Origin of the sequence: Myroides sp. NP-2 (genome assembly GCF_014145665.1) — a bacterium.
Classification (GTDB): Bacteria; Bacteroidota; Bacteroidia; order Flavobacteriales; family Flavobacteriaceae; genus Flavobacterium.
The window spans coordinates 57,672-173,014 of record NZ_JACHTD010000002.1; the positions used below are offsets into that span (position 1 = coordinate 57,672).

Here is a 115,343-nt window from a genome sequence, read left to right on the forward strand (position 1 = left end):
CTGTTGGTAGCGGAGTACCTCCAGTTTCTTCGGCATAGACTTCATAGGTAGAACATCCATCTTCTACGTTTATCGTCAAGACTCCTCCTTGACACATATCTAGATATTTTTCTTCTATGTCAATACCTACATCTACTTTAGGCGCTACCGTTACTTCGTATATTCTAGTAAAGTCACCAAGTACACCAACAACACTTCCATACGAAATCTTAACGCGATCAAAGGGTTGATTAATTTTGTCAATAATCATTTTGTACTTGTTGCGATAGCCAAGACCAAGTAGTTTCAAATCTAGAATTTGAGCCCCATTTGTTCCATCAATTTCTTCTCCTACTTTTTGGTCTCCTAAATAGCGTTGGATTGTATATCCTTTGATTAATTCTAAGCTCAAAATTGGATTTCCTGGAACCTCTGTTACGATATGCAATTTATCTCCAGGCATGGCTTGTTGTTTGAAGATTACGGTTAAACTTGCCGCATTCAATACAGCAACACCTCTAGATATGGTAGCATGCGTTTCGAGATTTCCATCTACTGCATTCCATGGATTCACCACCGAAGCGGTTGCACTAGCTACACCTAATCCTAAATCTTGAACGCCATGTAGTACATCTAATACAGCTGGATGCACATGATCTGAAACGGGCTCACAGTATTTAGGTGAAAATGCACTTACATTTTCCGTATAATAGGCATGGTAAACTTTGGCAATTTGAGCTACACTCAACAAAGATCCTTGAGAAACGCGAACTCCTTTGTATTTTTTAGGACCACTGCTATTAGATGGAACGAAAGTAAATTCCACTACATTATCCGCGGCTAATAAATCTAGTAAACCACCTTGAACGGATTTTAATGTTCCGATTGTATTACCGTTGGCGTCTAATCCTACAACTGAGATACCTCCAGCGAGCATCAATCCACTGTATTGTTTTCCAAGCTTAATGGTTACAGGAGTACCTGCAGCCACTTCTTCTTCAAAGTAGATATTTTGCCATACTGTACCAATACCTAGAAGACCTATACCCGTAGTCAAAGTAGAATGGGTTGTTGGATCTCCATCAATGGTATTGCTGGTCCCACTTACACCTCCTGTAATAATAGATCCCCAGCTTGATGAATCTGTAGCGTACACTCTTTCAATAGTTGGTGGACATAAACTACTATCATACACCGTTACGATAACATTTTCAAATGTTTCACATTGATTTAGAGCCGTAGCCACTACTGTTAAAACGTAAACGCCAGGCGTATCAAATGTGATAGATGTGCCATCAAATATTGCTGCATGATTATTATACCACGTTATCGTTTCAGTTCCATTTGCTCCTGGAACAGAAGCTGTTGGCAAGGTTACCGTTACTGTACTTTGACCCTGTGGAATAGTCACATTTATACGTTGACTATCAGAAAATTGAATAACAGCCGAAGGAAGTTGAGTTACCACAAAAGGGTCTGATGATTCCGCGACCTCCGCTCCTTTTGTATACACAACCGTATAACTTCCTGCATGATTGGTCTCTAACGTTTTTTCTTTTCCATAATTTGGATTTGTACTACCTGCAATAGTAGCATCAATAGCTTCTCCATTAAAGTACCATTGGTACGTATCTGCCTCTGTATTCGAAATATTAGAATCTAAAACAAAGGTTTCTTCCGCACACAAATCTTGTGCTTTGTTTGATGTAATAATTGCTTTAGGTAAACTAGCCACGTGAGATACGTGAATAATCGTTCCTGGGCTTTTAGTCATATCTGCTTCTGTAGGATTCGTATTATCTACAGGAGGATAAGAAGGGTAGCTCAAATCAGAACCGCTTTCTTTGGTAAAAGCAATGTTTTTAATCTCTAAGATCCCCGCTAAATCCGACTGAACCATTACATGAAATACAAATTGTCTTTCACTTCCTGGGTTCATTGTGCCAGAAAAATCAAAAAGCACTTCCTTTCCATCATCTGAAAGCCTTCCTCCTATAGCCGAAGAAAACGTTGTTCCTGCTGGCAATTTATCTGCAATATTAAATTGACTTATCGGAGTATCACCTACGTTTTTCACATGGATGGTATATTCCACTTGTTCACCACCTGAAACCGAAGTAACAGTAGCATCGTCATTTACTTTGTACGATTTCCAAGAAACAAGTTTTTGATCCGATCCAAGTGGTTTGCACAATCGTTCTACTTTATAAATATCGAGTGAAGAAAGTACATCTACACTAACTAAAGATTTGAGTCCAATCGAAATGCGGTCATACTGTCCATTGGGTTTAAATGGAAGGTCAATGATACTAGAAGAGTTGAGTAATTCCAGCACTTCTGTACCTTGTAATAATCCATTATCCCAATCCAAGCGATCCACGAAGGTATCTCCTTTATAAGCGGCAATTTCCAATTTTTCTAAAATAGGAAGCGTCACCAATCCAGCTGTTCCTGCTTTCAGACGAATATTTGTCACATCGCCGATTTCTGAAAGGGAATTAAAATAGAACCATTGTTTTACTTGACCAGCAACGTTCAACGTACCTAAACTTAGTTCTGACGCATGGGTAGTGTTATCGTCAATCGCACGTTCAGGATTGGTTACTCCAGCACCACCTAATGCATTTACAGACAGATTCACTCCCTCATATTCGTAAGAAGTAGCAAAAGCAGCTACACAAGGATCCATTGCTGTTTCGTAACACATCCCATATACGTTCATGCTATTGGGTTGTGAAAGTAGTCCTAAAGCACTATTGGTTTTATCAATAATTCGAACAGACTGATAAGCACTAGTTGGCGTAATAGCCAAATAAGTACGACCTTCTTTATCTACCACAACTTTAATAGTTCCTTCACTTGAAGAAGCATTAGTCGTGTATGTATTTCTATTTAGAATTACATTTCCTTGTTTATCTTTTACCTGAACTTCAAAATCGTGCTTTCCAAACACCAATCCATCCAAAACTACCGTTACTAGGTTACCTAAACTTCCACCTACTAACTTTTCTAAAGCTGTTTCTTCAAAATCGATGCGCACATAAGAAGTAGTATAGGCAGGTATTGAATCAGTATAACCCAACTCTACAAAACCTTCAAATTTGTTGCCTAAGCCCAATAATAACCCTGCTCCTGATTGCAAAGTTGTAAAAGAGTCGAAATCATCGTCAAACAAATTAGAAAGGTCATTCGCATTACTTGCGTCAACTAAGGTAGTTGCACAAACGGGTGCAACAAAAGGAGAAGGAGTACTACTTTCTGGACAACTAGCGCTTACGCGTTTGACATCGTATAGTCGAATCGTTGCAGCGGTATCTACATTTAGTAGAGATCCCACTTGCAGTTCCACACGATCAAAGCGCTGGGTTGTATCAAAGACAAGGGTTTGAATTCCTCCTGATTTAAATAAGTTCAATACATTTAAATTCGTGATAAGTCCTTGTTCTAAGGTAAACGACTCTTTAACTTCATCGCCTAAATACGTTACCACTTTACATCTGCCCAATACATCTAAAGACAAGGCACTAGGGTTACTCAATTGCACACGCATTTTTACTTGATCTCCGAGTTGAGATGGTTTACCAAAGTAAATAGCTTGGCTTAAATGCCCTCCTACTGCAACCAATCCATTGTTAATCTCTGCATATTGGGAAGAATTACCACTAATTGCATAGTAAGGATTCTTTACTCCAGGTTTTCCTAAGTCTCCTAGCCCTAGTGACAGTCCGTCTTGATCAAATGAGGTAAACTGCGGCAGAAAACAAGCATCTGTTCCCATTTCACGACACATATTGTATACCTTCAACGTGCGTATTTCACCATTGGGAATACTCAATACTTTATTTGTAATTTTAATACTTTGATACGGTTGATTAGGCGTAACCGCAATATAGTATCGACCTAAGGAATCTTGTACCAACGTCATTTTCCCTCCTCTATTTGTTGAGATTCTATTTTTACTCGTCGCATGTAGGACCGAATTCGTCCCTTCATACGCTTCCACTTCGAAATAGTGGTTGCCAAGTAAAGTTCCCACAACATCACTTAATAAGCTTCCAAGAGTTCCACCTAATAAATTATCCAATAGTTCTCTTTCAGCATCAATTCGGATGTATGAAGTTGTATATGCTGGTACCACTTCATTGTATGCCATGTGAATCATGCCTTCTGTAGATAAAGAGGATAAAAGCGATCCTGTACTAGCATGTAATGTAGCATAGGTTTCATTGTTGTTATCTACCGCATTTAATGCAAAATTGCTGTTTTCTGTATCTAAAATTGATACAGCACAACTCGCTGTTTCAAATGGAACCTCAGTTGATAAAGGCGTCTCAATCTTTTGATTAATACAAGTAGTACCATCATAAGATTCTACATCATAAATATTTAAAGAAGAACCTAAAAGGGTTAAACCTATAGGTGAATTTAACCTTATTTCTAACTTGTCGAAAACTTTAGTTGGTGCAATCGTAACTGTAACTGGTTCACCTCGACCTAATAATCCTAAGACATTAATTTCTCTTATAATCCCTCCACTTAAAGGCATCCTATATACTACATTATTTTCATTCCAAGCAATCACCTCTACTGACCCTAACAAATCTAAATTAGCAACATTAGTACCTTTGGTAGTCGATAATTTAATATTAACTGTAGTTTCAGGAGTTGTCTTATTTGAAAAATAAAAGTACTGCGACAAATATCCACCAATATTTACATCTAATAAGCTTGCTGATTTAAGCGTAGAATAGCTTTCTAAGCTATCGTCGATTGCCTGTGATAATTTTCCATCTCCAATAGGCAAGACAGATAGATTAATTCCTTTACCATCGAAAGAAGTTCCTAAAGGCTTTCCACAAATAGAAGCATTTTCTGTATAGGTAAATGCTTCATAGACTTTTAACTCATATTCAGCAAACAAACCAACTAATGATAATGCCTTATTGCTTATTTTTATTTTACTATAAGCTACATCGGGTTTTATTGCTAAAAGATAATTGCCTTGTTGATCTTGTATTAATCGAACATTATCTATATTAAAACCTTGATTATTTGTTCTAGTTAAAACTACATCATTATCACTGTTTAATGCTTCGATTTTAATCTCTTGTTTTCCCAGTAAAATTGCTCCTAGAACCCTTCCCAATCCCTCTCCTAATGAGCCTCCTAACAAGGCACTAAATAAATTAGAATCACCTTCTAATTGGATATAAGACCATGTACCAGCTTCTAAGGTAACAGGAAATTGCAGTTGTAAATAGCTTTTATACCCTCCCAATTCTACTGCTACTCCAGGAGAGGCATATAATGTAGCGTATTCGTTATCTCGTTGATTAACAGCCTCAGGTTGATCTACAACTGGATCACCCAAAAGCCCCCCTTTTAATCCAGTAGCATGTGATTCATAAGCTGCAAAAACCTTCGTTTGCCCATATCCGTGGACCAATGGTACAAGAAGTACCAAAAAAAGTAACACCCTCATCCAGAGGGAAAAAGTAGTTTTCTCTTTCATGTGTTGTGTGTTAAACATATTATTTTCAAAAAAATTCGTCGTAAGGTGTATATGCATAGCACGACAACGATGTGCGTAATTGGCACATGTGTCATAACAAAAGATCTACTAAAAATAGAGGAGGATATCCTATCACCACAACCGTGTGATGATATGGAATAAAATGCGCAGTTTGTCACCAAGGCGTAGTTTGCCCTAGGTTCCCTTTTTCTGCGAAAATACGTTTATGCCAACTTAGCCCTAAGTCGACATAAACCTATTCTTTTCTACGATACACTTCAGTCTTCTTAGCCCAAGTCAACTTCAGTCTATCCTTTTTTAAACTATAGGTTGCTTTCTTAGCCCAAGTCCACTTCCTATACTTTATTCTGTTTTTTTCGATCAATCCTGCGTAGTTTTCAAGCATCCCACTTAAAATATCTACAGAAATACACTTTTTCTTTTCTTATATCTCGTTGTATTGTTTTATTTTTTTTCTTCGCGTTTTTCGCTTTTTCCACTCAGCCCAAGTAGATTATTAGAAAAGCACGAAAATGTCCTTTATTCCTATAAATACGTATTTTTTTACTGCTTTTTTTAGCTTTTTAGTAGTTTTAGAAGTAAAAGGTATAAATATATCTTCATGATTTTATGTGTTATTCTATAAAATCAATACAAAAATAAACAATAACTTACAAATAATAAAGCTTTTATAGAATTTCAATCAAAAATCGTCATCTTAAAGAAATACAGTAATCTTATTTATTTCTTAAATTTATAAACATAAGTACCGTATTAAAAGTTAATATCAAAATAAAACAAAAACCATATCGTTAATTAAAAAGAATAAATTTATTTAAATATGGTTAAAGAGAATGAATCCAAATAATCGCCTTTTTTGAAGTAGTTCTAAAAAGACATCGTATTGAAAAAAAGACGTCTTTTACCTGACAAAGGAAGTGCTAATTTTGCCTGTATTCTCGTGACAATATACTGTACTTATTGCAGTAAAAACAGTTCGAATCACTTATTTTATATGGGTTTACTTCTTTTGCTTGCTTCTTTGTTTTCTTTACATCCACTCCTCCTTTTTCACTAAACAGCTAAACCAAACTAAAAGACGTTACAGGCCGAAAAAAAGAGAATTACACAGCATCACACACACAAAAAAAAAATTTCGCATTATGTGAATATTATAGTAAAATTAAAGTTAATATGTTTTTGTCCTTCTTATGATTCGATACCCTTAAACATTTTTTGCCTTAGGAAGATTTAGTACCTTTGACAAAACACTACTAGTATGGAACAAAACGCCTATATTAAAACGGATATAGCAGATAAAATTGCAACAATTACCTTTTATAGTGCAGCAAGCAATTCATTTCCAAGTTTTTTATTGGAAGAATTAACGACTGCCATTGACAACTTGAATACCTCAACTACGGTTACTACCGTTATTCTTCAAAGCGAAGGCACAGGAGCTTTTTGTGCTGGGGCTTCTTTTGACGAATTACTCTCTATTCAAGATACAGCAACGGGTAAAAAATTCTTTTCCGGTTTTGCTCATGTCATTAATGCCATTCGCAAAAGCCCTAAAATTTTCATCGGTCGTATACACGGTAAAACCGTAGGCGGTGGTGTAGGACTAGCGGCTTCTTGTGATTATTGTTTTGCAACAGATAAAGCAGCGATCAAATTATCAGAATTAGCCATTGGCATTGGTCCTTTTGTGATTGAACCAGCCGTATCGCGCAAAATAGGAAAAACCGCTTTTACATCGATGTCTTTGGCTGCTCATGAATGGAAAACAGCTACTTGGGCACAACAACACGGTCTATACGATGAGGTATATGATACAATTGAGCGTTTAGACCTAGAGCTTCATACCTTCGCAACACGCGTGAGTACTTACAATCCCGAAGCTTTAGCTGAAATGAAACAAATCTTTTGGGAAGGAACAGCCCATTGGGATACGCTATTGACGGAAAGAGCAGAAATTTCAGGCCGATTAGTGCTATCAGACTTTACAGTACAAGCGCTACAAGCGTTTAAACAAAAATAAAAAAGACCGTAAATAGCTAAATACAAACACGATTTCCCGTATAGTCGTGTTTGTATAAAAGCTATCTTTAAATCAAAAATGAAAGTCAAAATTCTGCTGTTCTTCTTCTTTGCTTACCCTTCTTTTATCCATGCTCAACAGCCTAATCAAGAACACAACACAACGCCCTTCGATCACCTAGCACTTACAGCTGGACTCACTACTTTAGGGTTTACAGTTGAAGCTGTAACACCCCTAGTCAACCATTTTTACATCAAAGGAGGACTCAATACTTTCAGTTATACCACCCGTCAGCATCGTATTGCATTAGATGACCCCTATGGTCTGCTAAACGAAGCCTTTGGGCAAAACGTGTATTATGAAATGCGAGGAGACGCAAGAAACATTCACGGTCATCTCGTAGTCGATTACTATCCATTCAAAAAAGGAATCCTCTACCTCAGTAGTGGACTTTATTTTGGAAGTACCAAACTAACCGCCCGCGGGATCATCACCAACAAAGACGGTAGCCCAGCTCAATTACAACCGCCTTATGAATGGCCAGATCTCGAATTTAATGGGCAAAAAATTGACATTACCAATGGTCGATTAAACGCTGAACTTACGCTAGGCAATACCCTAAAACCCTATATTGGAATCGGTTTAGGAAGAGCAATTCCCCGTCGCCGTTTGGGCGTAAAACTCGAAGTGGGTCTCTTATTTGCAGGTAAGTATACCCTCAAACAAAATGGCGTAAACGTAGAAACAATGACAACCAAAGACCACAACTTTGAAGATACCGATGCTCTTATGAAAATCTTTGAATATTATCCCATGGTAAAAGTCCAACTGAACTATCGTCTGTTTTAAAAAAAACCTAAAGAACCTAATCCACGCCCAATATCAGACTACCCAACTAGATTTTTCACTACCTTTGTCAAAATTTTTGGTTATGTCTAAAATTAGAATTACAAAACAATTTACTTTCGAAACAGGTCATGCATTATATGGATATGACGGTAAATGTCGCAATGTACATGGACACAGCTATAAACTAGCTGTTACTGTAATAGGCACACCAATTACTGATTCATCTCATGTCAAGTTTGGGATGGTAATTGATTTCAGTGATCTAAAAAAAATAGTGAAAGAGGAAATCGTCGATATTTTTGATCACGCTACTGTTTTTAATCAAAACACCCCTCATATTGAGTTGGCACAAGAGTTAAAAGATCGCGGACATCATGTTATTTTGGTGGATTACCAACCAACGAGTGAGAATATGGTGATTGACTTTGCTCAAAAAATCAAGAATCGCTTACCAGAAAACCTTGCCTTGTATTCTTTGCGTTTACAAGAAACGGATTCTTCTTATGCCGAGTGGTTTCAATCTGATAATTTATAAGCAACTGTGGATTTTACAATTGATACAACTAAAGGCGTCTACTTTGCCTCTGATCAACATTTCGGAGCGCCTACGCGTGAAAAAAGCTTACCAAGAGAACAGCTTTTTGTGGAATGGCTAAACGAAAAGGAACAAGACATGGGTGCTTTATTCATCTTGGGAGATCTCTTTGACTTCTGGTTTGAATACAAAACAGTTGTACCAAAGGGGTTTGTTCGTGTTCTTGGTAAATTAGCACAGCTTAAAGACCAAGGCATTCCCATCTATTTTTTTGTGGGTAATCACGATTTGTGGATGAATAACTACTTCCAAACGGAATTGGGAATTCCCGTTTTTCACGAGCCGCAAGTATTCACCATCAATGGCAAGCAATTTTTTATTGGTCACGGCGATGGATTAGGCCCGGGAGATTTAGGATACAAACGCATGAAAAAAGTGTTCACCAACAAATTTTCCAAGTGGTTATTTAACTGGTTACACCCTGATATTGGCGTGCGCTTAGCCCAATACCTTTCAGTGAAAAACAAGTTGATTTCCGGTGATGAAGACATTCGATTTTTAGGAGAAGATAAGGAATGGCTTGTGCTATACGCCAAGCGAAAATTAGAAAGTAAACACTATGATTACTTCGTATTCGGCCATCGTCATCTACCCATGGTCATTGACCTCAATGAACAATCGAAATATATCAACCTCGGAGATTGGATTAATTATTTTACTTATGGTCACTTTGACGGTGAGTTTCACCTAGAAAAATACAAAAAGCCTTCGTTATAGAAGGCTTTTTTTGTTATTTGACTTTCGTTGTTTGACTTTCGTTGTTTGACTTTTGGTTTTTGACTTTTGGCTTTCGTTGTTTGGCTTTTGGTGACGTTCACCATCCACTCACCACTTTCCATTCACCATTCACTCACTCTCCACTTAGCACTCACCACTCTCCACTTTCCATTCTCCACTCTCCACTCTCCACTCACCCCTAAAAAGGTTTAGGCAAGATCCACCTACTATGACCGAAATAATTCCAAGACTCATTCGCTAAATCGACTGTAGGGTCGATATATTGACTATAGGATCTACCGTTAATTGACACCCAGCTATCCGCATAAACAGCGACGTCTATCCCGAGGTCTGCATATTCTTTTTTGATGTATTGCGCCATTTGCCAGATCATATCTGAGGTATTCAATCGGGTATCTTGTTTATCGCTCAAGACATTTTCCGAATTATAAAAGCTGCGTTCACCTGTTTTTTTATTTTCAACGATAAAGGTGGTATAGCCCCCTCTAGAACGCAACATCATGCGCCAACTTAAACGATGTGCTTCATCGGTCCACAAGATATCCCCTTCGATAAAATGTTGGCGTAAAGGCAAAGCAAATTGAATAAACATAAATACTGCTAAAAAGCCCAAGACAGGTTTACTTAACTGAGGGGTTGCAAAAGGTTCTGTTTGTTCAACTGCAGGTTTCTTTTTCAAGAAAATACGTCTAATTTGATCCGACGGATAGAAAAACAAGGCAAATGTCAGGGCAAAATAAGGAAATATTCCAATGTGCAAAGTCGCCGAATTAAACAAATGGAAGATAAAAGAGGCCACCAACGCCAAAGTACGCGTGCGTTTCCACAGTAAAGCAGGCACGATCAATCCATCGAAAATAATACCCAAATAGGCAATAATCAGGTAAAACTCTTTTTGAGTAAATACATTTTTAAAACCATCGGGAATATTCGCTGATTGGTACATAATTTCAGTAAACGTACCATCAAGCCAATCAGGATAAAACTTAGCAATTGTGCCATAAATGTAGAGCACACTCACTTGGAAAATAAAAATCCAATTAAAATACAGGGGCATGGACAGTTCTTCTTTGACGCGATTCGCTTTTACATCTAGTGATTTATACGAAGCCGCAGGCAAGAAGCACATGTATACACAAATGATCAACAACAGATAGTAATGGTTGTTATACGATGTTTTTTGTAAGTAATAGGCACCCGCCCAAAGGAGCGTCAATAGCGGCATCGTCCACTTATAGCGATAGCCCAACATAACAGCGAGTGAAACTAATCCCATCACAAAGAAATACACATACATTTGCGGCCCAACCAGCAGCTGTAAGAAATCCATGTAAATATGAGAAAACGTAAGTTTAACGTCTACAAGATTGATTCTCACCCAGCCTGTGGCAATTGCGCCAAAGGATTCACAAGCAAATAGAAAACCAAAAAAGATTCTGAAAATAATTAAAGGGGCATTATCAACGGGTTGAAGGGCTTTTTTCCACATAGCGGTTAAAATATGCTCGCGTCGCTTGTTCATCCATTTTCAGTTGTTCGACAAGCGCCTCTAGCGAATTAAATTTTTGTTCATCTCTAATGCGATCCAAGATACGAACTTTAAGCGTTTTATCATATAAATCACCAGACCAATCTAGGTAATTTACTTCTACTGTATGGGGATGGTCAACAAAGGTAGGATTGATACCAATACTCATCATTCCTTTGACATTTACTCCATCTATTTCCGATTCAACCACGTAAATCCCATTTTGTGGAATCATTTTATACGATTCTGATATTTCGAAATTAGCCGTTGGAAAACCAAGGGTACGGCCAAGTTTCTTCCCGTGAATTACGCGACCAGAGAAATAGTATTCATGTCCTAAAAACTCATTAGCTAGGGCGATATTCCCCGCTTCTAAAGCGGTTCGAATCTTTGTAGAACTAATAGACACATGATCAATTTCCTGAGCCGAAATTTCTTCTACTTCAAATCCATAACGCGCACCAAAACGCTTTAAGTCGTGAATATCTGCCGTTCGATTCTTTCCAAAACGGTGGTCATAACCGATGATGATTTTAGAGATATTAAACGTATCGACTAATACTTGTTTGACAAAGTCTTCCGCACTTAAATTGGCAAAATCTAAATCAAATTTTTGCACGACTAAGTTGTGCAATCCCAAATCAGCTAAAAGTTCCTGCTTCTCCTCCAGTGTATTTAATAAGCGAATACCGTGATCCTGCTTGAGTACCATACGCGGATGAGGAAAGAAGGTCAATACTAAACTTTCAGCATGCAATACAGTAGCAGCATCTACTAATTTTTTTATAATCATTTGATGTCCAACATGAACCCCGTCAAAGGTTCCTAAGGTTGCGACAACTTTTTTATCGGTTTTAAATTCGCCAATGGAAGAAAATACTTTCACAATGATAACTTTAGTCTTTTAAAGGGATTTTACTTAATTTCGCCCCGTTTTTCTAAACAAAATTTCGAACCGTAAAAATACTTCATTTTTTACAAATCACCTTAAATATTACACAATAATACGCCCAATCTAAAGTAATTAACATGCCTAATTGTATCAAAACCACCCTGGTTTTTTTATTTGTATTTGCCCCTTTACTGTTGTTCGCTCAAGTTAAAATTATGACTTGGAACTTAAAAAACTTAGGAAGTAGTAAAACCGAAGAACACATCAGCTATATTGCCAAAATAATGAAGCAAGCGGATATTGTGGCTATTCAAGAGATTGTCACCAATCCCAGTGGAGCACAAACGCTTGCTGCCTTACACGAGGAACTCAATCGCAAAAGTGGAGCCAAATGGGAGTATGCGTTAAGCGATCCTACCATAAGTTCACCTTATCGTTCTGAGCGCTATGCGTATTTGTGGAAAACTAAACAGGTAAAACTGCAAAAGAAAGCTTTTTTGGATCCTACCTATCAGGAAGAAATTGAACGAGAGCCCTATATGGCAACTTTTCAGTACAAGGATATTGAATTTACCCTTGTCAATTTACACGCTTTACCCAAGAAACACCAACCAGAAAAAGAAATCAAATATCTGAAGTTTCTACCTGAAGTGTACAAGGATAAAAATCTTATTTTTCTAGGCGATTTTAATACGCCAGAATCGCATTCGGTATTCAATCCTCTTAAAAAGCAAGGATATACGCCAGCCTTTACGCAACAAAAGACCTCGCTGCGTCAGAAGTGTATTCAGGGTGATTGTTTGGCCAATGCGTATGACAACATCTTCCTTCAACAAACGCACTTTACTGTTAAATCAACTAAAGCACTCTTGTTTTTTGAGGATTTTGAAACGATAAAAGAAGCAAACAAGATCTCAGATCACATTCCGCTACTCATCGAAATACAATAAAAAAAGGATTTCGTTAGAAATCCTTTTTAAAACAATTAAAATATAATAAAAAACAGTTATTTACCTTCTATTCATGTAAATCATGACGTAGTATAATAAAGTACCTAAAGAAGATATTGCAGCGACTACATAGGTCCTAGCCGCCCATTTCAACGCATCTTTAGATCCTACTAATTCTTGTGGTGTCACGATATTTTTAGCTTCTAACCACTTCAATGCACGGTTACTCGCGTCGTATTCTACTGGTAGCGTAATAAACGAAAACAGCGTTGTTAGAGCGAATAATACGATACCCAATAAAAGCAATTGTGGAAAGGTTTTAATCAATAAAACACCACCAATTAACACGAAGGGCATAAACTTAGAGGACACTTCTAAAACAGGCACCATTTTAGAACGCATGGTCAACCAGGAGTACGCTTGTGCATGTTGTACGGCGTGTCCTACCTCGTGTGCTGCTACAGCAGCCGCTGCGGCATTACGCTGATTGTAAACGGCCTCACTTAAATTTACTGTCTTATCCATCGGATTGTAATGATCCGTCAATCTTCCCGGCGTGGAAATCACGCGGACGTCTCTGATTCCATGATCGAAAAGCATTTTTTGGGCAATTTCTGCACCACTCATACCATTCTGTAAATGTACCTCAGAATACTTCTTAAACTTTGTCTGTAAACGATTACCCACCCACCAGCTGACAAGCATCATGGCAATCATAAAACCCCATATCATCATAGATATCACAATTAATGTTCATTATGTAAAATAGCAAATGCCGCGCCAAATAAAAAAAGCTGTCATCTTGTCATAAAAAAAGAGAGATTCTTGCGAATCTCTCTTTGCTATAGGGTAGTAAAAATCGGCTTATTTAAGCTTTTTCTTCACTTCTACTTCTTGGAATGCTTCGATCGTATCGTACTCCTTGATATCGTTGTAGTTCTTGATTTGGATACCACAATCATATCCTTTCGATACTTCTTTCACGTCATCTTTGAAACGTCTAAGTGCCGTAAGTTCACCTGTATAGATTACAACTCCCTCGCGGATTAAGCGGATTCTAGAATTACGGAAGATTTTTCCATCAATAACCATACATCCTGCAATTGTACCCACTTTAGAAATCTTAAATAGCTCTCTAATTTCAGCTGTACCTGTAACTTCTTCTTTCAACTCTGGAGATAACATACCTTCCATTGCGTCTTTCAAGTCGTCAATTGCGTCATAAATGATTGAGTAGTTGCGGATATCGATTTCTTCTTTATCAGCTAACACCTTAGCCGAAGCCATTGGACGTACGTTGAATCCGATAATAATCGCATCTGATGCAGAAGCTAACAATACGTCAGATTCTGTAATTGCACCCACTCCTTTGTGAATAATATTGATTTGAATTTCTTCTGTTGACAGTTTAGAGAAGGAATCAGAAAGTGCTTCAACAGATCCATCCACGTCTCCTTTTAGGATAATGTTCAACTCTTTGAAATCTCCTAATGCGATACGACGTCCGATCTCTGCTAAGGTAATGTGTCTTTGTGCACGAACGGACTGCTCACGTAACAATTGCGTACGTTTAGCGGCAATTTGTTTTGCTTCTTTCTCTTCTTCAAATACGTTGAATTTGTCTCCTGCTCCTGGCGCACCATCTAATCCCAATACAGAAATTGGTCTTGAAGGTCCTGCCTCTTGTACAGCATTTCCACGCTCATCGTGCATGGCACGTACTTTACCGTGGTTACATCCTGCTAATAGGTAATCTCCTACTCTTAATGTACCTGCTTGTACTAATACCGTAGACACATATCCACGTCCTTTATCTAAATAAGCCTCAACAACTGTTCCGGATGCCAATTTATCTGGATTTGCTTTTAACTCTAACATCTCTGCTTCAAGTAAAACTTTCTCCAACAATTCTTTCATTCCGATCCCTTGTTTAGCTGAGATATCTTGTGATTGGTACGTACCTCCCCATTCTTCAACCAATAAATTCATCGAAGCTAATTTCTCTTTAATCTTCTCTGGATTTGCTGTTGGCTTATCCACTTTATTGATCGCAAAAATGATAGGTACTCCTGCAGCTTGTGCGTGACTGATTGCCTCTTTAGTTTGTGGCATGATGTCATCATCCGCTGCAATAACGATAATTACGATATCGGTTACTTGCGCTCCACGTGCACGCATAGCGGTAAACGCCTCGTGTCCTGGAGTATCTAAGAAGGTAATTTGTTGACCATTCTCTAACGTTACTCCATACGCACCGATATGTTGTGTAATTCCTCCAGACTCTCCTGCAATTACGTTGGCTTTACGCACGTAATCCAATAAAGAGGTCTTACCGTGATCCACGTGTCCCATCACGGTAACGATAGGTGCACGAGGTTTTAGATCTTCTGGTCTATCTGGAGTCTCTTCAATTGCTTCCTCTAAGTCAGCAGTAGTAAAGTCTACTTCGAAACCAAATTCATCTGCTACAATAGTCAACGTTTCTGCATCCAGACGTTGATTCATTGTAACCATGATACCCAACGACATACAAGTTCCAATTACTTTAGTAATCGGCACATCCATCATGGTAGCAATTTCACCTACTGTAACGAATTCCGTTACTTTAAGCACTTTGTTACCTGCTTCCAATGCTCTTTGTTCCTCGTCTGATTTTTTACGGTGAACATCGCGTTTATCTCTACGATATTTAGCTGCTTTGGAACGATTTCCTTTTCCTTGTAAACGCTCAAGCGTTTCTTTAATTTGGTTTTTAACTTCTTCATCCGTTGGCTCAGCTTTTACAACTGGAGCATTTCTACGGTTGTTGTTGTTATTCTTATTGAATTTACCATTGTTTCCACCTGGGCGATTTGCGTTGTTTCCACCTGGGCGGTTTGCGTTATTTCCACCTGGGCGGTTTGCATTGTTCCCCCCTGGTTTATTTGTGTTTCCACCTGCATTGTTCTGGTTTGTTCCAGCCCCTTCTGTAGCAGGTTTAGCAATACGTTTTCTTTTATTTCTACCAGCAACATTGCCCTTTTTGTCATCCTTCTTCTCTTCCTTCTTCTTCTTAGGCTTGTCAAACTGAGATAAATCGATCGTTTGCCCTGTAAATGTAGTTCCCGAAAGTTTTTGATAGTTCGTTTTGATGATTTCATCACCTAATTTCGCATCAACCTTATCGTCTTCCACTACTCTAGTTTCTTCGTTTGCTACTTTAGCAGACTCCTTCTGTTGCTTTTCTTCCACAGGTTTGTCTTTTACTTTTGATTCTTTATTCGCTACTTTTTTAGCTTCAACTTTCTTTGTCGTATTTTTTGCTGAATCAGTTTTAGAATCGACATTAACCTTAGCAGCAGGAGTAGCTTCTACTTTCTCCTCTACTTTTTCTTGTGCAACGCTTTCTTTCGCAACTGGTTCTTCTCTCTTTACAGGCTCAGCTTTAATCTCTTCTTTCTCCACAACTTTGTCAGATACAGCTGAAGAAGTTTCTAAAGTTTTTTTAGGTTCAAGATCAATTTGACCCACAGTTTTAATCGCAACTTGCTCTTCTGCTTTGGCTCTAATGATCTCTTGTTCTTTCTTGATACGAGCTTGTTCTTCTTGTTTTCTCTTCTCTTCTAATTCGCGTTCACGCTCAATTTTAAGCGCTTCCTTTTCTTTTCTCTTCTCTTCACTTACTTCAATAGAAGCTTCCTTTTTCCCTCTATCAGCAGAAAACTGTTTATTAAGAACGTTGAATTCTTCTTGTGAAATCTTAGCATTTGGTGTTGCTTCAATTTCATACCCTTTGCCTTTCAAAAAGTCCACGGCTCTATCTAGAGAAATGTTTAATTCCCTTAAAACTTTATTTATTCTTATTGCTCTTTCTTCAGACATATTATCTTTTTAGTGTATTATTTGTGTTGTGTTGTTAATAGAAGTGTTGATTTAATCTTCAAACTCTTCCTTAAGAATACGGAGCACCTCTTGAATGGTCTCTTCTTCTAAGTCCGTGCGTTTGATTAACTCTTCAACACTCAAGTTCAACACGCTTTTTGCTGTATCCAATCCAATCTTCGCAAACTCTTCAATTACCCATACATCGATTTCATCGCTGAATTCTCTTAATTCAACATCGTCATCTTCTGGGTTTAATTCACGCATCACATCGATATCAAATCCCGTTAACATTCCAGCTAACTTAATGTTTTGCCCTCCTTTACCAATTGCTCTAGAAACCTCTTCTGTATCTAAATATACATTTGCTTTTTTGGTCTCTTCATCAAATACGACTTTATTTACTTTCGCTGGTGCTAATGCACGTTTGATAAACAAATCTGTATTTGCAGTGTAATGAATCACATCGATATTTTCGTTTCCAAGTTCTCTAACGATTCCATGGATACGCGATCCTTTCATTCCCACACAAGCTCCAACAGGATCAATGCGATCATCTGATCCTTCTACAGCAATTTTTGCTTTTTCACCTGGGATACGAACGACTCTCTTTACGAAAATCTTGTCTTCTCCGATCTCCGGGATCTCTTGTTCTAACAATCTTTCTAAGAATCTGTTAGACGTTCTAGACATGATAATTTGAGGTTTTGCTCCTTTCAATTCAACAGCCTCAATAATTCCTTTTACAGTATCTCCTTTTCTGAAAAAGTCAGAAGGAATTTGTTTTTCTTTTGGCAAAACGATTTCATTTCCTTCATCATCCATCAAAATTACAACTTTTGGGCGAATATGATGCACTTCTGCTACGTAAATCTCTCCGATTACCTCTTTAAACTGCTTATATAGTGTAGCATTGTCATGCTCTGTCACTTTTGAATTCAAATATTGACGTAAAGCTAAAACAGCTCTTCTTCCAATATCTTCTAATTTTACTTCTTCTGAAACTTCTTCCCCTACTTCGAAATCAGATTCAATTTTTCTTGCTTCACTTAATGAAATTTCGTATTTCTCATCTTCAACTTCCCCGTCATTTACAACGATTCTGCTTCTAAACACCTGGAAATCTCCTTTATCAGGGTTAATAATGATATCGAAATTATCGTCATCGCCATATTTCTTTTTCAATGCATTGCGGAATACATCTTCTAAGATGGCCATTAACGTAACTCGGTCAATGTATTTTAACTCTTGAAATTCTGAGAACGATTCTACTAAACCACTATTCTCCATCTGATATTTTTTTAAAATGAAATTATTATACTAGCTTCTTTTATATTTTCGAATGGTATAACAGCTTCTTTTTCAACTGTAACCTTTCCTTTTCCAACAGCTTTAGCCTCACGGGCCTTCCACTGTAATACGATCGATGCATCTCTGACTTCAGCTATTGTCGCCTCGTATTTCTCTTGATCCAACGTAACTAATTTTACTTTTCGACCAATGTTTTTGTTATACTGACGCAATAACTTCAACGGTGATGTAGCTCCCGCAGAGGCAACTTCTAAACCAAAATCATATTCATCTCGGTCTAAATTGTGCTCAATAGCTCTACTTACATCGATACAGTCTTGCAATTTAACCCCGTGATCCCCGTCTAAGATTACCATAATCTTATTATCTGGAGATATTGTCATTTCAATCAAAAACAACTCTTGCTTCTCAGCTAAAGCCGCATCCAACAACTCTTGTACTTTGTTTTTAAATGTCATATGCTATAAAAAGAGGGGACTATTACGTCCCCTCATTATTTAACTTCTTTAATAAATAACGGTGCAAATATACTATTTTTTTTGTACTAATAAAAACTTTTGTGTATTGATAATTATATGCTTAAATTTAGAACACTAAAAAAACATGTTAATCACTTAATCCACTTTTATACGTAATTATGAAAAAAATACTAATACCTACAGATTTTTCACAACAAGCACAAAACGCGATTAAAGCAGGAGTGAATTTTGCAAAAAAACACAACGCTGAAATCATTCTACTACACATCCTCGATTTGCCTCAAGAAGCAAGTGATGGTATTAGTAAAGGTACACCTGCTCCCGAAGTGATGTTTTTCAAAAATGCAGCAGAACAAAAATTACAACAAATTGCATTAGATCCATTATTCGACGGATTAACTGTTTCGACTAGCTTGATTCTAGATCGCACCTCTCAAGGAGTAACCAAATCAGCAGTACACAACGAAGTTGATCTTATCGTGATAGGATCACACGGAGCTAGCGGAATGAAAGAGTACTTTGTAGGATCCAACACACAAAAAGTAGTTCGCACCTCTCCGGTACCTGTATTTGTAGTAAAAGGAGAATTTGACGACAACTGCATCAAAGACATCGTTTTCGCTTCTGACTTCACTAGTGAAATGAAAGATTCTTTCAAAAGCACATTAGCGCTAAACAGAATTGTTGGTGCTGATTTACACCTATTAATGGTCAACACACCGAATAGCTTTAAACCTACCCATGTAGCAGAAGAAACCTTAGATACGTTCTTAGAAGATATCACAGACAAAGAATTTGATTTGAGTATCTACAACGACATCAATGTTGAAAAGGGAATCTTAAACTACTGTAAAAAAATAGACGCAGACTTAATCGCCATTGCAACGCATGGCCGTACTGGTTTGGCGCACTTCTTTAACGGAAGTATTAGTGAAGACTTAGTAAACCACTCCCCTATTTCTGTTTTGACATTCAAAATTGACTAGTTGGAGAAGGGAGATGAGAGAAGGGAAATGAGAGAAGGGAAATGAGAGAAGGGAGATGAGAGAAGGAAATGAGAGAAGGGAAATGAGAGAAGGAGATGAGTAAAAATAGGCAATAGAAAAAGGGCAATCTTAAATGCAAGATTGCCCTTTTTTATGTCTTATTGTAACTGAACTGAACAACGATTTAACTCTAGACCTAGTTCAAGACTTCTCCAACCTTTCTTCGACAATGCTAGGAGAATACTTGGGAAAAACAGCTTTTTGTCGAAGGAAGCTCGAAGGAGTCACGAAGAAAGATCCAAGCACTCCTAATTGAAATTCCTATCGTTCACGCATTACGATTTACGCATCTCCATTCTCCCTTTTCCCTTTTCCCTTTTCCCTTCTCCCTTTTCCCTTCTCCCATCTCCAAAAAAGGCTTTTTTTATTTTAATATTTCAATATGACTTTCCGAAACAGTCTTAATTGGAATATAATTTTTCTTTCCTTCCACCAATAGACACAGGTAGATATTATCAATCGAGATAACATAGCCTTTCAATCCATCGATAGCGATGTATTGTCCTACTTCTAGATTCTTTCTAGCATAAAACGAATACAATAATTTTGTCACTACATCTTTCGCGCCTAATCCTAAAGACAAAGCAACCGTAAGTAAGATAGCTCCTATTATAATAGAGATGTTACTGGTAATAATAGAGGTATCAATTCCCATTTGATTCAAAGTCGTAATCACCACAAAAATCAAAATCAGATAGAACAGAATATTGCCAATCATACGAGCACCGACAAAATCAACGGCTTTAAGTACTTCAACAATGACTTTCTTGATCCAAGACGCAAAGTAAAGCCCTCCAATAAAAATCAACAAAGCGACGAACAATTTAGGCACAAACATCATCAAATTACCGATTTCGCGGGAAACGATAGCTAAACCAAACAGCTCGGCCCCAATAAGCACCATGAGGAATACCAAGAATACTTTTACAAAAAAGAGCAAAATCGCATCGACTTTTACCCGAATCTTAATTTTACCTAAGAACTCATTATCATCTAATCCCTCTTGAATTTTATCTAAGCGAATCAGCTTAAATAGCTTTCGAAGGATGTAGGAAAACAGCTTCAACAACAACCAACACAGGAGGACGTATCCTGCAATTAGCAGAAAACCAAAAATGCCTTTGACAAGTGAATTCATCACGTCGTTAATCATTTCGCTAGGATATTCAAAACTATATAATTTCTCCATCATGATCTTCTTTTTTAATTTTTTCTATTATTTTCTTTTCTTTTTCTTTATCAATATCTCCCATAAATGACTCCACTACTTTGGGTACCTGAACGGTATATAGCTCTGATACATCTAGGGATAACTTAATAAAATTCAAATTGTCAATCACCCGATCTTTCAGATAGTCCGGCAATTTCTCGTCTTGCAGTATTTTCTTAAAAGGATTCTCCATTATGACAACGAATTATATAATTCCACAATTTTCTTTTTAGCCCTGTGTAATCGCATCTTAACCGCACTTTCACCTAATTCTAGCAGCTGTGCGATATCTTTAATTGACTTATCATCTTGATATTTCATCAACAAAACGATCTTATCTTCCGGGTCGATTAATCCTAGTGCTTCTTGAAGCTTTTCAACAGTGAGTGAAAAGATTTCTTCATCAGTTACTTCCTCATCCGCAGTAGAAACATATAGCGTTTCTTCCTGCAATTCCACGTTATCTCTTTGCCGCCTCAAAATAGACTTTGAATAGTTAACGCAATGATTATACGTAAATGAATAAAGCCAGGTTGAAAACTTTGCTTCTCCTCTAAACGACTTTAAATTGAGGTATAATTTCACGAAAACATCCTGCGTCAAGTCTTCTGCAGCATCCCGGGATTCAGCAAATCCCAAACATTTCTGATATACTTTTTGACCATACCGATCATAGAGAATACCAAACAAACTTGTATTTCCATTGTGAATGATGAATTGAACCAATTCTTCATCTGTCATCGAAACAAAGTTTTGACTTTGCACATTCATTCTCATATTATTGTTTTACTATTCAAATGTAATGTAAGTTAACAAACACATTTCAACTTTAACACTGAATTGTTAAACATTCCTAACTTGTAACAGTTTTTCAACATATTTTCCAATCACGTCAAATTCGAGATTTACGCAATCGCCTAGGCGATAATGTTTAAAAATGGTGTGCTCTTTGGTATAGGGTATAATCGCTACACTAAAGGTGTGAATTCCCGAATCTACTACGGTTAAACTCGTACCATCAATGGTAATAGATCCTTTGGAAATCGTAATATGTGTAGCGTTTGGGTCATATTCAAATCCATAATAGGTACTTCCATCGGCATCTTCAATAGACACACAACGTCCAACCAAGTCTACGTGTCCTTGCACAATATGTCCATCCAAACGCGCATTAGCTAACATGCCACGCTCTAAATTAATTTCTTGTCCAACAGTCCACTGTCCCAATGTTGTCACATCGATGGTCTCCTTAATAGCAGTCACAGTAAAGGTTTCCTCAGTCAAAGCCACAATCGTTAAACAAATACCGTTATGCAAAACGCTCTGATCTACTTTCAATTCATTGACGAATGAACAGCCAACTGTGAGGTGTATATTCTCCTTTTCTTTGACAATATTTTTAATGATTGCAATTTCTTCAACAATTCCTGTAAACATTACTCCATTTATTTTATTAAATTTGTTTTCAAAATTACTAATAATTTATACGAAACTATGAGCCATAAAGAAGAAAATGTTAGGGTAGGAATATCAATAGGCGATTTAAATGGTATTGGCCCCGAAGTTATCCTTAAATGTTTCGAAGACAATAGAATGCTAGAGCTTTGTACTCCCGTTATCTTTGGTAGTTCAAAACCCTTATCATATATCAAAAAGAACATCAATAGCAATGTGAATTTTCAGGGCATTGACAGTTTAGACCAAACCGTTCCAGGTAAGCTGAACGTATTAAATTTGTGGAAGGAAAACGTAAACATCAATTTTGGTGTGAACGATCCTGTGGTCGGTGATTATGCAATTAAATCTTTTGTTGCCGCTACAGAAGCGTTAAAAAACGGAACGATTGACTTGCTTGTTACGGCTCCCATCAACAAATACAACAGCCAATCGGAGGAGTTTAAACATCCAGGACACACCAATTACCTCAATGAGCAATTGGAGGGTCATGCTTTAATGCTTTTAGTGAGCGACAATCTAAAAGTTGGATTGTTAACCGATCACCTTCCTTTACAAGACGTTGCACAAGCGATTACAGCGGAACGCATCATCGAAAAAGTAAAAACGGTACGAGAAGCTTTAATAACCGATTTCAACATTTTCAATCCGCGCATTGCAGTTTTGGGGCTTAATCCACATGCAGGAGACGAAGGTGTCATTGGTGTAGAAGAACAAGAAATCATGAAACCAACCTTAACAAAACTAGCAGAGGAAGGCATCCTAGTATCAGGACCCTTTCCAGCGGACGGATTTTTTGGTTCGCAACTATACAACAGCTTTGACGCTGTCATTGCCTGTTATCACGACCAAGGATTGGCTCCTTTCAAAGCGTTGTCATTTAGCAAAGGGGTGAATTACACCGCAGGTTTAAACAAGATTAGAACCTCTCCAGACCACGGAACGGCTTATGACATCGCAGGAAAAAACCTAGCTGATCCTACTTCTTTTCGCGAGGCGTTGTATCTAGCCCTCGATGTTTTCAGAAACCGAAACCGAAATATCGAAGCTAAGAGCAATCCTTTAATGCCCCAAGAAAAAGAAAATAATACAAAAAAATTTGATAATTAGCTTGTAATAATAATAATTTTTTATCTTTGCACGCTCAAATCATGTATTTGATGAATACCGAAAAAACATATTCGATATCCTTTATTGGATTGAAAAATGGAGAACATACTTTTGAATATCAAGTAGATAGTAATTTTTTTAAACATTACAATTACGATGATTTCAACAGTATACAAGCAAATATTAGCGTTCTTTTAAATAAAAAAGCTACCCTTTTAGAGATTAATTTGAAAGCAAAAGGGATTGCAAATGTACCTTGTGATGTTACAAATGAAGACTTTGATCTTCCAATTGAGAATGAATTTAACCTCATTGTCAAGTTTGGAGAGGAATTCAACAACGATCACGATGAAGTACTAATTGTACCATTTAATGAGTATGAGGTTAATCTTACTCAGTATATATACGAATTAGTAGCCCTTGCAATTCCAGTAAAGCGAGTTAGTCCTGAAGCAGCAGAAGACGAATTTGACGAAGATGAATTCGATTTTTTATTTGACAGTGACGAGGAAGACGAAGACATTGACCTAGAAGATTCACAAGCGGAGTCCGCCGATGAAGATTCAGAAAATGAAGATATAGACCCTAGATGGGAAAAATTAAAAAAACTATTAACGGATAAATAATATAGTAAAATGGCACATCCTAAGAGAAAGACCTCGAAAACAAGAAGAGATAAAAGAAGAACACACTACAAAGCTGTAGCTCCAACTATCGCTACTTGTCCTGTTACTGGTGAAGCTCACTTATTCCACAGAGCTTACTGGCACGAAGGAAAACTTTACTACAGAGGACAAGTTGTAATTGATAAAACAACAGCAGTAGAAGCATAAGCTTTTCAAAAAACACAATAAACTCTCACAGTGTGTGAGAGTTTTTTTTTGTTGAAATTTACTGAGACAACGAGTTTTAAGACTTAAAAAAGCTCCAATTCGTTTTTTTTTTGTAATTTTCGCTTCTTTTTGGAATGTTTTTATAAAGTAAAGCAACACCATATGACAAAAATACATGCAGCCATTACTGCAGTTGGTTGTTATTTGCCTGAGACAAAGTTGACCAACGCGGATTTAGAAAAAATGGTTGAAACCAACGACGAGTGGATTACCTCTCGAACAGGAATTAAAGAACGACGAATTCTTAAAGAACCTGGTAAAGGAACTTCCCACATGGCTATTAAAGCTGCGGAAGACTTAATTAAAAAATCGGGAATAGATCCAAAAGAGATAGACCTAGTTCTATTGTCAACAGCAACCCCTGATATGCCTGTAGCAATTACAGGTGTATACGTAGCTACTCAAATTGGCGCAACCAATGCATTTGCCTTTGATCTACAAGCTGCTTGTTCAAGCTTCTTATATGGGATGTCTGTTGCCTCTGCTTATATTGAATCTGGTAAATACAAGAAAGTATTGTTAATTGGATCGGACAAAATGTCTTCGATCATTGACTACACCGATCGCGCAACGTGTATCATCTTTGGAGATGCTGCCGGAGCCGTACTATTTGAACCCAATACCGAAGGTTACGGAATTATGGATGAATACCTAAGAAGTGACGGAATCGGAAGAGAATATTTAAAAATTGATGCTGGTGGTTCTATTTTACCAGCAAGCGCCGAAACAGTTGCCAACAGACAACACTATGTGTTCCAAGATGGAAAAACTGTTTTCAAATACGCCGTATCAAACATGGCTGATGTGAGTGAGAAAATCATGCAACGCAACAATCTGACGCATAGCGATATCAATTGGTTAGCGGCACATCAAGCAAACAAACGCATTATCGATGCTACTGCACATCGCATGGGCTTAGACGACTCTAAAGTCTTACTCAACATTGAGCGATACGGGAATACAACCTCTGCTACTTTACCCCTATTACTGTGTGATTACGAAAGCCAATTGAAAAAAGGTGATAATATCATTTTAGCTACATTTGGTGGAGGATTCACTTGGGGATCAATATACCTAAAGTGGGCTTACAATAGTTAATTAATTTAGAAAAAACAACTAACCAATACATTAGTATGGACATTAAAGAAATTCAAAACCTAATCAAATTCGTAGCGAAATCAGGAGCTACAGAAGTAAAATTAGAAATGGATGATTTTAAAATCACCATCAAAACAACAGAAACAGGAAGCACTGAAACAACGTATATCCAACAAGTTCCAGTAGCGCAATCAATGCCACAAGCGCCTGCAGCAGCAGCTCCAGTTGCGACTGAAGCTCCAGCAGCGGCAGCTCCAGCAGGAGATGATGCAAAATACATTACTGTAAAATCGCCAATTATTGGAACATTCTACAGAAAACCTGCACCAGACAAAGCTCCTTTCGCAGAAGTAGGAACAGTAATCAAACCTGGAGATGTAGTTTGTGTTATTGAGGCAATGAAGTTATTCAACGAAATCGAATCTGAAGTTTCAGGTAAAATCGTAAAAATCTTAGTTGACGATTCGTCACCTGTTGAGTTTGATCAACCTTTATTCTTAGTTGACCCATCTTAAGAAATTAGACAACCCTTCTCTGCTTGCAAAGAAGAAAAGTACAATTACAATTTAAAATTTCAGAAGATGTTTAAAAAAATATTAGTAGCTAATAGAGGTGAAATTGCTTTACGCATCATTAGAACGTGTAAAGAAATGGGGATTAAAACTGTAGCTGTTTACTCAACTGCAGATGCGGACAGCCTTCACGTACGCTTCGCTGACGAAGCGGTATGTATTGGTCCTGCACCCTCAAACCTATCGTATTTAAAAATTTCCAACATTATCGCTGCAGCTGAAATCACAAATGCTGATGCGATTCACCCTGGATATGGTTTCTTAGCTGAAAATGCCAAATTTTCTAAAATCTGTCAAGAGCACGGAGTAAAATTCATCGGTGCATCTCCAGAGATGATTGAAAAAATGGGAGATAAAGCAACAGCTAAAGAAACAATGAAGTTAGCTGGAGTACCAACGGTTCCAGGTTCTGATGGTTTGTTAGAATCATTAGATCACGCAAAAAAAACAGCCAAAGCTATTGGCTACCCTGTCATGATGAAAGCAACAGCTGGAGGTGGCGGTAAAGGAATGCGTGAAATCTTCAAAGAAGAAGAAATCGAAAGAGCGTGGGAAAGTGCACGTCAAGAAGCTGCTGCTGCCTTTGGAAACGACGGTATGTACATGGAAAAACTAATTGTTGATCCACGTCACATCGAAATCCAAGTAGTTGGAGATTCGTATGGAAAAGCATGTCACTTATCTGAAAGAGATTGTTCTATTCAAAGACGTCACCAAAAGCTTACCGAAGAAACACCTTCTCCATTCATGACTGATGAATTGAGAGATAAAATGGGATTAGCAGCAGTAAAAGCAGCAGAATTCATCAAATACGAAGGAGCAGGAACGATTGAGTTCTTAGTGGACAAAGATCGCAACTTCTACTTCATGGAAATGAATACTCGTATCCAAGTAGAACACCCTATCACTGAACAAGTAATTGATTACGATTTAATTCGCGAACAAATCTTAGTAGCGGCTGGTGTGCCTATCTCTGGTAAAAACTATACACCAAAACTACACTCTATCGAATGTCGTATCAACGCTGAAGACCCATTCAATGACTTCAGACCTTCTCCAGGAAAAATCACAACGTTGCATGCACCAGGAGGACATGGTGTGCGTTTAGATACGCACGTTTACTCTGGATACTCTATCCCGCCTAACTACGATTCAATGATTGCTAAGTTGATCACAACCGCTCAAACAAGAGAAGAAGCAATCAACAAAATGAAACGCGCATTAGACGAGTTTGTTATCGAAGGAATTAAAACAACAATTCCATTCCACAGACAATTGATGGATGATCCAAACTACAGAGCAGGAAACTATACCACTGCTTTCATGGAATCATTCCAGATGAAACCATTAGAAGAAGAATAATATTTTTTATTTATCTATAGCAAAGGCCACCTGATATCAGGTGGCCTTTTTGTATTACACCATTCAAATTAACACTTGTTATTGCTTCAATCATTCACACATATTTAACCTTGTTTTTGCATTTATATCACCAATACATTACATTGTAGGATATATCAACCTTAATCCCCTTTATTATGCAAAAACTATTTTTAATTCTACTTTTCCTATTAATGGGAATTTTTAGTTCTGCTTGGGCACAAACACAGAGCTACAATATGACAGGAAATCCTACAACCGCAACAACGAGAATGAACGATGCTAATGGAAAAGAAATAATTATAACAACTATCCTGTGCGATCGATCAACAACCACAAACTGCTTTGATCTAGTTTGCGAATCTGAATTCCTTCCATCATCTAGTGAGAAATCTTTTGATTTAAATCTAGACAGCAAGGGAACCTTAACCTACTATCAAGGAGAAACAAAGATTGTAACCTCAGGATTAATCAAACGATTCAAAGGAGATTTTTTCCAGAAATCCTCTTCCTTTGCAATTGAAATGATAAAGTAAAAGTCTGCTAAACAGTTAAAATGAACGGCTTATGAAACAAAAGCCATACATGACTATCCATTCTAAACTTTTACTATCATGAAAAACCTATTCCTTTATAGCCTACTCTTTCTTTTCCCTTATTATTTATGTGCTCAGGACTATGCAGCGATTGATCAATACCTTCAGGCCCATCTTGATTTAAAAGGTCAAGCAGCGGAAGGAGAAGACGAAAGTCTCACTTTATTACTCACTGTCAACGATTGCAACAATTGCATCCCCCTCCTCTACAGCTATCTCAAAGACATACCAACAAACAAACCTTATGCGGTTAACATCGTTACGGACAATATCGCGTATGCAAAAAAAGCATTGGGTGATTTAGCAACATTAAATTACCACATATATTACGACGCTAGTGTTTTTACTAAATTCTTAGCCGGTCGTTCAGGCATATACTTCAAAGACCTGAATGCTGCCATTTTCGGAGACAGGCAAGACATACAAATAAAACTCAAAAACGCAGAAGATCGACAAGCTTTTTTTAGGGATCAGAACAAAAAAGCACAAGTCCTCCTACACGATTCATTAATGAGCAACATTCCGTTTATTGCATCAACCGCTTTGCCCAACAATCAACTTTTGGTCTTTGACAACAAAATGGACCTTGGCCTGTTCTTAGACATAAAGGAGCACACAGATTCACTCTCCGTTGCACATAGTAAGTATTATGTCCCGACTTTTACAGACCCCAAAAAGCTCTTTCACTTGCCAGGCGCAACCAAAGGGGATGTATCTTTTGAAGAGATGCAGAAAATTGTCCATGCTATCCATACCCCAATGATAAAACTATACAGCATTACCTACTGGGATGGACAATACTATGCCACCTTTAGCGTTACCAGAGCCTATAAGAAAGACGATCAAACCAAGCTCTACTCCACCTATTATGTAGGGACTAAAAAGGCCAAACAACTTGACCCCCAAACCACCCTTGACCCTTCTATTTATGATCATTATTACAGCCTACAAGACTTATCTTATGAAGGGAATACATATAGTATGACCGTCTACGCTGGAACGAAACCGCAAATTGTCGAGGACAACAAATTAAATTGGAGGTTGCGCATGTCCAACAACCAAGGGGTGAATCAACGCTACTCAGGTGTGGGCACCATCGAACTTCGTGGTGAAACAGCACAACTCATAGCCATTGATCCTACTTTCGAAGAATTCATCGACCTGAATGTACTGCTAAAATGGAAGAACAAAACCTACTGCCTCAGTAGGCAAATTACAGATGCAGCAACCAACCAAGGCTATTTATTCCTCAGAGAATTCAATAGTTCCTATATCAACAATTATTTACAAAAAGTAAAAACATTATAAAAACACCCTACAATTAAGTAGGGTTGTCCCCATAAAAAATAAAAAAAAACCAAGTGAGAATAATTTTTAGTAAAAAATTCAAATTCAATCCCTTTAGCCACTAAAAAAACTATATATTTGGAGTTCTAATATTTTTATTTTTTTAAAATGCACACAGGCGTAATTAAATTCTTCAACGAAGACAAAGGATTTGGTTTCATTACAAATGAAGCTACTAAACAAGACATCTTTGTTCACATCACTGGTTTAAAAACAAAGAACGTAGAACAAGGTAACCGCGTTTCTTACGAAGAGGAACAAGGTAAAAAAGGGCTTATTGCCACTAATGTACAAGTGATAGAAGATTAAGAAAATATATATAATTTTCCGTTACAGTAAAGCTACCTAACTCGCGTTAGGTAGCTTTTTTTATGCGCTAACATACTATTTATAATTAATCTAAATACATATTGGGTTATATTAAACATTTAGCCCAACACCAAGAGTTCTAAAGCTTTGTTAAGACGATCTAGGGCTCTATATTTGTATGTTGTATTCTAACATAAAACTTGTACTTATGCAATCAAGTCAACTCGATTTTATACCAATTTTAATGCAAATCGCACTGGCTGCGGGATTTGTAGCAGTGACGATATGGGTTTCAGGTAAACTAGGCCCTAGAAAAAAATCAAAAATCAAGGATAGTACTTGGGAATGTGGACTAGAATCATTGGGAAGCGCACGTATTCCTTTTAACGTAAAATATTTCTTAGTCGCTATTCTCTTTGTTTTATTTGATGTTGAAGTGGTATTCCTTTATCCTTGGGCGATGAACTTTCAAGAATTGGGATGGGATGGATTTGCTAAAATGGGAATTTTCTTGTTCCTGTTATTAGTTGGACTATTATATGAATTTAAAAAGAAAGGTCTCGAATGGGATTAAAAAACTAGGAAGATGAGCGATAAAAAATATAAAACAGTAGAAGCTCCTGAAGGATATGTGGGAGAAGGTTTTTTTGCTACGAAATTAAGTGAAGTAGTTGGTTTGGCACGTTCTAACTCGATGTGGCCTTTACCTTTTGCAACTTCATGTTGTGGTATTGAATTTATGGCGACGATGGCTGCAACCTACGACATTGCGCGTTTTGGATCAGAGCGTATGAGTTTCTCTCCTAGACAAGCGGATATGTTGATGGTTATGGGGACAATTTCTAAAAAAATGGCTCCAATCTTACGTCAAGTATACGAACAAATGGCAGAGCCTAAATGGGTAATTGCCGTTGGTGCTTGTGCCTCTTCGGGAGGAATTTTTGACACGTACTCTGTGCTACAAGGCATCGACAAAGTGATTCCCGTAGATGTGTACGTACCAGGATGCCCGCCTAGACCGGAGCAAATATTAGATGGTGTGATGCGTTTACACGAAATTGTAAAAGCAGAATCGATCTACAGACGAGGTACAAAAGAATACGATGAGTTATTAAAATCTTATAACATAGAAAGTAAATAGATATGGCATTAGATAATCAAATCATTCAAAAGGCTTTAATCGACCAATTTGGTTTATCGGTTAAAGAATTTCACGAGCAGCATGAGATGCTTATTTTTGAAGTCGCGCCTGAAACGCTTCACGCCGTTGTTGAGTTTTTGAAAGAAAATGACCAAATGAATTTCAACTTTCTAACCGATGTTTGTGGGGTTCACTACCCAGATTCAGAAGAAGATCGTCAATTTGCCGTGGTGTATCACATGCACAACTGGATGGACAATATTCGAATTCGCTTCAAAACTTTTTTGAGCAGCAAAAATCCAACTGTTGATTCAGTGACTGATTTATTTAAATCAGCAAACTGGCAAGAAAGGGAAACCTATGATTTTTACGGCATCAAATTCAAGAACCATCCCCAGTTAAAACGCATTTTAAACATGGATGAAATGGAATCTTTCCCACTGCGCAAAGAATTTCCAATGGAAGATGAAGGAAGAACAGACAAAGACGATCGATTCTTTGGTAGAACGATTCACAATTGTTAATAACAACTGATAAAGATTTAGTATTATGTCAGATTTATTATTACCGCCAGAACAAAGATACGCGAAGCTCATAGAGGAAAAACTAAAAGAAGATGGTACAGAGTTACAGATCTTGAATTTAGGTCCTACGCACCCTGCAACGCATGGTATCTTTCAAAATATTATTTTGTTAGATGGGGAAAAGGTATTAGATGGAGAAGGAACAGTGGGTTATATTCACCGTGCTTTTGAAAAGATTGCCGAAAACCGCCCATTCTATCAAATAAACGTCTTAACGGACCGTTTGAACTACTGTTCATCGCCAATCAACAATACGGCTTGGTGGTTAACAGTTGAAAAAGCATTAGGCATAGAGATTCCAAAACGCGTACAGTATATGCGCGTGATCATCATGGAATTAGCGCGTATTGCAGACCACATCATTTGTAGTTCAGTAATGGGGGTAGACACAGGAGCTTTAACTGGTTTCTTATACGTATTCCAATACAGAGAAAAGATTTACGAAATATACGAGGAAATTTCAGGTGCACGATTGACAACCAATATGGGTAGAATCGGCGGTTTCGAGAGAGATTGGAGCCCTGCAGTTTTTCAAAAAATAGAGGAGTTTTTAGCTGAATTCCCTGCCATTTGGAGCGAATTCGAAGGCTTATTGACACGCAACAGAATCTTCATGGATCGTACTGTTGGCGTGGGTGGAATCTCAGCAGAAGAGGCAATTAACTTCGGATTTACAGGTCCAAACTTACGTGCTGCTGGTGTAGATTATGACGTGCGTGTAGCAACGCCATATTGTTCATATGAAGACTTTGAATTTGATATTCCTGTGGGAACTTCGGGTGACTGTTACGATCGTTTTTGCGTCCGCAATGCCGAGGTATGGGAAAGTTTGAAAATTATTCGTCAAGCCATGGATAAAATGCCGGAAGGTCCTTTCCACGCTGACGTACCAGAATACTATCTTCCTCCTAAAGAAGATGTATATACCAACATGGAAGCCCTAATCTATCACTTCAAAATTGTAATGGGAGAAGTTCCCGTTCCCGTAACTGAATTGTACCAATGTGTAGAAGGAGGAAATGGAGAACTAGGTTTCTACTTAATTACAGACGGCAGTAGAACCCCGTATCGATTGCATTTCAGAAGACCTTGTTTCATCATTTACCAGGCGTACAATGACATCGTAAAAGGAGGTATGTTATCAGATGCGATCATTACTTTATCAAGTTTAAACATCATTGCAGGAGAATTAGACGCTTAAATCATGGAAACGAAGAAATACAAACAAAACATAACTATCACACCCGAACTTCAACAACGCATTGACGAATTGTTGAGCCACTACCCTGCTGACAAAAAGAAATCAGCCCTTTTACCTGTGTTACACGCAGTACAAGATGCGCATGACAACTGGATCAGTGTGGAATTGATGGACAAAGTAGCGGAGATATTAGAAATTTCATCGATCGAGGTATATGAAGTAGTTACATTCTACACGATGTACAACCAAAAACCAATGGGTAAGTACACCTTTGAGTTCTGTTTAACTTCTTGCTGTGGCATTAGAGGTGCAGACGATATGATGGAATACGCTTGTGAAAAATTAGGTATTAAACCAGGAGAAACAACACCTGATGGGTTATTTTCAGTGGTTGGTGTTCAATGTTTAGGCGCTTGTGGCTATGCTCCTATGATGCAGCTTGGCGACTTTTATAAAGAACACTTAACAGCAGAAAAGATAGACCAAATCATTGATGATTGTAAAGCAGGAAAAGTAATTCTTCACGACAAATAGTAATATGGCGACAAAAATATTATTAGACAAAATAAATATCCCAGGGATAAAATCATACGAGGTATATCGTCAAAATGGCGGGTATGCTTCGGTGGAGAAAGCACTTAAAACAATGGCTCCTGATGACATTACAGAACAAGTAAAAGCATCGGGATTAAGAGGTCGTGGAGGTGCTGGATTCCCTGTTGGTTTAAAATGGAGTTTCATCGACAAAAAATCAGGCAAACCAAGACACTTGGTGTGCAACGCCGATGAATCCGAACCAGGTACCTTCAAAGATAGATACCTGATGGAGTACATTCCTCACTTATTAATTGAGGGAATGATTACCGCGAGTTATGCTTTAGGTGCAAACTTGTCTTACATCTATATTCGCGGGGAGTATATGTGGGTATTTAAAACCTTAGAACGCGCAATCAAGGAAGCATATGCTGCAGGTTGGTTGGGGAAAAATATTCTTGGCACTGACTACTCTTTAGATCTACACGTACACTGTGGTGCAGGAGCGTATATCTGCGGAGAAGAAACAGCCTTAATCGAATCATTAGAAGGAAAAAGAGGAAATCCACGCATCAAACCTCCTTTCCCTGCAGTTAGTGGTTTATGGGGAAATCCTACAGTCGTAAACAACGTAGAATCAATTGCTAATATTCCATGGATTGTCAACCATTCAGGAGACGATTATGCGAAGATTGGCTTAGGTCGTTCAACGGGAACTAAATTGATTTCGGCTTCAGGTCATATCAGAAAACCCGGAGTATACGAAATTGAAATGGGAATTACGGTAGAGGAATTTATCAATTCGGACGAATACTGTGGAGGTATGATGGACGATAGACCAATCAAGGCTTTGATTCCTGGCGGGTCTTCTGTGCCGATTTTACCTGCTCACTTAATATATAAAACTGCAACAGGTGAAGATCGTTTAATGACGTATGAATCTTTGTCTGAGGGCGGTTTTGAATCGGGATCTATGTTGGGTTCTGGAGGTTTCATCGTGTACAATGATACCGCTTGTATCGTAAGAAACACCTGGAACTTTGCTCGTTTCTACGCACACGAAAGTTGTGGACAATGTTCGCCTTGTCGCGAGGGAACGGGTTGGATGGAAAAGGTATTGCACAGAATAGAAACAGGGCAAGGAACAATGGAAGACATTGACTTGTTGTGGAACATCCAAAGCAATATTGAAGGAAACACCATTTGTCCATTAGGAGATGCTGCGGCTTGGCCAGTAGCTGCTGCTATTAGACATTTTAGAGAGGAGTTTGAATATCACGTTTTATTCCCAGAAAAGGTAAAAGACAGAAACCACTTTGTACAAGAACCTTTCGCGAGCGTAAAACACTTGATTAATAAATAATTCACGCTAATTTTTTAGCTAAAAAGCACAATTTATGAAAGTTACTATAGACGGACATGAAATAGAAGTAGAACCAGGAACATCCATTCTACAAGCAGCAAGAATGATTGGTGGGGAATCTGTTCCACCAGCAATGTGCTATTACTCAAAACTAGAGGGAACAGGAGGAAAATGTAGAGCTTGTTTGGTAGAAGTTTCCAAAGGTAGCGAAGCAGATCCCCGTCCGATGCCTAAACTAATGGCCTCTTGTAAAACAGGGGTTATGGATGGTATGGAAGTAAAAAGCATCTCTTCGCCAAGAGTTTTAGAAGCGAGAAAAGCAGTAACTGAATTTCTTTTGATTAATCACCCTTTAGATTGCCCTGTGTGTGATCAAGCGGGAGAATGTGATTTACAAAACTTGGCATTCCAACACGGAAAGGAACAAAAAAGATATCAAGAAGAAAAGAGAACGTTTGAACCGGAGAATATTGGAGACAAGATCCAATTACACATGAATCGCTGTATCCTTTGTTACCGCTGTGTAAAAACGGCAGAACAATTAACTGACGAACGCGTTCACGGTGTATGTGGTAGAGGGGAACACGCGCAAATTTCGACGTATATTTCAGCAGCTATCGACAACGAATTCTCTGGAAATATGATTGACGTATGTCCTGTTGGTGCTTTAACAGACAAAACCTTCCGTTTCAAATCGCGTGTGTGGTTCAACAAACCGTACAATGCGCACCGAAACTGTCCGACATGTTCAGGAAAAGTAACCTTGTGGATGTTTGGAGAAGAAATTCAACGTGTAACAGCTCGCAAAGACGAATTCCACGAAGTAGAAGAATTTATCTGTAACTCGTGTCGATTTGACCACAAAGAAACAAGTGACTGGGTAATTGAAGGCCCGCGCAAATTCGAAAAATTCTCTGTTATCAATCAAAATAACTACACCAAGAAATTAGATCATGTAGTGATTAAAACAGAAAAACACATTTTAGAAGGACGCGAGCAAGATCGCAAGAAGATCAGTATGAAAGCTATCCCTTTGACGAACGAAGAATCTAAAGAATAAAACGGTAAAAAATGGATAAAGCTATTATTATAGATAAAGCAGTTATTATTGTAGTTGTATTCGCAATTACAATGCTTATGGCGATGTATGCTACGCTAGCTGAGCGAAAAATCGCAGCGTGGATACAAGATCGTTTAGGTCCAAACCGTGCAGGTAAAGGAGGGGTTTTACAACCTTTAGCCGATGGTTTAAAACTATTCGCTAAAGAAGAATACGAGCCAACAACACCTAACCGATTCTTATTCAAATTTGGTCCTTTCTTGGCGATGACACTGGCTTTAATGACTAGTGCTGTTCTGCCGTGGGGCGATAAATTTGTACTATTTGGCAGAGAAATTATTCTGCAAGCCGCAGATCTCAACGTAGGTATCTTATATGTACTTGCTGTTCTTTCTGTAGGAGTTTATGGAATTATGATTGGAGCCTGGGCATCCAACAATAAATACTCGTTGATGAGTGGTATTCGTGCCGCTTCTCAAATGATTTCATACGAAATTGCTATGGGACTTTCCCTTATCTCTTTGTTGTTACTCACGCAAAGTATGAGCATGAGAGAAATTGCCCTGCAACAAAGTGGAATGAACTGGAACGTATTTTATCAACCGATCGGGTTTTTAATTTTCTTAATCTGTTCTTTTGCAGAAACCAATAGAGCACCTTTTGACTTAGCTGAATGTGAACAAGAGCTAATCGGTGGATTCCACACAGAGTATTCCTCTATGAAAATGGGATTCTATTTATTTGCTGAATATGCAAACTTGTTTATTTCATCAGCTATTATCTCTGTGCTATTCTTTGGAGCCTATAACTATCCAGGAATGGCTTGGGCAGTTGAAAACTGGGGCGTAAATATAGCCAACGTATTGGGTATTATCGCTCTGTTTACGAAAATCTGTTTCTTCATTTTTGTCTATATGTGGGTGCGTTGGACTTTACCGCGTTTCCGTTATGACCAATTGATGAACTTAGGATGGAAAACCTTAATCCCATTGGCATTATTGAACTTAATCGTTACAGCTGTTGTAATCTTACTATTAAACTAATTAAACATGTCATCAACTAATACATATTCTTTATCAGGAAGAAAGAAGATGGTTTCTAACAAGAAACTGACTTGGAGTGAGCGCATCTACTTGGTTGCGATTTTCAAAGGAATGATGGTTACCTTAAAACACATGTTTAAGAAAAAGGTGACAATTTCTTATCCTGAACAAACGCGTCCATTTAGCCCAGTTTACCGTGGTAGACATACCTTAATGCGCGACGATGAAGGAAGGGAGCGCTGTACCGCTTGTGGTTTATGTGCTTTATCTTGTCCTGCAGAGGCCATCACCATGAAGGCCGCAGAACGCAAACCAGAAGAAAAACACTTATACCGCGAAGAAAAGTATGCAGAGATCTACGAGATCAATATGCTGCGCTGTATCTTCTGTGGGCTATGTGAAGAGTCTTGTCCGAAACAAGCGATTTACTTAACTAAATCTGGCGCGATCACCAAAGCAGATGTTACACGCGAAAACTTTATCTACGGAAAAGATAAATTGGTTATGCCTTTAGAGGCTGCTATTGCTAATACGAACAAACAGAATCAAGCGTAATTATGGTAGAGATTTTATTTTATATCCTTTCGACAATTACCCTCGGAAGTGCAGCGTTAACGTTGTTGAGTAAAAACCCTATTCACAGTGCCTTGTGGTTAGTTGTTAGTTTCTTCTCAATAGCGGGTCATTACATCCTCCTTAACTCTCAGTTTTTAGGTATGATCCACATTATGGTTTACTCTGGCGCAATTATGATTTTAATGTTATTTACCATCATGTTAATGAACTTAAATATCAGCCACGAAGTTTCAAAACCACTCATCTCTAAAGTAACCGCAACAATTGCCTTCTGTTTAGTAGGATTACTGTTGCTATCGATCACTTTAAGAGGAAATCAAGCGTACGAATTACAATATGCTAACCACGGACAAGATTTTCAATCGGTTCACGTGTTAGGAAAAGTATTATTGAATGAATATGTAGTTCCTTTCGAGATGATTGCAGTATTACTTTTACTGGCAATGATTGGAGCCGTATTGATTTCTAAAAAAGACAAATCTGAAAAAGCAGTATAATTATGGAAAATGTAATTGAAATCATCGGTATTGATAAATACATCTACTTATCTATTATATTATTCTGTCTTGGAGTGTTTGGAATATTATATAGAAGAAACGCAATTGTGATGTTTATGTGCATTGAAATCATGTTGAACTCAGCGAATATGTTGTTAGTCGCGTTTTCAACCTATCACCAAGACGCACAAGGACAAGTTTTTGTTTTCTTTACAATGGCGGTTGCCGCAGCAGAAGTTGCTGTGGGATTAGCTATCCTTGTATCGATCTACAGAAATATTGGCGCAATTGACATTGATAAATTAAAGAACTTAAAAGGATAATTCCTTATGGATACAAACGTAATTTTACTTTTATTATTAGTCCCTTTACTCGGGACTTTGGTTAATGTTTTCTTTGGAAAGAAATTAGGTAATGGTTCAGGAGTTATCGCAACTGTAGCAGTTTTAATTTCTTTTATCATTTCGTTATTGGCTTTTATCCAAGTAAACAATAGCAAACAGCCCATTGAAATAGAATTGTTCGAATGGATGGCCTTGGCTAACTTCAACGTTACTTTTGGCTTTTTACTCGATCAACTATCGCTTTTGTGGTTGCTATTTGTAACGGGGATCGGTACCTTAATTCACTGGTATTCGACCAACTACATGAAAAATGACGAAAACTATGCGAAGTTTTTCGCTTATTTGAATCTATTCATCTTCTTTATGATCGTATTAGTTACCGGAAGTAACTTATTGATCACATTCATCGGATGGGAAGGTGTTGGATTGTGTTCCTATTTACTAATCGGCTTTTGGCATAAAAACCAGTCGTATAACGACGCTGCTAAAAAAGCATTTATCATGAACCGCATAGGGGATTTGGGCTTTTTAGTAGGTGTATTTATTTTGGCTTTCTTATTCCAATCGTTAGATTATATGACCATTAAAGAGGCGTTAATGCAGGGAACGAACCACCAAATCAACATGTGGATTGGTTGGGCTGCTTTAGCTTTATTTATTGGAGCTGTAGGAAAAAGTGCGCAAATTCCATTGTACACTTGGTTACCTGATGCGATGGCAGGACCAACACCTGTTTCTGCGTTAATACACGCGGCAACCATGGTGACAGCAGGTATCTTCTTAATCACCCGCTTAAACTTTGTGTTTGACCTTGCGCCACACATACAAAATATTATCGCTATCGTTGGAGCTGTAACATCATTGTTCGCTGCTTCTATTGGTTTAGTGCAAACAGACATCAAAAAAGTATTGGCTTATTCAACAGTATCTCAATTGGGATTAATGTTTATGGCCGTTGGATTTGGTGCATATGAAATCGCAGTGTTCCACGTTGTAACACACGCATTCTTTAAAGCTTGTTTATTCTTAGGCTCTGGATCTGTTATCCACGCTATGGGCGGTGAACAAGACATGAGAAATATGGGAGGCTTAAAGAAATTTATGCCCGCTACTTATGCAACCTTCCTATTGGCAACTATTGCCATATCAGGGTTCCCTCCTTTCTCTGGCTTCTTCTCTAAGGATGAAATCTTACTAACCGCTTTTAGCCACAATCCGGTCTTATATGTTATCGGATCACTTGCTTCAATTATGACGGCTTTCTATATGTTTAGATTGTTGTACTTGACTTTCTTCAAAAACTTTAGAGGAACACAAGAACAAAAAAATCACTTACACGAAAGTCCTGCAGCCATCACAGTTCCACTTTGGATCTTGGCTATATTGTCAGTGGTAGGTGGAGTTATTAGCTTACCTGGAAATAGCTGGTTGACAAGCTATTTAGAACCGATTATTGTAAATAGTGCCAATGCTCATCCACATGTGTTGGGTACAACCGAATACATCTTAATGGCTATTGCCGTTATCGGTGCTTGTATTGGTCTATTCATTGCATACAGCAAATACATCAAAAAAGGTGATCTTCCTCCTGCAGATGAACAAATGACAGGATTCCACAAAGTTTTATACAACAAATACTACATAGACGAAATCTATATGAAAGTAATTGTAAAACCAATTTACACCCTTTCTGTTTTCTTTAGAGACGTTGTTGAAGTCGTGTTGTCAGAAGCCATTTACGGATTAGGAAAAATAGCAGACGGGTTGTCTCTACAAGGGAAAAAGGCACAAAACGGAAATATCGGATTGTACTTATTCGCCTTTGTATTCGGAATCTGTTTGATGTTGTATTATTTATTCATTGCAAGATAATTTAGAGAGATGAACGTAACTATATTATTAATAACGTTATTAGTTGGAGCATTTGCTACGTTTGTAGCAAATAAAACACTTGCCCCTAAAATTGCTTTGCTATTCGGGTTAGTCGCATTTGTGGAAACAATTGCATTAATTTGCCAACACAATTCAGGAGTAAATACAGGTTTCACTACGCAATGGATTGCGAATCCTTCTATTCACTTTGCTTTAAAAGCAGATGGGCTGTCTTTAGCACTTGTTTTATTAACAACCATGCTGACCCCTTTAATCCTGTTGTCTTCATTTGGCAATCACATTGAAAAATCGAATCTATTCTACGGTTTAGTGCTGTTTATGTCATTTGCAATGACGGGAACATTTTTAGCTGCAGATGGATTTTTATACTATATATTCTGGGAGTTATCATTAATTCCAATCTACTTTATCGCTTTACTATGGGGGAACGACACCTTCGAAGCACGTAAAAAAGCAATTTTTAAATTCTTTATTTACACCTTTGCCGGGTCACTTTTCATGTTGGTTGGGTTTATCTACCTATACCAAAAAGCGGGTAGTTTCTTACTTGCAGACTTATACAACGTAAGCTTAACAAGCAACGAACAGTACTGGATTTTCCTTGCCTTCTTTTTAGCCTATGCAATTAAAATTCCCGTATTCCCTTTCCATACTTGGCAGGCGTCAACCTATGAAAAAGCACCAACTGTTGGAACCATGCTTTTATCGGGTATTATGTTGAAAATGGGACTATACTCTATCATTCGTTGGCAATTGCCTATCGCACCATCAGCTGCGAAAGACTTAATGCCTACGATATTAGTATTGTGTCTAATAGGTGTTGTATACGGATCTATTGTTGCGTTAAAACAGGCGAATATCAAGCGTTTCTTCGCATATTCTTCCCTTGCACACGTTGGACTAATCGCTGCAGGGGCTTATACCCTAACCTTAGACGGATTATTAGGAGCAGTTTATCAAATGTTAGCACACGGTTTTGTCATCGTAGGTTTATTCTATGTAGCAGAAATTATGTACAATAGATTCGAAACAAGAGCCATCAATGAAATGGGAGGAATTCGCCAACAAGCGCCACAATTCGCTTCTTTGTTTATGATTTTGTTATTCGCTTCCATTGGTTTGCCAGGAACATTTAGTTTCATTGGTGAATTCAGCTTGTTATACGGACTATCGCAAATCAATATTTGGTACGCGATCATCGGAGGAACAAGTATTATTTTCGGCGCATTCTATATGTTGCGCATGTTCCAACGATCTATGCTAGGTGAAACGAATGCCAAAGTTTTTAAAGAGGTAACCCTAAACGAGAAGATTGTCTTGGGAATTTTGGTAATCACCGTAATTTTCCTCGGTGTTTACCCTAAGCCAATTACCGATTTAATTACACCAAGTTTGGTTGAAATCGTTTCCTATATTAAATAACAAAATTGAGATTCAGCTTATTCTGAAGCCATAATTCCAAAATATAAAAGATGAATACATTAATAGCAGTTGGCGTATTAGCGGTTATCGTTCTACTAGCAGAGATCATTAATTTGAGAAAATTAATCATCCCTGTAACCCTTGTAGGACTACTGGGAATTTTGGGTTACACACTTTGTAATATTGATGTGGTGGAGGCCCATTACAACAATATGATCGTGACCACTAAATTTTCTAGTGCCTTTTCTTCTTTATTTATTGCCCTAACTATTTTGTTAGTAGCCCTGAGTAAAGACTTCTATCAAACGCAATTTTCTAAAATATCAGACTATATTTCTTTAAAATTATTCTTGCTCATGGGTGCAATTTCCATGGTGAGCTTCGGAAATATGGCGATGTTTTTCGTGGGATTAGAAATCCTTTCTATCACCCTATACATCCTTTGTGGATCTGACCGTACCAACATAAAGAGTAACGAATCAGCCATGAAGTACTTCTTGTTGGGCTCATTTGCATCGGGTGTCGTTCTGTTTGGAATCGCCTTAATCTACGGAGCAACAGGCTCTTTTGACTTGGCTCAAATTGCCAAATTAACTACATCGAATCCAATGCCTGTATGGTATGCACTTGGGGTAACCATGGTGGTGATCGGAATGTTATTCAAAATAGCGGCAGTTCCGTTTCACTTCTGGGCACCAGACGTGTACCAAGGAGCGCCAAATATTACTACAGCTATGATGAGTACTTTGGTGAAAGTAACAGCTGTTGCTACCCTTTACAAAGTATCAATCAACCTATTACACCAAATGCCATCCCATTATACTACAGCAATCGTCATTATCGCGATCTTAACGATGACCGTGGGTAATATCATGGCCTTGCGCCAAGATAATATGAAACGATTATTGGCCTATTCAGGTATTTCACATGCTGGTTTTATGATGATGGCCCTAACAGCCTTAGGCAGTGCAACGCCTAATCTATTCTACTATGCAACGTCTTACGCTTTTGCAGGTATCGCTGCTTTTACAGTATTGACTATTGTAACCAAAGGAAAAGATAACGAACACATCAATAACTTCAAAGGATTAGGCAAATCTAACCCCCTTTTAGCGGTTATCTTAGCTGTTGCGTTATTATCTATGGGAGGGATTCCAATCTTCGCTGGTTTCTTCGGAAAATTCTTCTTGTTCACAGAAGCAGTGAAAAACGGATTCATTACCCTAGTGATCTTCGGGGTAATTAACTCATTCATCAGTATCTATTACTACTTGAAAATTATCATCTTGATGTTTGGGAAAAATCAAGAGGAAGAACAAGCAGAACCTACAGCTATTCTAGTGCCTTTATCATACAAGATTGTAGGCCTAATCGCAGTAGCTGCCGTTGTAGTCTTTGGTTTATTCCCTTCCTTATTGTTGGGACTATTCAACTAAGAACAAATAAATAACAATTCAATAAATTACCGAAAGGCCAAGTATTCTTCCAGAAACTTGGTCTTTTTTTATGGTGTAAAGTAAAGGTTGAGAAAGAACAGTAAGACAAACCCAATAATCAAAGAATCAAACAAAGACCACCAATCTCATTAACAAAACAAATAACACTCATATTTTCAGTTAATTAAACACAATAATTTCACTAAAATAACTTATTTTTCTACACCAAAAAACAATTTTAAAAATTACTAATACACTAGCTCCACGGCGTTTGCTTGAGAGGAAAAAGAACTTGCTCAATATCTCAATCGTTTCGGCATTCCCTTTGGAACTGGTCCATGACCTAAATCGAAAATTATGAGTACAAAAACGTTACACCTTCTAATTTCAGAAAATGATTCACACAACCTTTCCCTTATCTAGCAATTGTATAACCACAACCCCAACTTTGAATCGTATGCCAAAAGTATAACAGCACTTTTCTACTACTATTTACACCACTGTACAGAACAAGATGATGAATTCTCCCTTAATACGGATGATGTAAAAGACGTACTCGAACTAGTTCACACCCTTACTAATTTGAAACAACCAACAAATTAGCTAGTAGAAGGATTGGAAATCTTCTGCAAAAAAAACAGCAATAAACCCAAGTCTATTGCTGTTTTTTTTTATATCATCGAAGGTAATCCCCTCAACGTTAAAAGATCCTTACGAACACCCACAGTTTCCACTCCCGCAAGAGCCTCCACCCTTTTTATTGCTCTTTTTACCCCAGGCTTTCTTGATGACTTTTTACTCCTTTTAAGTACCTAATTCTAATTGATTTTTGACCAAATTATAATATGATTTTTTATTAGCAATCAATTCATTATGATTACCACTTTCTACAACCTCCCCCCTTTCTAATACAACAATTTGATCTGACATTTTAACTGTTGATAATCTATGTGCAATAATAATAACAGTTTTATGTTCAAAAAAAGTTTTTAAATTATTATGAATTATTTTCTCATTCTCTGAATCTAAAGCAGAAGTAGCCTCATCAAAAATAACAAAACTTGGATTCTTATATACCGCTCTGGCTATTAAAATTCTTTGCTTTTCTCCTCCTGATATTCCTTCTCCATCAGCACCAATTTTTGTCTTTAAGCCAAGAGGTGACTGTGATATAAAAGAAGTCAAATTAGCAACTTCAACTGATTTATTGAGTTTAACCAAATCTATTTTTTCTTCCCCCGTAGCAATGTTTCTTTCAATTGTATCTGTAAATATAAAACCATCTTGCATGACTACGCCAAAATTTTCTCTAATACTCTTAGGAGATATCTGGCACAAGTCTACACCATTAAACAAAATCATATTCTTTTCTACATCATAGAATTTCAAAAGCAATTTTATCAAAGTTGTTTTTCCACTACCACTTACTCCTACTATAGAAGTGATTTTTCTCAATGGAATATTCAAGGACAGATTATTCAGTACATAAAAGGAAGATGTAACATCATACTTATAAAAAAGGTTTTTAATGCAAATACCTTCTCCTTCTAACTTATCATTATATACTTGTAAGGGAACTTGGATTAAGGTATTAGTTTCTTCATCAGCAAAATCCTCTACCTCTAGTAATCTGGCCATACTCAAACTTGCTTCTTGAAATGATTTAATAAAATTTATCAATTGATATAATGGATTATCCATTTGCCCAAGTATATAAGAGATACTTAGTAAAACACCAAGTGTCATTTTATTATCAACAACTAAAAAAGACGATAACAATAGAATACTACTGTTTCGTATTTTATTTATCAGTTCAAAAACAACAGTTTGCATTTGATCAATCCTTAAAATTTTACTATTTATTTCGAACAACTCTTGCTGAATAGTCTCCCACTTTTTTCTTTTATATACTTCAAACTGATTAATTTTTAATTCAGTAACTCCCCGTATTATTTCATATATTGATTGTTGATTATCACTCCCATTCTGAAATTTTCGATAGTCCAATGCTTTTCGTCTTCTTAAGCATAATAACGACCAAACAACAGAAGAAATTGTTAAAAGAACATAGATAATCAAAATAATCATACTATAATATCCTAAAAAGGCCATAAAGGATAGAAATGTCAAAAAGGAAAAAAAAGAAAGGATACTTTGAGAGGTAAGAAAACTTTCAATTCGAGTATGATCAGAAATTCTCTGATTAAAATCCCCCATAAGCCTATTTTCAAAATATTTTATAGGTAGACGCAATGTTTTATTTATAAAATCTGAAATGATTTTTATATTCATTTTGGTTCCTATATGCAATGTCACCCAATTTCTAACCACTTCAATCACAATATTTCCAATATGAAAAGCAAATTGAGAACAAAGTATTACAACTATTATATCAATATTACCCTTCTTAATTCCATTATCAATTAATTGTTGAGTTAAAATAGGAAAAACTATGGACAGGATTGTGCCAATCAGCAACAAGAATAACAATAAATAAACTTGCTGAGAGTAAGTATTTAAATACTTTAGAAACACAAATACATCAACTTTTCGTTCATCTTCAAAAGTTGTCGTATAAAACACACTCGTAGGCTTTAAAAACAGAACGAAACCCTCATTTTCAGCATTATCGTTTATCCAACACTTTTTAAAATCTATTAATTTATAAGAAAGATTTCCATAACTAGGATCTGCAATTTTGAATTTAAAAACACCCTTTCTACTTTTGATTTTATATAGAACTACATAATGTTTTTGTTCCCAAAATAGAATGCAAGGTAATAATTCTGAAGTTAAGTTATCAATTGTAGTTTTAGTAGGCTTTGCTAGAAAACCAATATCTTCAGATGCGCGAGCTAAATTATACAATGAAACCCCGTCTTTAGAAGCATGTGTAATCTCTCTTAAATAGTTTAAACTAATTCTTTTTCCAAAAAAACAAGATACTGTTGCTAAACATGCAGGCCCACAATCCATTTGATTTAACTGAAAAACAACCTTCATAATTATCGGACTTTATAATACCCATCATCTAATTTCACTAAATCATCTGTATAAACAGTACAGTATCTTAATATATCATATTTGTAGTCTAATACTTTGTCAGGGCTGGCATTCCAAAGATCTTTAATATCACTAGATTCTAGAATATTTAGAATAGAGTTCTCTTTTACATTTCCAAAACAAGTTACAAAAGACAAGTCATTTTTCACATTTCCAATTTCATCTATACATATTTTACGATTTAAATAAGCATGGAAATGCAAAGATTCTGTAAAATATTTTATATTCACCACATATTGATCATTTTGAAATTGAAATTGATTTCCAATTATGTTTTCTTCAATAAATAAAATTCTTTCGGAAGAAATATGTTTAACTTCAGAATCACAATTAAATACCAAAACATACTCTATTTTTTTATTTTCTTCAAAAAAACTAATAAGATTATCTACAATATCTTCAGCATATTCTATATAAAAATTTATAGACTTTATCGTATTATAGAAAGTATATTCACTTACTCTACACAAAAATTCAAGATTAGTATTTTTAATTATGAATTCAATATGGAAACAATTCAATTCTTCCAATTGATTTAAAATTGAGTCAATCAAGAAATCGCTACTTAGACAATCAAATTCAATTACACAAGATATTAGTGAATTCGGAACCCTCCAATCAAGTTTTAAATCAGGAAATTCATCTCTGTTGGTTGTATAAAAACCTAAACTATTTTGGTCTAAAAATTCCATATATTGATCAAAAAGATAGAGTGAGTCAGTTGTTAAATTCTGTTTAACAGTTAAGATAGGGTTTGATTTTAAACTTTCAATAAAATCAATCATTACATCAGGGACAAAAATCAATTTAGATTTTTGAAGATTATAAATTACACTCTTTCCATTTCCTTTAATAGGAATATTAAAAGAGAACAAAACGTAGTATATATTATTATCCATAATTTTTAAAAAAGGTTGACATAGAAATATTAGAAATTATTTTATAGCAACTATAACTTATATACTCCTCGGATCTATGTTTTTTACAACTGCTAAATCGTATTTTGTCATAAAATGAGGAAGTCAAGTTACTCGGATCCGCTTGCATGTATTGATAATTAGGTGAAACATGCTTTAAAAAATTAACATCAATTACTTTTGACTTCATATTTAAAATTTTATGTGTAAGAATTCTTATCGAGTTAATTAAGTTAGTAAAGGAGATGTTATCTATTGAAGTAAAAAAATATAATATTATAAATCAGGTTAAATAGGTGCATTTAATCTATCTTTAAGATATTCACTTATTTCATATTCTAAATAATAATTACAATAATCACTTGGAGCTGAATACTGACCAACAGGATTAACCTCTAAAAAAATAAAATCATTATCCGTTCTTAATAAATCAATTGAACCCGTATTTAGATTCATGCTCTTCATAAACAAATCAAGTTTTTCTTCAATAATAGCTGGAAGTTTAAACGACACCCAATTCAAATTAATAGATTTGTAATTTAATTTAATGTCAATGTTTTTATTCTTTCCTAAAAAAATAGCTGCTGTAGAATAAAACTTACCATCTAAATAAAAAGATCTAATTTCGTATATTGAGTTAATAGCTTCTTGGAATAAGGTTGGAAAAAAGAAATCACTAAGATTCTCGATCATTTCATCTGTATACTTAATAGTTCGAACTGAATAAGTCACTTGATCAACATAATAATAATTAGAATAATAGATCGGTTTACTAATTATGTTTTTACAAGTACTATTAAACTTCAGCACGTCTTCTTTATTATTCGTTATTAGTGATTTTGGACACTGTAATCCAACTTTCGAGGCATACTCTAAGTACAATAACTTATTTTCTCCATAACTTTGTTTTATGGGAAATTGAGGAATATCTCTAAAAAAATGTTTAAGATAATTAGTAATCGCCTCTAACTCAGAAATACACTCTAAATGTAATTGCTTAGCAACAGGATCATCATCACTATAATCAAATATTTTACTAGATAAAAAAAATCTTCTGTAAAAAACAATCTTGATTTTAGATTTAATATTAACTCCATCAACTATAATGTCTTTATTAATCACATCTAAAACATATTTATTATTTTTTGAAATTAGATCTTCGTAGTGTATTATAAGATAAGGAGTTCTATTATGTATTAGCCAATCTACCACAGGAGTTGTACCTTGTTCATAGTACTTTGTAGTTAAAATTAATATCATCTTCATTAGATTTTAAATGCAGGAGTATAAATATATACTCCTGCAAATGTTCTTCTTCAATTACTTCTGATCTGTAGATGCTCTATCGTCATCACGCTTGTCAGATTCCACAGTAGATCCTGCTACTAATCCCCCGCCTTTAACAATTTTCAATTCTACTTCATTAAGCTTTTTGAATTGATCTAAACTTACTAATTTCATAATATTGTTTTTTCAAATAAACTAATCAGTCAAAGTTTTAATACATTAGACTCTCATTGGTATACGTTTGCAAACAGTATCTTCAATTTGCCCTTGAAGTTTCTTCAAAGTCAATTGTTTTATTTTTTTCGCCATGTTTTGATTTACCAAAATTATAGGTTGCTGAAAAAGATAGATTTCTAGCATCGTAATAGTTATTAAATTGCTGGTGATTTGTATCAAATTTCTTTTCTCCTTTTGCTCTGAGTTGTTGAAACAAATCGTTAACCACAATATTAAAAGAGAGCTTTTGGTCAAAAAAAAGAAATTTAAACCCTATATCAAAAGAGGCCATATTTCGCAACGAACTATTCCCTTTTTTGGAAGGAAGTCTTTGCCAATAATTGACCAAGAGAAAACTATGTTCTGGATTTAACGTTAGGGTATTATTGATATAGTAACTTGTAAACAATCCTGATTCTCCTATAATATCTTCCATTTTAGGCTGAGCTTTGACATAGGCCATATTGAAAGAAATACTATTTTCTAAAAAAGAAAGCAATGACCTTGTGTACATAACATTTACCCCTAAATTATTTTGGTTGTAATAATTGTAATAGGAAGATACTTCCACATCATTTTCGAAATTAGAAATTTGCCCAAACTCATTGTGCAACTCCTGATAATACAGGTCTATAGACAAATAATTATGGAATAAATAACCTAACTCAAAATTGTAATTGTATGAAGGAGATAATAAAGGATTTCCTTCTGAATAGGAATAAGGATTACTATACCATCGAAAAGGATCTACTTCTCTAAAACTTGGTCTATTAATTCGTTTATTATAAGACATATAAAAAACATGAAAGTCATTCAATGTATGCGTTACATATACAGATGGGAAAAAATTGTCGTATTTAGTCTTTTTACTTTCATCTACTGTCTTAGAAATACCTTGTGTATTCGTATACTCGTATCGTAAGCCAAGTTTCAATTGCCAAGTCTTGAAAAATATCTTACTAAAATCGAAATACCCTGCGTAAATATTCTCTTTGTAGTTAAATAATGCGGATTTAGTGGGATCAATCCAATATCCACGATCAGTCCAATTGAAATAGCCTACATCAGAATTATTGCGCATAGTCACATATTTTAGACCGAATGAAAGATTACTCCATGTACTATTCAACACAAAGTCAGCAGTAGTGGATAAAATGCCATATCCAACAGTTGAACTTGTTTTTACTCTATCTGCAAGCAAAGGATTTAATACGTCAATAGTTGTAAAATCAACAATTGAATTAGCAGAGGTATCAAAATAATTCAATCCAATATCTACTTGATCCCCTCTATTCGAAAGTTTACTTTGAGCATAAAGGTTAAGCGTATGTACTGGTGTCTTAATATTATGTGTAGCTGCTGTCGACAAATCTTTATACAATGTATTCTGATCATAAAAGCTAGCGCTATTATGTACATCTTTATCATCATCTGCGGTTCCATAATTATAAATAAGACCTAATTTTGTGTTTTTAGACCACGCATAATTAAACCTGGTTTCAACTCCCATTCCTTTATAAAAGTCGTGTCGATTTTCTTTTGAGACTAAAGATTTCTTTTGCCATATTTCATAATTTTCTAAGGCTTTAAGAGATGTATAATAGTGTCTTAAAACTACAGAAGAAGATAATTTACTCGAACTGTAATTTAAACTAATGTTATTGGACAAACTAGTATAAGTCGCTTGTTTTACTGTACTTGTTAAACTACCATTCCATCCTAAATTTTCATTTTTATTTAATACAATGTTAATTAATCCACTATTACCCTGTGCATCAAACTTAGACGGTGGTGAGGTAAGGACTTCTATCCGAGCAATATTCTCAGAACGTATATTACTTAAATATGAAGTAAGTTCACTCCCTGATAAATACACAATTTTATCATCAATCAATATTCCAACCCTATTCTTGCCTACAATCGCAATTTCTCCTTGCCCATTCACAGAGACTAAAGGAGTCAATGCTAGTGTTTCTAATGCACTAAATCCTGTAGCAGATGTCGATTGAGAAACATTAAAAATAATTCGATCCGTTTTTCTCTCAAACATTTTCTTTCTTGATGTAATGGAAATCTCATCGAGATTTATATTTTCATTTAGGATGAACTCCCCCAAATCCAAATCATGAGTGACAATAATTTTTTTTGTGATAACATCTGAATTTAACCACGAAACAGTTAGTCTATACTCCCCCACTTTATGATTCAAAATAAAATCACCCAAACTATCCGTATATGCAGCAGCGACGGGTATACTATCATGTTCAAATAGAACAGCAGTAGCAAAAATTATAGGATTGCCATATTCATTGCGAACTTTTCCTTTCACATTAATTTCTTGCCCTATAAGTATCTGGTTATAGCAAAATACCAAAAAACAGAAAATCACATTTTTTTTCATAAACGGGACATTATATCAACCAATAATTATCAAAATTACATATTAAAACCAATTATTATTAATTTATTTCATTAAAATTTCAATTATTTTACGACATTATTAACAAAAATGAAATTAAACGACATTTTATTTTATACCGTTTTCTTTCTACTACTCCTTTTATCTTAAATAACCCACAAAAAAAAACAGCAATAAACCCAAGTCTATTGCTGTTTTTTTTTATATCATCGAAGGTAATTCCCTCAACGTTAAAAGATCCTTACGAACACCCACAGTTTCCACTCCCGCAAGAGCCTCCACCCTTTTTATTGCTCTTTTTACCCCAGGCTTTCTTGATGAAGAACCCAATAGCAAAAAGCAATAAGCCGTATACGATAATCTCTTGATAATCCATTTCTTCTTTATTTTAAAAGTTGATAGGCTATAAACGCTGCCACATAAGCGAAAACCGTCATAAAAACCAATTGGTAAATTGTCCATTTCCACGATTTTGTTTCCCTGCGTACAATAGCCACGGTAGCAGTACACTGCATGGCAAACGCATAGAAGAACATCAAAGACACCCCACTAGCTAAGGTAAATACTTTTTCACCTGTATCTGGCCATACCTCAGCAGCCATTTTTTGTTTAATACGCCCATCTTCATCGTTTTCGTCTCCAGATCCTACATTGTAGATTGTTCCTAAAACTCCGACAAAAATCTCACGCCCTACGAAAGACGACAATACAGCAATACCAACTTTCCAATCGTATCCTAAGGGTTTAATTACCGGTTCTATTGATTTACCTAAGATGCCGATATACGAGTTCTCCAAGCGGTAACTCGCTACATATTCACTCATTTCTTCTTCAGAAACGTTTTGATTTTGATGAGCTTGAGCCATGTGCTCCTCTGCATTTTCAAACTTATCGCCTGGACCATGTGCACCTAAAAACCAAATTATAATCGATAAAACAAAAATGATCTTACCCGCTCCCACAACGAAGGCTTTGGTCTTTTCATACATATTTGCCACCACATTTTTGATAATTGGCGTGCGATAATTTGGCATTTCAATAACGAAATACGATTTGCGCTCGCTTTTAATGTATTTACTCAACGCCCAAGAAGAAGCTAGAGCAGCTAAGAATCCAATGAAGTAAAACAACGTTAGCGTCAATCCTTGTAGGCTCAAAAACCCAAATAGACGCGTTTCTGGAATCACTAAAGCAATGATGATAATATAGACGGGGATACGAGCAGAGCAGGTCGTAAATGGCGTTACTAAGATCGTAATCAATCGCTCTTTGGGATTCTCAATATTACGTGCAGACATAATTGCGGGAATTGCACAGGCATTTCCAGAAATTAATGGCACTACCGATTTTCCACTCAACCCAAACGGACGCATCAGCTTGTCCATCAAGAAGACCACACGACTCATATAGCCCGTTTCTTCCAAAATTGAAATGAACATAAACAAGATAGCAATTTGGGGAATAAAGGGCATCACCCCTCCAATACCCGGTACAATACCATCAGCAATCAGGTCGGTTAATTTACCTGGTTCCATCACTTCGTGTACCCAAGAACCTAGATTAGAGAATTGTTCGTCAATCCAATCCATGGGAATACTCGACCACTCAAAAATCGCTTGAAACACAAGCATCATAATACCGAAGAAAATCAAATACCCATAAACCTTATGAGTTAAAATACGATCTACTTTAGTGCGAATATCCGAAGCCTTATTGAGATCACGCTTATACGTTTCTTTTAATGTATCATTAATAAACTGATAGCGTTTAATGGTTTTCTTATGTTGTAATTTCTTGATTTCACTGTCTGAAAGGTGAATTCCTTTTTCTTCGATGTCTTTCTTTCCAATATTGCCAATGACAATATCTTGAGAGTAGATCATCCACAATTTGAAAACAGAAAGTGTAGAAAAAGTCAAAGCCAACTGACCGAAGAAGGTTGGATCTACTGCTGTAGCGTTTAAACAAGGCTCAATCGAATAATGCTGATAACCTAAAATTGCTTGTTTTAAGTCTTGAATACCCATTTTTTTCTTGGCACTCATCAACACAATCTTGGTATTTAGCTTTTTTTCTAACGCAGCCACTTGAATGCTAATTCCTTTTTCTTCCATGTGATCCGCCATATTTATGACTAAAATCGTAGGAAAGCCAAGCTCTTTAACTTGGGTGAACAACAATAAGTTTCGCTTTAAGTTTTCAATTTCTGCCACAACTACGGCTACATCAGGATAGTCTTCATTGGTTTGGTCAAACAACAAATCCAAGACAATGCGCTCATCTTCTGAACTGGCGTTGATGCTATACGTTCCAGGCAGGTCAATAATCGTAGCACTTACCTCTTCGTCTAATTTGGTCGTTCCCGACTTCTTATCCACAGTAATACCAGGATAATTACCAATCTTGTGATTTAAGCCCGTTAAGGCGTTGAATACAGAGGTCTTCCCTACATTAGGATTACCTATTAGGGCAACTTTTATATCTTTTTTCATTTGTATTTCTGCTATTCTTACTTCAAATTCCCCTCCAAGCTAACCACAATTTCTCGTGCTAATTCTTTGCGAATCGATAAATGCGTATCGTTAATGCAAAAATAAATGGGGTCTCCCAATGGAGCCACTTCTAATAGTTCAACAGGATTACCAGGTAGGCATCCCATTTCTAATAGCTTTAGAGGCACTTTATGAAGGTCAAAGTCAGCAATTACGCCCTTTTCGTTTCTTTTTAATAAGTCTAACGTTGTATTCACCTTATTTAGATTTAATTCACATTGCAAAAATAAACAATAATAAATCAAGTTAAACACAATTTTATTTTTTCTTAGTCTAAATACTACTCGTTCAACGCACTAATTCGCAAGTACAACATAAAAGTGTGGCTGGAATAAAATAAAAAAGACAAGCTATTAGGCCTGTCTTTCTATTGGTATGTTTCTAGTTATTTTTTCGTTTCTTTTTCGTGTTGATACAACCATTGAATATCTTCCCAAAGCTCCTCCATATTCTTGTTTTCTGGGTCTTTGGTATCTAAATTCGTACCATCGTAAAATCCTCTAATTCGCCCTTCACTATCCACTAAGACGAAATTTTCCGTGTGTACCATATCATACATTTCCTCTGGCGAACCTGTTTTTACAGCTAAATACGAATTTCTGGCCATATAATAAATCTCACGCTTATCACCAGTAACTAAGTTCCAAATGGCATCATCAACCCCGCGTTTCAACGCATATTCTTTGAGCACAGGTACACTGTCTATTTCGGGCGTTACAGTATGAGACAATAGCTTTACCCCAGGAAGCGTTTTGATCTTCGCTTGCAACCACTCCATATTATCTCCCATGATGGGACAGATGGTCGGACAAGTAGTGAAGAAAAAATCAGCAACATAAATATGTCCTTCGTAATCTTTGTTGGTAATGGTATCACCATTTTGATTGATAAAGGAAAAGGCTGCAATACGGTGCTTTTGTTTATTTGCTTCATGCTGAATTAAACTATCCACCATCTCGGGATTCACCATTGAAGGTGTATAAACAGGTAGGCTTTTTCTGTACTTTAACGCATTGTAAAACATAGCCATGATTACACAGCACATCAAAAAGAAAAATAGAAAGAAATATCTATAGCGTTTAAAAAATTGAAACATGATGATTTGAGTTTCCTACAAACTTACAAATTCCAACCTATAAATACGTTAAAGCTAGCTTAAAACAACTAGGTTTTACGGATGAGTCCCTTGTAGTTCTATGCCGTTATCCTGCTTTGAATTTTAATAAATCAAACCAAAAAACAAGTTTTACTCCTAAAAATTCAATTTAAAGGTTGAAATGAAAATTACTCAAAAGATATTTTCTATTTTTGTTTAAACTAGAATTAAAGTAAAATCTGAAATAAAATGAAAAAAAGAGTATTATTAACCTCTGGTCTAGCTCTAGCTTCATTAGTTGCTTGTAAAGACGGCAAAAAAGCTGAAGAAGTTGCAGATCAAGAGAATCATGGGATTAACTTAGAATACATGGACCTAAGTGTAAATCCTGGGGATGACTTTTTCCGTTTTGTAAACGGTACTTGGTATGATAACACTGAGATTCCCAATGATAGAACGCGTTGGGGAAGTTTTGATGAGTTAAGACAAAATACAGATAAAGATGCCTTAGCCATTTTAAAAGAAGCAGCTGATGCACATAATCTAGATGCTAAATCAGACCAAGCCAAAGCAGTTGCTCTATTTGAGTCCTATTTAGATAATGATACGCGTACTAGTGTAGGTGTAACACCTTTAAAACCGTACTTGGATCAAATCAACGCGATTCAAACTCCTGCAGATGTCACTAAATTAATCAATGATTTAGCAGACGAGGGTGGATTGGGATTCTATTCTTCTTATGTATATGCTGACGCTAAAAACTCAAATGAGAACACCGTGTATTTGAGCACTGGATCATTGGGATTACCTGATCGCGATTACTATATCTTGCAAGATGCTGATATGAAAGAAAAACGCGAGCAATATGTAGCACACGTGGCGCGTATGTTAGAAATGGCAGGTGAGTCAAAAGAAGAAGCTACTGCGGATTCAAAACGCGTATTAGCGATCGAAACAAAAATGGCAGAACCTCGTTTAACAAGAGTAGAACGCAGAGATAGCCGTTTGACTTACAATCCAATGACGATTGCTGAATTACAAAAAACAACTCCAATCGTAGATTGGACCGCTTATTTTGATGCAACAGGATTGAAAAACATCGACAAAGTGGTGGTTTCTCAACCTAAATATATGAAAGCATTAAATGACATTTTATCAGCAAAAAACATCAATGATGTAAAAGCTTACTTAAAATGGACTTTAGTAAACGGTTATGCTAGTACCTTATCACCAGAGATGGAAACGGCAAACTGGGAGTTCTATTCTAAAACACTAGAAGGAGCAAAAGAACAAAGACCAGCGGAAGAAAGAGCCCTTGCAATTGTGAACAATACTATTGGAGAGGCTTTAGGTCAATTATACGTAGCTAAAAAATTCCCTGCTGAAGCGAAAGCAAAAGCACAGGCGATGATTAAAAACGTATTAACTGCATTTGGTGAGCGTATCAAAAACTTACCTTGGATGGCTGAAGAAACTAAAAAAGGAGCTTTAGAGAAATTAGCGACTACAACAGTTAAAATCGGTTACCCTGACAAATGGGAAGATTATTCTAAAATGGAGATCAAATCTCCTGCAGACAAAGGAAACTATTTTGAAAACATGAGAAATGCATCAAAATGGGAAATAGCTAAAAACAGAGAAGACTACGGAAAACCAGTAGATAAATCTCGTTGGGGAATGTCACCACAAACGGTAAATGCATACTTCAATCCTCTTTATAACGAAATCGTTTTCCCTGCTGCAATTTTACAACCTCCTTTCTACGATTATAAAGCAGATGAGGCGATCAACTACGGTGGTATTGGTGCGGTTATCGGACATGAAATCTCTCACAGTTTTGACGACTCTGGAGCGCGTTATGACAAAAACGGTAACTTAAACAACTGGTGGACAGATGCAGATTTAGAACGCTTTACTGTTTTAGGGAATAAATTAGCAGATCAATACAGTGCATTAGAGCCACTACCAGGCGTTTTTGTTGATGGTCACTTTACATTAGGAGAAAATATCGGAGATTTAGGTGGAGTTAATGCTGCCTATGACGGATTAAAAATCTACTTAAAAGAAAATGGTGATCCAGGCCTTATCGACGGTTATACACCAGAACAACGTTTCTTTATTTCTTGGGGTACGATCTGGAGAACTAAAGCACGTGATGAAGCAATCAAAAACCAGGTGAAAACTGATCCACATGCTCCAGGCTATTACAGAGCTTTTGTTCCTTTACAAAACGTTGATGCTTTCTATGAAGCATTCGATATCAAAGAAACAAACAAGCTTTACATCAAACCAGAAGAGCGAGTGAAAATTTGGTAAAATAAATAAAAGGCTGTCTAAAAGCCTCAAAAAAATCAAACCCCGTCTAAAAATAGGCGGGGTTTTTTTATGGTATACGCTGAACGTTACACGACTCAAGCATTATATACTTTCGCTTACTCTGGTTTTTGTAAATCCGCTAAAAACAGCTATTTTACTTTTAACCTTTCTCCTAGGGGTTATCCTTCCCTTGCCTCTAGGATTAGTCTAGTGTGCATCCATGCTGAGTCTATTAAAAATGTGGTTTTTCATGGACTTACTATGGACTCACCACGGACTCACTATGGACTCAGCCCGAAGAGGAGCTGTCTCGTCCTACTATAGCTATACAGCTATTGTTTAGAATCCTGTTATCTTATAATCCAAAAATAAACAGCAATCACCCAGGTACGTGAGGTATTTATTCGAACCTAAAGTATTGATTTTATCCAACATTAAACACATAGTAGGACAATACTATCCTAATTGCTATAGATTAAAAATCAACTTTAATCGCTAAAATTCGCTTTACTTTTAACTCATGCCTCATCCTGCTGAACTACTTTCAAAACCATCGGATCAATCTTCAGCAACCATTCGTAATAATCTTGCTGCCCTTTCAATTGATTTAGGTATTCAGCGATTAGATAATGGAGAACTAAATCCTTGTGACGGTCTAATTTAAAAAACAACTTATTCGTTTCTAGATGGCGTTTAAACTGTTCAAATTCTTTAGAATCGCCTTCGAGATTAGCGATTAATTCTGTCGTGGTCATAGCGTTGTATCGCTGACGATCTTTATCGATCTCCTGGAATACGTAATAGCTCACCATCCCAGATTTCATCATCATCTCAATTGCTTCTTCTCCGTGTTTTCTAGCAATAGGCACGAATAAATCTGGTACGATTCCACCACCTCCATATACGATTCTACCCTTTAGGGTTTTAAATTGCAAGCTATCTGCCACTTTAATACTATCTGCGGCATATAATTCTCCATGTTCATAGCGCGAACGGAAGTCGTTGTTGTAATCTACAATCCCATTTTTGTAATTCTTTTGAATAGATCGTCCAGAAGGGGTATAATAACGCGCCGTAGTTAATCGTATAGCAGAACCATCGCCCAACATCAACTCACGTTGCACCAAGCCTTTTCCAAAAGTACGCCTCCCTACTACCGTGCCACGATCATTATCCTGAATCGCTCCAGCTATAATTTCACTGGCCGAAGCACTACTTTCATTCACTAAAATATACAAGGGCTTAGCCGTAAACAAATTCGTACTCTTTGCCTTGGTTATTTTTTCTTGTCCACCACGGTTAATGGTTTTTACAATCGTTTGATCGGTCAGCAATAAGTCGTTCAAAATTTTGGTAGACTGATCCATATATCCCCCACTATTATCGCGTAAGTCAATGATCAATCCTTTAATATCTTGAGCTATTAGGGCTAGTAGCCCAACTTGGAACTCTTCGTGTGTAGTACTTGAAAACCGGTTGATTTTAATATAGCCATATTGGTTGTCGAGTTTAAGGGCAACATCCACACTTTTTAACGGAATTGGTTCCCGTTTGACTACAATATTTTGCCGTTCTTGTGTTGTTTTGCGGTAAACTTCTAGTGTGATTGGGGTTCCTTCTTCTCCCTTTAAAACGGAAGAAATGGTATCTGTTGATATTGCTTTGCCGTACAACAGCTGCTGGTTTGCGCTTAAGATTCGGTCACCCGCTAGCAGTCCCGCCTTACTCGATGGTCCACCTTCTAGGGGTTTGATAATTGCCAGTGAATCTTGATACAAATAGTACTGCACCCCTATTCCAACAAAACTCCCCTGCATGGATTCGGTCACCTCTTTCATTAAGTCTTTGCCGATGTAAACCGAATGGGGGTCTAATTGCTCTAATATGGATGTAACGGTACGGTCCACAATAGAATCTGTGTCTACTTGATCCACGTATTCCTGCTCAATAAAGTCCAGCAGACGATTGAGTTTTAACTTATTGTGATTGGTAAAAAAATTACTTTGTGTACGTTGAGAAGCCGATACGAGAAAACCGCCTAGGAGTACTCCTAAGGAGAGCGATAATGCAACGATAAAGGGCCAAAAAAACTTTTTCATCCTCGTCTTAGTCTAAATCTTCAATATGATCTACCTCAACACCGGCTTTGATTAAAAACTCGATGCCCGCCATATCTTTATAACCTTCTACATATACAACGCGTTTTATTCCCGCCTGATGGATTAACTTACTGCAATCGCGACAAGGAGACATGGTGATATATAAAGTAGCATCTTGACAGCTCTGCGTTGAGCTAGCCACCTTTAGGATTGCATTTGCTTCGGCGTGTAGAACATACCAATAGGTTTGATCGCGGTCATCTTCACAACAATTGTCGAATCCCGTGGGAGTTCCATTATATCCATCCGATATAATCATCCGATCTTTGACAATAATTGCGCCGACTTTTTTTCTTTTACAGTAAGACAATTGCCCCCACTCACGTGCAATACGCAAATACGCTTTGTCGTACTTAGTTACCTTAGGATTTGACATAAACCTCTATTTTATAACTCTTAATATACGACAAAAATACACATAAGTTTCACGTGACTCTCTATCCTCTTTTGAAATAATGCGATTATCGAGATCAAATCAAGTTTCCTCCCTCCAATTATATCAACCTCAACACCCCGTATCACGTCGTTTACCCAAATTTACAACTAGAATTATTTTTGCTTCATACACGCATTTTTAACCATATTTTTTGTACATTACTTTTAATTAACACCTTAAACCAATTAAAAACAAAAAATTACGAACTATGGCTTATTTAGATTTATATGACAGCGGCTTTAAAGAGCGTAACAAGGGGCACTTTGCCTCTATTGTGCGCGTTGCCTTGGCGAATGGAGATATCAGTGAAGAGGAGCTTAAATTCTTAAATGAACTAGCAGATAAGCTCGATATTTCAACTGAGGATTATGACAAAATCATGGCCAACCCTGAAAAATACCCTGTGAACCCTCCCTATTTGGAGATCAACCGAATTGAGCGCTTGTATGATTTAGCACGTATGGTATATGTGAATCACGTATTAGGTCCCAAGCAAAAAGATATTTTGCGCAAATTTACAGCGGCGTTAGGTTTTACTGGTGACATTGACTTAATTGTAAACAAGTCTCTCTCCCTTTTAGTACTAGGGGTTGACCTAGATACTTTTATTGCAGAAATTCAAAAAATTAGACGTTAAAAAAGGAGGGTGTCCCAAAAGGACACCCTCTTTTATTTTGTCTATGTCCCGTCCTGAACTAAGGATACACAACTTGTACAGTACAAAAAAACCCCACCTAAAATTAGATGGGGTTCTATCTTGTTGGGCTTAGTAAACAGCCGCTATATATAATATCTCGCTTATACGTGAATGGCCATAAATTCTTCCGCTTTCTCCACCATGTTTTTGCTTCCACAGAAAAAAGGAACACGTTGATGTAATTCTGTTGGTTCAATCTCCATGATACGTTGGTATCCGTCAGAGGCTCTTCCTCCCGCTTGCTCCATAATAAAAGCAATTGGATTACACTCATACAACAGTCTCAATTTCCCTTTTGGCGCTTTTGTACTTGTTGGATAAATGTAGATCCCTCCTTTTAAAATATTGCGGTGAATATCCGAAACTAAACTCCCGATATAACGCGCTGAATACGGACGATCTCCTTGCTCCTCTTGACAGTACTTTAAGTAGTCTTTCACCCCTTGCGGAAATTGAATGTAATTTCCTTCATTGATTGAATAAATAGATCCGTCTTCTTTAATTTTCATATCAGGATGTGACAGATAAAACGTTCCAATCGCTGGGTTTAAAGTAAATCCGTTTACTCCTGCCCCTGTAGTATACACTAACATCGTTGATGAACCATATACGATATAACCTGCAGCCACCTGATTTTCTCCTTTTTGTAAGAAGTCCTCTAATTGTACTGGCGTTCCTTCTGGAGTAACGCGACGGTAAATAGAAAAGATCGTTCCTACAGAAACGTTTACATCAATATTGGAAGATCCGTCTAATGGGTCGATTAAGACAACGTATTTGCTATCGTTGTCCCCTTTTTTTCCATGAATTGTGATAAAATCGTCTTCCTCTTCTGAAGCAATTCCACATACGATTTCACGATTTACTAGGGTGTTGATGAAAACCTCATTTGCGTAAACATCTAATTTTTGTTGCTGCTCTCCTTGTATGTTTTCTGCACCAAAAGCGCCAACGATATCAACTAAACCAGCTTGATTTACTTGGTGACTAACTACTTTTGCAGCAAGGCGTAAAGAGTTAATTAAACGAGAAAGCTCTCCAGATGAGTATTTAAAATGCTCTTGTTTGTCAATAATAAACTCCCCTAGGGTTTGATGTCTTTTTGTTGTCATGGAAAAATGATTCTTTTAGTTGTGTATTTGCTGTGCAAATATCGTTAATTTTGTCATTCAAATGAAGTTATTAACCATAAATCCGACAAAAGACATGAATGTTAGAACAGCTACTCCAGCTGACATGCCAGCTGTACTAAATTTAATTCAAGAATTAGCGACCTTTGAGAAAGAGCCCGATGCAGTAATCATAACAGTAGAGGATCTTATTCGCGATGGGTTTGGGCCCCAGCCCCTATTTCGTGTGTGGGTTGCCGAACAAGACAGTGAAATTATAGGTATGGCGTTGTTCTACTACCGATATTCTACGTGGAAAGGAAAAACCATCCACTTAGAAGATCTAATCGTTACTGAAAAAGCAAGAGGAACAGGTGCGGGTCTTGCCTTGTACAAACAGGTGATTGCCCTTGCAAAAGAAGAACAAGTCAAACGCGTGGAATGGGTGGTTCTCAATTGGAATACTCCTGCAATCGAGTTTTACAAAAAAACAGGCGCTCATGTTTTGGAAGATTGGTATACCGTTCAAATGAATGAACAAGGAATTAATGCCTTTATTGCAAATTAGTTAGCTATGAAAATATATAAATTTGGTGGAGCGTCTGTAAAAGATGCAGACAATGTAAAAAACGTGGCTCAAGTACTGCGCACAGTAGGATATTCGGATAGTTTACTCATCGCTTCAGCCATGGGAAAAACGACCAATGCACTCGAAGTGGTTGTACACAACTACTTTCAAAATCGATTTGATTTAGCCGAATCCGTACAAGAAGTAAAAGCCTATCACTTGACTATTTTACACGCTTTGTTTCCAGATTCGGAACATCCTGTTTACCAAGCAGTAGATGAATTATTTGAAACACTAACGTCCTTTCTGTTAAACAATAAATCGCCTAACTACAATTTTGTATATGATCAAATTGTCAGCTATGGGGAGCTCCTTTCGACAGTCATTTTACATCATTATTTACGCGCTGCCGGGATTGAAAACACCTGGATTGATGCTCGAAATTTAATTAAGACGGACACCACCTATCGCGACGCTAATGTACAATGGGACATCACGACCGAAGCTATTACTCAAGCCATCGATAAAAAAGAATTGTATATCACTCAAGGGTTTATCGGATCCGATTACAATGGTTTTTCCACAACTTTAGGTAGAGAAGGATCGGATTATTCTGCTGCCATCTTCGCTTATGCACTACATGCAGAAAGCGTAACTATTTGGAAAGATGTACCAGGTGTACTCAATGCAGACCCTCGTTATTTTGAAGAAACAACCCTCTTGGAACAAATTTCCTACCAAGAAGCCATTGAGTTAGCGTTTTACGGTGCCTCAGTGATACACCCTAAAACACTACAACCGCTGCGTCAAAAGGAAATTCCACTCTATGTGAAATCTTTTGTCAACCCAACCTTAGCGGGAACTTCTGTTTCAAAAGGAGCGGATTTAAAACCAGCTATTCCTTGTTTCATCGTCAAGAAAAATCAACTGTTGATTTCACTATCATCCAAGGATTTTTCATTTATCATGGAACAAAATATCAGCGATATTTTTAAGCTATTTTGCGAATACAATATCAAAGTTAATGTGATTCAGAACTCGGCTATTAGTTTTTCTGTTTGTGTGGAGGATAAATTCAACCACTTTGAAGAATTGCGTCAAAAACTAAACGATCAATATCGCGTGAGCTATAATGAAAATGTTTCCCTCTATACCATTCGCCATTTTGACGATGCTTCAGCGGATCGCATCTTACTCGATCGCACGCTTTTGTTAAAACAGGTGAATAGAGAAACCATGCAAATTGTCACCAAAGAATAAGTCCTATTTGGCACAGTAAATGATAGTACTCTTTTCGGGAATGCACTTCCTGAAAAGAGTGACTTAGCCTAGTTTTTATAGAAATTGCTACGTCACTAGTATACAAATCTTTCAAAACTAAGTGATGACTTTACCGTACAAAATGCCTTCGCACAACACGAAGTTTGGCTATCTCGATGCCAAGAGAATTGTATATTCTGGATTTATAAACTCTGAAGAGGGGGCCCTTAAAGCAACTCCTGCGGGTGCCATAAACTTAAAATACCCCACACCAACCACTGAACGCGGAGTTAAATCTAATAAGTTTACCTCCTATGTTCACGGATTCTACGAAGTATATAGCAATGATACCGTGGATATCCGAGTGCAAGTATCCGTGAAAGGGAACAATGACCTAAAAGGATATACATTGAGTTATTTGTATGAGGAAAATATACAATCTAATGGAAAAAGGATATTACTTATCAATCCTAACTTAAATAACTACCTATACCACGATTATTCCCTAATTGAACCAACGATTGTAGAACAGGGTATTTCCGTAATGAAATCATTTAAACTGTCCAATTTAAAAATTAGCAATTACAGTAAATTGAGTATCTATATTACCCTTCCGCTTCTCTCTGGTGCAGGTAACGATTTTGTCGAAACAAAACACGAAATTTTTCTGAAGAAAAGATGAAACATGCTACTGCACTTTTCCTTTGCATCTTACTCATTCATAGCTGCCAAAAAAAAGAATACACCTTAGACGATTTGGTGGAAACTAAAGGACTATCCTATATCAAAGACACCAACCAACCTTATACAGGAGAAGCACGAAGCTACCTAGGTAAAAAAGTATTAGCTGTTCATCTGTATCAACAAGGAGAACACATCCAAGCCACTACCTTCTATCCCAATGGAAACAAAGAATACGACATTCAATTTAAAAACAACAAAGAAAATGGCTTTTGGAGGTATTATTTTTACAGTGGCCAACTAAACTATGAGAGCTATCGAAAAGATGGTTTACTTGAGGGTAAATCAATTTCTTGCCATGAAAATGGTCAGTTGAAAACAGAAGCAACCTATAAAGATGACATTCAAATAGGGGAATCTAGATCGTATTACGAAAATGGAGAATTACGAACCAAGTATGATTCACTGGGTCAAGGTTTTTATTATTATAACGACGGAAAAATACTAAGGAAAAAAGAAAAAGATCAAGATGAAATTTTTTACAACAAAGAAGGAAAAGAAGTACCTTTTAAAGAAGTAGAACAGTACTATAAATGACAGAATACCCTTAATTTATAAAACAAAAGAAATCAATTTGGAAATAATTAAGACGCAACGTTAACCTCCCCTCTTCAATAGAGGACGTACAATATATGTCTATTTTACCTCATTCATCACCTGTAGATATCTTTGTTAAATATTATGATAAATACACTACTTTTGATGAATTGGAGTTTATACATAGATGAACCTAGAGCGATTTTTATATTTTTTCCTTTTTTGGTATTCTTGCAGTTATGCACAAGAAGGGAATTCGCTATATCAACAACGGACGTGGGAAATTGGACAGACAACCTATCAGCTACCCCCCACCCCACTGAACAACAGTTATTTTGAAATACGAGATGCAAATGAAATAGTGGTATCTCCCACTGCTTACCACGTAAATTTTGAGACGAATACTGTTACTTTACTCCAATCTGCTCTCGATTTTCCGTTAACGGTCTACTATTTAGAACTCCCCTCTTTCCTAACTACGCCAATTAGCTATTATGATACCTCTCGCATTGTTCCCAATGAAGCGGGTAGTTTTACTTATCAACATCAGACGAACAACCGCCCTGCTTTTGTGCCTTTTGAGGGGTTAAATACCATGGGAAGTTTATCGAGAGGATTAACCATGGGAACCAACCAAAGTGCGGTTACCTCATCGAATTTAGATTTACAAATTACGGGAAATTTATCGGATCGCGTCAAGATTCGCGCCTCCATTCAAGATAACAACCTCCCCTTACAATACGGTGGTTACTCTCAAAAGATCAATGAATTTGATCAGATTTTTATTGAATTATTTTCAGATACATGGTCGATTCGGGCGGGGGATATCTTTTTAGAAAACAGAACGCGCCGCTTTTTAAATTTCAACAAGAAAGTACAGGGATTATCCACGCGTTTTGTCTTTGAAAATGACGATAGTAAAATCACAATTGAAGCAGCAGCTGCCTTAGCACGAGGGCAATATACCCGCAGTGTATTTAACGGTCAGGAAGGCAATCAAGGGCCTTACAAATTAAAGGGAGGCAATGGAGAGTTATACATTCTTATTATTTCGGGTTCTGAAAAAGTATACGTCAATGGTTTACTGCTCCAAAGAGGGGAGGAAAAGGATTATGTCATGGATTACAACTCGGGTGAATTGCGTTTTACCACACGTTATCCCATTACTGCCGACATGCGCATTTCCATTGAATACCAATATACCGATCGCAACTACACACGCTTTGTAGGCTATGGCAATATTCAACATGAAACAAATGCTTGGCAAATGGGGTTAACTGTATTTACGGAAACGGATTTAAAGAATCAAAACCTCCAACAAAACTTAACAGAAGAGCAGATCGACATCCTCAAACAAGCGGGAAATGACCCTAGTCGTATGGTTGCACCCTCTGCCTATCGCGATACGTATTCGGAGAACAAAATACTCTATACCCAAGAGCAAACGCCAGAAGGCCAGGTGTATTTTGCCTTTTCAACAGATCCTGAGGCAGACCTATACCATGTTACCTTTACGGCAGTAGGCAATAATCAGGGGGATTATATTTTGAAGAGCACCCAATCTATAGGGCGTATATACGAATATGTTGCTCCACTCCACGGCCAGCCCCAAGGAAATTACGCTCCAGTAGTTAATCTCGTTGCGCCTATACAAAACACCATTGCGACCTTCAATGCAGCGTATAATCCCTCAGAGAAAACCTCCTTAGATGTTGAATTTGCTTTTAGCAACCACGATGCCAACTTATTTTCCCCTTTAGACCAAGAAGAAAACAAAGGCTGGGCAACTGCATTAAAGGGCAAACAACGCCTGTGGACAAACGACCAAACCCAACTAAACGTATTAACAGACGTACAGTTTATCCACAAAAACTTTCACTCCCTAGAAAATCTATTTTCCATTGAGTTTGATCGCAACTGGAATTTACAATATGCAGAAGGAAATCAAAGTTTACTTACCGGTGGATTAGAACTAATCGCTCCTGGAAAGGGAAGTGCAACTTATTTAGTGGAACAGCTGAATTTCGGATCGGACTACAAGGGAAGTCGACAAAACTTATCGGGAACTTGGCAAGCTAAACCTTGGTACATCCAGACGCAAAATAGTTTTATGCAAGCAAAGGGGCTGCTCCAAAAAACCACCTTTATTCAGAGTCACTCACTAGCTAAATACTATTGGGATAAAAACTATGTGGGTACTCGGGTCGACTTTGAACAGAACAAAGAAACGGATCAAGAGACGCAACGTCTACACCCCATCAGTCATCGGTATGCTTCCTTAGATTTATTTGTAGGACGGGGCGATTCACTTGGAAAGAATATCGAACTAGGCTACCAATATCGAATTACGGACAGTCTGCAAAATAATACGTTAGCCTCTTTCTCAAAGGCCCACACCTTTTATGTGAAATCCCAACTGCTCAAATCGGAGACGCGCGATTTGAACCTCTATGCCAATTATCGTTCAGTACGTCCTGTGGATGAAACAAAACCTACCGAAAATACAGTAAATAGCGTATTAACCTACCGCGATCAGTATTTTAAGGGATTTATACAGTCCCATACCTTATATGAAATTAGTTCTGGAACCATTGCCCAACAAGAATTTACCTACTTAGAGGTTGAACCGGGACGTGGACAATACATGTGGATTGATTACAACAACAACGGCATACAAGAATTGGAAGAATTTGAACTTGCTCCTTATCCCGATTTAGGGAAATATGTACGTTTGTATTTACCGAGTCAGATCTTCTTGCCAACCAATCAAAACAAGCTTACCCAAACCCTAACGCTAAATCCAGCGGCAACTTGGCAAAATGAAACTGGAATCAAGCGTATATTGGCTTATTTCTACAATCAAACCTCCTATAGCATTGACCGCAAAGATTTGAAAGAGGGCAATCAACTTCGACTACATCCCTTTGCCTCGGACGAATCACAAATGGTGGGTTTAACCGAAAGTTTTAACAATTACCTCTATTACAATCGCGGAAAAAAACGCCACAGCGTGACCTATAGATATACTCAATCAAAGAATAGGAACTTATTGTCTTATGGCGCTACAACAAACAAAATAAAAACCCATCAATTGGGATACAACCACCTCATCCAAAAGACGTGGTTGATCGATGTGTGGGGAAAAACCACTCAACAAGAAACCCAATCCCCCTCCTATGCAAGTAAAAACTACGAACTCAAGATTCAAGGCTTTGAAACAAAACTATCTTATTTGTTTTCATCACAAACACAAGTAGATGTGTTTTATGTCTTTCAAGAGAAAAAGAACCAAACTGCCGAATTTGAAAATTTACAACAACACCGCATTGGGGCTTCATTTTCCGTTAACCAGATGAAATTATTTACGATGAATGGAGAATTCTCCTTTTTTCAAAACACCTTTACAGGTAATGTCTTCTCTCCTATTGGCTATCAGATGTTAGAAGGATTACAACCTGGAAAAAATATGACTTGGCGCATCATGTTTCAGAAAAATCTAACGAATTACTTGGATTTAAGTTTGCATTACCAAGGAAGAAGCAATGAATCAACAGCGACGATTCACACGGGAAGTGTGCAATTACGTGCGTTTTTTTAATTGATGTAGGGTTTGCTTTTTGCGCAGTTCGTTTTTTGTAAGCATTGTTGTACACCCTCTGCTTCATTTTGTCACCTAGGTTGTTCGTCTCTCAGTTTGTCATCCAAAACAGTCAACCCTAGGTTAAAGCGATTCAATAGCCCCTTTTTGAATTGGATTTTGCCAATTGACAAATTCACTTCCTATTATTTTCCTTATTTTTGAGTTCACACAAATTATCAATTATGGAAAACACTACCAATACGCTAACATGGGATGACTTTATGAAAGTTGAAATGCGCGTGGGTACGATTATTCAAGCCGAAGAATTCAAAGAAGTCCGCAATCCAGCTTATAAATTAGTTGTAGATTTTGGAGAAGAGATAGGTTTGAGAAAAACATCTGCCCAAATCACAAAATTGTATACTACAGAAGAATTAATTGGAAAACAAGTGATTGCGGTCGTTAACTTCCCACCAAAGCAAATTGCCAATATCATGAGTGAATGTTTGGTCATGGGTGCAGTAGAAGGCAAAGAAGTAACCCTAATGAGTTTAGACAAACCGGTTAAAAACGGATTGAGAATAGGATAATAAAAAAGGTTTCGCATGCGAAACCTTTTTTATATTATTGATGGAGTAAAGCGTATAAAGCAAAAGTACCTAACCAGTGACTTCCCATATAATCATCGTTTGTAATATTGCCGAATGAAGATTCAAAATGATGTTTGCCAATAGCTTTTACATGTGCTAATTCTGGTAATTTCTTAGCCAAGTCGCTTAGACAAGCTGCTCTACTAAAATTCAAGCCATCCAAATGCACCAAGTGGCCATCGGTACGATCCGATACCTTTCCTATTTCCAACTGAAAATCTGGTTCAAATATTTCTGGTAAAAATGCCTTCAACCAAGTTGTAAAGGCAGTGGTATCTTGAATCTTGCTCATCAATCGAGCTTCTTCCAAACAAGGAGATAAAAAATCATGTCCACTAGGCTCAAAGGCAAGATTGCAGTTGATGTCTTTCGCATATAGACGATTTGCTGTTTCTACAATTAACATTTCGAAATCCGTCTGCTTCATCAAACGGGCATATTCCAAAGACAGCGATAAGCCATAAGCTGTATTATCATGGGTTCCCGTTCGAATAGGATAATTTAACTTAGGCAAATAAGCAGTATAGCGATCCATTAATACCTTGGCTAAAGGTTCAAGTAAGGCAGCCCAGCGTTGTGCGTCCTCATCCTCCCAAGTGGATAGTGCTCCGTGCAGTTGAAATAACCAAGCCCATCCATAGGTACGTTCAAAGGTTCTGTTGTTGGGGTCGTCAAAGAAGGCCAATTCAACTTGAACGTGCTCTGGGGTAATCAACCCATTCAAGCGCTCGCGAATTTCACCATTTTGATCCAATTCCGGAAAGCGCTTCATTAATTCGATAATAGACCAATACCCGTGCACAGCCGAATGCCAATCAAAACAACCGTAAAAAATAGGACGTAGTTGTTTCGGTGTTTTTAAATCAGAGTCTGCCCCTAGCACTTGTCCCAGTTTATTTGGGTATTCCTGTTCAATGCAATGCAAAGGCAAAGCAATTATCTTTTGTGCTTCCTTTACAGTCAACACCAAGGGAGGGGTCGCCTCTACTACTTGCTCAGCCACCTCATTCTTTTCTTTGGGAGTACAACCCAATAAAGCCATACTCAGCACGGTTAAAACACTTATTTTTTTCATTGTTTCTCGTTTAGCTCACAAGGTAGGGATTATTCTAAAAAAAAAGACCTACACAATTGAAATAATCCAATCCATCACTGCTGAACACCATTATTTATCTTACTGACTATCTTTGATTTACAAAAAACAATAGGTTTTTGAATAAATGAAGTTTAGACCCTGAGTTTTTTGTACATTTGAAATAAAAAATGCACAAAATCACCCTATCATTTTTAAGTGTAATCCTATTAACGGTCACTTTTATTTCTTGTGACAGCAAGTCTTTGAATTCATCTAAGGCGATCACTGCCATAGAAGCGTATATGGAAACCCAACCCATTTATGAAAGTACGACGTTTACCGTTGGAGATACTAAACTAAGAACGAGAAAAGATGCAGCGCTCATTGAGCAGTACAAACAATTAGCAGATGAAGGCTACCTCAACCTTGCAGATTTTAATACGAAAAAACGATTTATGTCCAAGGACAGTCTTTGGCAAGGAACTATCAAATTAACGGGAAAAGCACATCCCTATGTCTTAGAACAAAAGGGCAATAAGATAAAAGTAAAGACGATCGAATACTTAGTCGATAAAGACAATGGTTTTCAGTTGGATGCCAAAGGTAAAAAAACAGCCACTGCAACAGTTAAGTTGAAAAAAAATCCAACGCCTTTTCATTTTTTAAAGGAGGATAAATCGCCTAATACCGAATTTATCACTCGAAAATTCAAGATGAAGTACACAGAAGAAACAGGTTGGAGAATTACAAAATAACCCATGGGTAAGAATATATTTATTTTGATTTTAATACAAGCCTTACTCGCTGTATTAATGGCGTTTATGATTGGTAAAATGTCGTTTATTGGACGCATGGGCATTACTTTTTTTTACCGAGAATACCTCGTTTTAAAATCCCCTTGGAAAACGGCCCTGCTTATTTTTATCATTCAGCTCTTTCTCATTGTGATACTCGCTTTTTTCAAGTATTTCACTCCAGCCAAGATAGCTAATACACTGGCTATTATAACGATACTCATCGGATTGGGTGCTGCTTATTACACCTACCTTGATTTTACGACTACTTCTCATAAACACATGAAGAGCAATTTTCACACGGGTTTTTATTTATTTTGGGGAGCTTGGATCTTTTCTGCCATTTTCTTTTTATTTTTAAAGAAAAAGAAAATAGTCTTAACGGAATTAGAAGCAACAAATTCGGAAACGGAATCACTTTCTTAAATCAACAATACACATGAAAACACTCTATTTCTTCCCTTTGGTTTTAGTGGCGTTGGCCTTGACCAACTGTACAGATAAAAGCAAAGAAACGCAAGAACCTCAGCGCATCAAAATAGAACAGCCATCATCCACAACCACGGCACAACCTGTTCAAATTCCGATGCACGGAACCAAAGACAACAGTTCTTCCGGTCTTACTTCATTTAAAATCAAGGAAGAAATGAAGCAAGAGATACAAGAAAACGCAAGAGAAAAAAACGCGATTGCAGAATAAGGTTTAACGTCTAATTGTTTTTATTCCTAATAAAAATAGTTAAGTTTACCTGACAAAACCAATTAACTAATCATGAAGAACTATTTATTAGCAGTATCATCCCTGTTTATTTTAAGTTTAACCGCTTGTAAAGACACAGGTAAAGAGCCCTCGAATATTACGATTGATGGGACAGCAACTGAACAACCAGCGAGTGCAGCACCCGCAACGGGGGCCGAAGCAACACCTGCTCCGAATACAGCAGCACAACCTGCAACAAACCAGGCAAGCACAACACAAGCAACTGGAGCGAAGAGCAATCTAAACCCACCACATGGACAGCCGGGTCACCGCTGTGATATTCAAGTAGGAGCTCCTTTAGACACTCCTCCAGGAGGTGGAATGTCTGCGACTGCAACTCCCGCATCAACGGCTAGTCAAGGACAACCTTTCCTAGTGAATGATGCCGCGAAAAGTCGTATTGCACAAGAGCAAGGTCAAACAGCAAGCAGTGGAAAAATCAATCCACCCCATGGACAACCAGGGCATCGTTGTGACATACAAGTGGGACAACCTCTTCCATAAGCAAATTATTTTACTATTTAATATCCGTAAAAAGGGCAAAATCGATCTTGATTTTGCCCTTTTTATCTTATTATCACTTGAGAAAGGCCAATTAATACGACAAAATAATCCGTATAACTTCCAGCAATATTGCTTATTTTTGCAGTCTTATTAATTTCATATATAGAATAGTTTATGATACAAGATCCGAAGAGATATACGCTAACGGCGGCATTGCCTTATACCAATGGGCCAATTCATATTGGACACTTAGCAGGTGTTTATGTTCCAGCTGATATTTATGCTCGATTCTTGCGAATGCAAGGCAAAGACGTTGCCTTCATCTGTGGAAGCGACGAACACGGGGTGGCTATTTCTATGAAAGCAAAAAAAGAAGGCATTACCCCTCAAGAGGTAATCGATAAATACAACGGAATCATCAAACAATCTTTTGAAGATTTCGGCATTACGTTTGACAATTACTCGCGTACTTCTTCTTCTGTTCACCATCAAACGGCTTCTGAATTTTTCAAGAAGTTGTATAACGAAGGGAAATTTATCGAAGAAATCACGGAACAATTATACGATGAGCAAGCACAGCAATTCTTAGCGGACCGCTTTGTTATGGGAACTTGCCCTAAATGTGCCAATGAAGAGGCTTATGGAGACCAATGTGAGAAATGTGGAACTTCATTAAATGCAACGGATTTGATAAACCCTAAATCCACCATTACAGGTAGTACGCCGATTTTGAAATCGACCAAACACTGGTTTTTACCCCTAGATCAATACGACGGATTTTTGCGTCAGTGGATTTTAGAAGGGCATAAAAACGATTGGAAACCCAATGTTTATGGCCAAGTAAAATCGTGGTTAGACGATGGTTTAAAACCTCGTGCGGTAACGCGTGACTTAGACTGGGGTATCCCTGTTCCTGTAGAAGGTGCAGATGGAAAAGTATTGTATGTATGGTTTGACGCGCCTATTGGGTATATTTCATCCACGAAAGAATGGGCAGCACGCGTAGGAAAAGACTGGGAACCCTATTGGAAATCAGAAGATACTAAATTGGTTCACTTCATCGGAAAAGATAATATTGTATTCCACTGTGTAATTTTCCCTGCTATGTTAAAAGCAGAAGGAAGCTATATCTTACCAGATAACGTACCAGCAAATGAGTTTTTAAACTTGGAAGGTAACAAGCTTTCAACGTCTAAAAATTGGGCGGTTTGGTTGCATGAATACTTGGAAGATTTCCCAGGAAAACAAGATGTACTGCGTTATGCTTTAACAGCAAATGCACCAGAAACAAAAGACAATGACTTTACATGGAAAGATTTCCAAGCGAGAAATAACAACGAATTAGTGGCTATTTTTGGAAATTTCATCAACCGTGTTGTCGTTTTAACGAATAAATATTACAACGGTATAGTTCCACAACCGCATGCTTTTTCTGAGGTAGATATTGCCACTTTAGAAGAATTAAGAGCCTATCCAGCTGTCATCGAAAGTTCTATTGATCGTTACCGCTTCAGAGAAGCGTTGGGAGAAATGATGAATGTAGCGCGTTTAGGAAATAAATACTTAGCGGATGAAGAACCTTGGAAGTTGATTAAAACAGATGAGGAAAGAGTACAAACGCAAATGTATGTGGCCTTGCAAATTGCTGCTGCCTTAAGTACGCTAGCAGAACCTTTCTTGCCTTTCACTGCAGCAAAATTAAAATCAATTTTGCGCCTAGAGACTCCATTAGCTTGGTCTGCCATTGAAGTGGATCAACCGTTAATCCAAGCGGGACACCAAATTGGAGAAGCGGAGTTGTTATTTGCTAAAATTGAAGATGAAGAGATTCAAAAACAATTGGATCGCTTAGAAGCTTCTAAACAAGCGAATAAAGTGGCCAATGCGGTGGTAGAACCTCAAAAAGAAACAGCAACCTATGACGATTTCACTAAATTGGATTTGCGTGTTGGAACGATTGTAGAAGCAGAAAAAATGCCAAAAGCCAATAAGCTTTTAGTGTTAAAAGTGGATACGGGAATGGATGTAAGAACGATTGTATCGGGAATTGCTGAGCATTTCAAACCGGAAGATATCATCGGGAAACGCGTAACGGTTTTAGCCAACTTAGCACCACGTGCTCTACGCGGTGTAGAAAGTCAAGGGATGATCTTAATGACAGAAGATGCCAACGGTAAATTGGTATTTGTCAACCCAGATGAAGAAGGTGTAAAAAATGGAGCAACGATTAATTAATTTTATAAAAAAAAGCCTGCAAATTGCAGGCTTTTTTTTGATTATGACTCCCATCGGCTACTATCATCCAAACGCATTAAATCATCCGAATCCAATTTCACCTGAGTTGCGCGAACTAAATGCTGTAATTGTTTGGCACTCGTAGCGCTAACGATTGGTGCTGTAACTACAGGTTGATGTAACAACCAAGCAATCGCTATTTCCGCACTTGTTGCCTCGTGTTTTTGAGCTGTTTTTGCTAACGCATCTAAAATGGCTAACCCTCGCTCATTTAGATAATGCTCCACCATCATTTTGCGAGCGCTTCCCTCTAAATCTGCGGCTGTTTTATACTTTCCAGATAAGAAGCCACTAGCTAAAGCAAAATAAGGCGCTACAGCCAGCTTTTCTTTCTCGACAATATCTTTATACTCCGTTTCGAATTGCACGCGATCATAGAGGTTATACAGCGGTTGTAGGGCAATATATTTGGTCCATCCTTTGGCTTCTGCAACTTGATTACTTTCAAGTAAGCGCTCTCCACTTAAGTTAGACGCTCCAAGTGCACGAACTTTTCCTGCTTGAATCAGTTCTTGAAATGTTCCCATGATTTCTTCTACTCCAACATTCACATCATCGTGATGGGAATAGTATAAATCAATATAATCCGTGCGCAAGCGAAGCAAAGACGCATCAACGCCATCGATAATCTGTTGTCTAGTCAACCCTCTTTCTACGCCTTGCATACCACCACCCACTTTGGTAGCCAAAACCACATCTTGTCTTTTCTTGCTCTCCTTAAACCATTTTCCGATAATGCGTTCAGACTCTCCTCCCACATTACCTTCAACCCAATGCGAATAACTATTTGCTGTATCAATAAAATTAATACCCTGATCGTGTAATTCATCTAGCATGCGCAGCGATGCTTTTTCATCTAAAGTCCATCCAAATACATTGCCTCCAAAGCAAATCTCAGCGATGCTCAGTTCATTGGTTAATTTCTTTTTCTTCATATCCTCAGTGTTTTTGTACATAAAAATGTTTAGTTGTAATGGAGTGACTCTCCATAATAAAGCGTTTGTACAAGATACAAAATAAAAAAAAGAGCGGTTATTTTCATAACCGCTCTTTCTATATATTGACTAATTTACTAGAAATTGAATCTCATTGTAAAGTTCCATGTTCTACCCGCTCCTAACATTACTTCGTTTCGAACATCAACACCTTTCCAAGTTGTACTCTCAGGAGTTGCCTGAATATTTGTTCTTGCAGAAGAAATATAGGTTGTATCGAATAAGTTATTTACGTTGAAACGCATTGTTAAAGCATTTTGTTTCTCTTTACCAAGTTCCATACGGTAAGATACTCCAGCATCCCATAAGTTAAATGCAGGTAACTTCATTGATCCACTTTTCCCTTTGGCATTTGCTTTATCAACATCTAATGAACCATAGAAATTATCATTGTATCTGTAGTTCGCATCAATTTTCAATCCTTTTGCAATTTCATAGCTTGCGCCTAAGTTAGCAATCAACTGTGGTGCTCCACCCACTTTAGCTCCATCGATATATAATGTGTGCGTTTTAAATCCTGACTCAGGTTGTCCTGGCTCATTATAAATAGGTTCATTTGTTTCTTCGTTATAGAAAGTTCCTGTAACATTAGAAGCATATTTCCAATCACCCCATGAGAAAGATCCTGTAATAGTTAAACGATCCACTGGATAGTAGATGAAATCCATTTCCATTCCAGAGTGTATTTGCTCTACTCCGACTAAAGTAGCATAACCATTAACTTGTAGTGGCTTTCCATTTGATCCAATCTCGTCTGTATCAAATCTACTTGTCGCACGAGTTACTCTATCTTTCCAAGATGTTCTATATAAATTTAAGTTTGCTCTTAATTTATGGCTTCTATATCCATAACCAGCTTCAAATCCTAAAACTTTTTCATTTGTAAGATTTGGGTTTAGCGTATTCGTATTATTCAAATAAACCCCGTTGTTCATAAAAGGTTGACGAGAGAAATATCCAGAATTTACGAATACATTGTGGTTTTCGTTGATATTGTAGTTTGCTCCCCCTTTAATACTTCCTCCTAAGATACTTTCCCAATCCGTTTTGTAATCTTTTGCTCCTTGAGCAGTCGAACGGTCATAGTTGAAATAATCAACACGTTGCATCCATTGGTTAGAAATAGCTCCTTGTACAAATACAGATAAATCATCTTTAGAGTATTCAACTTGTCCAAATCCACCTAACCATTTCACATTACCATCATTGTGGTATCCCACTTTTTCTCTATTGTTCCAATTTACCCAAGGGTTCATTGTAGATTTTGCTTCATAAGTTTGACTTACGATATAGTGTTGACCTCCATTATTTTTATTATTATTCACGTAATATCCGTCAGCACCTAATAAATTATCTAATAATTGGTAGTGGTATCCTTTGTAAATACGTCCATCTAAACCAAAATCAACAGTCCAGTTTTCATTTACTTTCGCATTTAAATTAATCACCGTACCATACCAGTCATGTGAGTTTATACTTGAACGACGTGCCCAACCTCCTCTATTTTTATTTTTAGGATCATAGGCCATAACATAATGACCTTGTTGACCTGGATTGTTTGGATCATCTACTAAAGGATTACTTGTATTATTCCAATCAGCGATTGTTTCACCTCTATTCCAAGCAGCGATATCATCAAAACGCATATGTCCGTTTGCATCTCTAACCTCAGGTCCGAAATCTCTGTAACCATTTGGTCCACCACCAATTGTTCCAGTTCCTCCACCACGTCCCCAAGATCCGTAGAATACTGCACCTAATGTCCATGTTTCATTGATATTGAAATCGTAGTTGATAGACATTACTGGTTTGTTATAGTAGTTTGATTTAAAGTTAAAACGTTCACCATTGTAAAATCCTGTATCAGGATTGAATCTTTTGTTCATTTTCCCACCATTCCATTTTTGGATGTTTTCGATAGAAACTGAAGTAGAACGTTGATCGTGATCTTGTTTAGCACCAGTGAAAGTGAATTGAACATTGTGACGAGAATCTTTCGATTTGTACCCTAAACCTAAGTAGTAGTTGTACCCTTCGAATCCTGTTCCTTCCACATATCCACTTCCTCTAGTATAACCTAATAATACCGAAGCAGATAGTCCATTTTCTAATACACCTGTATTATAAGAAGCTAATCCTTTGAAATAGTCTCCTGTTCCAACACCTGCAGAGATAGATCCTCCTTCTCTTGCATCAGATGTACGTGTTAAAACGTTAATCGTTCCTCCAACTGAAGAAATTGCAATTTTAGAAGATCCTAATCCTCGTTGTACCTGCATCGCAGATGTAACGTCTGATAAACCAGCCCAGTTAGACCAATATACAGCTCCACCTTCCATATCATTAACAGGCATACCGTTAATTAATACAGCCACGTTTCGTTGATCAAATCCTCGGATGTTAATATTAGAATCACCATATCCTCCTCCACCTTTAGAAGCGTAAACAGAAGGTGTTGTGTTTAAGATTTCAGGAAACTCTTGAGAACCAAGCTTTTCTTGAATTTCAGCTGCTTTAATAGTAGACACAGCAACTGGTGTTTTACGGTCTTTTGCAACGTCTGCAACTCCCATGATCACAATGTCTGCTAACATATTCTCATCTGGGTTTAATACAACGTTTCCAACATTTGCTACGTTGTTTGCATCAACTTTAAACGCAACTGTTTTCGATTGATAACCAATAAAAGAGATAACAACCTCTCCTTTATCGCTATTTACAGTTAAAGTAAACGCTCCATTCGCATCAGTAGATACTCCATTTTGCGTTCCCTTCACTAGTACAGTCGCACCAGGCAAGCTCATGTTTAGCTCTCCATCAATGACCGTACCCTTTACTTTGTTTTGTGAAAATGCAGATGTTGACGTAATAACCATTACGAAAAACAACATCCAGTTCTTCAAGTTTCTCATTTTGTAAGTGTAAGTGATAAATTAATTTCACCGCAAATGTACAAAAAGATACTCCTCAAATGTTACGAAATTATTAATTTTAACTTGTAGCCCAATTTATTGAATTCTAAACAGTTCTGTTTCTCAAATAATAATTCAGCAAAAACGCTGTAGAACTGTCGTGTTTCAGTACATTATTCGAAATTATTTCGCCTTGAATATTTTTTGCTAAAACTTTGCCATATTCCACACCAAATTGATCAAAACTATAAATATTCCAGATCACACCTTGAACAAAAGTCTTGTGTTCATATAATGCAACTAAGGCCCCTAGTGATTCTGGTGTCAACTTGTCAATTAAAAGAGTATTAGAAGGTTTGTTTCCTTGAAATTCTCTAAAATTTTGCACTAAAGGGTTTTCTGTTTCCGTTTCTTTCGTTGTGTCTTTTCCATTTAACAAGGCTTCCGTTTGTCCGAAAAAGTTGGACATTAGGATAGTATGGTTACAATCTGAGGCACTGTATGGATTAATAAAACCTATAAAATCCACGGGAACAACTTTAGTTCCTTGGTGAAACAATTGGAAAAAGGCATGTTGAGCAGATACTCCTACATCACCCCAAATTAATGTTCCAGTTTCGTAATTCACTGGATTTCCCTCTCGGTTTTTATCTTTGCCATTACTTTCCATGATCATTTGTTGCAAATGTGCAGGAAAACGTTCTAAGAATTGACTATATGGAACAACCGCTTCTGTTTCATAACCAAAGAAATTGTTATACCACACGCTTAACAAAGCACAAACTACGGGGATATTTTGTTCAAAAGGAGCAGTACGAAAGTGTACGTCCATTTTATTAGCTCCTTTCAGCAAGCGTTCAAAATTCTCATACCCAATTGCCAAAGCGATCGATAGCCCTACTGAACTCCACAGCGAAAAACGCCCTCCAATATGATCCCACATGGGAAAAATAGTTTCCGGTTGAATGCCATACGCCACTGCTCGATCAATTTCGGCAGTTACCCCAACCAAATGAGGACCGAGCTTCTCTTTTTTCACTTTGGTCTTTAACCACTCTACTACTTTATCCGCATTTAAAACTGTTTCTTGCGTCGTAAAAGTTTTGGAAACAACAAGTACTAAGGTAGTTTCCGGGTTTAGTTTACGTAACACCGCATACAAATAATCGTCATCGACATTTGAAATGAAATGAACATTCAACTGATTGCTGTAATTTGCCAAGCCTTGCACCACCATCTTAGGTCCAAGATCTGAACCACCAATACCAATATTGACGATATCCGTAAAAGGCTCTCCTGTACTGGAAGTATATTCTCCTTGTATCACACGTTCAACAAAGTCCTTCATGCGATCACGTGTTTGGCGAATTTCATCCAAGATATTCACACCATCAACAACGATTGAGGCATTTGGATTAAAATCGCGTAATGCTGTATGCAATACGGCTCTATCTTCTGTCTTATTTAACTTCCTTCCTGTAAATAAGTCTTCGATTGCTTCTTTCAAGTGCATTTCTTCCCCCAACTCACACAAGTAAGCTAACGTTTCTTTCGTTACCTTATTTTTAGAGTAATCAAGCAGAAAATCATCGAATTGAATATTAAATGAACTCCCTCTACTAGAATCCTCTTTAAAGAGGTCTTGCATTTGGATCAACTTCATTTGCTCAAAGTGCTCACGTAGTTTACTCCATGCAGCAGTACTAGTAGGATTTATAGTTTGTAACATTATAATGTAAAAACAGCAATTATTTATTAAACTTTTCTTTTATCACAGCATCCAATTCTGCTTTAAGCGGTTGGATATATTCTTTATAAGCAGGAATATCTTTTTTATCCATCGGTTCTGAGTTTGGCAACACTTGACCAAGCGGATCCACCTGTACTCCGTTTTTCCAAAAGCGATAACACACGTGTGGTCCCGTAGCCAATCCTGTACTTCCTACCAATCCAATCGTTTGTCCTTGCGTTACGTATTGTCCCTTTTTTACAAGAATTTTAGACATGTGTAGGTATTGTGTAGAATATGTACCGTTGTGTTTTACTTTTACGTAATTACCATTTCCAGCTGTATAACCTGTACGCTCTACCACACCCGAAGCAGTGGTCATGATTGGCGTACCTGTTGGCGCAGCATAATCTGTTCCATTATGAGATTTCCACGTTTTTTGAACCGGATGAAATCTGCTTTTAGTATAGCGCGAGGTAATGCGGAAGAATTTTAGGGGTGCCTTTAAGAACATACTCTTCATCGGGCGCCCTTCCTCGTCGTAATAATCTTTTCCTTTAGTTCCTTGTCTTTGATACGGGAAGGAATACAAGTCCTTTCCTCTATAATTAAAATAGGCAGCCTCAATTTTTGAAATACCTACATACACCGTATCGTTAATGTATTTTTCTTCTATAGTTACCGCAAAGCGATCGTTTGGTTGTAATTTAAAGAAGTCAATCGACCAAGCGAATATCTGAGACATACGCGTAGCTAAGGATTGATCCACCCCTTCATTGCTCAAACTAACAGAAAGTGAGCCCTCAATAGTTGAGGCTACTGTTCTTCTTCGGATGGTAACCGGATAGGTCTTCGTATAAGCAGTAACTGTATCGCGTAAGTCGATAACCTGATAACCCGAAATATTAGGGTGGTAAACAAACGCTGCTAACTTGTCTGGATTCTCTTTATACTTAATCAGCGTATAAGGTTGTCCGGCGCGGATACCTCTTACATTGATTGTGTCTTTTACTTTGGTAACAATATTGTGTACATCTGTAGCATTGAGGTTGAAATCGCCAAAAATCTTACCTAGGTTATCGCCCGACCGTATCGTATCTTCCGTTACGACATAATCTTTCAAATTAAACCCATATAATTCGGCTACAATTTCCTCTACTGTTTCTTCTTCAGTATCTGTACTTACTTCCATTTCTGCTTCCTTTTTACAAGAAGTGAACAAAAGAAGTCCTGTTAACAACATAAAAATTTTATACTTCAAACCTAACTTTTTTCTATTTTAAACCAATCCTTTTCCCCAATTCTCCATTTCTTCTTCTGACCATAATGCAGGGAAGAAAATTCTTTTTTGATATTCTGGCAACATGTACTTTTTCCAATCACTACCGCCGGTGGCTTCCTTCGTTACCCCCGTACTCTCTAAGTACTTTAATGCTGTTTTATAGTGTCCAATCACCCAAGTAACATTGACGGTATAATCGTAATGTTTCATGGCTTGAATTAACGCTGGACGCTCTTGTTCTTCTTTGGGAAGTTCAACAAATTTCTGCCATAAATTTGTTTTTTCATAATCTTTCATTGCTTTAACAAAAGTTTGACTGTATTTCTTCTCAAACGCATCGAGCAAGTAGGACTTTTCACCAGTCTTATAATTTTTTCCAGCAGCCTGCCAATACATAAATTCTAACGCTTCTTCTGCTGAAATATTTTCCGGTAAGTCAGCAATAAATCGCTTGTCGATCAAATTTTTCCAATCTGTTGATCCAAATTCGATCAAACGATATTGAGCGCTTTGAAAACCACTTGCAGGCGCTAGTGTATTTCTAAATTTATTATACTGTTCTACGTCCATTCCATCCCCCATTATGCTAAAAGAATTAGTCAACATATCAAAATATCGGCTAATTCTCATCAATTTATCAGTAAAAACCTCGACGTCAATTTTAGCTGTAACGGCCAATTGTTCAATTTCCCATAAAATCATTTTAAACAATAACTCATTGACTTGGTGATACATAATAAACACCATTTCATCTGGGTATAGGGTACGCTGGATTTGCAGGCCTAACAAAGCATCAGTTTGTATATAATCCCAGTACGTAAGGGGCTTGGCATGCAACAACCCTTCTAAATGTACATTGGGATTTTGTCCCATTTGGGTAAATTTTTCTTCTAAATTTTTTATGTGTTGATTGGTTAAGTCGTTCATGGTTTATTCGGTCTTTAAGGTGGTAACTAATCCTTTGTATTCTTCTAGATCTGCTTTTAATGACCCAACAGCTAAGCTTGCTTTAATTCGCAAAGGAACCTTATTACTGTCTGCTGACACCCAAACAGTTAAGCTTTCTTTCTCTTTAAATACACGTCCTGCCATCACATAAGGTCTAAAAGACAAGGCTTTAATTTTACCAAATTTAGTTTTTAATTCAGAGGTTCCCAAGTATTGTAATTTAAAACGAAAAACCTCTCCATCGAAAAACATATCGATTTCCACGGCTTCATTCTTTTTTAAACTGTCTAATTTAGGGTGATTTCTAAGGTAATAAAAAGCAGATACGATATCCTGCACCTCTTTTACAATGGGATAGGTATTTTCTTTAATTTTTTCGTAGTCTTTAACTAAGACATTTTTCTTGGAATAATCAAAGAATCCTTCTTGATCTTTGGTATAGCCACCTTCGTCAATTTTTCGAACAAATCGATGAGGCACAACTTGATCTTTCTCAAAATAACTTTGATAATCATCGTATACTTTAAAAAATACTTTTGAAAGTCCTGTTGTATAGCCAATACCTTTTGCGTGATACATACTTTTTCCTTTGTATGAAGTTTCAGCTAGTTGTAGTTCGGCTATTCCTGCATTGAGGAAGCCATAGGAAACTCTAAACTTTAGGTATTCTCCCGCTTTAAATGCTTTGGGTTTGCTTTGTGCAAAAGTGACAGCTGCACAGGTTAAGAAGATATAAATAACAAATAATACTTTTTTCATAGTCGGCTAATTTTATTCAAAAATAACAAACAAAAAAACCCAGTCAAATAATTGACTGAGTTTTTATGCTATTAACCAACCAAAAAACTATAAATTATGAAAAATTTATTACACTCAAATAAAGCTTATGACATCTTTATTTTTGCGAGTGCAAATGTACAGTTTTTTATTGATTATTCATATATCCTGCATCTTTTAACCTCACTTTAACTATAACGTACTCAAAATGAGGCTTTTTAAGATATTATTAACTCAGATTATAATGTTCCGCGTAACTCTTGTTCACGTTCGATTGATTCGAAAAGTGCTTTAAAGTTACCTGCACCGAATCCTCTAGCACCCATTCTTTGAATAATTTCGAAGAATAAAGTTGGACGATCCTCTACTGGTTTGGTGAAGATTTGTAACAAATATCCTTCTTCATCCGCATCCACTAAGATACTTAATTTTTGAAGTTCTTTGATATCTTCTTTCATCATATCCATGTGTACACCTAAACGTCCAGGGATTGCATCATAGTATGCTTGTGGCGGAGCAGATAAAAACTCAACACCTCTAGCTCTCATTTCACCTACAGTTTTGATGATATCATCAGTAGCTACTGCGATGTGCTGAACCCCAGGTCCGTTGTAGAAATCCAAATACTCCTCTACTTGAGAACGCTTTGCTCCCTCTGCTGGTTCGTTGATAGGGAATTTGATACGTCCATTACCGTTAGACATTACTTTACTCATTAAAGCAGAATACTCTGTATTAATTTGCTTGTCGTCAAACGATAAGAAATTTACGAATCCCATCACGTCTTCATACCATTTTACCCAAGTATTCATTTCGTTCCATCCCACGTTTCCTACCATGTGATCCACGTATTTCAAACCAACTGGCGCTGGGTTGTAATCGCTTTCCCATTTAACGAATCCTGGCAAAAACACTCCTTTGTAGTTCTTTCTCTCCACAAACATGTGTACAGTTTCTCCGTAAGTATAGATACCTGCGCGAACTGTTTCACCAAATTCGTCTGTTTCCACTACAGGTTCCATATACGATTTAGCTCCACGGCTTGTTGTTTCTTCGTATGCTTTACGTGCATCTTCTACCCATAACGCCACTACTTTAATTCCATCTCCGTGTTTAACGATGTGATCATTTAACTCAGACTCAGCAGTAAGTGGTGTTGTTAGAACGATGCGAATTTTATCTTGTACTAAAACGTATGACGCTCTGTCTTTTACACCTGTTTCTAATCCAGCATAAGCCAACGATTGAAATCCAAAAGCAGTTTTGTAGAAATGTGCTGCTTGTTTAGCGTTTCCAACGATAAATTCAACGTAATCTGTTCCTAATAAAGGTAAGAAATCTTGTGCTCCTTCAAATATTTTTTCTAAGCCAAATTCAACTGACTTTACTTCTTTACTCATAATTATAGTTTTAGTTGTTGTTTATTCTGTTTTTGAATTTTTATTCTTCTAACCAAGATTGGTAGTATTGTTCATCGGCAATTTTCATGGCTTCTTCCGTCACCATTAAAGGCTTGAAGGTATCAACCATAACGGCTAACTCTTCGGTTACTATTTTTCCGATCGAACGTTCTGCAGCCCCAGGATGCGGTCCATGTGGAATACCCGCAGGGTGAAGTGAAATATGCCCTGGTGCAATATCATTACGACTCATAAAATCACCATCTACATAGTATAATACCTCATCACTGTCGATATTACTGTGGTTGTAGGGCGCAGGAATAGCATCCGGATGGTAGTCGTATAACCTCGGTACAAAAGAGCAAACAACGAAACCAGCAGTTTCAAATGTTTGATGTACAGGAGGCGGTTGGTGAATGCGTCCAGTAATGGGTTCAAAATCGTGAATCGAAAACGCATACGGATAGTTGTATCCATCGTATCCAACCACATCAAAAGGATGAGTCGCATAGATCATTTCGAAGATTTCATCCTGTTTTCTCAACTTAATTAAGAAATCTCCTTTTTCATCATAGGTTTCTAAATTTTCAGGAAGACGGATATCTCTCTCGCAAAATGGCGAGTGTTCCATCAATTGTCCGAACCAGTTTCTATAGCGTTTTGGCGTATAAAACGGGTGTTTAGATTCTACGATAAATAGTCGATTATCTTCGGTGTCGAAATCCATCTTGTAAATCATTCCTCGTGGAATAACAAGGTAATCTCCGTATTTAAAGGGTATATTCCCTAGAAAAGTACGCAACGTACCCGATCCTTTATGGATAAAAATCAATTCGTCTGAATCGGTATTCTTGTAGAAATAATCCTCCATTGAATGTTTAGGAGCCGCTAATACAATGGTACAGTCACTATTGGTCAAAACTGCTTTTCGGCTTTCTAAAAAATCATTTTCGGGTTCTACTTGGAATCCTCTTAGTCGGTAAGATTGAATGTTATTTGCTTTCGCAATTTTAGGTGCGACAGAATACTGTTTGCGTATTTCTTTCACCTGTGTTGGTCGGTGTACATGGTACATATTTGTTGACATTCCGTCAAAACCAACTGTACCAAACAATTGTTCATAGTATAAGTCACCGTTTTCCTTGCGGAAAATCGTATGACGTTTAGGGGGAATACTCCCTAAGCGATGATATAAAGGCATAATTACTTATAGTTTTAAGGTTGGAAAAAAATAATATAAGTAAAAGTCTCTCATTCAGGATTTCTCTTGATCAGAAACTTAATATAAGCCAATAAACCGTCCCATTGTATATTCATAATGTCACAAATATCGAAATAAAAATGATATATCCAACTTTATAACCAAATTTTATTTACGTATTGCTAAAAAACCCCCTCTTGACCCCCTTGAATTCTTAACTAAAACCAAAAGCCTACAGAGAAAAAAGTATAGCTACTTCCCGTATCTGGCGAATAACTGTATTTAACTTCAATCGGTCCAATCATGGTTTGCATTCCATATCCCAAAGAGTATCCAGAATATTTGGATTTAAACAACCACTCTGAGCCAGAAAAAATATCTTCTCCAACATTTGCAAAATTGGCCGAAAAGTTAATATGGTGTTTTTTGAAAATTTCATAATCTAGATCGATCGATCCCAAAATGTAGGAGTTTCCAGCAATACTCAACAAATCATACCCATAAAATGGGATAATATTATCGCGTTCTGCAAATCCGTACCCGCCTAAGAAATAAACAAAGCCGATTGAAGGTGTATTTCCAATAGTTGCTCCCATACGCGAACGCAGATCGACATTCAACTTATCTGTGATCTTAGTAGCATAACCCACTTGCCCCGTGATGGTCGAAAAGTTCTGAAAATTACCTAGATAATCCGAAGACAAGAAGTAGTTTTTATATTCTCCTTTAAACATAAACCCCTTGCGTGGAAAGTACTTATTATCATAAGTATCAAAGGTAAAGCTAGCAAATCCTCCCAAATAGGTACTTCGGTCAAAATTGTTATGTTCAATTGCAAGCGTATTGCTCTTTACATCAAAATAGCGGTGTTCCAATCCAGCGGCAACTAAAAATTTTTGTTGGTAAAAGGTCTGGAAGACTAAACGGTTTTCAAAATCTTTATAGTCAACGCTAAATTTGGATGGGTAATTCGATAAATCGCCTTGTCCTGGCACAATAACTCGATCGCTATCTGTCAACATTTTAAAGCGTAAATCACTGCTAAATTGGTTGAATTTGGAATTGATTCCCACACTCCAATAAAAACCATTATCTACAAAATAGTTGAAATTATAGCGCACATTATCCCCTACCGCCACATCCAATGACGCGACATCACTCTTGAGCAATAGATTTTTTTGTGTCACATTAACCAAGGCGGCGGATTTATATAGTCCGTCGTAATGTACACCTAGTTTTAGATAGCGCTTAATTGGGTTTTCTACCATATCCAACACCAAGGCATCTCCGTCTCCATTCGCATCAAAACGGTAGGAAATACTGCTAAAGTTATCGGATCCATTGAGTTGATCGATACCTTTTTCTAAATCGTCAAAAGTGATATAGCTCTCAGGTTTAAACCCTAACTTTCCGTGAACATAACGCTGTGTATAGTGTTTTAACCCATTAATATCAATCGAGTTAACGTACAATTTATCGGTGTATTTTGGCACAAACTGCTTTTGCAAAACATCTTTTCTTCCGCCTATTTTTTTAATTTCTTCTACTTTCAGCTTCGCAGCTTCTACTCCTCTTTCAATAATTGCCTTTCCTTCTTCGAAAGAAATAACAGTATAGCCAGAAATATCGGGTTTAATATAAATATCCGTTTTTTCGACCTTATCCTTCATTTGATTAATGGTGGAATAGTTGGAAATCTGAAGCAGAACATCGGCAGCACCGTTGATATCTTCCATGGATTTAAGTCCATCTTGCACATCGACGCCAATGACAATATCCGCCCCTAAGGCTCGGAGCTCGTCTATGGGATAATTGTTGACAATACCTCCATCGATCAAGTGATTTTCGTCAATTAAGACTGGAGCAAACAAGGACGGAAAGGCACCACTAGCCAAGATAGCTTGCGGCAAATAACCCGAATCAATCAAAACGGGCTTCCCTGTTTCAATATTGGTAGCAATACACAAAAAAGGAATATTCAGATCATTAAAATCACGTACGTGTCTTACATGTGCTAAAAGCTTGTTCATCAAGTTGTAGTTGTACATTCCTCGAGAAAAAGCTTTGGGCAATCCTATTTTAAACTTATCAAAGGGCAAAGTCAGCGCGTAGATTTCATCGTTTTTCTTTTCGTAAAATGATTTGGATACGCGGGGAATATAATCTCGTATTAAAGCTGTGGCGTCAATACTACTAAATATAGAATCTAATTCAGTCGCCGTATATCCTGCAGCATAAAGTCCCCCAACAATAGCTCCCATACTTGTACCAGTAATGTAGTCTACTTGTACACCTTCTTCTTCTAGTACTTTCAGCACACCAATATGGGCCAATCCCTTGGCACCACCACCACTCAAAACCACTCCCACTTTCGGTCGGTCGGTCGGTTGAGTGGGCTCTTGAGCAAATCCCTGAGCTCCGAGTAAACCTAGTACTAATACAACGATAATTCTGAACATAGTTTCCCTTTTTTTTCGCCCTACTAATTTACTTCAAATGTTCCAATAAAACGTGTGTTTTTGCTTTTCCTATGATACTTTCTATCTCTGCTGGCTCTGCTTCTTTTATCCGCTTCACTGATTTAAAGTGATTGAGCAATTTGGTTTTGGTTTTTTCACCAATTCCAGGCACATCGTCTAACTTGCTAGTTATCGCATTTTTACTGCGCTGGTTGCGGTGAAACGTCAATCCAAATCGGTGCGCCTCGTCTCGAAGGTGAATGATCACTTTCATTGTCTCTGAACGCTTATCCAAATACAAAGGATAGCTATCTCCTGGATAAAAAATCTCTTCGAGTCGCTCTGCCAAACTGATGATTGGAATTTTTCCTCTTAACCCTAGATCTTCCAAACTCTTTAACGCTACCCCCAATTGCCCTTTTCCACCGTCAATAACAATTAAATCAGGCAGAGGTTCTTTCTCATCGAGTAGGCGTTTGTATCGTCTGAAAACAATTTCTTGCATGGAAGCAAAGTCATTGGGACCTTCTACGGTCTTTACATTAAAATGACGGTAGTCCTTTTTACTCGGTTTTCCGTCTTTAAACACGACACAAGCGGCAACGGGATTGGTTCCTTGAATATTGGAGTTATCAAAACACTCGATGTGGCGAGGTTCTTTTGGCAATCGCAAATCTTTCATCATCTGTTGCATGATGCGTTTAACATGTCGATCGGGATCTACAATCTTAATTTGCTTCAACTGATCTAGACGATAGAACTTAGCATTGCGTTCGGACAAATCCAACAGGGCTTTTTTATCTCCCATCTTTGGAACCGTTACTTTAATGTCCTCTCCTAATTCTACATCAAAGGGAACGAGTATCTCTTTGGTCAATAGTTCAAATCGACTGCGTATTTCAACAATAGCCAGCTCGAGCAGCTCTGCATCAGTTTCTTCTAGTTTCTTTTTTAGTTCCATATTGTGTGAGCGAATAATCGCCCCATAAGAAACTTGTAAGAAATTGACATAGGCATTTGTTTCATCCGAAAGAATGGTAAAGACATCTACATTGCCAATCTTGGGGTTGACAATAGTAGATTTGGCTTGATAGTTCTCAAGCAGCTCAATCTTTTCTTTGATCTGTTGTGCTTCTTCAAAACGCATATCAGCAGCTAATTCCAACATATAGGTTTTGAACCCTTTGAGACTTTCCTTGAAATTCCCCTTGAGAATATCGCGTATTTCTGTAATTTTTTTATCGTATTGTTGAGCTGATTCATAGGCTTCACAAGGCCCCCCACAATTGCCAATATGATATTCTAAGCAAACTTTGAATTTTTCACTGCGGATATTTTGTTGGGATAGATCATAATTGCAAGTGCGTATGGCATACAACTCTTTGATCAAATCCAATAGGGTTGCGACAGTTTTCGTACTAGTATAAGGACCAAAGTATTCTGAACCATCTTTGACCATGCGACGCGTAGTAAAAACGCGGGGAAAGGCTTCTTTCTTAATGCAAATCCAAGGATAAGATTTGTCGTCCTTCAACAAAACATTGTATCGGGGCTGGAGTTGTTTTATCAGGTTGTTTTCCAACAACAGTGCATCGGTTTCAGTTGGAACAACTATATGTTTAATTTTTACAATTTTTCGAACTAAGACATTCGTTTTTGCATTGTCATGCACTTTATTGAAGTAGGAGCTCACACGCTTCTTTAGATTTTTTGCTTTACCGACATACAAAATCTTCCCTTCTTTATCAAAATACTGATATACACCAGGTTGATCCGGTAAGGATTGTATCTGTAAGGCTAACTCTTCTTTTACTTGCATCGCTCCATGATTAAAGTACAAAATTAAAGTTTAAAATGTATGAGAACAAAAAAGCGATGAAAATTCATCGCTTTTTTCCATTTAAATTAATCAATTATAATGGATATAACTCCTCTATTTTTATCGTCTTAAAAGATAAAGCCAACTATTTTTGCCGAATTATCCGATGGCTGGTCTATCATGTTAAAGCTAAGGTTTGGCCTTAAACAACTTAACACTGATCCCCAAAACCAGAACCATACAAACAATGGCAACCCAAAACCAAGCAGGAGGAAATACCCAAAAGTTCATCCCTGCCCATAGTAGCAATAACACTGCAAATATTTTAAACCGATAGGTAATTATAAGTTCCATTACTATTTTTACTTTCTAAGGATATAATCAATTGTGATTATTGTTTTTATACATTCATTTCATACCCTCTTTCTAGTGTATCTTATGTTTTGTTTCATACCAGCATTCCGGACTGCCAGTTATACAGAAACAACACGTTTTTTCTTATTTTACTTTTTTATATTCGCCCGCAAGCACTGCATATACTATTGCAGTTGCATCACTAGTTTGATAACCGTATGCAAAAGCAAGCGGTCTTAATCTGTTCCACTCGTCATCTGGATCGTTGATATCTTTTACAAATTGCAACAATTTTACTTCCTTAGCACTTAATAATGGATTAGCTTCAGGACTAACAGCCCACGCTTTTTTATCCACGATCAATTCGTTCAAATACGTTTTTGCTGTTGCACTATAGTTTAGTCCACCAATCAATTTGGCCTGATCCGTATGCATTACGTTTTTTACTTCAAATGCCTTTGGTGTTTTATACGATGCGTCTAACATAGCAACAAAACCAGCAGTAGCCAAAGCGTTGCTTTCTACATGTGCAATCATTTCTTTTAAGTCAGTATAACTGCTTTGATTTTCAACTGCGCTTTCAACACTAGTCATCACACTTAACCAATTTGTCGGCGTTACCGCATGAACCTCATTTGTATATTTTAAGGGTTCAGTCTGTCCGTCATCTGTACTACATGAAGCGAACAACAAGCCGAATACTGCGCAGATATAAATCTTTTTCATAGTTTTGCCTTTTAATTTTTACTATAAGTTCCTTTTTGAATTCAAATCTTGTTCATGGGAACAAATTTGATTTCGTATGATTTTCAAAGCAAACTTAGGTTGTTTGAGAAAAAATCACAAATTTCGATCATTCCTATAGCGGAAGTATTGTAAATCGAAAAGGAGGATTTGTAAAACACACTGATTACTAAGGGGTTAATTCCTTAAAATTAGAACGAGAGAAAATTTGTCAATGGATCGGAAAATTTGTAAAAAACACTGAACATCAATGTTTTATAAAACACAAAAAAACACTACCTTTAAGAAAACGCTTTTAAAACCTTACAAAATGGGTGTAAAAAAACTCTTGTTTCTCTTTGTTGTAACCCTTAGTGGCGGACTTTCCTATGCATTGCCTGCTCAAAATCATGCGGATTATAAGAATTGGTCCTTACAAGATCTCCTTTTTAGCATTAATTCCGACTTATTAAGCCCTGCAGACAAGGAAATATATCTCGAATATTACTTGCAAAAAGCAAAAAAAGAACAAGTATCCGAAGCTATTATCGTGGGTTATCGCAAAAAGGTATTTTTAGAAAAAGCGTATGATCAACAAATGCTTTACGCTGATAGTTTACTTAATTATACGCTAACATTAAATGATATCAAAGCGGTAGGCACAGCCTATAATGTAAAAAGTTATGTGGAATACATTAACAAAAACTATAAAACAGCCTTAGAACACGGACTAAAAGCAGAAGATTATTTAAAGGGAGCCCAAGATGAATATACTTTGAACAAAGTTAAAAGTTCAATTAGTTCCATTTATTACCATCTAGACGATTATGAAAAATCCGAAAAAGTAACCAGAGAGATTATTGACTATTACCAAAGCAAACTCCATGATACAAGTAATGCATATAACAATTTACGCGGTTATATCACCAATGTTTTCGCCTTAAGCAAAACCAACTTTCGCCAGCAAAAAACGGATACCATCCAACTTTTACTAGGTGAGGGTTATGCAGCCATCGACAAGCTGAACTCCAGGGATAAAGCATTAGAAACGGCCTATTTTGATTTAATCAACGGGATGTATAATCACCGCATGAAAAATTATTCTGCTTCTGATTCCTTGCTTACTATATCCCTAACGCCAATACAAACCAATGGAGATTTTGCCAATGAACACCTAGTTTACCTTTACTTGGGGAAAAATGCATGGGAAAGCAGTCAACCAGAAAAGGCATTGCCCTATTTCGAAAAGATAGAAAAACTCTATCTCGAAACGACGTTTGCCAATACCGAACTAAGTGAGGCTTTTGACTATTTGATCACCTATTATCAGAGCAAAAAGAACTTAGAGAAAGAATTGTACTATACCAAGCTATTAATGGGGCTTTCTTCCGAACTACACAAAAAGAACAGCAAGCTAAGCACCTATATGCACGTGCATTTAGATACAAAGAAATTAGAAGCTTCTCAAAAAAAGTTGGAGTACGAACTCTCCAAAAGTCATTCGAAGATTAAAGGCTTGTATGGTCTAGTAACTGTATTGATTTTTATTGTGTTTATAGGACTTTTATACTACCAAAAGAAGCAACAAAAACTACAACAACAATACAGACAGATTATTGAGCGCGCGCCTCTAACGACCAACCAACTTACTGAGCGATTAAAACAATCACCAGCAGCTTTGCCTATAGAAACTCCTGAATGGGGCCAACCACTCCACACAACACAGGTTTTGGCAAAGAAATTAGAGGACTTTGAAAATAAAAAGGGTTTCTTGCAAAAAATTACGCAAGATGAATTAGCCCGTCAATTCGGAACCAATCGCAATACCCTATCCAAGTTTTTTAATGAAGAAAAACAGATTAACTTCTCTGACTATTTGAAGCAACTTCGAATCCAGCACGCAGTGCATGAATTGACTTATAATCCTAAGTTACATCTGCTCAATCTAACAGGTTTAGCTGAAGCGTTTGGCTTTGGAAACTCCAAAAGCTTTTCTACCGCATTTAAAGAAATCACCAAGCTATCGGTGACCGATTTTATTAAGATGCGTCAACAAGATGAAGATTTTAAAGAAATGGATAACAATACTACTATATCGTAAAAAAAATATTGAAATTCATCGCTTTAGTTTTTCAATATACAATCTCTCGATCAATACAAATGCTTCACCTAGTATTATCACCATATTCTTTCAATCGCTCACTAGAGCTTTGCAATCATGGTTTTGATTTCTCTTTCAATTCGGCTAAATTATGTAATTCTAACCTTCTTTTCACATGTAATCGAATATATTGAAATAACGAATATTTATTTTCTATCGTCACGTCTTGCCTATCAACGGTATTTATTTTTAAATATTTCACCCACTTCACCTCTGAATTAGTTAGCCTGTATACCTCAAATAAGTCGAGCTTTTGTTTAAGTTTTTCCCCGTCCAACCCATAATTCACCTCAATGAGCCGTTGAACTAATGTACTCTTTCTTTTAAAAATATAGTTCGCTCTAGGATTAAAGTAAGTCGTTTCACGTGCCGTGTTAATAAATCGAACTATTCGTTTTTCAAGGCAATCTACTTCAAACAACCAATAATTATCCCAAGCATCATCATACACATAATAAGCGGCATTGATTTTTTTGACCTTTAGTTTTTTCAGGCTTTTCAACAACGCATTGAACTGTTTTTTACTGTTAAAAAAGAAATAATCCCGATGTTCTCTCTTCATTGGAAGATCGACTACAGCATCACTACTATCCATATAATCCGCTTGTTTATCAGAAATAAAAAGCGATGTATTAAAATAGGAGTTATACGTTAGATACCCCTCTTCATTAGCGATTAACTCCCCCTTCCTATCATTTTCATAAATCATTCCCTTATAATAAAAAAACTGCTTGTCAAAAGGGTATATACGGTATTGCTCATAGGTATTTTGAAGGACCTCCATCAATTCTTGTTTGGCGTCCAAGTGTAATGTTATAACAATTGGATCTAAAAATTCATCCAAGCAAATGATTCCTTGATTTACGGTGGTAACATGTCCATATTCTGGATGTACAAGGGTTATGTCTTATATCTTTGGATCTAAGGCTACTTTTCCCTCTCCATCCGTTACTCCTACTATTTTGTTTTCCGCGTCATAAACCACAACATTAGCAATGAGTAGCTGTTTTCCACAGTCCTTAATAGTTGTTTGACCTAAAGATTTGTCGATTATTAAAAATAAAAAACATCCTAAAAATAATAGTACTCTCATTTATATATTTGTTTAAGCGGGTGTACCCAAATGTCACCCGCTGTATTCAAGCTGCATACTGCAACTATATGTTATTCTTTCTTCCGATCAGCTAATTCTATAACTTGCCTTCTTTTATACCTTTTCAATTTAGAATACTCAGAAAGAGAATTAATCGTTCCAAATGGTTCATCTGCTAAATTAACGGTCTTTATCGTCAAATTTTTAGCCATCGCCTGTCCTGAACGCGTTGATTTATACAATTCGAATAAATCTAAACGCTGCTCCAATTTAGTTCCAACCAAGCTATAGCGGACCTCAATCAACCGCTGCACTATAGGGCTCTGCCATCTGTTATCAGAAGAAAGAAGCACCTCTTTTGAATTTACAAACCGTATTACTCGTTTTTCTATAGGATCAATCTCAAACTGCCAATAATTAATCCCCGTAATGTCGTAAACAAAATAATCCGAATTAATCTTATTGACCTCCGACGCTTTAACCTTTTTAATCAACCTTTTGAAATGTTTTTCACTGTTGAAAAAAAAATATATTTTATCATCTGCTATTAGAGGATGAAAGGCAACCAAACTCATGTTATCGAAAAAATCAACTAAACGATCGGACATAAAAAAAGAGGTATCATAAAAAGTTGAATTTTTATTGAATCCTCCTTTCTCTTGTATCAATAATTCTCCTTCATTGTTGTTTTCATAAATCTTTCCTATATAGCTAAACACCTGTTCTTCATATGGATCAATACGATATAGATCATAGGTATTCTCAAGAATTCCCAATAACTCTTTTTTGGCGTCAAAATGCAGATCAATTACAATTGTATTTAGCAATTGATCAATACAGATCACTTCATGTCTCGTCGTTTTAATAGTTCCATAGTCTGGATGTACAAGGGAGAGATCTAAAACCTTCGGATCGATCTCCACTATTCCATCCGCGTTTGAAATGCCTACTATGGTATTATTTTCTGCATCATAAACCACTACATCAGCAACAAATTGCCCTGCACTACAGTCTTTTATAATCGTTTGACCTAGAGATTTGTCGATTATTAAAAATAAAAAACACTCTAAAAATAATAGTACTCTCATTTATACATTTATTTAAACCCAAGGGTAAATCTAGGATTTACCCTTGGGTTTAGTATTTATTAATTTAAACTAGCATAGTACTTTATACCATAATGATAAGTAGCCATCCTAATAAGTAAGGTTTCTTTCACGTCAGTTGTCAACTTGTTATCCTCTAATACGGCTTGCTCCATCTTTTTAGAATAAGCGATAAAAGAATCGATATAACCTTCTTTTACAGCTTCATATGATCGCGCATATAACTGCAAAATAGAAAGCAATGTAGGATCTGTCTTTTTGCTAGTAGAAGAAAATATCCGATCATAATAGATCGAGTCTTCAGTATAGCTCTCACCATGTTGCAGTTTTAAAAAATTGTAGAACGTTGTATAATCTATATCCTCTCCAATTTGAGCATTAGGATACAAGTTTAAAACCTCCTTCTTTACGCTCTGAATAATAGCCGCATCACGTGCTCCTACATCAGTAATACCGTTATATTCGTCCATATTATTTAAAACCTTATTCACAATAACATAGTGGTTATATCCTATTGAATCAAACCTATTTGTAAGATTAACCGCCTCTTTTAACACCTGTAAATCAGGTAATCCTGAGTCTATAGTTATCTTTTCATTTTTTGTGATCTCGTCAATAGAACTACCAACACCCAAAACTAAAGTTCCGACTAGATTTTGAGAATCTTTATAGATAGAAAGCATAGCATTAGCATCGGCGTTTAAGAACTGCTTTATTCCTTTCCATAATTTACTCCAAAACTTACGAGGCGCTTCGAGTTGATCTGGTGGATTGCTACCATCATCAACAGTAGCAAGATAATGATGAGTTAATTGTGTATAAAAATCAGTACTTATTTCTTTATTCATACCAGTCTCCTGTGTTATAGTATGAATTACTGTCCCACTCTCCCTATCACAGGATACAATTACAAAGGCCAAAAGTACAGGTAGTACAAAAAATTTAATATTTTTCATTTTTGAAATTTTTATGTCAATCCAACTTCAACGTTGAATCAACGAATTACTTAATAAACACTTTGTTTAGTCGTCGTATTCCGGACTACTGCGAATCAACAATTTCACTTCTCTCTACACCTTTAAAACAGACTTAAAACTTATAGCTGTAAAAAATTACACTGCACAACCTAGCAGATGAGTTGTCAGCTACAAAGACAGTATGAACCTCTACTTATGATTAAGAGTTCATCCTAATTATCGCAGATAAAGACCAAGAAAGAAAGTGAGTTCTCAAACAATACTAATCGGTTATCCCAAAAAGAGTAAGGTAGAAAAAGAGTATGAATAGCTAGACTTATTCTATTCTGCTTGTTTAATTATTTCATGAAATGATTTAAAAAACAATAAGGGAAAACTATACTAACAACACATACACTTAAATCAAGAAAAATACAAAAATATTGCGCATTTAATCTACTTTCTACTAATATTACTCACAATTATAATGCCAAAATCACACTTATCGTTAAATTTTTAACATTATTATTTATAAACTTTGTTGTATGAAATCAATTGCTCAGAATGCATCTACTATGTTTCCCACCAGACTTTTGAGTAATTATAGCATTCATCGCTTAAAAAAGAGTCCAAACATGGTTGCCCTAAATAAAAAAGCGATGCCATCAGGCATCGCTTTTTTATTTAAACGTATAAATATGTTCAGGGGTTATGCAATAATCCAACCCAATATCCAGATCAGATACTTCTGTGATGGATGGAACTGCCTCAAAAAAGCTCAATCCCACCTTGATGACCTCTGGTTTGCATTTTTCCAAGAATCGATCGTAAAATCCCTTTCCATAGCCCACGCGATTTCCATGTTGATCGAAAGCGAGTAATGGAACAAAAACAACATCCAACTGATTTTCTTGGATTTGAATTCCCCCCTCTGGCTCAGGTATACCATAGGAATTCACGCGCAAAACCGTATTATCCGTCAACAAATAATGCTGCATATCTCCGGTTTTAAAATCAGACTTAGAAAACACAATATTCTTATCCTTACCCGCTAACACTTGCAACAAATAGTCGGTATTAATTTCTTTTTTTGCTACAATAGACAAGAACAAATGATAGTTTGATTTATCCCAAATGGGCAAACGCAATGCCTGATTGGCAATGGCTAAGCTTTTGTCGTCGATTTCTTCTTCAGAAAGGCCTTGCCTAGCTTGGATATAGGTTTGACGTAAGGTGTTTTTATTCATTGATCGTATTTTTTGATAGGTGAAAAATAGCATCGCCTTGGTATACAATGGGCGAATCATTAACATTGATGACATAACCACTATTTGGCGCTTTAATCATCATGTTTTCTTTTCCATAGGGATCGGATATATAAGCGAGTGCTTCTCCTTTTCTCACATAGGTTCCCACAGCAACCTGATCGTGCATTAAACCCGACTGCTTGGCTCTCACCCATACAGATTGTGCTATAACGACCATTTTATCGGTGCGGTTTTCCACCTCAAATTCGTCGCCTAGCATATCAAAATGACGGAGAACACGCTTGGTTCCCTCAACGCCCATTTTAGACACTTCTGCATTGATGTCTAGGGATTTTCCGCCTTCAAATAACAACATCTTAACTCCGCGCTTGGCACAAGCACTGCGAAAAGATCCTGTAATTTGATTAGAATACAATAAGAAAGGGGGATGGAAAATTTCTGCTAAAGGCTCCAGCACGGCTTTATCATCCATCGAGATGCGCAACTGAGGAGCATTGAATCGACTCTGCCCACCAGCGTGGAAGTCAATCACAAAATCGACATGTGGAATAATATGCGTTAAAATATGGTAAGCAAAACGCCCCGCTAATGATCCTGTCTTACTGCCTGGAAAGACGCGATTCAAATCACGACCATCGGGAAATTCACGGGTCTTATTGATAAACCCAAAGATATTAATCACAGGAATACAAATAATTGTTCCTCGTTTTGGGCGATTTAATCCACTGTGGACAATTTGGCGTACAATATCAACCCCGTTTAGTTCATCGCCATGCAAACCTGCGGAAAATAGTATAGTAGGTCCTTCTTCAAGTGCACGGGAGATAATTACGGGAATTCTCAATTTAGTTGCCGTATGTAATCTGGCAATTTCTAAGTGTACGGTCTTGCTCTCACCGGGTAAAATCACTTCCTCTAATATCTTCATAACTCGTGTTTTTTCGAGAAGTGAAGATAGTGAAATTCTTTTATTTTGTGTGGTTTGTTTGTCGCGCGGTTTGCTCGTTGCGCGGTTTGCTCGTTGTGTGGTTTGCTCGTTGTGTGGTTTGTTTGTCGCGCGGTTTGCTCGTTACGAGGATTCTGGTTTAGGACGTTTGCACTCAGTCAGATGATTTCACCCTTAACACATCACTATTCACCCCTAACTACTCAAGCTAGTTTTTAAAAATACGCTTATTCCAAACAATTAAGATTCCAACTCCAACTGAGATGGCAGTATCAGCAAAATTGAAAATAGCATTAAAAAAGGTGAAATACTTGCCGCCCCAAATAGGAAGCCATTCAGGCAAATAACCACGCCAAATTGGGAAGTATAGCATATCGACTACTTTTCCGTGAAATAAGGTGCCATACGGTTGATCAGAGAACAATGTTGCCAATTGATGTGTACTATCGTTGAAAATAACGCCGTAAAAGATCGAATCTATAATATTACCCACTGCACCTGCTAAAATTAACGATATAGCCACAATCAAGTAATTAGACAGCTTCTTCTTGATAGAATCTTGCAACCACCATCCTATACCGAACACAGCAAAAATTCTAAACAGAGTTAAGGCTAGTTTTCCATAGTCACCAGGAAGTGCAACTCCCCAAGCCATACCTTCATTTTCTATAAAATGTATTCTAAACCAATCAAAGACAAAAATCTCTTCGTCTAACAAAAAATTCGTTTTGATATAAATCTTTGACCATTGATCGATAATTAAAATTATAGCAACTAGGAAATAGGCTTTCTTTAATGACATTTTTTTTCTCTTTTACACGCAAATGTAAACGATTTTAGGTGATAAAAAAAACGCTCTTTTAGTAAAAAGAGCGTTGTTTTATTGATTTATCGTTGCATATTTTTTGCTTCAATACTCATGGTTGCATGTGGAACTAATTTTAATCGTTCTTTATCGATTAATTTTCCTGTTACTTTACACAAGCCATAGGTTTTATTTTCAATGCGAATCAATGCATTTTTTAAATCGCGAATGAACTTCTCTTGGCGGATAGCCAATTGTGAATTTGCCTCTTTGGACATCGTTTCACTACCTTCTTCAAATGCTTTAAACGTAGGAGATGTATCATCTGTCCCATTGTTTAAATCATTCATATATGCACTCTTGATCAATTCTAAATCAGCTTGTGCTTTTTCAATTTTAGCTTGAATCAACTCTTTGAATTCTGCCAACTCTGCGTCAGAATAACGTACTAATTCGCCAGTCTCTTTCATAATTTTAATTTTATTTTAAAATTAATACTCGCGTTTTCAGCTCATCAAACTCTACATCTATACCGTTTTCTAATGTTTCAACAAATTCTAATGTATGAGTTAATGTTTCAGATTTTATGTAATCCTCATTTGCTAAAACAGCTTCTCTTATTTCTACTACATCTTGCAATGTAACTTTTACTTTGTCTGTTACTTCAAAACCACAGTCTTTTCTAATATTCTGAATGCGGTTTACTAATTCCCTAGCAATTCCCTCTTTACGCAATTGCTCTGTGATGGTGATATCTAGTGCAACCGTAATTCCTCCTTCATTTGCTACCAACCATCCTTCGATATCTTGAGAAGTGATCTCAACGTCCGAAAGTGTTAATATAATACTTTTTTCCGTTAATTTTAAAATAATTTCTCCATTTTTCTCAATCTCAGAAATATTTTCTTGGGTGAAATTCTGTATTTCCTTAGCAATCAATCCCATATCTTTTCCAAAACGCGGTCCTAAGGTTTTGAAATTAGGTTTGATTTGTTTCACCAAAATCCCAGAAGCATCATCCAACAGCTCAATTTCTTTTACATTAACCTCCGCTTTGATCAAATCCTCTACTGCTAAGATCTCCAAACGTTGATTTTCATCTAAAATTGGGATCATAATTCGCTGTAAGGGTTGACGTACTTTGATCATTTCTTTTTTGCGCAAAGAAAGAACCAAAGAAGAAATAATTTGAGCTTTGTGCATTCTGCTTTCCAATCCGGCATCAACGAAAGACGCATCGAATTTAGGGAAATCAGCCAAATGTACAGATTCAGCATGTTCTTTGTTCGTTACAGATGTTAAGTCTCTGTAAAGTCTATCCATAAAGAATGGAGCAATCGGAGCGCCTAATTTCGACACCGTAATCAAACAGGTGTACAAGGTTTGATAGGCTGCAATTTTATCTTGTGCATACTCCCCTTTCCAGAATCTTCTACGACATAAACGCACGTACCAGTTACTCAAGTTTTCTGTTACAAATTCCGTAATTGCTCTTGCTGCACGAGTTGGTTCGTATTCTCCGTAGCATTCATCTACTTTTTGCACCAAAGTATTCAATTCCGATAGGATCCAACGGTCAATTTCTGGACGGTCCTTTACTGGAACCTCAGCCTCTGAATAGTTAAATCCGTCAATATTGGCATATAGTGAAAAGAAGTTATAGGTATTATACAAGGTTCCGAAGAACTTTTTTCTTACTTCTGTTATTCCTTCTAGATCGAACTTTAAGTTATCCCATGGATTTGCATTGGAAATCATATACCAGCGAGTTGCATCTGGACCATGTTCAGTTAATGTTTCAAAAGGATCGATGGTATTGCCTAAACTCTTAGACATCTTCAATCCGTTTTTATCTAATACTAAACCGTTAGAAACTACGTTTTTATATGCCTTGGTATCAAAGACCAAAGTAGCAATTGCGTGAAGGGTATAGAACCATCCACGAGTTTGATCCACCCCTTCTGCGATAAAATCAGCGGGATAAGCGCCATTTTGATCCACCAATTCTTTATTTTCAAAAGGATAATGCCATTGGGCATATGGCATAGATCCTGAATCAAACCATACGTCGATTAGATCTGCTTCACGATACATTGGCTTGCCACTAGGAGAAACTAATACGATGGAATCAACCACATTTTTATGCAAGTCAATTTTGTCGTAGTTTTCTTCTGACATATCGCCTACCACAAATCCTTCATACGGATTGTTCTCTTGGAAACCAGCAGCTTTTGATTTTGCAATCTCCGCCACCATTTCCTCTACAGAACCGATGATCAATTCTTCGGTTTTATCTTCTGTTCTCCAGATCGGAAGTGGAATACCCCAATAGCGCGAACGAGACAAGTTCCAGTCGTTGGCATTTTTCAACCAATTTCCAAAACGCCCTTCTCCTGTTGCTTTGGGTTTCCAGTTTATTGTTTCATTCAGTTCGAACATGCGGTCTTTAACTTCCGTGATTTTGATAAACCAAGAATCTAATGGATAGTACAACACCGGTTTATTCGTTCTCCAACAATGTGGATAACTGTGCACGTATTTCTCTACTTTGAATGCTTTATTTTCTTCTTTTAATTTAATAGCCAGCTCAACATCTACTGAGCGTTCTGGTGCCTCTCCTTCATCATAATATTCATTCTTAACGTATTTTCCACCAAATTCCTCTCCCATTTCTTTGACAAATCGACCTTGAAGGTCAACCAATGGCACAGGATTTCCTTCTGCATCTAGGATTAACATGGCAGGTACTTCTGGTGTAGCTTCTTTAGCTACTTTGGCATCATCGGCACCAAATGTAGGCGCTGTATGCACAATACCTGTACCGTCTTCCGTTGTTACGAAATCTCCCGCAATTACTCTAAATGCATGTTCTGGATTTTGGTAAGGCAACGTATACGGCAATAACTGCTCGTATTTAATCCCTACTAAATCCGCTCCTTTGAAGGATTTAACGATAAAATACGGTATCTTTTTATCTCCCTCTTGATAAGCTGCTACTTCATCCGCTGTTTCTACAGCTGAGAATTTTCCAGCAAATTGTTTACCCACTAATGCGCTAGCCAAAACAACTTGAATCGGTTCGCCCGTATATTGGTTAAATGATTGAACCAATACATAGTCAATTTTAGGTCCAACGGTTAAAGCAGTATTCGATGGCAACGTCCAAGGAGTCGTTGTCCAAGCCAAGAAGTGAATAGTGCCCATTCCTTGTAAGAAGTCAGGAAGGGTTGTTTCAACTGCTTTAAACTGCGCAACAACAGTAGTATCTGTTACATCTTTATAAGCCCCTGGCTGGTTGATCTCATGAGAAGACAATCCTGTACCCGCTTTAGGCGAATACGGTTGGATCGTATATCCTTTGTACAATAAATTCTTATCGTAAATCTGCTTCAACAACCACCATACAGATTCCATATATTTCGGCTTATAGGTTACATATGGATCTTCCATATCTACCCAATATCCCATCTGTTGTGTCAATTCATTCCACAAGTCGGTATAGCGCATAACGGTGCGCTTACAAGCTTGGTTATATTCTTCGATGGTAATCTTTACCCCGATATCTTCTTTTGTAATCCCTAATTCCTTCTCTGTACCTAACTCAACAGGTAGTCCATGTGTATCCCAACCTGCTTTTCGCTTAACTTGAAATCCTTTTTGCGTTTTATATCGACAAAAAATATCTTTAATCGTACGAGCCATTACGTGGTGAATACCAGGTTTTCCATTAGCTGAAGGCGGTCCCTCAAAAAATACAAAAGGCTTGTTACCCTCTCTCGTACTAATACTTTTTTCGAATATGGATTGTTCTTTCCAAAACGTTAGCATCTCAGATGCTACCCCTGACATATCAAGATTCTTATATTCTGTAAATTTAGTGCTCATCGTTATTATTCTACTATTTTTTAATCAATTGGGCGAATTTACGCATTTTCATTTAATTACAACTCAAATTATTGCTACTAAAAAGCGCAAAAAAAAGCATTTTTGAATGATTTTGAGTTTTTGAAAGCCTGAGAAGCAATAAAAAGTAGAGCGTATGAGCTTGGGGAGATTTGTTCTTTGGGTAATACTCCCTTGTTCCTTTGCCGATTGCTGTGTAAACAGAATCTAGGCATGTGAGTTTCTTCCATTTAGAAAAGAACAGCAAGTGTTGATTACCCAAAACTAGGTCAAGAGAATACCTCTTTCAGTATTTCTAGGGATTTTGGTTTCTTGAAGCCCGTAAAGTGCACTTCATAATACTTCATCAAAAGAGCTAATAGGGTTTTTCGATCGCGGGCAGAAAATATTTTTTGATCCGATTCAAAACCTAAGCGCAAGAGTCGCTTAAACAAAAAAGTTTCCTCACCATCAAAACAACTAGAGGCGTGTACATCAGTAAAAACGCCTTCTATCCAATCGAAGTAATGGCAATCAATCTCAGAAGCATCAGGGTAAAATCCGAGGTATTTTGTCAACTCCACAAGGAGTAACAGGTGAAAATTAGCCGTCTCGTCATGCGTGTCTAGCCAAAGTAAAGCGGCTTCAACAAAGGTGTAGAATTGTTCATCTCTTTCTTGTTCGCTCACAATCATGCTCAAAATCTCGCTGACGAAAAGAGCAATGCTATTTTTGGAGAAATCGTAGTAGATTGTTTGGTACACTTGGTCCACTTTAATTTCTTTAAAATACTCCATTCCGCCTTTATTTTTATAGGTGAACGCAATATCCAACAACATCAAGGGCTGAAAATACGCGATTTTCTGTGCATTTTTCCCTTTTGCAAAAGCGTTGCGAACAAAAAAAGTTTGAATTCCCACTTCTTTTGTCAAACACTTTACAATCAAGCTTTTATCTTGATATTTAATCGACTGCAGAACGATGGCCTTTGTTTGTACAACCATTAGCGGATGATCATTAATTTTTTAACTTTTGTATTGTTGTGGTCTGCAGAAGATACCATCATCAAATACACCCCTGATCCCACTCTTTTTCCGTTAAACGCATGGGTGTCCCACACCACGGTTCCACCATTGGATGTAGCTTCAAAAACTAAATTCCCTTCGATATCCGTAATTTTAACGACGGAGCGATCCATCAATCCAACAAGGCGTACTTCTCCTAAATATTCAGGGCGTACAGGGTTGGGATATGCATAAAAAGAGCTATTGCTCTCTTGTCCTTCGGAAGAATCACCCATAAATGAAACCACCCCCAAATCCGTTGCAAAAAAAACTTCTCCCGCTATTGGATCTACGGCAATATCGTTAATTGTATTACTCGGCAAAGGCGAATTGTCTTTCGTAAAATGATGTATAATTTCCCTTCCAGTTGGAGCAACTAAGAACACCCCTGCATCGGCTATGGCTACCCATTTTTTATTCGCTCCATCAACCTCTATTTTAGTGATATATTGTTGATAAAAAAGCTCTTCTGCAATACCATTTTCCTCTATAACAATATTGGTTGGCTTGAGGTTAGTGGTCTGTAAAAATTGATTGACATTTTGGATGACACGCAAGCCCTTATTGGTGCCAATCCAAAGTTGATTGTTTTTATCCAAAGCCAAGGTACTGACATTATTAGAGGGTAGTGTCCCTAAATCCGTATTAAACGAGGCGAGTCGATTGTTCTTTGTTTCGTTAAACGCCACCAATCCATCTTCTAAAGAGGGAATCCATTTGGTGTTGTTCTTATCGATGACCAATCGCCCGTAATTACCTCTTTTGTAGTCGAACATCCCTGTAGTAGTTGCATAGGATTCCCATTTGTCATTTGCCTCTCTCTTTTTCAATGCGCGTCTCACAAAATTATTCGTCATCCACAATTTACCTTGTGTATCAAAGACAACTCCATTTACACGTACACTGGCATAACCAGGAGGAAAGGATGGGTCCTCTGGGTCAATTTCCAGATTTTCCAACCCCGTAGTCCCCGTATTTTCGTGATTCCACAAGCTAACTTCACTCGTACTAATCGTATTGGGATTTAATTTGATTTGTAGCAATCCGGAGTGATAAGACCCCACGAACAATTCGTTTTCATTTTTAGGATTTAACGCCGCATAGGTTAACGCTCTAGCGTCTTTTAATTGGTCAAAGGAGATAAATTCCCATCCTTTTTTCTTGTTAAAATAGCTCAATCCTCTTGCGGTTAACCCTGGTACATAGGGATTATAAGTATTTTTATCATATCCACCACTGATAAACCAGGTTCCAGCTCGCGTGGCAAGCAAGGAGAAAATACGGTTCGATTCTGGCCCATCAGGAGAAAGTGATTCCCGTTGTCCCGATTTAGACAGCTGCACTAATCCAGCATAACTACTACCGAGATAGTAGTCTCCTTTAACCTCAACCACATCAATAAGGTTGTGCTGCTGCGCTACTTCCACGAGTTGATTCCCTGCGTGTAGAGCATAAGCACTGGAAGGGGTAATAACCAAAAGGTTACCCGCTTCATTTTTATTGAAACTCACAAGAGGCTCCTCCAACGTCGCTATTTCGCGTACTTGATTGGGTTGGGTCAACTGATACAACACGGGGTCTTCCGTAGCACTTAGAAACAATTCCTCATTCCTAACATAAGCTCGTTGCCATTTTGGGCTAGGTTCCCAAGTCGTCCATTGCCTATAATCCACTTTATTTGGATGTTGCAAATCCACTTGTTTGATTCCCTCAGCAGTAATTGCTACCAAATCTTTACTAGTTGCTACGACATCTCGTACTGCTGTATTCTTCCCGTTTTGTCCAATGTAATAGCTATCGCCAAAAACGTTGTTCGACAGGTTAAAAACACTAATTCCATAATTCGTCCCGATATACACCTCTCCTTTTACTTCCAAGAACGCGTTAATTCTTCGCTCAGATTGTTGCAAGGATGGTTTATTCTTTATGTCTAAGATGGAGCGGAAGCGATCGCTTTTTAAATCGAAGACCAACAAACTCCCATCTTCGCTTCCTACTAGTAGTTTTTGGTGTACCTCACTAAAGTAAAGCGCGGTAATACTACTGGTTTTTAGTCCACTAACCGAATTGTATACCTCCACACTAGCACTGTTCACATTATAGCGCAACAAAGCAGAGGGAGTTGCTCCAAAGACAACATCTCTTCCTTGAGTTAATGCAACTAATTCTTTATAAGAAAAATAGCTACTCCACTTGGTGTTTTCTTGTCCTCTCAAACTTGTAACCACCAAAAACAGCAAACAAATGAATCCTTTGATTTTCATACAGACTATTTACAATCAAACAAATATACTATTATCGAAAGAAATAAAGAGAGATTCTCCCAATTTTGCGACTCGTTCAAAACGAAAACAAACGCCTCTGATAGAAACTCCACCAAACCACACCCACAACTTCCACTTAACTTTTCATCTCTTTTTCTCCAGCAACAGTATACACTTTTCACCTTTTAACCCAAAAATTCAGCTATATCTTAAAAAAAATAAAAATAAAATGCATTATAAAAAACAAAATAGTAGTAAATTCACTAATTGAAACTTTTAGTAAAAACGGCAAGATAATTGTGAGCAATCGTTAATTAAGCAACCCCTTTATGAGACACAGTATTTCACTTTTGTTGCTAGGACTCGGTTTAATGTGCAGTAGTTGCATTAAAGACGAGGAGTTAGACACAGATGCAGACATTCTAGAAGCTTATATTCCTACGGAATATTTGAAGATGGATCCCATTATTACCAATACCTCGGTAGAATTTCGCGTAAAATCGAATGTTGATTTAGAAAAGCAAACGCCTTTTTTCATTGTGTCGCCCAATGCAACGATGGATCCACCCAATGGAGTAACAAGGGACTTTACTACGGCGCAAAAGGTTGTGGTTACTGCCCAAGATCAGCGTTGGAAAAAGACCTATCTGGTGAGTTTTACCAGTGATGAATTAGGCACTTTTTACGATTTTAACAATGCGGAGCTCACGGATCGAAATCGCTACTACCGTTTTTATGAGATTGGCTCCAATGGAGAAAAAATATACGATTGGGACAGTGGAAACCAAGGCTATGCGACCATTGCAGGCTCAACCCCTCCAGAAGACTATCCCACAACAGTGGCTCAAGGTCGTCGTGGAGGATTGGCGGTAAAGATGCAAACGGTATACACTTCAAACTTTGCGGCTGCAACTGGTAATCCAATCGCTGCAGGCAATTTATTTTTAGGACAATTTAAACTCAATCCTTTTAATACGCTAAAATCCACTCGCTTTGGCTTACCCTATTCAGGGGCACTTCCACAAACCCTCCGCGGGGTATACAAATATACACCTGGTGAAAAGGTAACGGATGAAGATTATAATGAAGTTGTGGGTGCGCGAGATTCTTTTGATATCTATGCCATTATTTTTGAATTGCAAAAAAAAGACAACTACTTAACAGGGGATCACGATTTTGTTGATCCTAGAAATGTTGCGATTGCGCGAATTGCAGCAGCAGATCGCTTGGAAACGACAACTTGGTCCACCTTTAGCATTCCCTTTACTCTTGTACCAGGAAAAACATATGATCCCAATAAAGATTATATGATTGCTATTGTGATGACCTCTAGTATAGATGGCGCCGCTTTTAAAGGCGCTATTGGAAGCACCTTATTTGTTGATGAAATAGAATTAGTGTATGAAAAAGAATAATACCTTTCTATATCTGCTGTTGGCTAGCCTTATTGCGCTTCCCTATGGCTTATTTGCTCAATCTATTGAACCTGTTTTATCTGAAAAAGAAAACACATCTTCTTTTTCAGTATTTTTCAAAAAAAACACCACCTATCAAGCCCGAGCACAGTTTAGTATTGGCGGTAGTACCCCTTTGGGTATTCCGGCTCAAATTCGAGAAATAAACAGCTACAACCCTACGCTGCAATTGGGATTGGAAGTAAATGCCACCAAATGGTTAACAGATGAACACAAATGGGGAATACGAACAGGGCTTCGTTTTGAAGGACGCGGTATGCGAACCGATGCGCGCGTTAAAAATTACTATACGCAAATTGATGGTGATGATGGCAAGCAAACCAAAGGATACTTTACAGGGAACGTCAAAACAAAGATGAAAAACTCCTACATCACCTTTCCTGTACTTGCCGTCTATCAGGTCAATGAGAACTGGAACGTCTATGGCGGATTCTATCTCTCTGGTTTGATCGATAAGGATTTTACGGGTTATGTATACGATGGAGTCCTACGTGAAGGCAATCCTATTGGAACTCCTGTTGAATTTCAAGATGGCGCGAGAGGAGAATACGACTTTTCTTCCGACTTAAATCGATTTCAATGGGGAACTGCTTGGGGTTTCGAATACAAAGCAAACAATCATTTGCGCTTGTTTTCTGATCTCAATTGGGGTTTAAATAACCTGTTTAAAAAAGATTTTGAAGCGATCTCCTTCTCGATGTACAGCATCTATTTGAATGTGGGCTTTGGCTATCAATTCTAATTTTACAGCCGCTACATCCGACGTATCAAGTACTATTACTACTGAGATTGTATCTATTCTCAGTCCGTAGTACGTCATTTTGTCAAAAAAAACAGTTTTACACCAAAGGAACTGCGATTTTTATATCTATTTTCTTTGTTATTCACATCAAAAAACACAATATACCAACCTAAATAGCAAAAAACGTATTTTCTCGTTAATATAGCGTAAATTTGATTTTATTAGTTACGCCAGTGTTACTGTTGTATGAATAAAACATTAATAAACACATGTCAACGATGAGAAACAAATCCTATTTCTTATCCCTATTATTGCTAATAGGGATCTTTTTTTCATCTTGTATCAAAGATGAAGCATTAAATACAGAAGCTGATATTGAAACGGCGAGCATCAGCAAAGAATTTTTATTAACCGCTCCCATAATCACCAACAACAAAATAACATTTAGGGTATCCAAATCGTTAGATTTAACCCAAGTAGCACCCAATTTTACTTTAACAAAAGGAGCTAGCATAGTACCAGCAAACGGAACAGTGCGCGATTTTAGTCAAGGTCCATTAATGTATCGAGTGACCTCAGAAAATCAGAATTGGAGTAAAAACTATATCGTAGAATTTATCAATGCAGAAATTTCTACTATTTATCACTTCGAAACCTTCAGAGAAGAAGTTGGTGGTTTCTACGGAGCAGATTATTACCATATCATTTCTGAGATGGGACTAGATAAAGACGGAAATGAGATAAAACTATTTGACTGGGCGAGTGGAAACCCAGGTTATGTTTTGACTGATGGAGATCCTGATAATGCAAAAAAACCAAGTGATTTCCCTACCTCAGTTACCCCAGATGGATTTATTGGAAATGGTATTAAGTTAACTACCTTATCTACAGAACCTCTAGGCCCTATAATGGGTAGCCCACTAGCTGCTGGAAACTTGTTTTTAGGAGAATTTGATTTAGCTACTGCTGTTTCAAAACCTTTAAAAGGAACCAAATTCGGCTATGATTTTAACTATGAACCAACTGTTTTTAGAGGATTCTTTAAATATACGAAGGGGAAAGACTTCCAAATAAACAACAAAGAAAAGAATAAACTAAGTGAAGATCGTTGGGATGCCTATGCTATCTTATTTGAAGGTGATACGGAGGACTTCTTATACGGGGATCACGATTTTATCGATGAGAAAATTGTCTCTATTGCTCGTGTACCAGATGAGTTAAAAAAAGAAACAAATACTTGGACCTTATTTGAAATACCATTCACTTATGTAGAAGGAAAGTATTACGATAGTAGTAAAAAATACAAACTAGCCATTGTATTCTCCTCAAGTGAAGAAGGTAGTTTGTTCAATGGCGCTATTGGCAGTACCCTTTATATTGATGAAGTTGAAATTTTAAAGAACTAATTTAACTAGACGGAAATGAATATAAAATTTATCTATACCATATTGGTTTTCTCTTTAGGTCTATCGACTTATGCTCAACAAGAAGAACCGAAAAACCAACATTTTTTCAATCACAACGTAACCTATCAAGTTCGTTCCCAATTTAGTATTGGTGGAGCAGCACCTCTAGGTTTACCCCGTGAAATACGCAAAATAAAAAGTTATAATCCTACCCTTCAATTAGGAATGGAAGCCAATATGACGAAATGGTTGTCTGACGACCACCAATGGGGGATACGCTTGGGAATCCGAGTGGAAGGAAAAGGAATGAAAACAGACGCAAGAGTAAAAGATTACGTAACGGAAATTAATTACAATGGCGCTTATGTAAGGGGGCATTTTACGGGAGATGTAAAAACTGAAATCCGCAATACTTATCTGACTGTTCCTGTATTAGCTACCTACACTATTAATGATCAATGGAATGTTTACGGTGGATTGTATTTTTCTACTTCTATCGATCAATCATTTGATGGGTATGTATATGATGGTTACTTGAGACAAACAGACCCAACAGGGCAAAAACTAATTTTTCAAGATGGAAAAAAAGCAGATTATGACTTTTCCAATCATGTTAATACGTTCCAATGGGGATCACAAGTTGGAGCAGAGTGGAAAGTCAATCAACACTTCTTTTTATTTGCTGATGCAACTTATGGGTTCAACAGCTTGCTAGATCGAGATTTTGACGCCATTTCCTTTACCATGCACAATATATACTTGAACCTAGGTTTTGGTTATCAATTCTAATAAAAAAACTCGATCTTTTTCAAGATCGAGTTTTTTTTATGATTTATAGATTTATTTAATTTTTTAGTACTTCACTTGCAACATCTGTATTACCATCGATACTATCCAAATCCAGCGACAAACCTAATATCTTGGCAATGATTGGATAAATGTGTACGTTTTCAAAAGACGCAATTTTATTCTTCTCACGAATTTGAGGTCCAAAGGCTAAAAATAGTGCATGCATCTCACGCACCACGTTAGGATCATAGCCATGGCTGCCCGCCAAAGGTCTATTCGTAAAATAGTAAGGCGCATTTGCAGTTAACACAATATCTCCTACTCGATTAAAGCGGTCATCCTCTTTGCCAAAATGGTACTCTTTCGGCAAGTCTTCTTTTAAGAATACTTGCATATATTTAGGATCGGCTTCTTGTTTTGCAAGGGTATACCATTTCTTAATATCCTTGTGATTTTTAACAAAAATGCTCACAAAAGTTCCATTCGAAGCAATAGTTAATTCTTTTTCATTCACCTCAAACGGCACTTTTAACAAGGTTTTTTGATCCAACTCTAACATACCGTGATCAGAGACTACAAATAAATTGATTGGTAGTTCCGATTCTTTAATTATTTGATACAGTTGCTCTACTGCTTTGTCAACTTGTTGTACGGCCTCAAGTGTTTCTTTAGCGTCAGGACCAAATCGATGTCCCGCATGATCCACCTCTGGCATATAAAAAGTAATAAAATGAGGTCTTTGTTCTTCTGGTAATTTCAACCACGCTCTCACTCCTTCTAAGCGATCATCTATACTCGTTTTCTCGCTGTACTTGTAGTAGTAAGTAGGCAGTACCGACTGAATAGGAGCCTCAGATCCTGGCCAATAGTAACAAGCACTCAACATTCCTTGTTGTTCAGCTAAAACCCACAAAGGCGTACCCCCATACCATTTGGCATTGGTCACTGCTGCTGCATTCCCTAAAGAATAGCGTTCTTGCGTTTTAGGATCGTACATGGTATTTCCTACTAACCCATGGTGTCCAGGGTACAATCCGGTTACAATGGAATAGTGGTTGGGAAATGTAACAGAAGGATAGGACGGAATTAACGATTCTGCAATTGTTCCTTGCTCCCCTAACTTGCGCAAGAAATTTGCGTGATGCTTTTCTATATAATCATAGCGAAAACCATCCAAGGAAACCAAAATTACATAAGGCTTCTTTTGCTGTTCATCTGTATTTTTTCTGTTTTCGATAATGATTTGCTTTTCTACATCTTGCGCTTGTGCAGTAAAACTAACCCCCACAAGAAACAAGGTCATCATCGACAATGCGAATTTTTTCATGGCTACTGAAATTTATAATATCAAATATCAACAGATTAATTTACACACACAAAGTAATTGCGTAATTTTAGCTTTTGGTAGTTAAAAAAAAAGAAAACAAATGAAAAATATCGGCATACTCGGTTGTGGTTGGTTGGGATTACACCTAAGTCAACATCTTATAAATAAGAATTATACAGTAAAGGGATCGACCACAAGTCCAGCTAAATTAGCGGAATTAAAGGCAATAGGCATCGATTCCTATCTCGTAAACTTGCAAGATACAGAAGAAGCACAGCTTCACGAATTTTTAGAAGATCTAGACACTTTAATTATCACCATTCCTCCGATTCGAGGAGAAGAAAGTACGCTTTATCAAGCTAGTTTTCAGCGCTTAATTCCCTATTTACAACAACATAAAGTCGAAAAGGTAATCATGATGAGCTCTGTGTCGGTTTATGCGCCTAGTGAGACTCCAATAGCCGAATCTTGTACGGCATATAGCAATGACCCGACGAGCCGACAAATTTTAGCAGCAGAAGAAGTTTTAAATCGTGCCACTGGGTTGACGAGTTGTATTTTGCGTCTAGGTGGTTTATTTGGTCCCGACCGAAAGCCGGTTCGCTATATAGTCAACCGCGGTATGCTCGATAATCCGGACCTACCGATCAACATGATCCACCTCAACGATATTATTCAATTTACCACCGCTTTGATCGAACAAGGCTTCGATTCTAATGTTGTTTACAATCTAGTGTCTCCTCAGTATAAAAACCGATTGGATTATTACTCCAAAGAGGCCAATGAACTGGGATTAACACTTCCACCACTAGGGGATAACGATTGGAAAACACATCGCGAAATAAAAGGGGATCGCATTGTACAACAAACGGGAATCCAGTACCAAACAACATAAAAAAAAGGAGGCTAACAAACCTCCTTTTTCTATTTAATCTAAAATCATTTCTGGGATATCTCCCGATATAATTAACTCGACTTCCGTTGCTTTGACAATGTCCTCAACAGAAACACCGGGTGCTCTTTCTAACAATTTAATTCCATTTGGCGTAACTTCCATTACGGCCAATTCAGTAACAATTTTCTTGACACAACCTACACCTGTTAATGGTAGAGAACACGACTTTAATATCTTTGATTCTCCTGCTTTATTTACGTGCATCATCGCAACAATAATATTTTCAGCAGAAGCAACTAAATCCATAGCTCCTCCCATTCCCTTTACCATTTTTCCAGGAATCTTCCAGTTGGCAATATCTCCGCCTTCCGATACTTCCATGGCTCCTAAAATAGTCAAATCCACGTGCTTTCCGCGAATCATTCCGAAACTTGTTGACGAATCAAAAAAGGAAGCCCCTGGTAGAGTCGTTATGGTTTGTTTTCCCGCATTAATTAAATCTGGATCCTCTTCGCCTTCATAAGGGAAAGGTCCCATGCCTAAAACGCCGTTTTCACTTTGAAAATCAACATTCATTCCTTCTGGTACATAATTAGCAACAAGCGTTGGAATACCAATACCTAAGTTTACAAAAAATCCGTCTTGTAATTCTTTTGCGATGCGTTTAGCAATACCTACTTTATCTAACATACTATTTCTTTAAACGATTGATTGGTTATTTTCTTTGACGAACAGTGCGTTGTTCAATTCTCTTCTCGTACTTTTCACCTTGAAAAATGCGTTTAACAAAAATACCCGGTACGTGAATTTCATTTGGATCTAAAGCTCCGATTGGCACTAATTCTTCTACTTCTGCTACCGTAATTTTACCAGCTCCAGCCATACACTCATTAAAGTTTCTCGCCGTCCCTTTGAAGATTAAATTTCCTGCTTCGTCTCCTTTCCACGCTTTGACAATGGAAAAATCAGCTTCAAAAGCTTCCTCCATAATATGGGGTTTACCATGAAAAACACGTACTTCTTTTCCTTCAGCCACTTCTGTTCCATACCCTGCTGGTGTAAAAAAAGCAGGAATTCCCATCTTAGCAGCTCTACATTTCTCTGCTAAAGTCCCCTGTGGAGTCAACTCTACATTAAGTTCTCCAGACAACATTTGACGTTCAAACTCTGCGTTCTCTCCCACATAAGAAGAAATCATTTTGTCAATTTGGCGTTTTTGCAACAACAAACCTAGACCAAAATCATCCACTCCAGCGTTGTTAGAGATACACGTTAAGCCTTTAACATTCATGCGAACAAGCTCTGCGATTGAGTTTTCTGGTATTCCACACAATCCAAAACCACCAAGCATTATCGTCATATTATCTTGAACATCAGCCAATGCTTCTTGAACATTAGCTACTTTTTTATTTATCATAATCTCTGGTTTAATTAACTGCTCTAAAATATAAAAAAAACGCCTTTAAAAAAAGGCGTTTTCAATATTAGAAATCAAATTCATTTGTATCAAGTTCGTCGTCTGCTTTATCGGTTTCTTGTAGCACTTTTGAACAGTCAACGCGGATGGACAATCCTTGCGGTACTTCAAATGCACTTTTAGAAACATTCAGAGTTTTATCTGCATAGCACTTATTCATATACAAGCCCCAAATTGGCAGCGCCATTGTCGCTCCTTGTCCGTAAAGCATCGTATCAAAGTGTGCTGCTCTATCGTCATTACCTACCCACACTCCTGTTGCTAAATTAGGTACCATACCGATGAACCATCCATCACTTTGATTTTGGGTTGTTCCGGTTTTCCCTGCGATTGGATTGGTGAACTTATACGGATGTCCTGTTACGCGTTTGTACCCTGGTCCTTGCCAAGTTGTGCGCAAACGAACCCCAGAACCACTCTCCGTTACCCCTTCGAGTAATTTCACAACAGTATATGCTACGTCTTTACTCAAGACATCTTTTGTTTCTGGTACCGCATTAAATAGAATCACTCCATTTTTATCTTCGATGCGCGTTACAAAAATAGGCTTTACGTAAATTCCTTGGTTAGCAAATGTACTGTAGGCTGCCACCATATCACTCACCGTAATATCAACCGCACCTAAAGCAATCGCTGGACTTTGTGGTATATCTGCAGAAATCCCTAAATCACGAGTCATATTGACCACGGCTTTAGGCCCTACTTTGTCCATTAGCTTAGCTGTAATCGTATTAACTGACCCTGCTAAGGCTTGTTTTAAAGTCATAATACCTTTATAACTTCTATTTGAGTTTTGAGGAGACCAATCTTGCCCAATCCCGTATCTTCCTTTCGGCATAGTAAACGGTGAATCGATAATCGAGTCGCAAGGCGAATAGTGCAATTGTTCAATAGCCGTGGCATATACAAATGGTTTAAATACGGAACCAACCTGTCTTGCTCCTTGTCCTACGTGATCATATTGGAAGTGCTTGTAGTTGATTCCACCAACCCACGCCTTAATATGACCCGTTTGAGGTTCCATCGACATCATTCCCGTTTGCAAGAAATGCTTGTAATACACAATTGAATCTCTTGGTGTCATCACTGTATCGATTTCACCTTTCCACGAAAAAATACGCATATCCGTTTTCACGGCAAAAGACTTGAGGATTTCATCATCTGATTTACCCGCATCTTTCATTTGACGCCAACGCTCAGAAGTTTTCATTG

General features: G+C 37.2%; 98 protein-coding genes (2 of these 98 cut by a window edge). 48 read left to right on the plus strand and 50 right to left on the minus strand.

Features of this window, described 5'->3' with window-relative positions; all coding sequences use genetic code 11:
• Nucleotides 1-5,491: the 5' portion of a DUF11 domain-containing protein gene (locus tag H4K35_RS02695; RefSeq protein WP_182625851.1), read on the minus strand. Its footprint begins 209 nt before the window's first position; only the first 5,491 of its 5,700 coding nucleotides appear in the window; it begins with the start codon at nucleotides 5,489-5,491; its stop codon lies beyond the left edge, outside the window.
• Nucleotides 5,492-6,770: 1,279 nt separating this feature from the next.
• Here H4K35_RS02695 and H4K35_RS02700 point away from each other — a divergent pair.
• From H4K35_RS02700 to H4K35_RS02715, 4 genes are all read left to right on the plus strand, one after another.
• Nucleotides 6,771-7,532: an enoyl-CoA hydratase/isomerase family protein gene (locus tag H4K35_RS02700; protein WP_182625852.1), complete on the plus strand. Its 762-nt coding sequence runs from the start codon at nucleotides 6,771-6,773 to the stop codon at nucleotides 7,530-7,532.
• Between the two features lie 78 nt (nucleotides 7,533-7,610).
• Nucleotides 7,611-8,381: a hypothetical protein gene (locus tag H4K35_RS02705; protein ID WP_182625853.1), complete on the plus strand. Its 771-nt coding sequence runs from the start codon at nucleotides 7,611-7,613 to the stop codon at nucleotides 8,379-8,381.
• 82 nt (nucleotides 8,382-8,463) lie between these two features.
• Nucleotides 8,464-8,916 (plus strand): 6-carboxytetrahydropterin synthase, encoded by a 453-nt coding sequence (locus H4K35_RS02710; protein WP_182625854.1) that lies wholly within the window; start codon nucleotides 8,464-8,466, stop codon nucleotides 8,914-8,916.
• A 6-nt stretch (nucleotides 8,917-8,922) separates the two neighbouring features.
• Nucleotides 8,923-9,693 carry a UDP-2,3-diacylglucosamine diphosphatase gene (locus H4K35_RS02715; RefSeq protein ID WP_182625855.1) on the plus strand — a complete coding sequence of 257 codons (771 nt, stop codon included), beginning with the start codon at nucleotides 8,923-8,925 and terminating at the stop codon, nucleotides 9,691-9,693.
• Between the two features lie 199 nt (nucleotides 9,694-9,892).
• On the opposite strand, the gene H4K35_RS02720 is transcribed toward H4K35_RS02715, so the two are convergent.
• Both H4K35_RS02720 and H4K35_RS02725 read right to left on the minus strand, forming a co-directional pair.
• Complete coding sequence (locus H4K35_RS02720) at nucleotides 9,893-11,203, minus strand: HTTM domain-containing protein (RefSeq protein ID WP_182626070.1); 1,311 nt, start codon at nucleotides 11,201-11,203, stop codon at nucleotides 9,893-9,895.
• The gene (locus H4K35_RS02725) at nucleotides 11,175-12,128 is read right to left on the minus strand and encodes a bifunctional riboflavin kinase/FAD synthetase (RefSeq protein WP_182625856.1); all 954 of its coding nucleotides are present in this window, start codon (nucleotides 12,126-12,128) and stop codon (nucleotides 11,175-11,177) included. The genes H4K35_RS02720 and H4K35_RS02725 overlap by 29 nt, the downstream gene beginning before the upstream one ends.
• Nucleotides 12,129-12,271: 143 nt before the next feature.
• Here H4K35_RS02725 and H4K35_RS02730 point away from each other — a divergent pair, with 143 nt between their 5' ends.
• The gene (locus H4K35_RS02730) at nucleotides 12,272-13,084 is read left to right on the plus strand and encodes an endonuclease/exonuclease/phosphatase family protein (protein ID WP_182625857.1); all 813 of its coding nucleotides are present in this window, start codon (nucleotides 12,272-12,274) and stop codon (nucleotides 13,082-13,084) included.
• A 60-nt stretch (nucleotides 13,085-13,144) separates the two neighbouring features.
• Here H4K35_RS02730 and H4K35_RS02735 read toward each other — a convergent pair whose 3' ends face one another.
• The 4 genes from H4K35_RS02735 to rimP all read right to left on the minus strand — a co-directional run bounded on the left by H4K35_RS02735 (nucleotide 13,145) and on the right by rimP (nucleotide 18,714).
• A complete protein-coding gene (locus tag H4K35_RS02735) occupies nucleotides 13,145-13,816 on the minus strand; it encodes a zinc metallopeptidase (RefSeq protein WP_182626071.1) in 672 nt (223 codons plus the stop codon).
• A 132-nt stretch (nucleotides 13,817-13,948) separates the two neighbouring features.
• A complete protein-coding gene (gene infB / locus H4K35_RS02740) occupies nucleotides 13,949-16,945 on the minus strand; it encodes a translation initiation factor IF-2 (protein ID WP_182625858.1) in 2,997 nt (998 codons plus the stop codon).
• Nucleotides 16,946-16,996: 51 nt separating this feature from the next.
• Nucleotides 16,997-18,235 (minus strand): transcription termination factor NusA, encoded by a 1,239-nt coding sequence (nusA, locus tag H4K35_RS02745; RefSeq protein ID WP_182625859.1) that lies wholly within the window; start codon nucleotides 18,233-18,235, stop codon nucleotides 16,997-16,999.
• Between the two features lie 11 nt (nucleotides 18,236-18,246).
• Complete coding sequence (gene rimP / locus H4K35_RS02750) at nucleotides 18,247-18,714, minus strand: ribosome assembly cofactor RimP (protein ID WP_182625860.1); 468 nt, start codon at nucleotides 18,712-18,714, stop codon at nucleotides 18,247-18,249.
• A 179-nt stretch (nucleotides 18,715-18,893) separates the two neighbouring features.
• On the opposite strand from rimP, the gene H4K35_RS02755 reads away from it, so the two are divergent.
• On the plus strand, nucleotides 18,894-19,721 hold the full coding sequence (locus H4K35_RS02755) for a universal stress protein (protein ID WP_182625861.1): 828 nt from the start codon (nucleotides 18,894-18,896) through the stop codon (nucleotides 19,719-19,721).
• A gap of 424 nt (nucleotides 19,722-20,145) precedes the next feature.
• Here H4K35_RS02755 and H4K35_RS02760 read toward each other — a convergent pair whose 3' ends face one another.
• The 4 genes from H4K35_RS02760 to H4K35_RS02775 all read right to left on the minus strand — a co-directional run bounded on the left by H4K35_RS02760 (nucleotide 20,146) and on the right by H4K35_RS02775 (nucleotide 22,428).
• Nucleotides 20,146-20,973, minus strand: a complete 828-nt coding sequence (locus tag H4K35_RS02760; protein ID WP_255492344.1) for a mechanosensitive ion channel — start codon at nucleotides 20,971-20,973, stop codon at nucleotides 20,146-20,148.
• The gene (locus tag H4K35_RS02765; protein ID WP_182625862.1) at nucleotides 20,954-21,184 is read right to left on the minus strand and encodes a hypothetical protein; all 231 of its coding nucleotides are present in this window, start codon (nucleotides 21,182-21,184) and stop codon (nucleotides 20,954-20,956) included. The genes H4K35_RS02760 and H4K35_RS02765 overlap by 20 nt, the downstream gene beginning before the upstream one ends.
• Nucleotides 21,184-21,768 carry an RNA polymerase sigma factor gene (locus H4K35_RS02770; RefSeq protein WP_182625863.1) on the minus strand — a complete coding sequence of 195 codons (585 nt, stop codon included), beginning with the start codon at nucleotides 21,766-21,768 and terminating at the stop codon, nucleotides 21,184-21,186. The genes H4K35_RS02765 and H4K35_RS02770 overlap by 1 nt, the downstream gene beginning before the upstream one ends.
• 66 nt (nucleotides 21,769-21,834) lie before the next feature.
• Nucleotides 21,835-22,428: a riboflavin synthase gene (locus H4K35_RS02775; RefSeq protein WP_182625864.1), complete on the minus strand. Its 594-nt coding sequence runs from the start codon at nucleotides 22,426-22,428 to the stop codon at nucleotides 21,835-21,837.
• Nucleotides 22,429-22,485: 57 nt separating this feature from the next.
• On the opposite strand from H4K35_RS02775, the gene pdxA reads away from it, so the two are divergent.
• From pdxA to H4K35_RS02890, 23 genes are all read left to right on the plus strand, one after another.
• Nucleotides 22,486-23,556 (plus strand): 4-hydroxythreonine-4-phosphate dehydrogenase PdxA, encoded by a 1,071-nt coding sequence (pdxA, locus tag H4K35_RS02780; protein WP_182625865.1) that lies wholly within the window; start codon nucleotides 22,486-22,488, stop codon nucleotides 23,554-23,556.
• A gap of 50 nt (nucleotides 23,557-23,606) precedes the next feature.
• Complete coding sequence (locus H4K35_RS02785; RefSeq protein WP_182625866.1) at nucleotides 23,607-24,182, plus strand: DUF177 domain-containing protein; 576 nt, start codon at nucleotides 23,607-23,609, stop codon at nucleotides 24,180-24,182.
• A gap of 9 nt (nucleotides 24,183-24,191) precedes the next feature.
• Nucleotides 24,192-24,389 carry a 50S ribosomal protein L32 gene (gene rpmF / locus H4K35_RS02790; protein WP_002989043.1) on the plus strand — a complete coding sequence of 66 codons (198 nt, stop codon included), beginning with the start codon at nucleotides 24,192-24,194 and terminating at the stop codon, nucleotides 24,387-24,389.
• 162 nt (nucleotides 24,390-24,551) lie between these two features.
• Nucleotides 24,552-25,547: a beta-ketoacyl-ACP synthase III gene (locus H4K35_RS02795; RefSeq protein WP_182625867.1), complete on the plus strand. Its 996-nt coding sequence runs from the start codon at nucleotides 24,552-24,554 to the stop codon at nucleotides 25,545-25,547.
• Between the two features lie 35 nt (nucleotides 25,548-25,582).
• Nucleotides 25,583-26,062, plus strand: a complete 480-nt coding sequence (accB, locus tag H4K35_RS02800) for an acetyl-CoA carboxylase biotin carboxyl carrier protein (RefSeq protein WP_182625868.1) — start codon at nucleotides 25,583-25,585, stop codon at nucleotides 26,060-26,062.
• A gap of 66 nt (nucleotides 26,063-26,128) precedes the next feature.
• The gene (accC, locus tag H4K35_RS02805; RefSeq protein WP_182625869.1) at nucleotides 26,129-27,481 is read left to right on the plus strand and encodes an acetyl-CoA carboxylase biotin carboxylase subunit; all 1,353 of its coding nucleotides are present in this window, start codon (nucleotides 26,129-26,131) and stop codon (nucleotides 27,479-27,481) included.
• A 176-nt stretch (nucleotides 27,482-27,657) separates the two neighbouring features.
• Complete coding sequence (locus H4K35_RS02810; RefSeq protein WP_182625870.1) at nucleotides 27,658-28,035, plus strand: hypothetical protein; 378 nt, start codon at nucleotides 27,658-27,660, stop codon at nucleotides 28,033-28,035.
• A 78-nt stretch (nucleotides 28,036-28,113) separates the two neighbouring features.
• Nucleotides 28,114-29,403 carry a hypothetical protein gene (locus H4K35_RS02815; protein ID WP_182625871.1) on the plus strand — a complete coding sequence of 430 codons (1,290 nt, stop codon included), beginning with the start codon at nucleotides 28,114-28,116 and terminating at the stop codon, nucleotides 29,401-29,403.
• Nucleotides 29,404-29,550: 147 nt separating this feature from the next.
• On the plus strand, nucleotides 29,551-29,751 hold the full coding sequence (locus H4K35_RS02820) for a cold-shock protein (protein ID WP_182625872.1): 201 nt from the start codon (nucleotides 29,551-29,553) through the stop codon (nucleotides 29,749-29,751).
• Between the two features lie 208 nt (nucleotides 29,752-29,959).
• On the plus strand, nucleotides 29,960-30,325 hold the full coding sequence (locus H4K35_RS02825; protein ID WP_182625873.1) for an NADH-quinone oxidoreductase subunit A: 366 nt from the start codon (nucleotides 29,960-29,962) through the stop codon (nucleotides 30,323-30,325).
• Between the two features lie 12 nt (nucleotides 30,326-30,337).
• Complete coding sequence (locus tag H4K35_RS02830; protein WP_182625874.1) at nucleotides 30,338-30,892, plus strand: NADH-quinone oxidoreductase subunit B; 555 nt, start codon at nucleotides 30,338-30,340, stop codon at nucleotides 30,890-30,892.
• A gap of 2 nt (nucleotides 30,893-30,894) precedes the next feature.
• Nucleotides 30,895-31,416 carry an NADH-quinone oxidoreductase subunit C gene (locus H4K35_RS02835; RefSeq protein ID WP_182625875.1) on the plus strand — a complete coding sequence of 174 codons (522 nt, stop codon included), beginning with the start codon at nucleotides 30,895-30,897 and terminating at the stop codon, nucleotides 31,414-31,416.
• 25 nt (nucleotides 31,417-31,441) lie between these two features.
• Nucleotides 31,442-32,677: an NADH-quinone oxidoreductase subunit D gene (locus H4K35_RS02840; protein WP_182625876.1), complete on the plus strand. Its 1,236-nt coding sequence runs from the start codon at nucleotides 31,442-31,444 to the stop codon at nucleotides 32,675-32,677.
• A gap of 3 nt (nucleotides 32,678-32,680) precedes the next feature.
• Complete coding sequence (gene nuoE, locus H4K35_RS02845) at nucleotides 32,681-33,211, plus strand: NAD(P)H-dependent oxidoreductase subunit E (RefSeq protein WP_182625877.1); 531 nt, start codon at nucleotides 32,681-32,683, stop codon at nucleotides 33,209-33,211.
• 4 nt (nucleotides 33,212-33,215) lie between these two features.
• Complete coding sequence (nuoF, locus tag H4K35_RS02850; RefSeq protein WP_182625878.1) at nucleotides 33,216-34,574, plus strand: NADH-quinone oxidoreductase subunit NuoF; 1,359 nt, start codon at nucleotides 33,216-33,218, stop codon at nucleotides 34,572-34,574.
• Nucleotides 34,575-34,608: 34 nt separating this feature from the next.
• Nucleotides 34,609-35,634 (plus strand): 2Fe-2S iron-sulfur cluster-binding protein, encoded by a 1,026-nt coding sequence (locus H4K35_RS02855; protein WP_182625879.1) that lies wholly within the window; start codon nucleotides 34,609-34,611, stop codon nucleotides 35,632-35,634.
• An 11-nt stretch (nucleotides 35,635-35,645) separates the two neighbouring features.
• Nucleotides 35,646-36,677, plus strand: coding sequence for an NADH-quinone oxidoreductase subunit NuoH (gene nuoH, locus H4K35_RS02860; RefSeq protein ID WP_182625880.1), 1,032 nt, complete (start codon nucleotides 35,646-35,648; stop codon nucleotides 36,675-36,677).
• A 6-nt stretch (nucleotides 36,678-36,683) separates the two neighbouring features.
• Nucleotides 36,684-37,232 carry an NADH-quinone oxidoreductase subunit I gene (locus tag H4K35_RS02865; RefSeq protein WP_182625881.1) on the plus strand — a complete coding sequence of 183 codons (549 nt, stop codon included), beginning with the start codon at nucleotides 36,684-36,686 and terminating at the stop codon, nucleotides 37,230-37,232.
• A 2-nt stretch (nucleotides 37,233-37,234) separates the two neighbouring features.
• Nucleotides 37,235-37,750 (plus strand): NADH-quinone oxidoreductase subunit J, encoded by a 516-nt coding sequence (locus H4K35_RS02870; protein WP_182625882.1) that lies wholly within the window; start codon nucleotides 37,235-37,237, stop codon nucleotides 37,748-37,750.
• 2 nt (nucleotides 37,751-37,752) lie between these two features.
• Entirely contained in the window at nucleotides 37,753-38,073 is a 321-nt protein-coding gene (gene nuoK / locus H4K35_RS02875; RefSeq protein WP_182625883.1) for an NADH-quinone oxidoreductase subunit NuoK, read from the plus strand.
• 6 nt (nucleotides 38,074-38,079) lie between these two features.
• Entirely contained in the window at nucleotides 38,080-39,966 is a 1,887-nt protein-coding gene (gene nuoL, locus H4K35_RS02880; protein ID WP_182625884.1) for an NADH-quinone oxidoreductase subunit L, read from the plus strand.
• A gap of 9 nt (nucleotides 39,967-39,975) precedes the next feature.
• Nucleotides 39,976-41,409 (plus strand): NuoM family protein, encoded by a 1,434-nt coding sequence (locus H4K35_RS02885; protein WP_182625885.1) that lies wholly within the window; start codon nucleotides 39,976-39,978, stop codon nucleotides 41,407-41,409.
• A gap of 50 nt (nucleotides 41,410-41,459) precedes the next feature.
• The gene (locus H4K35_RS02890) at nucleotides 41,460-42,845 is read left to right on the plus strand and encodes an NADH-quinone oxidoreductase subunit N (protein ID WP_182625886.1); all 1,386 of its coding nucleotides are present in this window, start codon (nucleotides 41,460-41,462) and stop codon (nucleotides 42,843-42,845) included.
• A gap of 804 nt (nucleotides 42,846-43,649) precedes the next feature.
• Here the strand turns inward: H4K35_RS02890 and H4K35_RS02895 are convergent.
• From H4K35_RS02895 to H4K35_RS02935, 9 genes are all read right to left on the minus strand, one after another.
• Nucleotides 43,650-45,848, minus strand: a complete 2,199-nt coding sequence (locus tag H4K35_RS02895) for a peptidase domain-containing ABC transporter (RefSeq protein WP_182625887.1) — start codon at nucleotides 45,846-45,848, stop codon at nucleotides 43,650-43,652.
• 2 nt (nucleotides 45,849-45,850) lie between these two features.
• The gene (locus H4K35_RS02900) at nucleotides 45,851-46,807 is read right to left on the minus strand and encodes a hypothetical protein (protein WP_182625888.1); all 957 of its coding nucleotides are present in this window, start codon (nucleotides 46,805-46,807) and stop codon (nucleotides 45,851-45,853) included.
• Nucleotides 46,808-47,113: 306 nt separating this feature from the next.
• Entirely contained in the window at nucleotides 47,114-48,085 is a 972-nt protein-coding gene (locus tag H4K35_RS02905; protein ID WP_182625889.1) for a hypothetical protein, read from the minus strand.
• Between the two features lie 60 nt (nucleotides 48,086-48,145).
• Nucleotides 48,146-48,286: a ComC/BlpC family leader-containing pheromone/bacteriocin gene (locus tag H4K35_RS02910; protein ID WP_182625890.1), complete on the minus strand. Its 141-nt coding sequence runs from the start codon at nucleotides 48,284-48,286 to the stop codon at nucleotides 48,146-48,148.
• Between the two features lie 82 nt (nucleotides 48,287-48,368).
• The gene (locus H4K35_RS02915; RefSeq protein WP_182625891.1) at nucleotides 48,369-50,729 is read right to left on the minus strand and encodes a TonB-dependent receptor; all 2,361 of its coding nucleotides are present in this window, start codon (nucleotides 50,727-50,729) and stop codon (nucleotides 48,369-48,371) included.
• 259 nt (nucleotides 50,730-50,988) lie between these two features.
• Entirely contained in the window at nucleotides 50,989-51,123 is a 135-nt protein-coding gene (locus H4K35_RS02920) for a FeoB-associated Cys-rich membrane protein (protein WP_182625892.1), read from the minus strand.
• 7 nt (nucleotides 51,124-51,130) lie between these two features.
• The gene (gene feoB, locus H4K35_RS02925) at nucleotides 51,131-53,239 is read right to left on the minus strand and encodes a ferrous iron transport protein B (protein WP_182625893.1); all 2,109 of its coding nucleotides are present in this window, start codon (nucleotides 53,237-53,239) and stop codon (nucleotides 51,131-51,133) included.
• Nucleotides 53,240-53,256: 17 nt separating this feature from the next.
• Entirely contained in the window at nucleotides 53,257-53,496 is a 240-nt protein-coding gene (locus H4K35_RS02930) for a FeoA family protein (protein WP_182625894.1), read from the minus strand.
• A gap of 188 nt (nucleotides 53,497-53,684) precedes the next feature.
• The gene (locus H4K35_RS02935) at nucleotides 53,685-54,395 is read right to left on the minus strand and encodes an SCO family protein (RefSeq protein ID WP_182625895.1); all 711 of its coding nucleotides are present in this window, start codon (nucleotides 54,393-54,395) and stop codon (nucleotides 53,685-53,687) included.
• Nucleotides 54,396-54,644: 249 nt separating this feature from the next.
• Between H4K35_RS02935 and H4K35_RS02940 the strand changes: the two genes are divergently transcribed.
• Nucleotides 54,645-56,711 carry a M13 family metallopeptidase gene (locus H4K35_RS02940; RefSeq protein WP_182625896.1) on the plus strand — a complete coding sequence of 689 codons (2,067 nt, stop codon included), beginning with the start codon at nucleotides 54,645-54,647 and terminating at the stop codon, nucleotides 56,709-56,711.
• A gap of 518 nt (nucleotides 56,712-57,229) precedes the next feature.
• Here the strand turns inward: H4K35_RS02940 and H4K35_RS02945 are convergent.
• Both H4K35_RS02945 and H4K35_RS02950 read right to left on the minus strand, forming a co-directional pair.
• Nucleotides 57,230-58,810, minus strand: coding sequence for a S41 family peptidase (locus tag H4K35_RS02945; protein WP_182625897.1), 1,581 nt, complete (start codon nucleotides 58,808-58,810; stop codon nucleotides 57,230-57,232).
• A gap of 7 nt (nucleotides 58,811-58,817) precedes the next feature.
• Nucleotides 58,818-59,246 carry a dCMP deaminase family protein gene (locus H4K35_RS02950; protein WP_182625898.1) on the minus strand — a complete coding sequence of 143 codons (429 nt, stop codon included), beginning with the start codon at nucleotides 59,244-59,246 and terminating at the stop codon, nucleotides 58,818-58,820.
• Between the two features lie 268 nt (nucleotides 59,247-59,514).
• Here H4K35_RS02950 and H4K35_RS02955 point away from each other — a divergent pair, with 268 nt between their 5' ends.
• Nucleotides 59,515-59,943: a TerB family tellurite resistance protein gene (locus H4K35_RS02955; protein ID WP_182625899.1), complete on the plus strand. Its 429-nt coding sequence runs from the start codon at nucleotides 59,515-59,517 to the stop codon at nucleotides 59,941-59,943.
• 161 nt (nucleotides 59,944-60,104) lie between these two features.
• On the opposite strand, the gene fbp is transcribed toward H4K35_RS02955, so the two are convergent.
• On the minus strand, nucleotides 60,105-61,115 hold the full coding sequence (gene fbp / locus H4K35_RS02960; protein ID WP_182625900.1) for a class 1 fructose-bisphosphatase: 1,011 nt from the start codon (nucleotides 61,113-61,115) through the stop codon (nucleotides 60,105-60,107).
• A gap of 94 nt (nucleotides 61,116-61,209) precedes the next feature.
• On the opposite strand from fbp, the gene H4K35_RS02965 reads away from it, so the two are divergent.
• The 6 genes from H4K35_RS02965 to H4K35_RS02990 all read left to right on the plus strand — a co-directional run bounded on the left by H4K35_RS02965 (nucleotide 61,210) and on the right by H4K35_RS02990 (nucleotide 68,388).
• Nucleotides 61,210-61,680 carry a GNAT family N-acetyltransferase gene (locus H4K35_RS02965; protein WP_182626073.1) on the plus strand — a complete coding sequence of 157 codons (471 nt, stop codon included), beginning with the start codon at nucleotides 61,210-61,212 and terminating at the stop codon, nucleotides 61,678-61,680.
• 6 nt (nucleotides 61,681-61,686) lie between these two features.
• Nucleotides 61,687-62,940 carry an aspartate kinase gene (locus H4K35_RS02970; RefSeq protein ID WP_182625901.1) on the plus strand — a complete coding sequence of 418 codons (1,254 nt, stop codon included), beginning with the start codon at nucleotides 61,687-61,689 and terminating at the stop codon, nucleotides 62,938-62,940.
• Between the two features lie 124 nt (nucleotides 62,941-63,064).
• Nucleotides 63,065-63,622, plus strand: a complete 558-nt coding sequence (locus H4K35_RS02975; RefSeq protein ID WP_182625902.1) for a hypothetical protein — start codon at nucleotides 63,065-63,067, stop codon at nucleotides 63,620-63,622.
• On the plus strand, nucleotides 63,619-64,218 hold the full coding sequence (locus H4K35_RS02980) for a toxin-antitoxin system YwqK family antitoxin (protein ID WP_182625903.1): 600 nt from the start codon (nucleotides 63,619-63,621) through the stop codon (nucleotides 64,216-64,218). The genes H4K35_RS02975 and H4K35_RS02980 overlap by 4 nt, the downstream gene beginning before the upstream one ends.
• 187 nt (nucleotides 64,219-64,405) lie before the next feature.
• Complete coding sequence (locus H4K35_RS02985; RefSeq protein ID WP_182625904.1) at nucleotides 64,406-67,816, plus strand: hypothetical protein; 3,411 nt, start codon at nucleotides 64,406-64,408, stop codon at nucleotides 67,814-67,816.
• A 224-nt stretch (nucleotides 67,817-68,040) separates the two neighbouring features.
• Nucleotides 68,041-68,388: a tRNA-binding protein gene (locus H4K35_RS02990; protein WP_182625905.1), complete on the plus strand. Its 348-nt coding sequence runs from the start codon at nucleotides 68,041-68,043 to the stop codon at nucleotides 68,386-68,388.
• A gap of 34 nt (nucleotides 68,389-68,422) precedes the next feature.
• On the opposite strand, the gene H4K35_RS02995 is transcribed toward H4K35_RS02990, so the two are convergent.
• Nucleotides 68,423-69,523 carry a DUF2891 domain-containing protein gene (locus tag H4K35_RS02995; protein ID WP_182625906.1) on the minus strand — a complete coding sequence of 367 codons (1,101 nt, stop codon included), beginning with the start codon at nucleotides 69,521-69,523 and terminating at the stop codon, nucleotides 68,423-68,425.
• A gap of 188 nt (nucleotides 69,524-69,711) precedes the next feature.
• Here H4K35_RS02995 and H4K35_RS03000 point away from each other — a divergent pair, with 188 nt between their 5' ends.
• The 5 genes from H4K35_RS03000 to metG all read left to right on the plus strand — a co-directional run bounded on the left by H4K35_RS03000 (nucleotide 69,712) and on the right by metG (nucleotide 73,816).
• On the plus strand, nucleotides 69,712-70,278 hold the full coding sequence (locus tag H4K35_RS03000) for a hypothetical protein (RefSeq protein WP_182625907.1): 567 nt from the start codon (nucleotides 69,712-69,714) through the stop codon (nucleotides 70,276-70,278).
• A gap of 3 nt (nucleotides 70,279-70,281) precedes the next feature.
• On the plus strand, nucleotides 70,282-70,743 hold the full coding sequence (locus tag H4K35_RS03005) for a cytochrome d ubiquinol oxidase subunit II (RefSeq protein ID WP_182625908.1): 462 nt from the start codon (nucleotides 70,282-70,284) through the stop codon (nucleotides 70,741-70,743).
• 13 nt (nucleotides 70,744-70,756) lie between these two features.
• Nucleotides 70,757-71,017, plus strand: a complete 261-nt coding sequence (locus H4K35_RS03010; protein ID WP_182625909.1) for a hypothetical protein — start codon at nucleotides 70,757-70,759, stop codon at nucleotides 71,015-71,017.
• 72 nt (nucleotides 71,018-71,089) lie between these two features.
• A complete protein-coding gene (locus H4K35_RS03015; RefSeq protein WP_182625910.1) occupies nucleotides 71,090-71,581 on the plus strand; it encodes a hypothetical protein in 492 nt (163 codons plus the stop codon).
• Nucleotides 71,582-71,755: 174 nt separating this feature from the next.
• Entirely contained in the window at nucleotides 71,756-73,816 is a 2,061-nt protein-coding gene (gene metG, locus H4K35_RS03020; protein ID WP_182625911.1) for a methionine--tRNA ligase, read from the plus strand.
• 41 nt (nucleotides 73,817-73,857) lie between these two features.
• Here the strand turns inward: metG and H4K35_RS03025 are convergent, their stop codons facing one another.
• From H4K35_RS03025 to H4K35_RS03075, 11 genes are all read right to left on the minus strand, one after another.
• On the minus strand, nucleotides 73,858-74,811 hold the full coding sequence (locus H4K35_RS03025) for an aldo/keto reductase (protein ID WP_182625912.1): 954 nt from the start codon (nucleotides 74,809-74,811) through the stop codon (nucleotides 73,858-73,860).
• A 137-nt stretch (nucleotides 74,812-74,948) separates the two neighbouring features.
• Nucleotides 74,949-77,783 (minus strand): TonB-dependent receptor, encoded by a 2,835-nt coding sequence (locus H4K35_RS03030; protein ID WP_182625913.1) that lies wholly within the window; start codon nucleotides 77,781-77,783, stop codon nucleotides 74,949-74,951.
• Between the two features lie 106 nt (nucleotides 77,784-77,889).
• The gene (gene pgi / locus H4K35_RS03035; protein ID WP_182625914.1) at nucleotides 77,890-79,512 is read right to left on the minus strand and encodes a glucose-6-phosphate isomerase; all 1,623 of its coding nucleotides are present in this window, start codon (nucleotides 79,510-79,512) and stop codon (nucleotides 77,890-77,892) included.
• A gap of 19 nt (nucleotides 79,513-79,531) precedes the next feature.
• On the minus strand, nucleotides 79,532-80,773 hold the full coding sequence (locus H4K35_RS03040; protein WP_182625915.1) for a peptidoglycan DD-metalloendopeptidase family protein: 1,242 nt from the start codon (nucleotides 80,771-80,773) through the stop codon (nucleotides 79,532-79,534).
• An 18-nt stretch (nucleotides 80,774-80,791) separates the two neighbouring features.
• Nucleotides 80,792-81,667 carry a tryptophan 2,3-dioxygenase family protein gene (locus H4K35_RS03045; RefSeq protein WP_255492355.1) on the minus strand — a complete coding sequence of 292 codons (876 nt, stop codon included), beginning with the start codon at nucleotides 81,665-81,667 and terminating at the stop codon, nucleotides 80,792-80,794.
• Between the two features lie 57 nt (nucleotides 81,668-81,724).
• The gene (locus H4K35_RS03050) at nucleotides 81,725-82,501 is read right to left on the minus strand and encodes a DUF3108 domain-containing protein (RefSeq protein ID WP_182625917.1); all 777 of its coding nucleotides are present in this window, start codon (nucleotides 82,499-82,501) and stop codon (nucleotides 81,725-81,727) included.
• A 257-nt stretch (nucleotides 82,502-82,758) separates the two neighbouring features.
• A complete protein-coding gene (gene hppD, locus H4K35_RS03055; RefSeq protein ID WP_182625918.1) occupies nucleotides 82,759-83,919 on the minus strand; it encodes a 4-hydroxyphenylpyruvate dioxygenase in 1,161 nt (386 codons plus the stop codon).
• A 40-nt stretch (nucleotides 83,920-83,959) separates the two neighbouring features.
• Nucleotides 83,960-85,120, minus strand: a complete 1,161-nt coding sequence (locus H4K35_RS03060; RefSeq protein WP_182625919.1) for a homogentisate 1,2-dioxygenase — start codon at nucleotides 85,118-85,120, stop codon at nucleotides 83,960-83,962.
• 218 nt (nucleotides 85,121-85,338) lie between these two features.
• Complete coding sequence (locus H4K35_RS03065; protein ID WP_182625920.1) at nucleotides 85,339-87,579, minus strand: patatin-like phospholipase family protein; 2,241 nt, start codon at nucleotides 87,577-87,579, stop codon at nucleotides 85,339-85,341.
• A gap of 28 nt (nucleotides 87,580-87,607) precedes the next feature.
• Nucleotides 87,608-89,398, minus strand: a complete 1,791-nt coding sequence (gene uvrC / locus H4K35_RS03070; RefSeq protein ID WP_182625921.1) for an excinuclease ABC subunit UvrC — start codon at nucleotides 89,396-89,398, stop codon at nucleotides 87,608-87,610.
• Nucleotides 89,399-89,896: 498 nt separating this feature from the next.
• Nucleotides 89,897-90,478, minus strand: coding sequence for a hypothetical protein (locus tag H4K35_RS03075; protein ID WP_182625922.1), 582 nt, complete (start codon nucleotides 90,476-90,478; stop codon nucleotides 89,897-89,899).
• A gap of 328 nt (nucleotides 90,479-90,806) precedes the next feature.
• Here H4K35_RS03075 and H4K35_RS03080 point away from each other — a divergent pair, with 328 nt between their 5' ends.
• On the plus strand, nucleotides 90,807-92,576 hold the full coding sequence (locus tag H4K35_RS03080; protein WP_182625923.1) for an AraC family transcriptional regulator: 1,770 nt from the start codon (nucleotides 90,807-90,809) through the stop codon (nucleotides 92,574-92,576).
• A 115-nt stretch (nucleotides 92,577-92,691) separates the two neighbouring features.
• Here the strand turns inward: H4K35_RS03080 and H4K35_RS03085 are convergent, their stop codons facing one another.
• The 11 genes from H4K35_RS03085 to H4K35_RS03130 all read right to left on the minus strand — a co-directional run bounded on the left by H4K35_RS03085 (nucleotide 92,692) and on the right by H4K35_RS03130 (nucleotide 106,020).
• The gene (locus H4K35_RS03085) at nucleotides 92,692-93,480 is read right to left on the minus strand and encodes a hypothetical protein (protein ID WP_255492345.1); all 789 of its coding nucleotides are present in this window, start codon (nucleotides 93,478-93,480) and stop codon (nucleotides 92,692-92,694) included.
• A gap of 63 nt (nucleotides 93,481-93,543) precedes the next feature.
• Nucleotides 93,544-93,729 (minus strand): hypothetical protein, encoded by a 186-nt coding sequence (locus tag H4K35_RS15725; protein WP_255492346.1) that lies wholly within the window; start codon nucleotides 93,727-93,729, stop codon nucleotides 93,544-93,546.
• A 71-nt stretch (nucleotides 93,730-93,800) separates the two neighbouring features.
• On the minus strand, nucleotides 93,801-94,817 hold the full coding sequence (locus H4K35_RS03090; RefSeq protein WP_182625924.1) for a hypothetical protein: 1,017 nt from the start codon (nucleotides 94,815-94,817) through the stop codon (nucleotides 93,801-93,803).
• Between the two features lie 59 nt (nucleotides 94,818-94,876).
• Entirely contained in the window at nucleotides 94,877-95,791 is a 915-nt protein-coding gene (locus tag H4K35_RS15730) for a hypothetical protein (RefSeq protein WP_255492347.1), read from the minus strand.
• Between the two features lie 680 nt (nucleotides 95,792-96,471).
• Nucleotides 96,472-97,038 carry a 5-formyltetrahydrofolate cyclo-ligase gene (locus tag H4K35_RS03100; protein WP_182625925.1) on the minus strand — a complete coding sequence of 189 codons (567 nt, stop codon included), beginning with the start codon at nucleotides 97,036-97,038 and terminating at the stop codon, nucleotides 96,472-96,474.
• Nucleotides 97,031-97,987 (minus strand): succinylglutamate desuccinylase/aspartoacylase family protein, encoded by a 957-nt coding sequence (locus H4K35_RS03105; protein ID WP_182625926.1) that lies wholly within the window; start codon nucleotides 97,985-97,987, stop codon nucleotides 97,031-97,033. The genes H4K35_RS03100 and H4K35_RS03105 overlap by 8 nt, the downstream gene beginning before the upstream one ends.
• Nucleotides 97,988-98,213: 226 nt before the next feature.
• The gene (locus tag H4K35_RS03110; protein WP_182625927.1) at nucleotides 98,214-98,807 is read right to left on the minus strand and encodes a lipoprotein signal peptidase; all 594 of its coding nucleotides are present in this window, start codon (nucleotides 98,805-98,807) and stop codon (nucleotides 98,214-98,216) included.
• A gap of 86 nt (nucleotides 98,808-98,893) precedes the next feature.
• On the minus strand, nucleotides 98,894-99,280 hold the full coding sequence (locus tag H4K35_RS03115; RefSeq protein ID WP_002988912.1) for a TraR/DksA C4-type zinc finger protein: 387 nt from the start codon (nucleotides 99,278-99,280) through the stop codon (nucleotides 98,894-98,896).
• Nucleotides 99,281-99,290: 10 nt separating this feature from the next.
• The gene (ileS, locus tag H4K35_RS03120) at nucleotides 99,291-102,695 is read right to left on the minus strand and encodes an isoleucine--tRNA ligase (protein ID WP_182625928.1); all 3,405 of its coding nucleotides are present in this window, start codon (nucleotides 102,693-102,695) and stop codon (nucleotides 99,291-99,293) included.
• Between the two features lie 287 nt (nucleotides 102,696-102,982).
• Nucleotides 102,983-103,696, minus strand: a complete 714-nt coding sequence (gene recO, locus H4K35_RS03125; RefSeq protein WP_182625929.1) for a DNA repair protein RecO — start codon at nucleotides 103,694-103,696, stop codon at nucleotides 102,983-102,985.
• On the minus strand, nucleotides 103,696-106,020 hold the full coding sequence (locus H4K35_RS03130) for a two-component regulator propeller domain-containing protein (protein ID WP_182625930.1): 2,325 nt from the start codon (nucleotides 106,018-106,020) through the stop codon (nucleotides 103,696-103,698). Before H4K35_RS03130 ends, recO begins: the two co-directional genes overlap by 1 nt.
• A gap of 329 nt (nucleotides 106,021-106,349) precedes the next feature.
• Here H4K35_RS03130 and H4K35_RS03135 point away from each other — a divergent pair, with 329 nt between their 5' ends.
• From H4K35_RS03135 to H4K35_RS03150, 4 genes are all read left to right on the plus strand, one after another.
• Nucleotides 106,350-107,435, plus strand: a complete 1,086-nt coding sequence (locus tag H4K35_RS03135; RefSeq protein WP_182625931.1) for a PCMD domain-containing protein — start codon at nucleotides 106,350-106,352, stop codon at nucleotides 107,433-107,435.
• Nucleotides 107,422-108,237 carry a porin family protein gene (locus H4K35_RS03140; RefSeq protein ID WP_182625932.1) on the plus strand — a complete coding sequence of 272 codons (816 nt, stop codon included), beginning with the start codon at nucleotides 107,422-107,424 and terminating at the stop codon, nucleotides 108,235-108,237. The genes H4K35_RS03135 and H4K35_RS03140 overlap by 14 nt, the downstream gene beginning before the upstream one ends.
• A 278-nt stretch (nucleotides 108,238-108,515) precedes the next feature.
• A complete protein-coding gene (locus tag H4K35_RS03145; protein WP_182625933.1) occupies nucleotides 108,516-109,643 on the plus strand; it encodes a PCMD domain-containing protein in 1,128 nt (375 codons plus the stop codon).
• A 15-nt stretch (nucleotides 109,644-109,658) separates the two neighbouring features.
• Nucleotides 109,659-110,432, plus strand: coding sequence for a porin family protein (locus H4K35_RS03150; protein WP_182625934.1), 774 nt, complete (start codon nucleotides 109,659-109,661; stop codon nucleotides 110,430-110,432).
• A gap of 55 nt (nucleotides 110,433-110,487) precedes the next feature.
• On the opposite strand, the gene H4K35_RS03155 is transcribed toward H4K35_RS03150, so the two are convergent.
• Nucleotides 110,488-111,759: an ectonucleotide pyrophosphatase/phosphodiesterase gene (locus H4K35_RS03155; RefSeq protein ID WP_182625935.1), complete on the minus strand. Its 1,272-nt coding sequence runs from the start codon at nucleotides 111,757-111,759 to the stop codon at nucleotides 110,488-110,490.
• A gap of 100 nt (nucleotides 111,760-111,859) precedes the next feature.
• Here H4K35_RS03155 and H4K35_RS03160 point away from each other — a divergent pair, with 100 nt between their 5' ends.
• Complete coding sequence (locus tag H4K35_RS03160; RefSeq protein ID WP_182625936.1) at nucleotides 111,860-112,654, plus strand: NAD(P)H-binding protein; 795 nt, start codon at nucleotides 111,860-111,862, stop codon at nucleotides 112,652-112,654.
• A gap of 33 nt (nucleotides 112,655-112,687) precedes the next feature.
• On the opposite strand, the gene H4K35_RS03165 is transcribed toward H4K35_RS03160, so the two are convergent.
• From H4K35_RS03165 to H4K35_RS03175, 3 genes are all read right to left on the minus strand, one after another.
• Nucleotides 112,688-113,344: a CoA transferase subunit B gene (locus H4K35_RS03165; protein ID WP_182625937.1), complete on the minus strand. Its 657-nt coding sequence runs from the start codon at nucleotides 113,342-113,344 to the stop codon at nucleotides 112,688-112,690.
• Nucleotides 113,345-113,369: 25 nt separating this feature from the next.
• Nucleotides 113,370-114,071: a CoA transferase subunit A gene (locus H4K35_RS03170; protein WP_182625938.1), complete on the minus strand. Its 702-nt coding sequence runs from the start codon at nucleotides 114,069-114,071 to the stop codon at nucleotides 113,370-113,372.
• A 67-nt stretch (nucleotides 114,072-114,138) separates the two neighbouring features.
• Nucleotides 114,139-115,343: the 3' portion of a penicillin-binding protein 1A gene (locus H4K35_RS03175; RefSeq protein WP_182625939.1), read on the minus strand. Its footprint extends 1,096 nt past the window's final position; 1,205 of the gene's 2,301 nt are visible here — the last part of the coding sequence; its start codon lies beyond the right edge, outside the window; its stop codon occupies nucleotides 114,139-114,141.

Coding starts and splice junctions, on each gene's coding strand:
- H4K35_RS02700 (WP_182625852.1), top strand. CDS start 6,771: ATGGAACAAAACGCCTATATTAAAACGGATATAGCAGATAAAATTGCA.
- H4K35_RS02705 (WP_182625853.1), top strand. CDS start 7,611: ATGAAAGTCAAAATTCTGCTGTTCTTCTTCTTTGCTTACCCTTCTTTT.
- H4K35_RS02710 (WP_182625854.1), top strand. CDS start 8,464: ATGTCTAAAATTAGAATTACAAAACAATTTACTTTCGAAACAGGTCAT.
- H4K35_RS02720 (WP_182626070.1), bottom strand. CDS start 11,203: ATGTGGAAAAAAGCCCTTCAACCCGTTGATAATGCCCCTTTAATTATT.
- H4K35_RS02730 (WP_182625857.1), top strand. CDS start 12,272: ATGCCTAATTGTATCAAAACCACCCTGGTTTTTTTATTTGTATTTGCC.
- H4K35_RS02735 (WP_182626071.1), bottom strand. CDS start 13,816: ATGATATGGGGTTTTATGATTGCCATGATGCTTGTCAGCTGGTGGGTG.
- infB (WP_182625858.1), bottom strand. CDS start 16,945: ATGTCTGAAGAAAGAGCAATAAGAATAAATAAAGTTTTAAGGGAATTA.
- nusA (WP_182625859.1), bottom strand. CDS start 18,235: ATGGAGAATAGTGGTTTAGTAGAATCGTTCTCAGAATTTCAAGAGTTA.
- rimP (WP_182625860.1), bottom strand. CDS start 18,714: ATGACATTTAAAAACAAAGTACAAGAGTTGTTGGATGCGGCTTTAGCT.
- H4K35_RS02755 (WP_182625861.1), top strand. CDS start 18,894: ATGAAAAAAATACTAATACCTACAGATTTTTCACAACAAGCACAAAAC.
- H4K35_RS02760 (WP_255492344.1), bottom strand. CDS start 20,973: ATGATGGAGAAATTATATAGTTTTGAATATCCTAGCGAAATGATTAAC.
- H4K35_RS02765 (WP_182625862.1), bottom strand. CDS start 21,184: ATGGAGAATCCTTTTAAGAAAATACTGCAAGACGAGAAATTGCCGGAC.
- H4K35_RS02770 (WP_182625863.1), bottom strand. CDS start 21,768: ATGAGAATGAATGTGCAAAGTCAAAACTTTGTTTCGATGACAGATGAA.
- H4K35_RS02775 (WP_182625864.1), bottom strand. CDS start 22,428: ATGTTTACAGGAATTGTTGAAGAAATTGCAATCATTAAAAATATTGTC.
- pdxA (WP_182625865.1), top strand. CDS start 22,486: ATGAGCCATAAAGAAGAAAATGTTAGGGTAGGAATATCAATAGGCGAT.
- H4K35_RS02785 (WP_182625866.1), top strand. CDS start 23,607: ATGAATACCGAAAAAACATATTCGATATCCTTTATTGGATTGAAAAAT.
- rpmF (WP_002989043.1), top strand. CDS start 24,192: ATGGCACATCCTAAGAGAAAGACCTCGAAAACAAGAAGAGATAAAAGA.
- H4K35_RS02795 (WP_182625867.1), top strand. CDS start 24,552: ATGACAAAAATACATGCAGCCATTACTGCAGTTGGTTGTTATTTGCCT.
- accB (WP_182625868.1), top strand. CDS start 25,583: ATGGACATTAAAGAAATTCAAAACCTAATCAAATTCGTAGCGAAATCA.
- accC (WP_182625869.1), top strand. CDS start 26,129: ATGTTTAAAAAAATATTAGTAGCTAATAGAGGTGAAATTGCTTTACGC.
- H4K35_RS02810 (WP_182625870.1), top strand. CDS start 27,658: ATGCAAAAACTATTTTTAATTCTACTTTTCCTATTAATGGGAATTTTT.
- H4K35_RS02815 (WP_182625871.1), top strand. CDS start 28,114: ATGAAAAACCTATTCCTTTATAGCCTACTCTTTCTTTTCCCTTATTAT.
- H4K35_RS02820 (WP_182625872.1), top strand. CDS start 29,551: ATGCACACAGGCGTAATTAAATTCTTCAACGAAGACAAAGGATTTGGT.
- H4K35_RS02825 (WP_182625873.1), top strand. CDS start 29,960: ATGCAATCAAGTCAACTCGATTTTATACCAATTTTAATGCAAATCGCA.
- H4K35_RS02830 (WP_182625874.1), top strand. CDS start 30,338: ATGAGCGATAAAAAATATAAAACAGTAGAAGCTCCTGAAGGATATGTG.
- H4K35_RS02835 (WP_182625875.1), top strand. CDS start 30,895: ATGGCATTAGATAATCAAATCATTCAAAAGGCTTTAATCGACCAATTT.
- H4K35_RS02840 (WP_182625876.1), top strand. CDS start 31,442: ATGTCAGATTTATTATTACCGCCAGAACAAAGATACGCGAAGCTCATA.
- nuoE (WP_182625877.1), top strand. CDS start 32,681: ATGGAAACGAAGAAATACAAACAAAACATAACTATCACACCCGAACTT.
- nuoF (WP_182625878.1), top strand. CDS start 33,216: ATGGCGACAAAAATATTATTAGACAAAATAAATATCCCAGGGATAAAA.
- H4K35_RS02855 (WP_182625879.1), top strand. CDS start 34,609: ATGAAAGTTACTATAGACGGACATGAAATAGAAGTAGAACCAGGAACA.
- nuoH (WP_182625880.1), top strand. CDS start 35,646: ATGGATAAAGCTATTATTATAGATAAAGCAGTTATTATTGTAGTTGTA.
- H4K35_RS02865 (WP_182625881.1), top strand. CDS start 36,684: ATGTCATCAACTAATACATATTCTTTATCAGGAAGAAAGAAGATGGTT.
- H4K35_RS02870 (WP_182625882.1), top strand. CDS start 37,235: ATGGTAGAGATTTTATTTTATATCCTTTCGACAATTACCCTCGGAAGT.
- nuoK (WP_182625883.1), top strand. CDS start 37,753: ATGGAAAATGTAATTGAAATCATCGGTATTGATAAATACATCTACTTA.
- nuoL (WP_182625884.1), top strand. CDS start 38,080: ATGGATACAAACGTAATTTTACTTTTATTATTAGTCCCTTTACTCGGG.
- H4K35_RS02885 (WP_182625885.1), top strand. CDS start 39,976: ATGAACGTAACTATATTATTAATAACGTTATTAGTTGGAGCATTTGCT.
- H4K35_RS02890 (WP_182625886.1), top strand. CDS start 41,460: ATGAATACATTAATAGCAGTTGGCGTATTAGCGGTTATCGTTCTACTA.
- H4K35_RS02895 (WP_182625887.1), bottom strand. CDS start 45,848: ATGAAGGTTGTTTTTCAGTTAAATCAAATGGATTGTGGGCCTGCATGT.
- H4K35_RS02900 (WP_182625888.1), bottom strand. CDS start 46,807: ATGGATAATAATATATACTACGTTTTGTTCTCTTTTAATATTCCTATT.
- H4K35_RS02905 (WP_182625889.1), bottom strand. CDS start 48,085: ATGATATTAATTTTAACTACAAAGTACTATGAACAAGGTACAACTCCT.
- H4K35_RS02910 (WP_182625890.1), bottom strand. CDS start 48,286: ATGAAATTAGTAAGTTTAGATCAATTCAAAAAGCTTAATGAAGTAGAA.
- H4K35_RS02915 (WP_182625891.1), bottom strand. CDS start 50,729: ATGAAAAAAAATGTGATTTTCTGTTTTTTGGTATTTTGCTATAACCAG.
- H4K35_RS02920 (WP_182625892.1), bottom strand. CDS start 51,123: ATGGATTATCAAGAGATTATCGTATACGGCTTATTGCTTTTTGCTATT.
- feoB (WP_182625893.1), bottom strand. CDS start 53,239: ATGAAAAAAGATATAAAAGTTGCCCTAATAGGTAATCCTAATGTAGGG.
- H4K35_RS02935 (WP_182625895.1), bottom strand. CDS start 54,395: ATGTTTCAATTTTTTAAACGCTATAGATATTTCTTTCTATTTTTCTTT.
- H4K35_RS02940 (WP_182625896.1), top strand. CDS start 54,645: ATGAAAAAAAGAGTATTATTAACCTCTGGTCTAGCTCTAGCTTCATTA.
- H4K35_RS02945 (WP_182625897.1), bottom strand. CDS start 58,810: ATGAAAAAGTTTTTTTGGCCCTTTATCGTTGCATTATCGCTCTCCTTA.
- H4K35_RS02950 (WP_182625898.1), bottom strand. CDS start 59,246: ATGTCAAATCCTAAGGTAACTAAGTACGACAAAGCGTATTTGCGTATT.
- H4K35_RS02955 (WP_182625899.1), top strand. CDS start 59,515: ATGGCTTATTTAGATTTATATGACAGCGGCTTTAAAGAGCGTAACAAG.
- fbp (WP_182625900.1), bottom strand. CDS start 61,115: ATGACAACAAAAAGACATCAAACCCTAGGGGAGTTTATTATTGACAAA.
- H4K35_RS02965 (WP_182626073.1), top strand. CDS start 61,210: ATGAATGTTAGAACAGCTACTCCAGCTGACATGCCAGCTGTACTAAAT.
- H4K35_RS02970 (WP_182625901.1), top strand. CDS start 61,687: ATGAAAATATATAAATTTGGTGGAGCGTCTGTAAAAGATGCAGACAAT.
- H4K35_RS02975 (WP_182625902.1), top strand. CDS start 63,065: ATGACTTTACCGTACAAAATGCCTTCGCACAACACGAAGTTTGGCTAT.
- H4K35_RS02980 (WP_182625903.1), top strand. CDS start 63,619: ATGAAACATGCTACTGCACTTTTCCTTTGCATCTTACTCATTCATAGC.
- H4K35_RS02985 (WP_182625904.1), top strand. CDS start 64,406: ATGAACCTAGAGCGATTTTTATATTTTTTCCTTTTTTGGTATTCTTGC.
- H4K35_RS02990 (WP_182625905.1), top strand. CDS start 68,041: ATGGAAAACACTACCAATACGCTAACATGGGATGACTTTATGAAAGTT.
- H4K35_RS02995 (WP_182625906.1), bottom strand. CDS start 69,523: ATGAAAAAAATAAGTGTTTTAACCGTGCTGAGTATGGCTTTATTGGGT.
- H4K35_RS03000 (WP_182625907.1), top strand. CDS start 69,712: ATGCACAAAATCACCCTATCATTTTTAAGTGTAATCCTATTAACGGTC.
- H4K35_RS03005 (WP_182625908.1), top strand. CDS start 70,282: ATGGGTAAGAATATATTTATTTTGATTTTAATACAAGCCTTACTCGCT.
- H4K35_RS03010 (WP_182625909.1), top strand. CDS start 70,757: ATGAAAACACTCTATTTCTTCCCTTTGGTTTTAGTGGCGTTGGCCTTG.
- H4K35_RS03015 (WP_182625910.1), top strand. CDS start 71,090: ATGAAGAACTATTTATTAGCAGTATCATCCCTGTTTATTTTAAGTTTA.
- metG (WP_182625911.1), top strand. CDS start 71,756: ATGATACAAGATCCGAAGAGATATACGCTAACGGCGGCATTGCCTTAT.
- H4K35_RS03025 (WP_182625912.1), bottom strand. CDS start 74,811: ATGAAGAAAAAGAAATTAACCAATGAACTGAGCATCGCTGAGATTTGC.
- H4K35_RS03030 (WP_182625913.1), bottom strand. CDS start 77,783: ATGAGAAACTTGAAGAACTGGATGTTGTTTTTCGTAATGGTTATTACG.
- pgi (WP_182625914.1), bottom strand. CDS start 79,512: ATGTTACAAACTATAAATCCTACTAGTACTGCTGCATGGAGTAAACTA.
- H4K35_RS03045 (WP_255492355.1), bottom strand. CDS start 81,667: ATGGGACAAAATCCCAATGTACATTTAGAAGGGTTGTTGCATGCCAAG.
- H4K35_RS03050 (WP_182625917.1), bottom strand. CDS start 82,501: ATGAAAAAAGTATTATTTGTTATTTATATCTTCTTAACCTGTGCAGCT.
- hppD (WP_182625918.1), bottom strand. CDS start 83,919: ATGAGTAAAGAAGTAAAGTCAGTTGAATTTGGCTTAGAAAAAATATTT.
- H4K35_RS03060 (WP_182625919.1), bottom strand. CDS start 85,120: ATGCCTTTATATCATCGCTTAGGGAGTATTCCCCCTAAACGTCATACG.
- H4K35_RS03065 (WP_182625920.1), bottom strand. CDS start 87,579: ATGTTCAGAATTATCGTTGTATTAGTACTAGGTTTACTCGGAGCTCAG.
- uvrC (WP_182625921.1), bottom strand. CDS start 89,398: ATGCAAGTAAAAGAAGAGTTAGCCTTACAGATACAATCCTTACCGGAT.
- H4K35_RS03075 (WP_182625922.1), bottom strand. CDS start 90,478: ATGAAAAAGATTTATATCTGCGCAGTATTCGGCTTGTTGTTCGCTTCA.
- H4K35_RS03080 (WP_182625923.1), top strand. CDS start 90,807: ATGGGTGTAAAAAAACTCTTGTTTCTCTTTGTTGTAACCCTTAGTGGC.
- H4K35_RS15725 (WP_255492346.1), bottom strand. CDS start 93,729: ATGAGAGTACTATTATTTTTAGGATGTTTTTTATTTTTAATAATCGAC.
- H4K35_RS03090 (WP_182625924.1), bottom strand. CDS start 94,817: ATGAGAGTACTATTATTTTTAGAGTGTTTTTTATTTTTAATAATCGAC.
- H4K35_RS15730 (WP_255492347.1), bottom strand. CDS start 95,791: ATGAAAAATATTAAATTTTTTGTACTACCTGTACTTTTGGCCTTTGTA.
- H4K35_RS03100 (WP_182625925.1), bottom strand. CDS start 97,038: ATGAATAAAAACACCTTACGTCAAACCTATATCCAAGCTAGGCAAGGC.
- H4K35_RS03105 (WP_182625926.1), bottom strand. CDS start 97,987: ATGAAGATATTAGAGGAAGTGATTTTACCCGGTGAGAGCAAGACCGTA.
- H4K35_RS03110 (WP_182625927.1), bottom strand. CDS start 98,807: ATGTCATTAAAGAAAGCCTATTTCCTAGTTGCTATAATTTTAATTATC.
- H4K35_RS03115 (WP_002988912.1), bottom strand. CDS start 99,280: ATGAAAGAGACTGGCGAATTAGTACGTTATTCTGACGCAGAGTTGGCA.
- ileS (WP_182625928.1), bottom strand. CDS start 102,695: ATGAGCACTAAATTTACAGAATATAAGAATCTTGATATGTCAGGGGTA.
- recO (WP_182625929.1), bottom strand. CDS start 103,696: ATGGTTGTACAAACAAAGGCCATCGTTCTGCAGTCGATTAAATATCAA.
- H4K35_RS03130 (WP_182625930.1), bottom strand. CDS start 106,020: ATGAAAATCAAAGGATTCATTTGTTTGCTGTTTTTGGTGGTTACAAGT.
- H4K35_RS03135 (WP_182625931.1), top strand. CDS start 106,350: ATGAGACACAGTATTTCACTTTTGTTGCTAGGACTCGGTTTAATGTGC.
- H4K35_RS03140 (WP_182625932.1), top strand. CDS start 107,422: ATGAAAAAGAATAATACCTTTCTATATCTGCTGTTGGCTAGCCTTATT.
- H4K35_RS03145 (WP_182625933.1), top strand. CDS start 108,516: ATGAGAAACAAATCCTATTTCTTATCCCTATTATTGCTAATAGGGATC.
- H4K35_RS03150 (WP_182625934.1), top strand. CDS start 109,659: ATGAATATAAAATTTATCTATACCATATTGGTTTTCTCTTTAGGTCTA.
- H4K35_RS03155 (WP_182625935.1), bottom strand. CDS start 111,759: ATGAAAAAATTCGCATTGTCGATGATGACCTTGTTTCTTGTGGGGGTT.
- H4K35_RS03160 (WP_182625936.1), top strand. CDS start 111,860: ATGAAAAATATCGGCATACTCGGTTGTGGTTGGTTGGGATTACACCTA.
- H4K35_RS03165 (WP_182625937.1), bottom strand. CDS start 113,344: ATGTTAGATAAAGTAGGTATTGCTAAACGCATCGCAAAAGAATTACAA.
- H4K35_RS03170 (WP_182625938.1), bottom strand. CDS start 114,071: ATGATAAATAAAAAAGTAGCTAATGTTCAAGAAGCATTGGCTGATGTT.